This window comes from Acinetobacter sp. ASP199 (genome assembly GCF_022700675.1).
GTDB lineage: Bacteria > Pseudomonadota > Gammaproteobacteria > Pseudomonadales > Moraxellaceae > Acinetobacter.
This window is the reverse complement of sequence record NZ_CP062182.1, coordinates 57,672-173,014: the sequence shown is the minus strand read 5'-3', so window position 1 is coordinate 173,014 and position 115,343 is coordinate 57,672. Positions and strand designations below refer to the sequence as shown.

The 115,343-nt window shown below is 44.5% G+C and carries 102 protein-coding genes, 3 pseudogenes and 1 riboswitch (2 of these 106 cut by a window edge); of the genes and pseudogenes, 42 read left to right on the top strand and 63 right to left on the bottom strand.

The genetic code is table 11. The features are described from left to right. Window positions 1-740: the 3' portion of a porin Omp33-36 gene (gene omp33-36 / locus IHE35_RS00795; RefSeq protein ID WP_242788496.1), read on the top strand. 160 nt of this gene lie to the left of the window's left edge; 740 of the gene's 900 nt are visible here — the last part of the coding sequence; the start codon falls outside the window, past its left edge; the stop codon is at window positions 738-740. 35 nt (window positions 741-775) lie between these two features. On the opposite strand, the gene IHE35_RS00790 is transcribed toward omp33-36, so the two are convergent. The 4 genes from IHE35_RS00790 to IHE35_RS00775 form a co-directional block, all read right to left on the bottom strand. Beyond that, window positions 776-1,483: an ion channel gene (locus IHE35_RS00790; protein WP_242788494.1), complete on the bottom strand. Its 708-nt coding sequence runs from the start codon at window positions 1,481-1,483 to the stop codon at window positions 776-778. A gap of 344 nt (window positions 1,484-1,827) precedes the next feature. Beyond that, window positions 1,828-3,789, bottom strand: a complete 1,962-nt coding sequence (gene betT, locus IHE35_RS00785; RefSeq protein ID WP_242788493.1) for a choline BCCT transporter BetT — start codon at window positions 3,787-3,789, stop codon at window positions 1,828-1,830. 325 nt (window positions 3,790-4,114) lie between these two features. After that, a complete protein-coding gene (locus tag IHE35_RS00780; RefSeq protein WP_242788492.1) occupies window positions 4,115-5,821 on the bottom strand; it encodes a cation acetate symporter in 1,707 nt (568 codons plus the stop codon). A gap of 1 nt (window position 5,822) precedes the next feature. Beyond that, a complete protein-coding gene (locus tag IHE35_RS00775) occupies window positions 5,823-6,155 on the bottom strand; it encodes a DUF485 domain-containing protein (RefSeq protein WP_242788491.1) in 333 nt (110 codons plus the stop codon). A 184-nt stretch (window positions 6,156-6,339) separates the two neighbouring features. Here IHE35_RS00775 and IHE35_RS00770 point away from each other — a divergent pair, with 184 nt between their 5' ends. Both IHE35_RS00770 and IHE35_RS00765 read left to right on the top strand, forming a co-directional pair. Next, the gene (locus tag IHE35_RS00770) at window positions 6,340-9,831 is read left to right on the top strand and encodes a PAS domain-containing hybrid sensor histidine kinase/response regulator (protein WP_242788490.1); all 3,492 of its coding nucleotides are present in this window, start codon (window positions 6,340-6,342) and stop codon (window positions 9,829-9,831) included. A gap of 414 nt (window positions 9,832-10,245) precedes the next feature. Next, complete coding sequence (locus IHE35_RS00765) at window positions 10,246-11,007, top strand: hypothetical protein (RefSeq protein WP_242788489.1); 762 nt, start codon at window positions 10,246-10,248, stop codon at window positions 11,005-11,007. A gap of 63 nt (window positions 11,008-11,070) precedes the next feature. Here the strand turns inward: IHE35_RS00765 and IHE35_RS00760 are convergent, their stop codons facing one another. Next, a complete protein-coding gene (locus IHE35_RS00760; RefSeq protein ID WP_004813697.1) occupies window positions 11,071-11,721 on the bottom strand; it encodes a response regulator transcription factor in 651 nt (216 codons plus the stop codon). 374 nt (window positions 11,722-12,095) lie between these two features. On the opposite strand from IHE35_RS00760, the gene msuE reads away from it, so the two are divergent. The 4 genes from msuE to phrB all read left to right on the top strand — a co-directional run bounded on the left by msuE (window position 12,096) and on the right by phrB (window position 16,284). Further along, entirely contained in the window at window positions 12,096-12,830 is a 735-nt protein-coding gene (msuE, locus tag IHE35_RS00755) for an FMN reductase (RefSeq protein ID WP_242788488.1), read from the top strand. 28 nt (window positions 12,831-12,858) lie between these two features. Beyond that, window positions 12,859-13,971: a dimethylsulfone monooxygenase SfnG gene (gene sfnG, locus IHE35_RS00750; RefSeq protein WP_242788487.1), complete on the top strand. Its 1,113-nt coding sequence runs from the start codon at window positions 12,859-12,861 to the stop codon at window positions 13,969-13,971. Window positions 13,972-14,131: 160 nt separating this feature from the next. Continuing rightward, complete coding sequence (locus IHE35_RS00745) at window positions 14,132-14,752, top strand: riboflavin synthase subunit alpha (protein WP_242788486.1); 621 nt, start codon at window positions 14,132-14,134, stop codon at window positions 14,750-14,752. Window positions 14,753-14,868: 116 nt separating this feature from the next. After that, window positions 14,869-16,284, top strand: coding sequence for a deoxyribodipyrimidine photo-lyase (phrB, locus tag IHE35_RS00740; protein WP_242788485.1), 1,416 nt, complete (start codon window positions 14,869-14,871; stop codon window positions 16,282-16,284). A gap of 54 nt (window positions 16,285-16,338) precedes the next feature. Here phrB and IHE35_RS00735 read toward each other — a convergent pair whose 3' ends face one another. Both IHE35_RS00735 and acs read right to left on the bottom strand, forming a co-directional pair. Next, window positions 16,339-17,520, bottom strand: coding sequence for an acyl-CoA dehydrogenase family protein (locus IHE35_RS00735; RefSeq protein ID WP_242788484.1), 1,182 nt, complete (start codon window positions 17,518-17,520; stop codon window positions 16,339-16,341). 147 nt (window positions 17,521-17,667) lie between these two features. Then, a complete protein-coding gene (gene acs / locus IHE35_RS00730) occupies window positions 17,668-19,611 on the bottom strand; it encodes an acetate--CoA ligase (RefSeq protein WP_242788483.1) in 1,944 nt (647 codons plus the stop codon). 252 nt (window positions 19,612-19,863) lie between these two features. On the opposite strand from acs, the gene IHE35_RS00725 reads away from it, so the two are divergent. Further along, on the top strand, window positions 19,864-20,487 hold the full coding sequence (locus IHE35_RS00725) for a DUF805 domain-containing protein (RefSeq protein ID WP_242788482.1): 624 nt from the start codon (window positions 19,864-19,866) through the stop codon (window positions 20,485-20,487). A 106-nt stretch (window positions 20,488-20,593) separates the two neighbouring features. Further along, a complete protein-coding gene (locus tag IHE35_RS00720; protein ID WP_242788480.1) occupies window positions 20,594-21,574 on the top strand; it encodes a mechanosensitive ion channel family protein in 981 nt (326 codons plus the stop codon). Here IHE35_RS00720 and IHE35_RS00715 read toward each other — a convergent pair. From IHE35_RS00715 to prfB, 5 genes are all read right to left on the bottom strand, one after another. Continuing rightward, window positions 21,548-22,261 carry a 16S rRNA (uracil(1498)-N(3))-methyltransferase gene (locus IHE35_RS00715; RefSeq protein WP_242788479.1) on the bottom strand — a complete coding sequence of 238 codons (714 nt, stop codon included), beginning with the start codon at window positions 22,259-22,261 and terminating at the stop codon, window positions 21,548-21,550. The two genes, IHE35_RS00720 and IHE35_RS00715, sit on opposite strands and share 27 nt — an antisense overlap. A gap of 392 nt (window positions 22,262-22,653) precedes the next feature. Beyond that, window positions 22,654-23,934, bottom strand: a complete 1,281-nt coding sequence (locus IHE35_RS00710; RefSeq protein ID WP_242788478.1) for a 3-deoxy-D-manno-octulosonic acid transferase — start codon at window positions 23,932-23,934, stop codon at window positions 22,654-22,656. Between the two features lie 80 nt (window positions 23,935-24,014). Continuing rightward, window positions 24,015-25,100 (bottom strand): alkene reductase, encoded by a 1,086-nt coding sequence (locus IHE35_RS00705; RefSeq protein ID WP_242788477.1) that lies wholly within the window; start codon window positions 25,098-25,100, stop codon window positions 24,015-24,017. Window positions 25,101-25,126: 26 nt separating this feature from the next. Beyond that, the gene (locus tag IHE35_RS00700; RefSeq protein ID WP_242788476.1) at window positions 25,127-25,426 is read right to left on the bottom strand and encodes a metalloregulator ArsR/SmtB family transcription factor; all 300 of its coding nucleotides are present in this window, start codon (window positions 25,424-25,426) and stop codon (window positions 25,127-25,129) included. A 146-nt stretch (window positions 25,427-25,572) separates the two neighbouring features. Beyond that, a protein-coding gene (gene prfB, locus IHE35_RS00695) for a peptide chain release factor 2 (protein ID WP_242788475.1) occupies window positions 25,573-26,668 on the bottom strand; the annotation gives its coding sequence in 2 pieces (ribosomal slippage) (window positions 25,573-26,595 and window positions 26,597-26,668; 1,095 coding nt in all). Window positions 26,669-27,158: 490 nt separating this feature from the next. Between prfB and IHE35_RS00690 the strand changes: the two genes are divergently transcribed. Next, window positions 27,159-27,944: a putative porin gene (locus tag IHE35_RS00690; RefSeq protein ID WP_242788474.1), complete on the top strand. Its 786-nt coding sequence runs from the start codon at window positions 27,159-27,161 to the stop codon at window positions 27,942-27,944. A gap of 174 nt (window positions 27,945-28,118) precedes the next feature. Next, entirely contained in the window at window positions 28,119-28,919 is an 801-nt protein-coding gene (locus IHE35_RS00685) for a putative porin (RefSeq protein WP_242788472.1), read from the top strand. Between the two features lie 43 nt (window positions 28,920-28,962). Here IHE35_RS00685 and recJ read toward each other — a convergent pair whose 3' ends face one another. The 10 genes from recJ to IHE35_RS00635 all read right to left on the bottom strand — a co-directional run bounded on the left by recJ (window position 28,963) and on the right by IHE35_RS00635 (window position 42,782). Continuing rightward, on the bottom strand, window positions 28,963-30,666 hold the full coding sequence (gene recJ / locus IHE35_RS00680; protein ID WP_242788471.1) for a single-stranded-DNA-specific exonuclease RecJ: 1,704 nt from the start codon (window positions 30,664-30,666) through the stop codon (window positions 28,963-28,965). Then, window positions 30,667-31,323: a pyridoxamine 5'-phosphate oxidase gene (pdxH, locus tag IHE35_RS00675; protein ID WP_242788470.1), complete on the bottom strand. Its 657-nt coding sequence runs from the start codon at window positions 31,321-31,323 to the stop codon at window positions 30,667-30,669. A 28-nt stretch (window positions 31,324-31,351) separates the two neighbouring features. Next, complete coding sequence (gene glmM / locus IHE35_RS00670) at window positions 31,352-32,683, bottom strand: phosphoglucosamine mutase (protein ID WP_242788469.1); 1,332 nt, start codon at window positions 32,681-32,683, stop codon at window positions 31,352-31,354. Window positions 32,684-32,806: 123 nt separating this feature from the next. Beyond that, on the bottom strand, window positions 32,807-34,273 hold the full coding sequence (gene guaB / locus IHE35_RS00665) for an IMP dehydrogenase (protein ID WP_242788468.1): 1,467 nt from the start codon (window positions 34,271-34,273) through the stop codon (window positions 32,807-32,809). Between the two features lie 348 nt (window positions 34,274-34,621). After that, window positions 34,622-34,987 (bottom strand): YkgJ family cysteine cluster protein, encoded by a 366-nt coding sequence (locus IHE35_RS00660; protein WP_242788467.1) that lies wholly within the window; start codon window positions 34,985-34,987, stop codon window positions 34,622-34,624. A gap of 96 nt (window positions 34,988-35,083) precedes the next feature. Then, a complete protein-coding gene (locus IHE35_RS00655; RefSeq protein WP_242788466.1) occupies window positions 35,084-35,881 on the bottom strand; it encodes an MBL fold metallo-hydrolase in 798 nt (265 codons plus the stop codon). Window positions 35,882-36,064: 183 nt separating this feature from the next. Then, window positions 36,065-36,640, bottom strand: a complete 576-nt coding sequence (locus IHE35_RS00650) for a TMEM165/GDT1 family protein (protein ID WP_242788465.1) — start codon at window positions 36,638-36,640, stop codon at window positions 36,065-36,067. 72 nt (window positions 36,641-36,712) lie between these two features. Then, window positions 36,713-36,855: riboswitch (yybP-ykoY riboswitch) on the bottom strand. A 159-nt stretch (window positions 36,856-37,014) separates the two neighbouring features. Next, on the bottom strand, window positions 37,015-39,048 hold the full coding sequence (locus IHE35_RS00645) for a 2-oxo acid dehydrogenase subunit E2 (RefSeq protein WP_242788463.1): 2,034 nt from the start codon (window positions 39,046-39,048) through the stop codon (window positions 37,015-37,017). A 2-nt stretch (window positions 39,049-39,050) separates the two neighbouring features. Then, window positions 39,051-41,753 (bottom strand): pyruvate dehydrogenase (acetyl-transferring), homodimeric type, encoded by a 2,703-nt coding sequence (gene aceE / locus IHE35_RS00640; RefSeq protein ID WP_242788462.1) that lies wholly within the window; start codon window positions 41,751-41,753, stop codon window positions 39,051-39,053. A gap of 330 nt (window positions 41,754-42,083) precedes the next feature. Continuing rightward, window positions 42,084-42,782: a M23 family metallopeptidase gene (locus tag IHE35_RS00635; RefSeq protein WP_242788461.1), complete on the bottom strand. Its 699-nt coding sequence runs from the start codon at window positions 42,780-42,782 to the stop codon at window positions 42,084-42,086. Window positions 42,783-42,890: 108 nt separating this feature from the next. On the opposite strand from IHE35_RS00635, the gene IHE35_RS00630 reads away from it, so the two are divergent. Continuing rightward, window positions 42,891-43,331 carry a DciA family protein gene (locus tag IHE35_RS00630; RefSeq protein ID WP_242788460.1) on the top strand — a complete coding sequence of 147 codons (441 nt, stop codon included), beginning with the start codon at window positions 42,891-42,893 and terminating at the stop codon, window positions 43,329-43,331. Between the two features lie 98 nt (window positions 43,332-43,429). Here IHE35_RS00630 and lpxC read toward each other — a convergent pair whose 3' ends face one another. The 7 genes from lpxC to murG all read right to left on the bottom strand — a co-directional run bounded on the left by lpxC (window position 43,430) and on the right by murG (window position 51,538). Then, window positions 43,430-44,332: a UDP-3-O-acyl-N-acetylglucosamine deacetylase gene (gene lpxC, locus IHE35_RS00625; RefSeq protein ID WP_004813751.1), complete on the bottom strand. Its 903-nt coding sequence runs from the start codon at window positions 44,330-44,332 to the stop codon at window positions 43,430-43,432. Between the two features lie 126 nt (window positions 44,333-44,458). After that, window positions 44,459-45,646 carry a cell division protein FtsZ gene (ftsZ, locus tag IHE35_RS00620; RefSeq protein ID WP_004813752.1) on the bottom strand — a complete coding sequence of 396 codons (1,188 nt, stop codon included), beginning with the start codon at window positions 45,644-45,646 and terminating at the stop codon, window positions 44,459-44,461. 160 nt (window positions 45,647-45,806) lie between these two features. Then, window positions 45,807-47,069, bottom strand: a complete 1,263-nt coding sequence (ftsA, locus tag IHE35_RS00615) for a cell division protein FtsA (protein WP_242788459.1) — start codon at window positions 47,067-47,069, stop codon at window positions 45,807-45,809. Between the two features lie 66 nt (window positions 47,070-47,135). After that, a complete protein-coding gene (locus tag IHE35_RS00610) occupies window positions 47,136-47,990 on the bottom strand; it encodes a cell division protein FtsQ/DivIB (protein WP_242788458.1) in 855 nt (284 codons plus the stop codon). 3 nt (window positions 47,991-47,993) lie between these two features. Further along, window positions 47,994-48,923, bottom strand: coding sequence for a D-alanine--D-alanine ligase (locus IHE35_RS00605; protein ID WP_242788457.1), 930 nt, complete (start codon window positions 48,921-48,923; stop codon window positions 47,994-47,996). 56 nt (window positions 48,924-48,979) lie between these two features. Further along, window positions 48,980-50,428, bottom strand: coding sequence for a UDP-N-acetylmuramate--L-alanine ligase (gene murC / locus IHE35_RS00600; protein WP_242788455.1), 1,449 nt, complete (start codon window positions 50,426-50,428; stop codon window positions 48,980-48,982). Window positions 50,429-50,440: 12 nt separating this feature from the next. Next, complete coding sequence (murG, locus tag IHE35_RS00595; protein WP_242788453.1) at window positions 50,441-51,538, bottom strand: undecaprenyldiphospho-muramoylpentapeptide beta-N-acetylglucosaminyltransferase; 1,098 nt, start codon at window positions 51,536-51,538, stop codon at window positions 50,441-50,443. A gap of 412 nt (window positions 51,539-51,950) precedes the next feature. Here murG and IHE35_RS00590 point away from each other — a divergent pair, with 412 nt between their 5' ends. After that, complete coding sequence (locus tag IHE35_RS00590) at window positions 51,951-53,150, top strand: MFS transporter (RefSeq protein WP_242788451.1); 1,200 nt, start codon at window positions 51,951-51,953, stop codon at window positions 53,148-53,150. 42 nt (window positions 53,151-53,192) lie between these two features. Here IHE35_RS00590 and gshB read toward each other — a convergent pair whose 3' ends face one another. Further along, window positions 53,193-54,140 carry a glutathione synthase gene (gshB, locus tag IHE35_RS00585; protein ID WP_242788449.1) on the bottom strand — a complete coding sequence of 316 codons (948 nt, stop codon included), beginning with the start codon at window positions 54,138-54,140 and terminating at the stop codon, window positions 53,193-53,195. Between the two features lie 117 nt (window positions 54,141-54,257). On the opposite strand from gshB, the gene IHE35_RS00580 reads away from it, so the two are divergent. The 4 genes from IHE35_RS00580 (at window position 54,258) to IHE35_RS00565 (ending at window position 57,703) form a co-directional block, all read left to right on the top strand. Further along, window positions 54,258-54,467, top strand: a complete 210-nt coding sequence (locus IHE35_RS00580; protein ID WP_242788447.1) for a DUF3565 domain-containing protein — start codon at window positions 54,258-54,260, stop codon at window positions 54,465-54,467. A 172-nt stretch (window positions 54,468-54,639) separates the two neighbouring features. Continuing rightward, entirely contained in the window at window positions 54,640-55,056 is a 417-nt protein-coding gene (locus tag IHE35_RS00575) for a hypothetical protein (RefSeq protein ID WP_242788445.1), read from the top strand. A gap of 42 nt (window positions 55,057-55,098) precedes the next feature. Further along, window positions 55,099-56,844, top strand: coding sequence for a copper resistance system multicopper oxidase (locus tag IHE35_RS00570; RefSeq protein WP_242788444.1), 1,746 nt, complete (start codon window positions 55,099-55,101; stop codon window positions 56,842-56,844). Beyond that, window positions 56,831-57,703, top strand: coding sequence for a copper resistance protein B (locus IHE35_RS00565; protein ID WP_242788443.1), 873 nt, complete (start codon window positions 56,831-56,833; stop codon window positions 57,701-57,703). Before IHE35_RS00570 ends, IHE35_RS00565 begins: the two co-directional genes overlap by 14 nt. Window positions 57,704-57,806: 103 nt before the next feature. Here IHE35_RS00565 and IHE35_RS00560 read toward each other — a convergent pair whose 3' ends face one another. Further along, a complete protein-coding gene (locus tag IHE35_RS00560; protein WP_044108305.1) occupies window positions 57,807-58,040 on the bottom strand; it encodes a DUF6500 family protein in 234 nt (77 codons plus the stop codon). Window positions 58,041-58,618: 578 nt separating this feature from the next. Beyond that, window positions 58,619-59,269, bottom strand: coding sequence for an orotate phosphoribosyltransferase (gene pyrE / locus IHE35_RS00555; RefSeq protein WP_242788442.1), 651 nt, complete (start codon window positions 59,267-59,269; stop codon window positions 58,619-58,621). Between the two features lie 40 nt (window positions 59,270-59,309). On the opposite strand from pyrE, the gene IHE35_RS00550 reads away from it, so the two are divergent. Both IHE35_RS00550 and IHE35_RS00545 read left to right on the top strand, forming a co-directional pair. Next, window positions 59,310-60,128 carry an exodeoxyribonuclease III gene (locus IHE35_RS00550; RefSeq protein ID WP_242788441.1) on the top strand — a complete coding sequence of 273 codons (819 nt, stop codon included), beginning with the start codon at window positions 59,310-59,312 and terminating at the stop codon, window positions 60,126-60,128. A gap of 484 nt (window positions 60,129-60,612) precedes the next feature. Beyond that, window positions 60,613-60,963 carry a Spx/MgsR family RNA polymerase-binding regulatory protein gene (locus IHE35_RS00545; protein ID WP_242788440.1) on the top strand — a complete coding sequence of 117 codons (351 nt, stop codon included), beginning with the start codon at window positions 60,613-60,615 and terminating at the stop codon, window positions 60,961-60,963. 92 nt (window positions 60,964-61,055) lie between these two features. Here IHE35_RS00545 and IHE35_RS00540 read toward each other — a convergent pair whose 3' ends face one another. After that, window positions 61,056-61,493, bottom strand: a complete 438-nt coding sequence (locus IHE35_RS00540) for a DUF2147 domain-containing protein (protein WP_242788439.1) — start codon at window positions 61,491-61,493, stop codon at window positions 61,056-61,058. 158 nt (window positions 61,494-61,651) lie between these two features. Between IHE35_RS00540 and IHE35_RS00535 the strand changes: the two genes are divergently transcribed. Continuing rightward, the gene (locus IHE35_RS00535; RefSeq protein WP_242788438.1) at window positions 61,652-62,563 is read left to right on the top strand and encodes an alpha/beta hydrolase; all 912 of its coding nucleotides are present in this window, start codon (window positions 61,652-61,654) and stop codon (window positions 62,561-62,563) included. A 275-nt stretch (window positions 62,564-62,838) separates the two neighbouring features. Then, window positions 62,839-64,041 (top strand): GGDEF domain-containing protein, encoded by a 1,203-nt coding sequence (locus IHE35_RS00530; protein ID WP_242788437.1) that lies wholly within the window; start codon window positions 62,839-62,841, stop codon window positions 64,039-64,041. 35 nt (window positions 64,042-64,076) lie between these two features. Here IHE35_RS00530 and dsbD read toward each other — a convergent pair whose 3' ends face one another. From dsbD to IHE35_RS00510, 4 genes are all read right to left on the bottom strand, one after another. After that, window positions 64,077-65,912, bottom strand: a complete 1,836-nt coding sequence (gene dsbD, locus IHE35_RS00525; RefSeq protein WP_242788436.1) for a protein-disulfide reductase DsbD — start codon at window positions 65,910-65,912, stop codon at window positions 64,077-64,079. A gap of 18 nt (window positions 65,913-65,930) precedes the next feature. Beyond that, entirely contained in the window at window positions 65,931-66,686 is a 756-nt protein-coding gene (locus IHE35_RS00520; protein WP_242788435.1) for a transporter, read from the bottom strand. A 26-nt stretch (window positions 66,687-66,712) separates the two neighbouring features. Continuing rightward, window positions 66,713-67,255: an ankyrin repeat domain-containing protein gene (locus IHE35_RS00515; protein WP_242788434.1), complete on the bottom strand. Its 543-nt coding sequence runs from the start codon at window positions 67,253-67,255 to the stop codon at window positions 66,713-66,715. Between the two features lie 128 nt (window positions 67,256-67,383). Continuing rightward, window positions 67,384-67,752, bottom strand: a complete 369-nt coding sequence (locus IHE35_RS00510; protein WP_242788433.1) for an HPF/RaiA family ribosome-associated protein — start codon at window positions 67,750-67,752, stop codon at window positions 67,384-67,386. 240 nt (window positions 67,753-67,992) lie between these two features. Here IHE35_RS00510 and IHE35_RS00505 point away from each other — a divergent pair. From IHE35_RS00505 to IHE35_RS00480, 6 genes and pseudogenes are all read left to right on the top strand, one after another. Next, window positions 67,993-68,278, top strand: a pseudogene (locus tag IHE35_RS00505) (allantoinase); the annotation flags it as partial. Window positions 68,279-68,439: 161 nt separating this feature from the next. Then, window positions 68,440-69,174 carry an outer membrane protein OmpK gene (locus tag IHE35_RS00500; protein WP_242788432.1) on the top strand — a complete coding sequence of 245 codons (735 nt, stop codon included), beginning with the start codon at window positions 68,440-68,442 and terminating at the stop codon, window positions 69,172-69,174. 77 nt (window positions 69,175-69,251) lie between these two features. Then, window positions 69,252-69,764 (top strand): annotated as a pseudogene (locus IHE35_RS00495) (N-acetyltransferase family protein). Between the two features lie 201 nt (window positions 69,765-69,965). After that, window positions 69,966-70,127, top strand: a pseudogene (locus tag IHE35_RS00490) (ureidoglycolate lyase); the annotation flags it as partial. 71 nt (window positions 70,128-70,198) lie between these two features. Further along, window positions 70,199-70,924, top strand: a complete 726-nt coding sequence (locus tag IHE35_RS00485) for a hypothetical protein (protein ID WP_242788431.1) — start codon at window positions 70,199-70,201, stop codon at window positions 70,922-70,924. Continuing rightward, window positions 70,924-71,622: a hypothetical protein gene (locus IHE35_RS00480; RefSeq protein WP_242788430.1), complete on the top strand. Its 699-nt coding sequence runs from the start codon at window positions 70,924-70,926 to the stop codon at window positions 71,620-71,622. The genes IHE35_RS00485 and IHE35_RS00480 overlap by 1 nt, the downstream gene beginning before the upstream one ends. Window positions 71,623-71,651: 29 nt before the next feature. On the opposite strand, the gene urtE is transcribed toward IHE35_RS00480, so the two are convergent. The 9 genes from urtE to IHE35_RS00435 form a co-directional block, all read right to left on the bottom strand. Continuing rightward, window positions 71,652-72,350 (bottom strand): urea ABC transporter ATP-binding subunit UrtE, encoded by a 699-nt coding sequence (urtE, locus tag IHE35_RS00475; RefSeq protein ID WP_242788429.1) that lies wholly within the window; start codon window positions 72,348-72,350, stop codon window positions 71,652-71,654. A gap of 10 nt (window positions 72,351-72,360) precedes the next feature. Continuing rightward, window positions 72,361-73,179, bottom strand: a complete 819-nt coding sequence (urtD, locus tag IHE35_RS00470; RefSeq protein WP_242788428.1) for an urea ABC transporter ATP-binding protein UrtD — start codon at window positions 73,177-73,179, stop codon at window positions 72,361-72,363. Further along, complete coding sequence (urtC, locus tag IHE35_RS00465; RefSeq protein ID WP_242788427.1) at window positions 73,176-74,249, bottom strand: urea ABC transporter permease subunit UrtC; 1,074 nt, start codon at window positions 74,247-74,249, stop codon at window positions 73,176-73,178. The genes urtD and urtC overlap by 4 nt, the downstream gene beginning before the upstream one ends. Window positions 74,250-74,252: 3 nt before the next feature. Continuing rightward, window positions 74,253-75,884, bottom strand: a complete 1,632-nt coding sequence (gene urtB / locus IHE35_RS00460) for an urea ABC transporter permease subunit UrtB (RefSeq protein WP_242788426.1) — start codon at window positions 75,882-75,884, stop codon at window positions 74,253-74,255. Window positions 75,885-75,981: 97 nt separating this feature from the next. Beyond that, complete coding sequence (gene urtA / locus IHE35_RS00455; RefSeq protein WP_242788425.1) at window positions 75,982-77,262, bottom strand: urea ABC transporter substrate-binding protein; 1,281 nt, start codon at window positions 77,260-77,262, stop codon at window positions 75,982-75,984. A gap of 348 nt (window positions 77,263-77,610) precedes the next feature. Beyond that, window positions 77,611-77,979 (bottom strand): DUF6714 family protein, encoded by a 369-nt coding sequence (locus IHE35_RS00450; protein WP_242788424.1) that lies wholly within the window; start codon window positions 77,977-77,979, stop codon window positions 77,611-77,613. Window positions 77,980-77,988: 9 nt separating this feature from the next. Next, window positions 77,989-78,132, bottom strand: coding sequence for a hypothetical protein (locus IHE35_RS00445; protein ID WP_242788423.1), 144 nt, complete (start codon window positions 78,130-78,132; stop codon window positions 77,989-77,991). A gap of 30 nt (window positions 78,133-78,162) precedes the next feature. Continuing rightward, window positions 78,163-80,043 carry a DNA topoisomerase IV subunit B gene (gene parE, locus IHE35_RS00440; protein ID WP_242788422.1) on the bottom strand — a complete coding sequence of 627 codons (1,881 nt, stop codon included), beginning with the start codon at window positions 80,041-80,043 and terminating at the stop codon, window positions 78,163-78,165. Window position 80,044: 1 nt separating this feature from the next. After that, window positions 80,045-80,638: a YqiA/YcfP family alpha/beta fold hydrolase gene (locus tag IHE35_RS00435; RefSeq protein ID WP_242788421.1), complete on the bottom strand. Its 594-nt coding sequence runs from the start codon at window positions 80,636-80,638 to the stop codon at window positions 80,045-80,047. A gap of 245 nt (window positions 80,639-80,883) precedes the next feature. Between IHE35_RS00435 and IHE35_RS00430 the strand changes: the two genes are divergently transcribed. Further along, on the top strand, window positions 80,884-82,215 hold the full coding sequence (locus IHE35_RS00430) for a GPI inositol-deacylase (RefSeq protein WP_242788420.1): 1,332 nt from the start codon (window positions 80,884-80,886) through the stop codon (window positions 82,213-82,215). A gap of 42 nt (window positions 82,216-82,257) precedes the next feature. Here IHE35_RS00430 and IHE35_RS00425 read toward each other — a convergent pair whose 3' ends face one another. Continuing rightward, a complete protein-coding gene (locus tag IHE35_RS00425; RefSeq protein WP_242788419.1) occupies window positions 82,258-82,785 on the bottom strand; it encodes a disulfide bond formation protein B in 528 nt (175 codons plus the stop codon). Between the two features lie 19 nt (window positions 82,786-82,804). Continuing rightward, a complete protein-coding gene (gene gshA / locus IHE35_RS00420; protein WP_242788418.1) occupies window positions 82,805-84,382 on the bottom strand; it encodes a glutamate--cysteine ligase in 1,578 nt (525 codons plus the stop codon). Window positions 84,383-84,592: 210 nt separating this feature from the next. Here gshA and IHE35_RS00415 point away from each other — a divergent pair, with 210 nt between their 5' ends. Genes IHE35_RS00415 through IHE35_RS00400 form a run of 4 tightly spaced genes read left to right on the top strand, consistent with a single transcriptional unit; the run spans window position 84,593 to window position 87,342 of the window. Then, complete coding sequence (locus tag IHE35_RS00415) at window positions 84,593-85,132, top strand: DUF924 family protein (protein WP_242788417.1); 540 nt, start codon at window positions 84,593-84,595, stop codon at window positions 85,130-85,132. Between the two features lie 49 nt (window positions 85,133-85,181). After that, a complete protein-coding gene (locus IHE35_RS00410; RefSeq protein ID WP_242788416.1) occupies window positions 85,182-85,736 on the top strand; it encodes a hypothetical protein in 555 nt (184 codons plus the stop codon). An 8-nt stretch (window positions 85,737-85,744) separates the two neighbouring features. After that, window positions 85,745-87,046, top strand: a complete 1,302-nt coding sequence (locus tag IHE35_RS00405) for a DUF445 domain-containing protein (protein WP_242788415.1) — start codon at window positions 85,745-85,747, stop codon at window positions 87,044-87,046. A gap of 59 nt (window positions 87,047-87,105) precedes the next feature. Next, window positions 87,106-87,342 (top strand): hypothetical protein, encoded by a 237-nt coding sequence (locus IHE35_RS00400; protein ID WP_242788414.1) that lies wholly within the window; start codon window positions 87,106-87,108, stop codon window positions 87,340-87,342. A gap of 6 nt (window positions 87,343-87,348) precedes the next feature. Here IHE35_RS00400 and IHE35_RS00395 read toward each other — a convergent pair whose 3' ends face one another. Continuing rightward, a complete protein-coding gene (locus IHE35_RS00395) occupies window positions 87,349-87,636 on the bottom strand; it encodes a DUF2798 domain-containing protein (protein ID WP_242788413.1) in 288 nt (95 codons plus the stop codon). A gap of 255 nt (window positions 87,637-87,891) precedes the next feature. Between IHE35_RS00395 and argS the strand changes: the two genes are divergently transcribed. After that, a complete protein-coding gene (argS, locus tag IHE35_RS00390; protein ID WP_242788412.1) occupies window positions 87,892-89,682 on the top strand; it encodes an arginine--tRNA ligase in 1,791 nt (596 codons plus the stop codon). 296 nt (window positions 89,683-89,978) lie between these two features. Next, the gene (locus IHE35_RS00385) at window positions 89,979-90,593 is read left to right on the top strand and encodes an SPOR domain-containing protein (protein ID WP_242788410.1); all 615 of its coding nucleotides are present in this window, start codon (window positions 89,979-89,981) and stop codon (window positions 90,591-90,593) included. A 38-nt stretch (window positions 90,594-90,631) separates the two neighbouring features. Here IHE35_RS00385 and IHE35_RS00380 read toward each other — a convergent pair whose 3' ends face one another. The 6 genes from IHE35_RS00380 to IHE35_RS00355 all read right to left on the bottom strand — a co-directional run bounded on the left by IHE35_RS00380 (window position 90,632) and on the right by IHE35_RS00355 (window position 97,092). Then, window positions 90,632-91,576: a LemA family protein gene (locus IHE35_RS00380; protein WP_242788408.1), complete on the bottom strand. Its 945-nt coding sequence runs from the start codon at window positions 91,574-91,576 to the stop codon at window positions 90,632-90,634. 91 nt (window positions 91,577-91,667) lie between these two features. After that, entirely contained in the window at window positions 91,668-92,519 is an 852-nt protein-coding gene (asd, locus tag IHE35_RS00375; RefSeq protein WP_242788406.1) for an archaetidylserine decarboxylase, read from the bottom strand. Next, window positions 92,516-93,364, bottom strand: coding sequence for a sulfurtransferase (locus tag IHE35_RS00370; RefSeq protein WP_242788404.1), 849 nt, complete (start codon window positions 93,362-93,364; stop codon window positions 92,516-92,518). Before IHE35_RS00370 ends, asd begins: the two co-directional genes overlap by 4 nt. A gap of 164 nt (window positions 93,365-93,528) precedes the next feature. Further along, a complete protein-coding gene (gene pncB / locus IHE35_RS00365; RefSeq protein ID WP_242788402.1) occupies window positions 93,529-94,740 on the bottom strand; it encodes a nicotinate phosphoribosyltransferase in 1,212 nt (403 codons plus the stop codon). Between the two features lie 118 nt (window positions 94,741-94,858). After that, entirely contained in the window at window positions 94,859-95,389 is a 531-nt protein-coding gene (locus IHE35_RS00360) for an ankyrin repeat domain-containing protein (protein ID WP_242788401.1), read from the bottom strand. A 185-nt stretch (window positions 95,390-95,574) separates the two neighbouring features. Further along, window positions 95,575-97,092: a catalase gene (locus IHE35_RS00355; protein WP_242788399.1), complete on the bottom strand. Its 1,518-nt coding sequence runs from the start codon at window positions 97,090-97,092 to the stop codon at window positions 95,575-95,577. A gap of 233 nt (window positions 97,093-97,325) precedes the next feature. Here IHE35_RS00355 and dtd point away from each other — a divergent pair, with 233 nt between their 5' ends. Then, a complete protein-coding gene (dtd, locus tag IHE35_RS00350; protein ID WP_242788397.1) occupies window positions 97,326-97,766 on the top strand; it encodes a D-aminoacyl-tRNA deacylase in 441 nt (146 codons plus the stop codon). Window positions 97,767-97,885: 119 nt separating this feature from the next. Here the strand turns inward: dtd and IHE35_RS00345 are convergent, their stop codons facing one another. The 3 genes from IHE35_RS00345 to serB all read right to left on the bottom strand — a co-directional run bounded on the left by IHE35_RS00345 (window position 97,886) and on the right by serB (window position 100,481). Beyond that, window positions 97,886-98,365 carry an SCP-2 sterol transfer family protein gene (locus IHE35_RS00345; RefSeq protein ID WP_242788395.1) on the bottom strand — a complete coding sequence of 160 codons (480 nt, stop codon included), beginning with the start codon at window positions 98,363-98,365 and terminating at the stop codon, window positions 97,886-97,888. Window positions 98,366-98,507: 142 nt separating this feature from the next. Further along, window positions 98,508-98,843, bottom strand: a complete 336-nt coding sequence (gene aciT, locus IHE35_RS00340; RefSeq protein ID WP_242788394.1) for an AciT family ciprofloxacin tolerance protein — start codon at window positions 98,841-98,843, stop codon at window positions 98,508-98,510. Window positions 98,844-99,254: 411 nt separating this feature from the next. Further along, a complete protein-coding gene (gene serB, locus IHE35_RS00335; protein WP_242788393.1) occupies window positions 99,255-100,481 on the bottom strand; it encodes a phosphoserine phosphatase SerB in 1,227 nt (408 codons plus the stop codon). 77 nt (window positions 100,482-100,558) lie between these two features. On the opposite strand from serB, the gene IHE35_RS00330 reads away from it, so the two are divergent. Beyond that, window positions 100,559-101,812, top strand: a complete 1,254-nt coding sequence (locus IHE35_RS00330) for a hypothetical protein (protein ID WP_242788392.1) — start codon at window positions 100,559-100,561, stop codon at window positions 101,810-101,812. A 52-nt stretch (window positions 101,813-101,864) separates the two neighbouring features. Here IHE35_RS00330 and ppk1 read toward each other — a convergent pair whose 3' ends face one another. From ppk1 to mhpT, 4 genes are all read right to left on the bottom strand, one after another. Next, window positions 101,865-103,928: a polyphosphate kinase 1 gene (gene ppk1, locus IHE35_RS00325; protein ID WP_242788391.1), complete on the bottom strand. Its 2,064-nt coding sequence runs from the start codon at window positions 103,926-103,928 to the stop codon at window positions 101,865-101,867. Window positions 103,929-104,082: 154 nt separating this feature from the next. Then, window positions 104,083-105,042, bottom strand: coding sequence for a bile acid:sodium symporter family protein (locus IHE35_RS00320; RefSeq protein WP_242788390.1), 960 nt, complete (start codon window positions 105,040-105,042; stop codon window positions 104,083-104,085). Between the two features lie 114 nt (window positions 105,043-105,156). Further along, a complete protein-coding gene (gene pncA, locus IHE35_RS00315; RefSeq protein WP_242788389.1) occupies window positions 105,157-105,783 on the bottom strand; it encodes a bifunctional nicotinamidase/pyrazinamidase in 627 nt (208 codons plus the stop codon). A 214-nt stretch (window positions 105,784-105,997) separates the two neighbouring features. After that, a complete protein-coding gene (mhpT, locus tag IHE35_RS00310; RefSeq protein WP_242788388.1) occupies window positions 105,998-107,215 on the bottom strand; it encodes a 3-(3-hydroxy-phenyl)propionate transporter MhpT in 1,218 nt (405 codons plus the stop codon). Window positions 107,216-107,933: 718 nt separating this feature from the next. Between mhpT and dapA the strand changes: the two genes are divergently transcribed. The 5 genes from dapA (at window position 107,934) to IHE35_RS00285 (ending at window position 111,864) form a co-directional block, all read left to right on the top strand. Beyond that, entirely contained in the window at window positions 107,934-108,833 is a 900-nt protein-coding gene (gene dapA / locus IHE35_RS00305) for a 4-hydroxy-tetrahydrodipicolinate synthase (protein WP_242788387.1), read from the top strand. A 12-nt stretch (window positions 108,834-108,845) separates the two neighbouring features. Beyond that, window positions 108,846-109,451 carry a lipoprotein-34 precursor (NlpB) gene (locus tag IHE35_RS00300; RefSeq protein ID WP_242788386.1) on the top strand — a complete coding sequence of 202 codons (606 nt, stop codon included), beginning with the start codon at window positions 108,846-108,848 and terminating at the stop codon, window positions 109,449-109,451. A gap of 38 nt (window positions 109,452-109,489) precedes the next feature. Beyond that, window positions 109,490-110,209 carry a phosphoribosylaminoimidazolesuccinocarboxamide synthase gene (gene purC / locus IHE35_RS00295; RefSeq protein ID WP_242788385.1) on the top strand — a complete coding sequence of 240 codons (720 nt, stop codon included), beginning with the start codon at window positions 109,490-109,492 and terminating at the stop codon, window positions 110,207-110,209. A 194-nt stretch (window positions 110,210-110,403) separates the two neighbouring features. Further along, on the top strand, window positions 110,404-111,036 hold the full coding sequence (locus IHE35_RS00290) for a YrbL family protein (RefSeq protein WP_242788384.1): 633 nt from the start codon (window positions 110,404-110,406) through the stop codon (window positions 111,034-111,036). A gap of 162 nt (window positions 111,037-111,198) precedes the next feature. Beyond that, window positions 111,199-111,864 carry a YrbL family protein gene (locus IHE35_RS00285; RefSeq protein WP_242788383.1) on the top strand — a complete coding sequence of 222 codons (666 nt, stop codon included), beginning with the start codon at window positions 111,199-111,201 and terminating at the stop codon, window positions 111,862-111,864. A gap of 373 nt (window positions 111,865-112,237) precedes the next feature. Here the strand turns inward: IHE35_RS00285 and IHE35_RS00280 are convergent, their stop codons facing one another. Continuing rightward, window positions 112,238-113,512: a replication-associated recombination protein A gene (locus IHE35_RS00280; protein ID WP_242788382.1), complete on the bottom strand. Its 1,275-nt coding sequence runs from the start codon at window positions 113,510-113,512 to the stop codon at window positions 112,238-112,240. A gap of 264 nt (window positions 113,513-113,776) precedes the next feature. Here IHE35_RS00280 and IHE35_RS00275 point away from each other — a divergent pair, with 264 nt between their 5' ends. Next, window positions 113,777-115,343: the 5' portion of an EAL domain-containing protein gene (locus IHE35_RS00275; RefSeq protein ID WP_242788381.1), read on the top strand. The gene runs 569 nt beyond the window's last position; only the first 1,567 of its 2,136 coding nucleotides appear in the window; it begins with the start codon at window positions 113,777-113,779; the stop codon falls past the right edge of the window.

Genomic DNA, 115,343 nt, shown 5'->3' with positions numbered 1-115,343 from the left:
ACGCTTCTAAAGGTCCTTTAGCTGAAGCTGCTTTCTTAAATCAAGCATCTAACGTTTCTGCTGCTTATAGCTATGGCGAAAATGGTCAAGAAGAAGCTGAACGTTCACGTACTGTAAATCATACTTACGGCGTGAAAGGCGAAGCATACATTCCAACTACACTAGTTCCAGCATATGCTAGCGCTTCTTACAGCCATACAATTACTGATAGCAAGACTGCTAACGCAACTGATGATCAAGGTGATCGTTATGCATTAGAACTTGGTGCTTTAGTTGCGCCTAACTTCTTGGTTGCTGTAGGTTATACAAGTGTTGCTGACCAAACTTCTTTTGATGCTTTCAACATCGTTTCTAATGGCGTTGCTAAAGCTGCCCTTGAATCAGCAACGATTGCTGAAGACCAAGATGCAATCACTGCACGTACTAAATACGTAGGTGCGATCGATGGTACGAATATGTCTATCGGTTTTGAGTCTGGTTTAGTTTACGGTGAAGATACTGCTTATAACCTAGGTACAACGCTTTACCTAAACCCTAAACTAAGCGTTGGCGTTTCTTACATGGAATCTAGCTATGCTGGTTCTCCAGACAAAGCTTTAGGTGCGAACGTAAACTACTTCGTTACTCCAGCAGTATCTGTAGGTGCAAGCTACGTTAATGCTAACTTTGAAAGTTCTGAAGCGACTGAAGTTGCTTATGACACTCAAACTGTTGGCTTGAATGCTAAATTCCGTTTCTAATTTTTGATTAGATTCTGAATACAGAAAAGGACGCTTTAAGCGTCCTTTTTTTCTTGATCTGATTTTTCACGGGGTAAATGAGAAATATATTGTAATCCCACCAGTCGAGAGACGATCAGCGCCAGATACATGACGCCAAAGAACATCTGGATCATGGCAAGCATTCTGGCAAATGGACTGACAGGTATGGTATCCGCTAATCCTGTGGCGGATTGCACGCTAAAACTCAAGAACAATAAATCTAGCCAGGGCTGATAAGCCTGAAGATCGGGATCAGCGAAACTATAGGGAACTAATAACTGACAGATACTATAAAGAAAAGCGAACCCCCATGCCATCAAAGTAAAGGCAGCCCCTGCCGCAAATAATTCATCTTTGGTCAGGTAACGGTCATGAAACATATAGCGCAGTAGACCATAAGATGCACTGAAATAAGCGCATGCTTCAAAGGCATGAGCGGTAATTAATACCCAGACTTGTTTCACCTCTAACAAAACCAGTGATGAAAAAAATAGCGCGCCGATAACGAAACTTAATCCCAGTAGGGTAAATACGGGGGTTTGACGAATGACCCGGGCGATCACCAGTAAAACCAATACGCCCAGTACCCAAGTTGCGGCGCGATAAGGTGCATATTCATAGCTCAGTACCGACAGAATCAGAATGATAAATTGCAGACAAAGCAGCCATGCAGAAGGCAGGCGCTTAAAGGTTGTCCAGCACAGTAACAAAGCTTGCTTCATCTAATTCTTCTTTTTCATGACACTACACATCTGCAGTTTTATTGTGATCTGCTCAAACTTAACATGTAATCATGTCATATGCAGAGCAGTGCTTTGTATCAAAATGATGTATTTATTTAAAAATATAAACTGTTAAATCACGCTTAATTTTTAGTTATTAATCTAGATTTTTACTTCATCCTTTATAGTCGCTAACAACCCATAATTTTATTAAAAGATGGATGAAATTTTCATTATTTATAAAAAAATTTAATTGATCAGATCATGATTATATTCCACGATAATCTAAATAAAAAAGGACACAATATGCATCCTTTTTTATTCGGTTAATCAAGTGCAACTACTTAGCGCACCCTGCTCAAGAAGTGCAAATGCCGCTCATATTGATCCAGAATATCCTGCAACAGATCTTCTCGGGTCCATTCCATCACATCATAGTTTTGCCCACCTTCATTGAGGAAGACTTCAGCCTGAAAGTATTGTCCTGCACCTTCATCCTCAGATGGCATAAAACTTGGTGGTAATACCTGACGCGCAACCACTGCATAAACGAAATTTGCTTCATCCTGATGGTCTACTCGCAAGCATAACCCCTGCCCTATTTCATCAATAACTACGGTATGGTGACGGCGTTGAAACTCTTTCTGAATGCTTAAAAATGCCTGTCTCACTTCCGACTGGATATACGCTGTCACCTCCTGTTCATTATGAGCATAATGCATGATGAGTCCCAAACGCTGCTGCCAGCTACGCGGGTTATGAATCGCTCGTGGTGTAATTCGGGCTTCTTGTAAAGCCTGCATCTTGGTGACTTCCAGCCGCAGCGCTTTAATCAGCCCCCAACTAATCACTAACATGATCAAGGTAAAAGGCAAAGCACTTAGCATGGTGGCAGATTGCAGTGCAGCCAGGCCACCTGCGTATAACAGCACAATTGCCAGTAAAGCCATGATCACTGTCCAGAACAGACGCTGCCAGGTCGGAGACTGATCAGATTTAGCCGTCAGATAATCGGTAACCAGTGCACCAGAGTCAGCTGAAGTCACGAAAAATAACATCACCAAGAGTGTAGCTACTACACTCATCGCTGCCGAGAAAGGCAATCCATGCAAAAATTCAAACAGTGCCACAGATGAGTCACGCTGTACTGCCTGCATCAGGTTAATATTGGCTTCATGCAAAATGCTATACAGCGCAGCATTGCCCATAAAGCCCATCCAGATCAGGGTAAAACCGGTTGGAATCAGTAAAACACCGACAATAAATTCACGAACTGTTCGGCCTCGCGATACCCGGGCAATAAACATCCCGACAAATGGTGACCAGGAAATCCACCAGGCCCAGTACATGATGGTCCATCCGCCAATCCAGCCACTAGGCTGATAGGCATACAGATTAAAGGTCATACTGAATAGACCAGACACATACTGTCCAACGTTTTGAATCGTCGTCTGCAACAGATAAATGGTCGGCCCTGCCAGGAAGACAAAAACTAATAACCCCAAAGCCAAAAACAGATTCAGCTCGGATAAGCGCTTGATGCCTTTATCCAGGCCAAAAAATACCGAGAGTGAAGCCAGCGCACTGACGATAATGATCAGGATGACTTGTACTCCAGTACTCTGCTCAATCCCAAACAGATAATTCAGACCAGAATTGATCTGTGTGACCCCAAAACCTAAAGTGGTGGCGACACCAAATACGGTTCCGATCGTCGCGAAGGTATCGACGCCATCCCCGATCGGACCATAAATTCGCTTACCAATTAAAGGATAAAGTGCAGATCGTATTTTCAAAGGCAACTGATGCCGATAGGCAAAGTAAGCCAAAGATAATCCGACCAGGGTATAGATCGCCCAGGCATGTAGTCCCCAGTGAAAGAAAGTCACACGCATGGCCTGCTGTGCCGCCTGAACGGTTTCTGGCTCACCCGCTGGCGGATTCACATAGTGCATTACCGGTTCAGCAACACCGAAGAACATCAGCCCAATCCCCATACCGGCAGTAAACAGCATGGCAAACCAGGAGGCATTGTTATAATCCGGCGTGCTATGGTCCGGACCAAGCTTAATCTTGCCCATGTCCGATAATGCAACAAAAATCAGCAGAATCAGAAAAATTGCCACGGACAGTACATAGAACCAGCTAAAGGAAGTCGTCACCCACTGGTTCAGTTGCTGAGTCATCAATTCAAACGAATTAGGTGCCAGGATCACCATCAAAAGAAATAGTCCAATGATGATGACCGTTGTTAAAAACACACGAGGATTCACATTGGAATACCAGGATGTGGTTCTGGAAGACATATCCACTCCATTTTTGCTTTTTATTCATCAGACCAGATCGGTCCCACAGGCATTACTCAAAAAGAGGACTTGAGTAAAAAGAAGACATCTCGATCACATATCGAAACCTCAGCAATAGGATAAGTTATTGTTCTTATTCACTTGGTTGTACTCCTGTTTCCTTCTCGTAACCTGTAATAAAAAAGCCTTGATCAATTATTCAAGATCGTAAAATCCTGCTGTGCAAAAAGAGGGATGGAAAAACGCACTCCTTCATGAGCATCCAAATATACAGGCAATAAAAAAGTCCCTTACGGGACTTTTTTTTATAGGTGATCAAATCATCTTAGTGATCAGATGCACCTGAGATACCGATACCGGTTTGTGAACGTACAAACTGTGCATCAAATGCTTTGCGTTCCGCCTGTGCCTGTGCAGAGTTATCTGTCACAGAGAACAACCAGCAGAAGAAGAATGCTAAAGGCATCGCAAATAATGCAGGACCATTGTATGGGTTAATTGGTGTATCAGAAATACCCAATGTATCTACCCAAACTGCTTTAGATAATACGATGAGCACCACTGCCAATACTAAACCAGCAAGACCACCCGCGACTGCACCACGAGTTGTTAAACCTTTCCAGAACATCGAAAGTACAAGTACTGGGAAGTTTGCACATGCAGCCACAGAGAATGCTAGACCCACCATGAAGGCAACGTTTTGCTTCTCGAACAGGATACCTAAAATCATCGCAAAGATCGCAAGACCTAAAGTCGCGATTTTAGACATACGCAATTCAGATTCAGGTGTTGTTTGACCTTTCTTCAATACGTTGGCATACAAGTCATGCGAAATTGCAGAAGCACCAGACAGTGTTAAACCTGCAACAACCGCAAGGATCGTGGCAAATGCAACCGCTGAAATGAAGCCCATGAACAAGTCACCGCCCAATGCATCAGACAAGTGAACTGCTGCCATGTTGTTACCACCCACAAGCTCTAGCTTGCCCGTGATAGCCATTTTCGCAATATCAAGGAACTGCGGGTTATTCGATACATAAAGGATCGCACCGAAACCAATGATGAAGGTCAATAGGTAGAAGTAACCGATGAAACCTGTTGCAACCACAACGGATTTACGTGCTTCTTTCGCATCTTTTACTGTGAAGAAACGCATCAAGATATGAGGTAAACCTGCTGTACCAAACATCAATGCTAAACCGAGTGAAATCGCATCAATTGGATTAGATGCCAAACTCCCTGGTCCCATGATTTTGGTTGCATCAGCAAGAGATAAATCATGTACTTTTGAATACATGCCAATCGCTTCTTCAAACATATTGGTGAAGCTAAAGCCCACACCTTTCATAACCATAAATGCCATGAAGGTTGCACCAGACAACAACATCACGGCTTTAATGATCTGTACCCATGTGGTTGCCAACATACCGCCGAACATCACGTAAGCCATCATCAATAGACCTACAATCACAACAGCAATGTTGTAGTTCAGACCGAATAGAAGCTTGATCAGCTGACCTGCACCAACCATCTGTGCAATCAGGTAGAAAGCTACGACCACTAATGAGCTTAATGCAGCCAAAGTACGTACTGGTTTTTCCTGTAAGCGGAAAGAGACTACATCTGATAAGTTATATTTACCCAGGTTACGTAAACGCTCTGCTACCAGGAATAATACGATCGGCCAACCCACCATGAAGCCCAGGGAATACAGTAAACCGTCAAAACCTGACAGGAATACCATCGCGGAAATACCCAGGAAAGATGCTGCCGACATATAGTCACCAGCAATCGCCAGACCATTCTGGAAACCAGAGATCCCGCCACCGGCAGTATAGAAATCTTTGGTATTGGTGGTTTGCTTCGCAGCCCACTTGGTAATAAAAAGTGTTGCCCCGACGAAAATCAGGAACATGATGATTGCAGGCCAGTTGGTTGCCTGCTGTTCTGCTGCACCCAGGTCAGGACCTGCGAAAGCCATACCTGAAGTCATTGCTATTGCAGCAAAGGCGATAAGAGAATTCCATTTCATCTTAGTGAGGTCCTTTTTCATGAGCAATTGCTTCTACTTCACGCATTGCTTCTGCGGTCAGTTGATCAAGTTTGTTATTGGCAATGTAGGAATACACACCACACAAGATAAACGACAGGACAATAATCCCTAGACCGAGTGGCATACCCCACGTCGTCACACCACCTGAAAGTGAAGACAGTAAAAACTCTTTGTTGTAGCCAACTAACAGCATGAAACCGACATAAACAAATAACATGATTGCCGTAAGCGTCCAGCTAAGACGACTTTTCTTGGCGACCATTTCCTTGAATTTGGGATTTTGTAGAATCTGTTCTACTTGTCTCTCATCCATAAATATTCTCCTTGCTATGCCCAACCTTAGGCATCCATTTTTTAATTCGAATTATCACCTCTACAAATTAACAAGTTTCATGACTGGTTGTAATTTAGACTTTGGTCGTTAAAAAATAAGCAATTTGAACGCCTTCGTTCACGATGCTGTATCATAGCCGCATGCTCAGTACACTTCAGGCAATATGAACAGTTGGCTCATCATAGGGGTACTCACCCTCTATATCGCATTACTCTTTATTTGTGCATTTTTCGGGGAGAAACACGCCAGTCGTCTCAGTACCCGTGGACGCATGTTATTGTTTAGCTTAACTTTAGGTGTCTACTGTTCTTCCTGGACGTTCTACGGAGCAACAGGTGCCGCAGTGCGTGAAGGAATTATTTTCCTACCCATCTACCTCGGTCCGCTACTCTTTGTCGCCATTGGTTATGACATCTGGCGACGGTTAGGCCGAGTACGTCAGCACCATGCCATTTCCTCGATCGCGGATTTTGTCGCGGCACGTTATGGTAAGAGTGGACCACTGGCTTCACTGGTCACCATTCTGGCCGTCATTGCGATTATTCCGTATCTGGCCTTGCAGTTACGTGCAATTGCATTAAGTGCATCGGTGATTCTGGAGCCCTCAGCAGGCATCGCCAGCACCACCAATAGTGTGCTGTTCCTGACTGGGGTACTGGCCATTCTGGCCATGATTTTCGGTACCCGACAGATTGCCAATACTGAACAGCATGGCGGTCTGATGCTGGCTGTTGCCTTTGAATCTTTCGTTAAGCTGTTTGCATTACTGGCAGTCGCTGTTTTCTTCATGTTTGCTGCACCAGAGAATTTGTCGCAGATTAGCGGTGATATCAAAACGACTTTTCAGGAAGTGCAATTGTTTGGCGTGCCAGAAAGTTTCTGGGTACAAACCTTACTCGCGGCATTGGCGATTATCTGTTTACCCCGTCAATTCCACGTGGCCGTGGTTGAACTGCGCGATGAAAAGCATATTCGTGGCGCTCGACGCTGGTTTGCGATCTATCTGATTCTGACTACGCTTGCAATCATTCCAATTGCCAGCTGGGCACTGCATGCAGCACCACATTATCTGGCGATTCCAGATGTCGCGGTACTATCCTTGCCACTAAGCTATAACCAGGACTGGCTGACCTTATTGGCCTTTCTCGGTGGTTTCTCGGCATCCACCGGAATGTTACTGGTATCTTCCGTTGCCCTATCGATCATGCTCAGTAATGACCTGATCATGCCGGCACTGTGGCGTTTTAACCTGATTTCCCGCCATGACAAACGTCTGCCACTGGTACTGAAATTCACCCGACGCATCTGTATTCTGGCTGTGATGCTGATGGGCTTCCTGTTCTTCAATTTCTTTAATGATATTGATCAGCTTTCGGTCTTCGGTCTGCTGGCCTTTAGTGCGGTAGCACAGTTTGCCCCTGCCCTGATTGGTGGTCTGTACTGGCGCGGTGGCAGTAAACAGGGGGTTTATGCTGGCTTGCTAACCGGTTTTGCGCTCTGGGCTTATACTTTGCTATTTCCGACGATTCTGCGCAGCCTCCCAGAAACGTATCAGCAGTTTAGCTGGGACTTCCTCAATTATGGTCCATTCGCCCTCAACTGGCTTCGTCCTGAAGCTCTGCTGGGTTTTGAATCCTTTGATTCCCTGACCCACGGTGTAGTGTGGTCACTCGGTCTCAATTTGCTGCTCTACATTTGGGTGTCACGCATCTTCCGTCCAAGTGTGGCAGAGCAAATTCAGGCAGAAAGCTTCTTTTATTATGAAACCAAGCCTTTGCCTTCACAGAGCCCAACTACTGAGGTGAGCTATTCCCATCAGGATGTGGCCCGCTTAAAAGTCGGGGACCTGATTACGCTGGCCAAACGCATTACCGGTGAAGAACCCACCACACGTGCTTTCAAGCAGTTCTGTACTCAAAATAGTGTCGAACTGAATGAAACTAGCAGTGCCAATGGCATGTGGTGGCGCTTTACCGAGCAATATCTGGCTGGCACGATTGGAGCTGCATCAGCGCGTACCTTATTGACCACTGCGATGGTAAATAACGGTCTGGCCCTCGGTCAGGTCGCGAATATTCTCGACCAGGCCTCGCAGTGGCAACGCTTTAACCAGAACCTGATCATGACCATGATCGACCACATGACCCAAGGGGTCAGTGTCGTCGATGAAAATATGTGTCTGGTGGCCTGGAACAACCAGTATCTAAAGCTGTTTGATTATCCAAAAGATATTGTCTATGTCGGCTGCCCGATCGCTGACCTGATTCGTTATAACGCCGAGCGCGGTGAATGTGGTCCGGGTTCCATTGAAGAACATGTGCGTAAACGGATTCACTGGATGCAGGTGGGTAGCGCACATGAATTCGAGCGAATCCGTAAAGATGGCCGTGTGATTCAGATGCGTGGTAATCCGATTGAAGGCGGTGGCTTTGTTACGACTTTTGCGGATATTACCGCCTTCCGTGAAAATGAAGCCGTACTGGAAGCGCGTGTGCGTGATCGCACCCAGCAGCTTGCGGATGCCTTGTCCGAACAGCAACTGGCACGTGAACAGGCAGACAAGGCCAATATGTCCAAGAGCCGCTTTATTGCAGCGGCCAGTCATGACCTGTTACAGCCAATGCATGCAGCACGTCTGTTTAGTACTGCACTGGAGCAAAGCGTTCAAAGCGAAGAAGATCGCAAGACCCTGCAGCAGCTGGACCGTGCGCTGTATGGTGCAGAAAGCATGCTCTCTGCCCTGCTGGATATTGCGCGTCTGGAAGGTGGAACGATTCAGCCGAAGCGTCAGGCCTATCCATTACATGATCTGCTCAGTGATCTGGAATTACAATTCAAGTCAATTGCAGCACAGCGTGGCATCAAGTTCAGTGTGCATGATGTACAGTTCTGGATTGATACCGATCCACAATGGATTCGCCGGATTATCCAGAACTTTGTCAGCAATGCGCTACGCTATACGGCCAGCGGTAAAGTCATTGTGGGTGTGCTGCGTTCTAGCAGCAAACCGAACCATATTCGTATTGGTGTATGGGATACTGGTCCTGGTATTGCTGAAGAACAGCGGATTAAGCTGTTCCAGGAGTTTGAGCGCTGTGGCCATACCTCTCCGTGGGGCGAACAAGGTCTGGGACTAGGTCTGGCAATTGTGCAACGTATGACCAGCATGCTGGACTATCCGGTACATGTCTACTCTAAATATGGCAAAGGCTCCTGCTTCATGATTGAAGTACCGCTATCTGAAGCACCAAAAGTGGTGGCAGCTCCAGTACAGGCCGTACCGCTAAAATCTAAAGCCTTTAGAGTGCTGTGTCTGGACAATGATGAAACCATTCTGGAAGGTATGTCGACCTTGCTGACCAAATGGGGTTATCAGGTGTTTAAAGCCACAGAGCCTGAACAAGCGCAGGAGATAATGGAACAGGAAAATATTCAGGTCTGGCTGGTGGATCAGCACTTGAATAATGACAAACGTGGTCTGGACTTCATTGTGAACAATCGCAAACCGAATGTACCAGTGGCGCTGATTACAGCCGATTCTGATCCCGAACTGCCACAGCAGCTCAAGGAACTGAATATTGTTCTGCTGAAAAAACCGCTGAAACCTGCTTCATTACGTTCATGGCTATCGGGTCTAAAAATCTCGGATAGTTAAATCGTTATAGTTTTTATAAGTGCCTGTTTTACTGTGTAAAGCAGGCATTTTTTATTTAAAATGTCACAAAAAATTTCAATATTTGCATGATTTTTAAGCTCATATGCCAAAAACATCAAAATCAGGCTAAAAATCCTTACATCCATTGACCAAAAATATCATTTTGAAAATCGCTATGGCAAAACTTCACCATTCCTGACGTGAACCTGTGTGCACTTGGTTACAATATTGTAAGTTATTATTTTATATAAACTAATATTGGATTAAGTTGATTATTTGAACTTTAGTCGTATTTTTTCACCCCCCTATTTCGCTCTAAAAATATGACTTAGAAACGATCAGTATCTATTCATGCCTATATTCTTCATCCGCATGTCAGCTGATCACTTATTACTGCATAAAGGATGACTAATCATGAGCTTAGACACTACTACTGATATTCATCAGAACCGACAGTTTCATTGTCAATACGGTGCCAATGCCATGCTGCCGGCAATCGACTGGAGTAATCTGTTTAAATACAGCAAACTTGACCCTGCTCAGGTTGAAGCGCTAGAAACGCTGTATCAATGTGCAGTTCCCCTCGCGCTGCAGGTGTTTGAAGAGCTGCACTTTGATGTCTTTGAGCCTTTTGCCTACAAGCCTCAAGGTTTGGGACTGTTTGAACGTCTGGCAGAGCAGGAATCTAAACTGATTCAGTCACTGGAAACCGAATCTGCAGAGTTAAGTGAAGATACCCGCCATCAGATCTGGAGCATGTTATTGCGCGGTGGTGCGGTGCTGGTCTTCAAGGCTTGGCTGGCCAAGGTCAAAACTGGCGAGGATCAATTGGATACCTCACAGTTTGATGAACTTTCTGAACTGCTATTTATTAAAACCTCACCTCTTGAGCTGGCAGAACGCCTACGTGTCGATCCAAATTCAGAACAGGATCATATCTTCCTGATGTATGGCAATGACGTTTACCTTGATCGCTTTAACAGCCTGGAAACGGCCGCACTGTTTGTAGACCTGGGTGTGTATGATGCGGCTTTTCTGAGTCTGCGTGATGACCGTGTTGCTGAATACCTGATGTCAAAAGGCTATGTCACTCAGGAACAGATTGATGAACTGCAATGTGCCTTGAACCCGCTATTCTGCGCGGACCTTACCCCGAAACAGGACTGTATCGCCTAAAAGCAGATATTCAGGCCATAAAAAAGACCTCTACGGAGGTCTTTTTTTGTCGCTTCGAAAAACTTAGATTTTCTTTTCTTCAATATTCAGCGCATTGATCGCCAATACAGCCTGGGTACGGTTCTGCACGCCGAGCTTACGGAAGATCGCCGTCACGTGGGCTTTAATGGTTGCTTCCGACACATCCAGTTCATAAGCAATCTGCTTGTTCAACAAGCCTTCTGCCACCATCATCAATACACGGAACTGTTGTGGTGTCAAAGACTGAATACGTTCAGCCAGTGCGGTTTCATCAGCGGCACGTGGATCGAAGTTCATGTTGGCTGGCAGATTTGGTGGTAACCAGATTTCGCCTTCCAGTACTTCACGAATCGCTTCACCAATATGGCTTGGATGCGCCGATTTTGGAATATAACCCATCGCACCATGTGCAATCGCGCGTTGAATAATGCTGACTTCTTCGTGAGCCGATACCACAATAATCGGAAGTGAAGGATATTGGGCACGGACATGCACCAATGCAGAAAAACCGGAAGCACCTGGTAAATTCAGATCCAGCAGCACAAGATCAGGTTCAGGACCATTTTCCAGGCGTTCATAAAATTCATTGACTGCTGCAGTTTCATGAATTTGTGCTTGCGGTAAGCTATAACGAACGGCTTGAATTAAAGCATGACGAAACAGTGGATGATCATCAACGATTAAAATATTCATAGGACGTGAGAAAGATCTTGTGCACGGTAACTTATATTCTACCTGTAGTCGGTATGTCAGCGATATGCAAGACTGTACAATTTTTAAAAATAATATTCAGTTTTGTTACATAAATTCTAAAATATCTGTATTTCACTAATTATTTAATTCTCATCATTTTTTTATATATGCATTATCAGCTGACTACAAAGCTTATTCTTATTCAATATAAGTCAAAATATCAATGGATTAGTATCTATCAGCTTTCCCAAAATTGATTATTTAATTTATATCTCAAATTTAGATAACTTTTCAGCTTTTCCTTATTTTACACGCATCAGCGCATTTTGGATTAATAGGCTCATTCCGAGACCAAACCATTTTCAGGTTCCAAAATGTCAAATCAAGATTTACAAAAGCCACTTAATATCGTTGCCGTTTCTGGTGGTTTAAATCATCCTTCTAAAACTGAAGCGCTGGTACAAGCGATTATTGATGAGCTGGATGAAGCAACACCGATCAATGTACATTTCATTAAATTCAGTGAAATTGGTCAGTTACTGGGTGGTGCAATCTACCGTAACCAGCTACCACAACGCGTTCAGGATGATTTGGCAGCTGTAGAAGCAGCTGATGCACTGATTGTAGGGACTCCGGTTTACCGCGCATCATTCACTGGCCTGTTCAAACACTTCTTTGACTTTGTTGAACAAACCGCTTTAGTTGATGTCCCTGTCCTATTAGCTGCGTCAGGTGGTTCAGAGCGCCATGCCTTAGTCCTTGAGCATCAATTACGTCCATTGTTCAGCTTCTTCCAGGCACAAACACTACCAATTGGCGTATATGCAACTGATAAAGACTTCACGCCTGAATATACTATTCACAGCGAACTGTTACGTGATCGTATTACTTTGGCTGTAGCGCGTGCATTGCCTATTCTGGAATGGGCGCCAGCCAAAGGTCAGCGTGCAGACGTAATCAAAGAAAAATCGCAACAAGCTAACCAGAACTTGGGCATCAACAAACAGATCGAACAAGAAGAAGTCCTTCCATCTGCAGCCGTACCTAGCCTGGATGCAGCTGAAGCACGCTTACACAGCAAAAAAGCTCCAAAAGCTCAAGTTGCTTAATGCATAACTTCTTTAGAGGGTGAGAAGGATGTCAAATAACAAAAATATTACTTTTGCATATTGGGTTCCAAATGTGAGCGGTGGTCTGGTCGTGAGTAACATCGAGCAGCGCACTGACTGGAGCTATGACTATAACGTACGTCTGGCACAGGCCGCGGAAAAGGCGGGCTTTGACTATGCCCTGACCCAGATCCGTTTTACTGCGGGCTATAACGCAGAAAATCAGCATGAATCTGTCAGTTTTAGCCACGGTATTCTGGCCAAGACTGAACGTTTAAAAGTCATCGCAGCGATTCTGCCAGGCCCGTGGAAACCTGCTCTGGCTGCTAAACAGCTGGCAACCATTGATCACCTGACCAATGGCCGTATCGCGATTAACGTGGTCAGTGGCTGGTTCCGCGGCGAGTTTGATGCGATTGGTGAAGAATGGCCTGAGCATGACCAGCGCTATGCCCGTTCAGAAGAATTTATTCGTAGCCTGAAAGGTGTCTGGACCCAGGATAATTTCAGTTTTGACGGCAAGTATTACCAGTTTAATGACTATACCTTGAGTCCAAAACCGGTACAGAAACCGCATATTGAAATTTTCCAGGGGGGCAGTTCCCGTGCTGCACGCGATATGGCTTCACGTGTATCTGACTGGTACTTCACCAATGGCAACACGCCTGAAGAACTGAAAAAGCAGATTGATGACATCCGTGAAAAGGCCAAAGCCAACAATCATCAGGTGAAAATCGGGGTGAATGCCTTCGTGATCGCGCGCGATACTGAAGAAGAAGCTCAAGCTGTCCTACAGGAAATCATTGCCAAAGCGAATGTACAGGCCGTGAAATCTTTTGGTGATGCCACACGTGAAGCAGGTGCAGCAACCACGGAAGGTGAAGGTAACTGGGCCAAGTCTACTTTTGAAGATCTGGTTCAATACAACGATGGCTTCCGCACTAACCTGATTGGTACACCGCAGCAGATTGCGGAACGTATCATTGAACTAAAAAAAGTCGGTGTGGACTTAGTCCTGTCTGGCTTCCTGCACTTCATTGAAGAAGTGGAATATTTTGGCCAAAAGGTACTACCTTTGGTCCGTGAACTTGAAGCACAACAGGCAACAGCTGTGCAACAAGAAGACGCTGAGCTCGTATAAGCATTCCAACAAATCTTAGCGCGTTCCATTTACTCCCCTAAGGCTCGGCTTAGGGGATTTTTTTATCTGGGCAGAAAACTAGGCAGTAGAGTACAACGCTAGCCGGATTCTGTATTCCTCTCTACAATGTGATGCAATTGCAAGAATAGATGTTTTAACTATGTATACCGGTATTGTCCAAGGTCTGGAAAAGGTCATTGAAATTCACAAAGGCGATGGTTTTATTACGATCATTGTCAGTGATCAGCAAGGTTTCTTTGAAGATGTGTTTATTGGTGCCAGTGTCGCAGTAAATGGTGTATGCCTGACCGTGACCACGATTGACCGTGAGCAGCAACAGATTCATTTTGATATTTCTAATGTCACGCTTGAACTCACCACCTTAAAATCGCTTAAAGTCGGTGATGAAGTGAATATTGAACGCTCGGCAAAAGTCGGTGCGGAAAATGGTGGTCATAACCTGTATGGGCATATTGAAGGCACAGCTCAAGTGACCCAGATCGAATATTGCGGTGAAACCCTGCATATCGACCTGCAGATTCCGAATGGCAATATCAAATACTTTTTCCTGAAAGGTTTTATCGGACTAAATGGCTGCAGCCTGACGCTAAACCATGTCGATCGTGGCAAAAGTGAGATTTCGATTGACCTGATTCCGGAAACCCTACGCCTGACTACATGGAAATTTATTCAGGTCGGTGACGAAGTGAATTATGAAATTGACCAGATGACCCGTACCCTAGTAGATACGCTGGAAAATATCCATCTCGCCAAAGGCTAATACCCTCGGAGCTGATGGTGACAAAACTCAGCTCCTGTCACGTTAATATTTCTCTACTATTTCTGTTCGGTCGGATTATTTAGAATGCATGACATCTTATTTCTTTAGAAAATGACATGCATCTGATCTGGTTCCGGAATGACTTACGCCTTCATGACCATACTGCCCTATGGCATGCCGCGCAAAGCAGGCAATGTTTAGCACTTGTCATTCTGTCACCTGAACAATGGCAAATGCATCAGGATGCACCGATCAAGATTGATTTCTATCTGCGGCGGCTAAAAATCCTGAAACAGCAGCTGGAACAATTCAATATTCCTCTTCTGATTGTAAACATTCCACTCTGGAAAGATATTCCAGAGCAGTTCTTGGCACTGTGCCAGCAATTTCAGATCAGCACCGTGCACTGCAATATCGAAACTGGGGTTAATGAGCAGCAGCGTGATCAGGCCGTCGAGCAATTATTGCAACAGCATCAGATGAGTTTTGAATGCTATGAAGATCGTACTCTGTTTTCTTTAGGCTCGATCCGTAACCAGAGCCAGCAGCCCTATCAGGTTTTTACCGCATTTAAAAAGAAATGCTATGAACGGCTGCTTATCGATGTGCCTTCCTGTTATCCAGCTATTGAAGCACAGCCCAAGCAAGCTCTCGATCTCTCTCAATTTGATTTTGATTTAAATGCTTTCGCTCAAAACTATCAGCAAGAAACGTCCAACCAGTATTGGCCTGTAGAAGACCAGCATGCTGTTGAGCAGCTTAGTGAATTTATTGCAGACCGGCTGAAGGATTATAAAACCGATCGGGATTTTCCAGCGATCGACGGCACCAGCCAGTTATCGCCGTATTTAAATATTGGCATTCTCTCAATCCGGGAATGTATGCAGGCTCTATTCACTTCTTCTCAAGGTTATTTTCAACTTGAAGATGCTGGTCAGCAGACCTGGCTGGATGAACTGCTTTGGCGTGAATTTTACCAGCATACCCTGCACGACTTCCCTAAAGTATCTAAGCATCAGCCATTTAAGGACAATACCAAGGCTATAGCATGGCGTGATGCTCCAGAAGATTTAGCTGCCTGGCAGCAAGGCCAGACCGGGATTCCGATTGTCGATGCCGGCATGCGTCAGTTATTAGCGACCGGTTGGATGCATAACCGGGTGCGTATGATTACCGCGATGTTCCTGAGCAAAAATCTGCTGATCGACTGGCGACTGGGTGAAGCCTGGTTTATGCAGCACCTGATTGATGGTGACCTGGCTGCCAATAACGGCGGCTGGCAATGGTGTGCCTCGACTGGCATGGATGCAGCTCCCTATTTCCGGATTTTTAACCCCATCAATCAGTCACAACGTTTTGACCCGAATGGCGAATATATTAAAACATGGCTACCTGAACTGGCACATCTGGATGCAAAAACGATTCATGAGCCCTATGCAAAGCATCCAAATTTAAACCTGAATTATCCTAAACCGATTGTGGATTTAAAAAGCTCACGTGCTCGGGCGATTGAGACTTTTAAAAAACTGTAAGCCAAGATACAGCCAAATAAAAAGCCTCCAAATAGAGGCTTTTTAAAGGACGAATCAAGAATAGAAACTTGGATCAGGCACTTTACCTGTTAACACCCACTCACCTAATTCTTGATATTTATAATCGACAGGGTCATGCAAAGTTTGTGTACGGACATTACGCCAGAAACGGTCTAAATTAAGTTTCGCCGTCGTTGCACGTGCACCCATGACTTGGAAAATATTTTGCGTGATATAAAGTGATGTATTGGTCGAAGCAATTTTGGCAGTAGCAATGGCAACGGACACTTCGCCACGCTGTGCTGCGGTCAGTTCTGCACCAACATCCCATGCTTTTTGTAAGGTCTGAATGGCTTTATCAGCCAGTAAACGAACACCTTCTAATTGCACATAGAACTCGGCAAAATGCTTTTGGGTAAACGGATCATTCACCGCCTGCTCTACCAATGATGATGACCAAGCTTTTTGTGTTTGTACACTTTGTTTTGCCACCTCAAATGCACCTTCTGCCACACCTAAGAACATATGCACAAAAATTAATTGCGCAATCAAAGGACGTAAACTTGAATAAGGCGTACTCAGTGGACCCGGTTTTAACAGAAGTTCAGATTCATGAATTTTTACCTGTTCAAAATGGCTGGTGCCGCTATCCGTCTGGCGCTGGCCCATATTGTTCCAATCTCCAAGGAAACTGACGCCTTCACGCTGGGTGGGAATCACGCCGATCAGCAGTTTTCCCGCTTCGTTATAGCCTGAACAAAGCAGAATGTCTGAGTCGATTGAACCGGAGCAGAAGCTCTTGTCACCCTGGAAGATATATTCTTGCTCAGAAACTTGAGTTGCTGTGGTACGGCGATCTAATGGATTTAAAGTATTGCCCCAGAACAGGTTTTCCCGTGCAGTCTGTTCAAACCAGGGACCATATTGTTGCGGCTGTGAGAACAGCTGTACCGTCGCAATCAGCAGATGATGGAAGCCATAAACATGGGCCAGTGAACTGTCTACGCATGCAATTGCCTGAATGGTCTGAAAGATTGTCTGCCAGTCCGCACCCTGCCCGCCATATTCCTTTGGAATAGACAGCCCGAGCAAGCCACTGTCTCGAATCAGGTCACGTTGCTGCTTGGGATTACCACCCTGTTTGTCACGTTCAGCTGCGGTCAAGGCAAACTGATCCGCCAGAGACTGAGCAATATCAAGCGGAGATTGATCCAGGTATTGTTGTCGCGCATTCATTCTTTTGTACTCATTTTCAGCTATCTACAGCATGCCAGAAGCTTAACAGATCACATATAGCGCTTATATGCAAAAGTATGCAGAGCTTATCAGCGATATAAAAATACCGACTGAGGGCAGCCGGTATTTTCTTGATTTCTTAAGAGCTTAAGCTGTTCTTTGCACTTCGGCAATCAGATGGTCAACCACCTGTGGTTCGGCTAAAGTTGAAGTATCACCTAAGCTATCCAGTTCATTCGCTGCAATTTTTCTCAAGATACGGCGCATGATTTTGCCAGAGCGGGTCTTCGGTAATGCCGGCGCCCAGTGCAGTGCATCTGGTGTCGCGACCGGTCCAAGAATCTTACGGACCCAGGTCACCAGTTCAGTACGCAGCTCTTCCGTACTCTCGGTTCCTGCCTGCAAAGTCACGAAGGCACAAATACCTTGGCCTTTAATATCATGCGGCATCCCCACGACTGCAGCTTCAGCCACAGACTCATGTGCGACCAGTGCACTTTCAATCTCAGCAGTACCAAGACGGTGACCTGATACATTCAGCACGTCATCGACACGACCGGTAATCCAGTAATAGCCATCTTCATCACGACGGGCACCATCCCCCGTGAAGTAGGTCCCTGGATAAGTCGAGAAATAAGCTTCAATAAAGCGTTCTGGATCGCCCCAGATGGTGCGCATCTGACCTGGCCAGGAATCCTTGATCACCAGATTACCTTCCACTGCACCTTCCATCTCTTTACCTTCTGCATCAACAATCGCGGGCTGCACCCCAAAGAATGGACGGGTTGCAGAGCCCGGTTTCAGATCGGTTGCACCCGGCAAAGGCGTAATCATAAAACCACCGGTTTCGGTTTGCCACCAGGTATCTACGATCGGACAGCGGCTTTCCCCTACCACACTGTAGTACCAGTTCCAGGCTTCCGGGTTAATCGGTTCACCTACAGAACCGAGCAGACGCAGGCTGCTGCGGTCACTTTCACGCACAAAGGCATCACCTTCACGCATCATGGCGCGAATTGCGGTGGGTGCGGTATAGAGAATAGTCACATTGTGCTTGTCCACGATATGCCCGGTACGTGCCCAGCTTGGATATTGCGGAACCCCTTCAAACATGACTGTGGTGGTACCGTTTGACAATGGACCATACAGGACATAAGAGTGACCCGTAATCCAGCCTACATCGGCGGTACACCAGAACACGTCATCCTGTTTGATATCGAAAACTTCGCGGAAACTAGAATTTACATACGTCAGATAACCACCAGTAGTATGCAGCACCCCTTTTGGTTTCCCTGTAGAACCTGATGTATACAGAATAAATAGTGGATCTTCTGCATTCATCGGCTCTGGTGGGCAGATCTCATTGACCGTCATGATTTCCATGTGATACCACAGATCCCGGCCTTCTTTCATTTCGATCGGATTACCAGTGCGATGCACCACCATGACATGCTCTACTGATTCGGTTCCCGGCAGTTTGAGTGCTTCATCCACATTGGCTTTCAGTGGAATCTGTTTACCGCCACGCATACCGGAGTCAGCGGTGATGACCATTTTCGCCTGACTGTCTTCAACACGGCTAGCCAGCGAGTCTGGCGAGAAACCGCCAAATACCACGCAATGTACCGCACCAATACGGGCACAGGCCAGCATGGCAATTGCAGCTTCAGAGACCATTGGCATATATAGCACCACGCGGTCACCTTTCTTGATGCCGTTCTTTTTCAGAACATTGGCAAAGCGGCAGGTTTCATCATACAGCTCATGAAAAGAGATAATTTTGTGCCGGGATGGATGATCCCCTTCCCAGATAATTGCCGGCTTATAAGGATGCTCTTTGAGATGGCGGTCTAGGCAGTTGGCACTGACATTCAGCTGGCCATCAGCAAACCATTCGATCTTGAAATTATCTTTGTCGAAACTGGTATCTTTAACTTTGGTAAATGGCTTGATCCAGTCAAGGCGCTGGGCTTGTTCGGCCCAGAACTCATCCGGCTCTTCAATAGAACGCTTGTAGCGTTCAAAATATTCAGCCTCGGTGGTCCGTGCGGTCTTTTTAAATTCTGCTGGTACAGGATAGATCTCTTTCATTATTTACTTCCTTGATCTTCTTCCCTCTCATCACGAGAGGTTCATGCCACGTTATTGATTGTTTTTTATGCATAGCTCAGTATGAACCGCTTATTTCAAATTGGACAATCATGCTTTGGTCGTATTCTGATCAATTCATTTAAAACATAGGTTTACAGGTGAATCCAATACATTCCTGTCTAGTTTTCGTATCTCACCATTCCGTTTAATCTTATAATGGTGTTGAATTTTTATACTTCCTTATAGGCAAACATGTTTGCCTGTTTTCAATTACTTGAACTGGCTCAGCCCATGAACTCTAAAGATACTTCGCCATTCTTCTCCCGCTCTCCGGCACCTTCCAATGATAATCCACTCTCTCTTGAAGGGCGCTTTGGCCGGCTCAGCTTTATTGGCTGGTATGCTTTCCTGCATATCATTTTTTTCTTTGCTTCAATTGCCCTCAGTCTGGTTAGCGGTATTTTCAGCCTGACTACCTTGTCTCTGGATAATCGGCAGTTTGTTGATGCACTGACTGGTTTGGCTGGCTTGGGCTATCTGCTGTTGGTTGTGTTCTATCTGTATTTCTATATTGTGGTAGTGGCACGCCGCCTGCATGATCTAAATAAATCTGGCTGGCTGATGTTGCTAATGCTAGTGCCGGTGGCTAATATTTTATTTATTTTCTATCTGCTGCTGGCAAGAGGCACAGCAGGACATAACCGCTTTGGTGCACCGCGACCAACTGCAGTCTGGGAAAAAATTCTGGCCTGGCTGATGATTCTATTGACTGTGTTAAGTCTATTTGCTGCTAGCAGCATGGTATCCTTTATGATGGGAAGTGGTGAGCTGGAAAGTCCACAGGAAGTGATCCAGCAAGGGACAGAATATTTTTAAGCTTATGTTAAATTTTGCTACCACCCGCAAGGGCTATGCAACTTTCTATTAAGTTCAATGTAAAAATCAGGCAAAATAGTGCGATTTTTTGATAACCGGGATACTCGTGGCTGAAAAAGACAATGCTCTAAGCCAAGTGACTGAAGGGACCACTGAGCTGTTGCATCAAGCAACCGAAAAAACTGCTCAGACCGTCATTGAGCACACGGCTAAATATAATGATGCGTATTCAACCGTCGATAAATTTATTGAGGCGTTTTGGGAACGCCTGCCTTATATCTGTATCGCACTGGTCGTTTTCAGTATCTTTTGCCTGCTTTCGAAACTGTTCAAGTTTTTTGTGCGTAAAGCGATTGGTGAACGTAGTTACAGTAAACAGAACCTGGTATTGGTACTTAACCGTGTAGGTACATCTGCAATTATTTTTATTGGCTTCCTGATTGCCATGGTCATTGCCATTCCAGGCTTTACACCCGGGCAGCTGATGAGTGCCTTGGGGATTGGTTCGGTGGCGATTGGTTTCGCCTTCAAGGATATTTTTCAGAACCTGCTGTCCGGTGTGCTGATTCTGCTCGGTGAACCATTTAAAATTGGCGATGACATTATTGTCTCAGGTATGGAAGGTACGGTAGAAGATATCCAGATCCGTGCGACTTTCCTACGCTCACCCGATGGCCGCCGTATTGTGATTCCAAACGCAACGGTTTATACCAGTGCAGTGACAGTAAATACCGCTTATCCACGCCGCCGCTGTCAGTTTGTGGTTGGGATTGGCTATGAGGATGATGTGCAAAAAGCCAAAGACATCATCATGGCGATTCTGGACAAAGATCAAAGTATTCTTAGCCAGCCCGCTTTTAGTGTCAATGTGACTCAACTGGCCGACTTCTCGATCAACCTGACTGTGACCTGGTGGGTAGATACTGCAGAAAGTTCGATGGGTACGTCGATCAGTACCGTTCAGGAACGTGTGATCCTAGCCTTTGCGGAATATGGTATTTCAATTCCTTACCCTGTACAGGAAGTAAAAGTGTACCGTGGTGAAAACACTGAAGATGCTTCAGGCCGTGCTAAACAGTCGACCTAGGACATAAGGAATGACCGTTTCAGTACGGATAATACGGTTGCCAAGGCTTACAGCCTGGCAGCCGTTTTTTATGAGCAGATCCACTTCATAAGGAATAAAACCACCTTCTGGTCCAATCACCACTGTACAGGAATGCTCAATTGCAAAAGACATTTTGCTCTCGGCATAAGGATGCGCCACATAAGCTGGTCGATCTGTGCTGATCAAGGTCGGCAGTACATCTTCGACAAAAGGTTTAAAGCGTTTATAAAGTTCAATCTGTGGTGCAATGGTATCCCCTGCTTGTTCCAATCCCAGCTGTACATAGTGATCCAGTTGCTGTAAAAACGGCGTCTGCCAGTAGCTTTTATCCACCCGATAGCTATGCAGCAAAATGATCTTCTCTACTCCAAGCGTCACCGCATCCATAATCAGACGACGCAACACTTTCGGACGTGGTAAAGCCACAATCAGCGTCACGGGCAATTTCGCTGGCACAGCTTCTTCTTTTAAAGGTTTAAGACGAACTGTTTTTTCAGTAATTTCAACAATTTCTGTGAGATAACGTTTACCTTCATGAATCCCGGCTTTCAAGGTGTCACCGACCTGAATATCCAGATGCTGCTGCAAATGCTCTAACTGTCGCTTTGCACTAACCGACCACAGTTCAGATTCAGTTTGACGAGGATCAAGCAGGACGATGTTCATAAAAAAGTAGACCAAAAAAATATGATATATCCCTCTATTGGCTAGAGGGTGGCGACAGGGATGTCGCCTGCAGTGCTGAGGGACAGGACGTCCCTTCAGCACTGCAAAAGGCTTTTGTTACTTTTGGCCCGACAAAAGTAAGATACTGCCTACGCTATAAAAAATATATTCTGTACCTCATCAAAAGGCCGTGATTGCCCTTTAAATTGATTTAACATCGCCTCAAATCACAATTAGATCAAATTATTATTGTATAGGCCTTCCCTACTTTTGACAGCGCAAAAGTAGGCAAAACGCTTTTGTTAGGCTGATGATACTTCCCTGTATCACAGCCTAACGACGGCATCCCTGCCGTCTTGGTAAATCCAATATCTGTTACTTGTCGATGTAAATTAAAGATACTGATCAATCACCCGAATATGCTTGGCAAGCGAACCCTGATTCTGTTGCATAATCTTTTGCGCAGCCGTATTCAAACTTTCAGCTTTTTCCGAATGATTTAAAAGCTCCAATAAAATTTCAGCTGCCTGCTTAAAATTATCTACGACTTCTACTGCATGAGCTTCAACAAACTCATCCACAATGGTCTGGAAATTAAAATAATTCTTACCCAGAATCGTCGGCACATTCAGTGCAATCGGCTCCAGAATATTATGTCCACCACCCGGTTCATTTAAAGAACCACCGACATAACAAGCCTGGCTAAGTGCATACCATAGCCACATCTCACCCATTGAATCTGCCAGATAAATCTGGGTATCCGCTTCAATTTTCTGTCCCAAGCTACGGCGTTGAGTTGTTAAATTTAGAGCCTGGGCTACCTGAAATACCTCATCAAAACGTTCAGGATGACGTGGCACCACAATACACAGCAAGCTTGGATCAGCATTTAAAGCCGCTTTCAATTCAGTCATCAACTGCTGTTCTTCTGGTGCATGGGTACTGGCCAGCGTAATGATTTTACGCCCTTGTAAAGCCCACTCCTGTTTTAGCTCGCTCGCACGCTCAATAAACTGCTGTGGTGCCGTGATATCAAACTTGATATTGCCTAAGACCTGAGTTTTAGCCTTCTCAATACCTAAATCAATATAACGTTGTTGCGTTGCACTATCCTGAGCCAATAACTGCTGCATCGCGTTCAGCATGCCACGGGTTAAACCTTTGACCTTGCCATAACCTTGCGCTGATTTTTCTGATAGCCGGGCATTCAGCAACAGACAGGGCACCTGAAAATTTTGCGCCTGATCAATGAGATTTGGCCAGATTTCAGTTTCCATTAACAGCAATAATTTCGGCTGATATTTCTGATAGAAATCCCGAATCAGATGTTTTTGATCGGCAGGCAAATACACTGCCTGAAATAAATTTAAATAGGGTTCTTTAAGAAAAAGAGATTTGGCGCGTGCCTGACCTGTTTTAGTGGTATTGGTCACCAGCACCGGATGACCTGATTTTAAATAATATTCAATCAGAGGCTGTGCCGCATTGGTTTCCCCAACCGAGACCACATGAAACCAGATGGCATGTTTGTTTTTTGGTGTCTGAAACGGACCAAAACGTTCAAGCAGTTCCTGTTGTAGTTGTTCAGGACTTTCTGCACGCTTACGAATACGTGACTGATATAAAGGCTTGATCAGTGTCAGTGCCGCGTTGTACCAAAAAGGAGTAGCCAAATGTTGCCCCGAAATTGAGTGAATCGGCAAAATATAACAGAGCCACACCGACATGTTAATCGATGTGACTCATTTTTAGATTATTCTGTGGTGCTTAAAATTTTTACTTCTGCCAAAGTTGGATAATCAATATAACCTTCAGCCGCCTGACTGCCGATCATATTTTCCAGTTTTAGCTCGTTCAGCGGTGCATCTTGTAGCAGACGCTCGTATAGATCCGGATTGGCAATATAGGCCTTACCAAAAGAGACCGCATCAGCTTTACCTGAAGCTAATAGCTCAATCGCATCCTCACGGCTCAAGCGCATATTGGCAATATACGGCACGCCACCTGAACGCTGTTTCATATCATCCGAGATACTGTCTTTAGCCAGATATTCACGGGTAAAGAAGAAAGCAATCTTACGTTTGCCCAGTTGCTCCATCGCATAACCAAATGTTTCACGTGGATCATCATCACCCATGTCATGCTCATCGCCACGTGGTGCCAGATGCACACCGACACGATCTGCGCCCCAGACTTCAATCAAGGCATCGACTACTTCCAGCAGGAAGCGGGCACGGTTTTCAACAGAACCGCCGTATTCATCTTCACGCTTGTTGGTCTTGCTTTGCAGGAACTGGTCAATCAGATAACCATTGGCACCATGCAACTCTACCCCATCAAAACCGGCTTCTTTGGCACGAATCGCAGCCTGCTTATATTGCTCGGTAATGGTATGAATCTCTGAAATTTCCAGCGGACGTGGAAGAACATAAGGGCGCTTAGGACGTAACAGGCTAACATGACCGGCCTGTTGTACTGAACTTGCCGATACCGGTGTGTCACCATTCAGTAATTCAGGATCAGAAACACGCCCCACATGCCATAACTGTGCAACGATCAAACCACCCTTCTCATGTACAGCATTGGTCACCAGTTTCCAGCCTTCAACCTGTGCATCTGTAAATAGCCCAGGTGTATTGCGGTAACCATTGGCTTCTTCAGAAATAACAGTGGCTTCGGAAATGATCAGACCTGCACTTGCACGTTGTGCATAGTACTCTGCCATCATCGGCGTTGGAACACGGTCATCGGTTGCACGACTACGCGTTAAAGGTGCCATGATGACACGGTTTTTGAGTTCGAGCGCACCCATTTTCAGGGGGGTATTCAATTCAGCCATACTGACTCCAGCCTCCAGATATGTTTTTAGAGGTGTTGTTGTAAATGTTCGATGTACTGCTGAATCAGGGCTTCGTTGCGGGAGAAATATGACCATTGTCCATGTTTAGTGGCGGTAATTAATCCCGCCTGCTGTAACACGGACAAATGATTGGACATGGTGGACTGAGAGACTTGCCCTAATTTTTCAATCTGGCCTGCACAAACACCACGCTGAAAGCCGCCACATTCTTCGGCAGACAGATACTGCCCTGGTGTTTTTAACCATTCCAGAATTTGCCGGCGTGTGGGATTTGCCAGAGCTTTAAAGATCAGATCAACGTCCATAGTCACATCACATAGTCGTGCGCAACAAAGCTGATTGCAGCATTTATTCCAGTATATCGCATTTTTTCGATTTAAATATCGAATATTTTGAATATAAGGTTTGCAAACTGTATTTGCTTTGTTACGCAGAGAGTTAAAAGGTCTGCTTACAGGCCTTGTTTCAAGCTTGCTTCAATAAATTTGTCCAGATCACCATCCAGAACTGCACCAGTATTTGAATTTTCAACACCAGTACGTAAGTCTTTGATACGTGAATCATCCAGAACATAAGAACGGATCTGGCTGCCCCAACCAATGTCAGACTTCGAGTCTTCTAATGCCTGAGCGGCTTCATTACGTTTGCTCATCTCCAGTTCATAGAGTTTTGCACGTAGCTGTTTCCAGGCATGATCACGGTTGGCATGTTGTGAACGCTGGTTCTGACACGCCACCACAATGCCTGTTGGTGCGTGGGTTAAACGTACCGCAGAATCAGTTTTGTTAATGTGCTGACCACCCGCACCTGATGCACGGTAAGTATCAGTACGAACATCCGCAGGGTTAATATCGATTTCGATATTGTCATCGACTTCAGGTGAAACGAATACCGCAGAGAATGAAGTATGACGGCGGTTACCCGAGTCAAATGGTGACTTACGTACTAAACGGTGTACGCCAGATTCGGTACGTAACCAACCATAGGCATATTCACCTTCAACACGAATCGTTGCAGATTTAATACCCGCCACGTCACCATCAGATTCTTCCATCAATTCTGCTTTAAAGCCATGACGTTCAATCCAACGCATGTACATACGCAGCAACATCGACGCCCAGTCTTGTGCTTCTGTACCGCCAGAACCCGCTTGAATTTCCACATAACATGGGTTCGGATCCATTGGGTTGCTGAACATACGACGGAATTCAAGTTTTGCCAATTCAGTTTCAGCTGATGTGAGTTCCGCTTGGACATCTTCAAGCATTTCTTCTTCATCAGCTTCTACAGCCAAATCTAGCATCGCTTGCGCATCTTCCAGCTGGGTCGTCAGACCGTCCAGTACATTGAGTACATTCTCAAGCTCGCCTTTTTCTTTGGCCATAGCCTGGGCACGGTTCTGATCATTCCAGATTGCTGGATCTTCTAATTCACGGAGAACCTCTTCCAAACGCTCTTTTTTCAGATCGTAGTCAAAGATACCCCCGTAGTGTTTGACCACGTTCGTTCAAGTCTTTTAGCTGGAGTAGATAAGGATTAATTTCCACGTGAATTTCTCTCAATCAATAAGGCATAAATTTTTAGCAGGCAATTATATCACAGTCCTTTCCCGCAGTTTGAGCAGGACATTTGTCTGATCTTTCCCAGTTCTAAATATTTATTTGGACCCATTCAGATCATTGACTGCACCTGCATGCCTTCATCTTTACCGGTCAAGTAAATGCATAAAAAAATGGATCTCCTTAACTAAAAAATTCTGATTTTTTGGAACTCAACCAGTCCATTTAACAATATTTTTTTTGCTTGTTTATTAGTCAAAATCTCTAAAATTCACAATCTTTACATAGTTTTAATAAAACAAAACATTGTTTTTTTTATTTATATTTCAATGAATTAAAATCATAAAATTACACAAAATTACTGTATTGACATTACTGTAACTTTCCCTTGATTGACGATCTTCCGATTTGGGCTAGACTGAAACTGTAACAAAAAATTTATTAAATCCCAGCCAAACTTTCAGAGGGGAGTATCCGCATGAAAAAATTAGCAATCGCTTCAGCACTTATTTCAGCCGTAGCTTTTACGGGTACCGCAGCACATGCTTACCAAGCAGAAATTGGTGCATCAGCAGGCTTAACAGATCCGGACAACGGTAGTTCAAGCGGCTCTTTCGGTGTAGATGGCACTTATTACTTTAATCCTGTACAAACGCGTAATGCACCATTAGCCGAAGCAGCCTTCCTTGATCGTGCAAGTAATGTGAAAGCTCAATATCAATATGATGATTACGACTCTTCAGAACGTCACCGTTATGGTGTAGGTGCTGAATACTTCGTACCAAACTCAGATTTTTATTTGAGTGGTAGCGTAGGTCGTGATGATTCTAAATACGACTATGCACCTGATTTTGACGAAACCGTTTATAGTGCTGAAGTCGGTTATTTACCTGCACCAGGTCTGTTAATTGCAGCAGGTGTGAAAGGTTATGACAATGACTATGATGACGGTGTAGATCCAACTTTACGTGCTAAATATGTGACTACCTTAAGCAATGGTAAAGACATTAACCTTGAAGCTGGCGCTGCCTTTGGCGACCTAGATGAGTACAACTTAAAAGCTGACTACTTCATCGACAAAACTTTAAGTGTTGGTGCTGATTATCAAAGCAAAGACAATGGCCCTTACGACTCAAATGAATTTGGTGTAAGTGCACGTAAATTCTTTAATGAACAAGTAAGCTTGGAAGGTCGTGTAGGTTTTGGTGAAATTGGTAACCAAGACTACAACAAATTTGGTGTAGCTGCTAAATATCGCTTCTAAGCTTCGCTTAATTACATACTCAAACAGCACTCTTCTTCGGAAGGGTGCTTTTTTTATGCCCTAAAATAAAGCAGTTAGGTAGAAATTGTGCATTGACGTACTGCGTATTTTCCGTACAATCAGCAACAACTGTAACAAAACAGTCATATTTCTATAACAGAGGGAATCTCAATAATGTTTAAAAAACTTGCGCTTGCAACTGCTCTTCTTGCTGGCCTGGGAACTGCACATGCTTATCAAGCTGAAGTTAATGTCGGCTATGAAAATACTGATATCGATAATCTTGGGGATCTAGATACATTTTTCATCAATGGAAAATACTATTTAAATGCAGTTCAAGTTAAGAACTCCCCACTTGCAGAAGCAGCTTTCCTCAATAAGGCGAGCAATATTGGTTTAGGTTATGCAAATGCGAGCGGTGATGGAGATGAAGATATCGATGTATTTGGTGTAAGTGGTGAGTTTTATATTCCAAATACTCAATTTTATGTAAGCGGTACTATTAACCAAACTGACTTTGCAGGTGAAGACAATACTGGTTATGCTTTTGAGGTTGGTTACTTACCAGTTAATGGCCTACTATTAGCAGCTGGTGCAGCTAATGAAAGCGTTGATCCAGTTCAGGTAGCAAATTATGGTTTTGTTCCTAACCTCCTAAATGCTGTTACTGTAGGTGATGATACTGCATTATCTCTACGTGCTAAGTACGTGACTCAAATTGGCAACCATTTTGCAAATTTTGAAGGTCTAAGTTATTTTGGTGATGAAACAACTTATCGCCTAGGTGCTGATCTTTATATAGATCCTACACTTAGCGTTGGTGTTTCTTTTGCTGACTCTACTGCTGATGAATCAGATACTATTTTTAGTGTTCGTGCTCAAAAATTCTTTACCCCTGCAATTGCAGCTGGCGTGAATTACACAACTACTGACGGTGCTGACTCTTTCGGTATCAACGGTACATTCCGCTTCTAATCTTTTAGATTAAAAGTAAAAAACCGCTCACTTGAGCGGTTTTTTATTGTTGTAAATGTAAAATCCGCAGCTGTAAGCTGACATTGCCATTAAATTCATTGCGTTCCAGCTCATAGACCAAATGCACGCTATCCTGCATCGGGTCAAATGCAAATTTATCTTTGGCGCTAAAAGCAATTGCATCTAATACCTGCCCGTTATTTAAAGCCAGACGCAGCTTTAAATGGCTATCCTTTAACCAGCGGTAATCCAGAATCTTAAAGATGCCTTCAAAAATCGGTTGAGGAAACTTTTGCCCCCATGGGCTCAAGTTCTGCAGCAGGTCTACGGTATCAATTTGGAAAGCTGATGCCGGTAGTTCCCCATCAGTCCACAGCGTAGCAGTAAATAGGCTTTCATCCATCTCTGCAATCAGCTGTTCAAAGACCTGTTTAAATTCAGCAAAATGCTGCTTTTTAATGGTTAATCCCGCTGCGGCCGCGTGCCCACCGAAATGGCTGACCAGATGCGGATACTGCTCTGCTATCCGTTCAATGCTATCCCGGATATGAATCCCTTCAATGGAACGTGCTGAACCTTTGATATGAATACCATCTTCATCAGCAGCAAAGACTATACTTGGACGATGGAACTGTTCTTTTAAACGGCCCGCTACAATCCCGATCACACCCTGATGCCAGTGCTGTTCAAACATGATCAGTGCGGCAGGCAAAGTATTCTCATCGAGCTGGATTTTTTCCAGTTCAGTCAAAGCTTCCTGCTTGATTTTGCCTTCTACCTGACGACGTTCGACATTCAGTTTATTCAGCTGTTCTGCGAGTGGATAAGCGGTTGCCAGATCTGGAGCGAGCAAACACTCAATCCCGATATCCATGGTTTCCATACGCCCAGCTGCATTAATGCGCGGCCCGAGTACAAAGCCAAGATCCTGGGCTTTTAAAGTTGCTGCATCCCGTCCTGCAATTTCCAGCAATGCACTAATGCCCGGACGGCATAAGTGCTGCTGAATCCGCTTCAGCCCAGCATCAATCAGAATGCGGTTGTTATAGTCCAGACTAGCTACATCTGCATACGTTCCCAGCGCCACCAAATCCAGATAGTTGGTAATCACTGTTGAAGATTTACCGAGCTTCTTACGATGAGTCGATAGATTCGCCAAGACATAGAAAGCCACGCCTACCCCGGCCAGTGCCTTGCTTGGGAATTCACAGCCTAACTGGTTTGGATTGACCACCGCTTCAGCTGCTGGCGTTGGCTTGGTCGTAAGATGGTGATCGGTGATGATCACCTGCATGCCATGATCCTGTGCCTGTTTCACCCCGTCATGACTGGAAATTCCGTTATCTACGGTAATCAGCAGATCAGGGGTAAAATTCGCAAAAGCCAGATCGGCAATGGCAGGAGTCAAGCCATAACCATACTTGAAACGGTCTGGAACCAGATAATCAACATTGGCCCCCATGTCGCGCAGAGCCAGCACCATCAATGCAGTACTGGTGGCACCATCGGCATCATAGTCACCGACAATCACGATCTTCTGACCTGCATCAATCGCTGCATCGATCAGCTGAATGGCTTCAGCTAGGCCTTTCATAGTCGGTGCCAACAGATGCTTGAGTTTCAGCTCAAGCTCCTGCTGCGACTCCACCCCACGGCGTGCCAGAATTTCTGCAATAAAAGACGGTACATCCTGAAAAGATTCAGGACGGGTCAGTAAAGGTCGCTGCTTGATTTCAAGTTTTGGCATTTATGGCATCAGTCGCTGCAATGTCCAAGCATCGTCAGTCTTGGTATAACTCAGACGATCATGCAAACGATTTGGACGTCCTTGCCAGAACTCATAATAGTCTGGGACAAGACGGTACCCCCCCCAGAATTCTGGCTTATCAAGCTGTTCCTGATTCACCATCTTGTCATGGTAGTCCCAGAAACGCTGCTGCAGTTCATCGCGACTGGCAATCACACCACTTTGTGGCGTACTGGCATGCGCGGCAATCTGACTGTCACGTGGACGTTTATGATAATAGTCAGTGGATTCTTCTTCAGAGATTTTGACTACACGACCAGAAACACGGATCTGTCGTTCCTGCTCCTGCCAGTAAAACAGCAATTCGGCATAGGGGTTTTCTGCCAGATCCAGGCCTTTCTGGCTGTCATAATTGGTATAAAAATCATAACCCGCTTCAGTCGCACCACGTAATAATACAGTACGCACATGCGGACGACCTTGCGCATTTGCCGTAGCTAGTGACATAGCATAAGGCTCATGCAGTTGGGCTGCCAAAGCATGGTTAAACCAGAGCAAAAACTGTTCGTGTGGGTCCAGTTTAACCTGATCCTCAATCAGCTCGCCTTTCTGATAATTCAGACGTAGTTCACTCAGATCTTTAATTAAATCAGTCATTCCATCTCTCTATAGTCAGACAGCAAGTTTAGACAGCATTGGCACGTACGGCATCTGCCAGTGAATGAGCCAGTGTAGTGACTTCATCCAGGTCTTCGCCTTCCACCATAACACGAATAACCGGCTCAGTACCTGACTTACGAATCAGCAAACGACCACGACCTTTCAGCTGTTGTTCTGCTTTTTCAAATTCAGCAGCAAGCGCAGGTACAGCATACGGGTCAAACATGGCATCCAGACGCACATTGACCAATACGTTCGGCAATAGGCGGAAATCAGCGACCAGTTCATGCAGGGCTTTCTTCTGCTCGACCATGACTGTCAATACTTGTAGCGCCGCAATAATGGCATCACCCGTGGTGCTCTTGTCTAGCGTCAGGATATGACCTGATGGCTCACCGCCAGTGACCCAGCCCTTTTCTTCCAGACCTTGTAATACATAACGGTCACCTACCTTGGCACGCAAGAAGGGTACTTGGGCTTTTTCCAAAGCCAGTTCCAGTGCCATATTACTCATCAGCGTGCCCACGATCCCCGCTGGCTTATTTTTGACCTGAGTGGCAAGGATATACAGAATATGGTCACCCGTAATCTGCTCACCGTTTTTGTCGACCATAATCACACGGTCAGCATCACCGTCAAAAGCAACCCCAAGATCAGCCTGATATTCAACGACTGCTTTTTGCAGATTCTCAGGATGTGTTGAGCCACAGTCTTTATTAATATTGAGACCATCAGGATCATCAAACATTGCAATAACTTTTGCGCCCAACTCACGGAATACTGCAGGACCTACGTTATAGGCTGCACCATTGGCACAATCCACTACAATCGTTAGATCATTCAGGTCTAAATGGTATGGGAAAGTCGATTTACAGAATTCGATATAACGGCCATTGGCATCTTTGACACGGAAACTTTTACCCAGGTTCGCCGTGTCTTCAATAATTAACTCTTTTTCAAGTTCCTGGTTAATTTCATCCTGCAAGGCATCTGGCAGTTTTTTGCCTTCACCCGAGAAGAATTTAATTCCATTATCAAAATACGGATTATGCGAAGCTGAAATAACAATACCCAGACTGGCATGCAGCGCACGGGTCAAATGGGCTATTGCAGGGGTCGGTAATGGACCGAGTAAATGTACATAAACACCTGCCGCGTTCAGACCAGCCTGCAAGGCAGATTCTAAAATATAGCCTGATAAACGAGTATCTTTTCCCATCACCACCAGCGGTTTATTTTTTTTACTATATCGCTTGAGTACCTTCCCAGCAGCAAAGCCTAGTTTAAGCGCAAACTCAGGCGTAATTGGCAATTCGCCAAACTTGCCACGGATACCATCGGTGCCAAAATAACTCATCGTTGTCTCACTTCTTATTGGGTGATTTCCATCATCCATTTTTACAATGTGTCACACTTTACACCAAAACAAAAAAGCCGTCATTTGTATGACGGCTTTTTTCGGATTAGTACAGACAGGAAATTAGCCAACGCGATAGTTAGGCGCTTCCTTGGTAATCGTCACGTCATGTACGTGAGATTCAGACATACCTGCTGCAGTGATTTTTACAAACTTCGCATTTTGACGAAGATCTTCAATCGTTGCAGAACCGGTATAGCCCATAGATGAACGCAAACCGCCCATCATCTGATGCACGATATTACCCATTGGACCTTTATAAGGTACACGGCCTTCAATACCTTCTGGAACCAGTTTCTCAGCACCCGCTTTAGAATCCTGGAAGTAACGATCCGCTGAACCTGTTGCTCCTGCCATCGCACCCAATGAACCCATACCACGGTAAGCTTTGTAGTAACGACCCTGGAAGAACTCAACTTCGCCTGGTGCTTCTTCAGTACCCGCCAACAGTGAACCTACCATGATGGTGCTTGCACCAGCGCCAATCGCTTTTGCCATATCGCCAGAGAAACGGATACCACCATCAGCAATTAATGGAATCTGTTCTTTCAATGCATTCGCAACAGAGTCGATTGCAGAGATTTGCGGCATACCAATACCCGCAACAATACGCGTCGTACAGATTGAGCCAGGACCGATACCTACTTTAACAGCATCTGCACCAGCATCGAGAAGTGCAAGCGCAGCATCACCAGTTGCGATGTTACCGCCAATCACTTGAACTTGCGGGAAGTTCTGTTTTACCCAGCGTACACGTTCAATCACGCCAGCAGAATGACCATGTGCAGTATCAACTACAATCACGTCTACACCAGCTTCAACCAATGCTTCAACACGGCTTGGTGTTTCTGCACCCGTACCCACTGCAGCACCTACGCGCAGGCGACCGAGGTCATCTTTACAGCTGTTTGGATAGCTTTCAGCTTTGCGAAAATCTGTAACCGTGATCAAACCTTTCAGTTCTTGCTGTTCATTTACAACCAGAACTTTTTCAATACGGTGCTTTTGCAGTAAGGCCTGGATGTTTTCTTTTGATTCGCCTTCACGAACTGTTACCAGACGATCCTGACCTGTCATGATGTTACTGACTGGCTGTTCCAAATTGGTTTCAAAGCGTGTATCACGACCTGTTACGATACCTACCACTTTGCCATCTTTCACAACAGGCACACCACTGATATTGTTTGCCTGAGTTAAAGCAATCAACTCACGAACAGTAGTTTCTGGGGTAACGATGATTGGATCTTTCACCATACCCGCTTCGAATTTTTTCACACGACGTACTTCAGCCGCCTGTGCAGCAATATCCATGTTCTTGTGCAGAATACCGATACCACCATTTTGCGCCATTGCAATCGCCATACGGGATTCAGTCACCGTATCCATAGCTGCAGACACAAGAGGAATATTCAGGTTAATGCCGCGAGTCAGGCGTGTCTTTAGAGAGACATCTTTTGGGAGAACAGTAGAGTAGGCAGGGAGTAATAGGACATCATCGAAGGTTAACGCGTCTTGAACGATGGTCAACATAACAGTCTCACTGGTAATTTCCGTGCGCTATTATAAACAAATTTAGCTCTAAATTTCATTGCAATTGCAAAATTTATTTTGTCTAGATCTGGACTTAGATTTAATCGAACTACCTAAATTTATAAATTTGATCGTTCAATCAACAGTTTAAATATTCCAGTACAGCAAGAAGAGTAAGTAAGCTTACAAAATCATTGACTGGCTTGCTTCATTGCGCAGATAGAAAATCAAAAACAAATCATTCAGCGATTATAATTTTTCTGACAATTTGTAGCTCAAACATACCAATATTTATATCCAATAAACAACAGAGCCGGAGCTCTGTTGTTTAAAATCTTACATTCAGATTTAGCTGACGCGTTCAAAGTTATCGTCATTCTCGGCTTCATCCCGATCGATCTGGATGAATGGAATCATATTATGGGCAATGCGAGCTTTATTACACTGCACATCAGCAACCTGGACTTGCTTACACGAAGTACTGCGTAGCTCATACATACTGCAACTGACCTGCTCGCCAATCGTGCCTTCTAGTGCAACACAGCGCGGGTTTTTCTGATTTGTCCCTGCCATACACGAATACACCGATGTAACAGGTTCGGTATAGTGTTCTGGCATCGGAATACCCTCTGCCCAGTAAAACGATACCCTGAAATAGGCGCAACATGCACCACAACTTAAACATGCATCCTGTGTTGGAACTTGAGACAACATTTTTTATAAATTCTCGTCATCAAAAAGATTTTTTTGGAATCCGAAAATATAAAAAATGTTGTTTTTTCACTCAAGTATTTTTTTTAATTTCTCCCGTTATTCTGGACAGGTAAATACCGTTTCATCCATTAAATCAGTACCGCATTCCAGGGTTTCAATCCAGTCCAGGAACTGATTGATCTGCTCTTTGCCCACAAACGGCGTACCGTGCTGTGGCACGATCATTTCTACATCCATGCTACGTATCATCTGAACCCAGAGACGGATTACCTTGTTATTACACATATAGCGCTGATGGAAGCCTTTCATTTTCGGGATATGCGCTGCAAAGTTTTCTAATGGACGCGAAGCATCTTCAACCATCGACGCGCCCATATCGCCTGAAAACAGGATTTTTGCAATCGGGTCATAAAATTGAAAATTACCCACTGAATGCAGAAAATGAGCCGGAATGGCCACAATTGAAGATTCACCGAGTTTAATCACTTGCCCATGGTCAGGTAATTCCACCAGACGATCCAGCCAGTTGCCTTTCATGCGGTCACTCATAAAGGCTGAGTTCAGGTGCGGCAAGAAACGTGCCCAGAGTTTGGACGCGACCACTTTGGCATCGGTATAGACCAGCCAACGCGGCATCGAAGTGATAATATCCGGATCCTGATGCGAGGCCATGACATAGTCCAGATTGGTCAGGCGGGTATATTTATTCAGTTCCATGGTCAGCGGCACATAAGTCAGGTCACCCCCCGGATCCAGCACCGCTGCACGGTTATTATCAATAATTAAAAACTGGTTGGCCTGAACGCCTTCACCTTTTACCAGGCTGGTAAAACTAATGCATTTGTGGATGCCATCATCAAATAAAACCTGTGATGTGGTACGTTCAAAAGCCATAACTTTCCCCAATTTTATACATTTAAAAATGATTTTTGTGTTGTTGTTAACATATAAGTATTTAGAGAAACTTACAATAAATAAAAATGTCTATATAGCCTTATTTATCAGCATTTTGAGAGCTATTTCACAATAAAAAATCCCGAGTTTTTAGCTCAGGATTTAATATATTATTCCTATGAATTAGAAATAATAATGTTTGAGCAAGGTACCTATACCAATCAGCAGGAAGATCAGCGCACCAATTTTATGAATCAAGGAGATTGGCAGGCGGTTTGCAAGTTTATCCCCAATCAAAACTGCCGGTGCATTGGCAATCATCATACCTACCGTGGTTCCCAACATCACCCAAAGCACACTGTCAAAACGTGCTGCCAGCGCTACGGTTGCAATCTGGGTTTTGTCACCAATTTCTGCCAGGAAGAACAGGATAAAGGTCGCACCAAATACCCCCAATTTTTGCCATTTATTGATGCTAGCAGATTCATCACCGAGTTCATCCGGAATCAGCATCCAGATTGCCATAGCAATAAAGCCAATTGAAACAATCCACAACAACACATCTGCACTAATAACCGTAGTTATCCACTGACCCAATACCGCAGACAAACCATGGTTGATCAAGGTTGCTAGCAAGATCGCAACAAGAATAGGAACAGGTTTTCTGAATCGCGCAGCAAGTAGCAAGGCAAGCAATTGGGTCTTATCGCCCATTTCGGCAAGCGCTACGATGGCAGTTGAAAGGAGGAATTCGTACATATGTCTTTCTCTGGCTGGCATGTGCTACCGATGACTTACCCTTCCCGCCAGCCAAAATCTGCAGAATGGTAAATCAAAGGTCTTGCCAACAAAAGAAAGCTTCAAGAAGCTCATTTGGTTCTTTGCTATGATGACCATGTCCGGTTCAGGACAAATATGTTGACCATCACCCTTTTGCTTTGCGCAAAAGGCGGCTACTCCCCAATGAAGTAAGCTCATTATAATCAAGAGCATCCATATTTACAAATCGCAATATAAAAAACCCTGCCGAAGCAGGGTTTCTGTTTTACACCCTCTTTGTATTTTTCCCTGAGCCTTGAGTGAAATATATGTCATTCAAGACGCAAGAGAAAAGAGAGTGAATCTAATTAAATTTAGATTAATAAGCTACGAATATCTTTAAGAAGTTTCGTCAACTTATTGGTGAAGCGTGCCGCATCTGCGCCATTAATCACACGGTGATCGTATGACAATGACAATGGAAGCATTAAGCGCGGATCAAAGCCCTCACCATTCCATACTGGCTGCATGGTTGCCGGTGAAATACCCAGAATCGCCACTTGAGGCCAATTTACAAGTGGGGTAAATGCTGTACCACCAATTGCGCCAAGACTTGAAATCGTGAAGTTCGCACCTTGCAGATCTTTCGGCGAAAGTTTCTTGTCACGTGCTTTTTGACCCAATTCGCCCAATTCTTTCGAAATTTGCTTAATGGATTTTTGGTCTGGGTTACGCAGTACCGGAACGGTTAAGCCATCCGGAGTTGCTACAGCGATGCCCATATGGATTTCATTACGCAACAAGACTGACTTGCCGTCATCTGCCAAGTGACCTGCAAATTCACGCTCTTCTTTCAGCAGGTGCGCTACTGCCTTAATGATGAATGACATAATCGTCAGGCTTAAACCTTCTTTCTTAAAGTTGCCTTTAAGCTCATTACGCCATGCTTCAAGTTCAGTAATGTCGGCTAAATCGAACTGCGTCACTTGTGGAATGTAGTTGTTTAAAGACAACTGCGGAATAGAAACCTGCTGTAAACGCGTCAAGGCTTTTTCTTCGACACCACCAAATGCATCGAAGCTTGGTAGTTTTGGTAAGCCTGCTGGTGCAGCCGCGGCTGGCGCAACTGCAACAGGTGCCGGTGTAGTCAGACGCGTTTTCACGTATGCAAAAAGATCTTCTTTCATCAGACGTGTATGTGGACCAGATGCTTTGACTTCAGCAAGCACCACCCCCAACTCACGCGCAAGTTTACGAACCGCAGGGCCCGCATAGACTTTGGCATTGGCAGCGTTCTGCTCTTTGGTGAGTTTATCTGCATTTTGCGTTTCAGGTGCAGCAGCAGTCTCAGCTTTTGGCGCTGCAGCTGGTGCAGGAGCAGTTTTAGCTGCTGGCACTTCTGCTTTTGCAGCCGGAGCAGTCGCAGGTGCGGCCTGCCCTTCCGCTTCAATCGTAATCAGAGCGATGCCTTCAGAAACGTTCTGACCAAGTTCGACATGAATCGACTTGATCACACCCGCAGTCGTGCTTGGCACTTCAACCGTTGCTTTATCCGATTCCACCACGATGATGCTTTGGTCTTTCTCAACCTTGTCACCAACCTGAACCAGAATTTCTGCTACGGCAGCTTTGTCAACACCCAAGTCAGGTACGTTGACTTCCACATCGCTAGCAGGCGCTGCAGGTGCTTGTGTAACTGTTTCAGCTTTGGCTTCAGGTGCCGCTTGTACAGGAGCCTGTTCAACTGATTGAGGAGCTGCTTGCTGAGCAGCCGGTGCTGAACCTGCAATTTTCACAGTCAGGATGACCACACCTTCTTTAACGGTGTCGCCTTCTTTGATTTGAATAGCTTCTACTGTGCCATCAACTGTGCTTGGAACTTCTACAGTCGCTTTGTCAGACTCTACCACCACGATGCTTTGATCAACTGCGATTTCATCACCGACCTGTACCAGAATTTCACCTACCAGAGCTTTTTCTACACCGATATCTGGCACTTTCACTTCAACAGTCGCAGATGCAGCGCCATTAGCGGCAGGTGCCTGGCTTAGTTTAGCCGCAACACCCGGCTGATGTGAAACCACTTCCTGCAGGATTTCATCATCAGGCAATGAAGTCGGGGTATTTTCCGAAGTTTTATCTGACGTATCAGCTTGCTGAGATTCTACGCTATTTGCATCATCTTCAGCCTCTAATTCAATCAGTACTGCACCTTCAGATACTTCATCACCCTGATTGACCAGAATGCTTTTTACTACACCTGCTGAAGTGCTAGGCACTTCAACAGAGGCTTTGTCAGATTCCAGCAGCACAATGCTTTCATCGATGGCAATGGTATCACCCACCTTCACCAGAATTTCAGCCACTGTTGCCTTATCTACACCAATATCAGGAGTCGTAATTTGCATGATTAGTTCTCCTCTTTGTAGTCAGCAACAGCGTGAAGTTCAGGCGTTGCTTGTGGCGCCCATGCAACTGGACGGTCGGTATCTAACTCGAAGCTAGAAATCGCGTCTTTCACCAAACGTGCATCCACTTCACCTTCGTCAGCAAGCTTTTTCAATGTTGCAACTACAATATGCGCTGCATCTACACCAAAGTAGCTACGAAGCTTGGCACGTGTATCTGAACGGCCATAACCATCAGTACCTAATGCTACGAATGGGCGGTTGTCTGGAAGGTAAGCACGGATTTGTTCGCTGTACGCACGCATATGGTCTGTTGCAGAAACTACGATCCCGTTTGTGCCACGTAATTGCTGAGCAACCCAAGACTCTTTCACTTCTTCAGCTAATGGATGTAGGCGGTTGTACTCTTCACACGCCATACCGTCACGTGCAAGCTCGTTGAAGCTGGTTACGCTGTAGACGTTCGAGTGAATTTGATACTCTTCACGAAGAATCTTCGCGGCTTTGATCACTTCACGCAGAATCACACCTGAACCAAGTAACTGAACAGTGGCTTTCTCGTCTTCTTCAAGCAGGTACATACCACGTTTGATGCCTTCCTCAACACCTTGTGGCATTGCAGGATGCTCGTAGTTTTCGTTCATCACAGTTAAGTAGTAGAACACGCGCTCTTGGTTTACATACATGCGCTTCAAGCCATCGTGAACAATCACAGCAAGCTCATAACCGAAGCATGGGTCATAAGACACACAGTTTGGAATCGTGTTCGCAAGGATGTGCGAGTGACCATCCTGGTGTTGTAAGCCTTCACCGTTCAGCGTTGTACGACCCGCAGTTGCACCGAGCAAGAAGCCTTGTGCTTGTGCATCACCTGCTGCCCATGCAATGTCACCAATACGCTGGAAACCAAACATCGAGTAATACATGTACATTGGAATCATTGGCAGGTTATTGGTTGAATAACTTGTTGCCAATGCAGCCCAAGCACTCATCGCACCCGCTTCGTTAATCCCTTCTTGAAGCATGTGACCGTCTTTTGCTTCACGATAATGCATCAATTGTTCCTGATCTTCAGGCGTGTATTTTTGACCATGTGCAGCATAAATACCCAACTGACGGAACATGCCTTCCAAACCAAAGGTACGCGCTTCATCTGGAACGATTGGCACAACGCGATCTTTAATGGCTTTTTCTTTCAATAATGAAGAAATTAAACGAACCATCACCATCGTCGTTGATTGTTGCTTGCCATTAGAACCTGCCAGCACTGCATCAAACACAGACAGTTCAGGAATCGCCAACTGCTCGCTCTCTTTACGACGTGCAGGCAGATAACCCCCTAAAGCCTCACGACGCGCCTTCATATATTTAAGTTCAGGAGAATTTTCGCTTGGACGGTAGAATGGAACTTCTTCTAACTGTTCATCGGTAAATGGCAAGTTGAAACGGTTACGTACATATTTCAACGATTCAAGCTGCATTTTCTTGATTTGGTGAGTTTTATTCACCGCTTCAATTTCGTCAGATAGGCCATAACCTTTTACCGTTTTCGCAAGAATCACGGTTGGTTGACCTGTCGACTTCATCGCTTCCGCATAGGCAGCATAAACTTTATAAGGGTCATGACCACCGCGGTTCAGATTGTCGATGTCTTCATCACTTAAACCTTTCACCAGCTCTTCAGCTTCTGGGTATTTGCCAAAGAATTTAGCGCGTGCGTATGCACCACCTTTTACTTGTAAACGTTGATATTCACCATCAACCGTTTCTTCCATTACGGCTTTTAATGCGCCAGATTCATCTTTTGCCAGTAGTGGATCCCAGTGACGGCCCCATATCACTTTAATTACGCGCCAGCCAGCACCGCGGAATAAGGACTCAAGCTCTTGAATCACTTTACCGTTACCACGTACCGGACCATCAAGACGTTGCAAGTTACAGTTGACCACCCAGATCAAGTTATCAAGCTTTTCACGACCTGCAAGTGAGATTGCACCAGTACTTTCCGGCTCATCCATCTCGCCATCGCCGAGGTAAGCCCAAACTTTACGGTCTTCTTCCTTAATCAAGCCACGGTTCATCAAATACTTTTGAATGTGCGCCTGATAGATCGACATGATTGGACCCAGACCCATCGATACCGTCGGGAACTGCCAATAGTCCGGCATCAAGTATGGATGCGGGTATGAAGGTAGACCAATACCGTCCACTTCACGGCGGAAGTTATTCAAATGTTCTTCAGTTAAACGACCTTCCAGAAACGAACGTGCATAGATCCCTGGGGCACAGTGACCTTGATAATAGATCATGTCACCGCCGAAGCTGTCACTGTTGGCACGGAAGAAGTGGTTAAAGCCTACATCATATAATGTTGCTGATGAGGCAAAACTGGCCAAGTGACCACCTAAATCATCACCTGTTTTGTTTGCGCGAAGAACCATCGCTAGTGCATTCCAACGGATCAGCGCACGAATACGGCGCTCCATATCTGCATCACCTGGCATAGGCGGTTGTTCTTCAACAGAAATCGTGTTTAAGTAAGGAGTATTTAAACGCTGAATGGGAACATGCTTAGCAATCGCGCGCTGATAAAGTTTCTCTAATAAGAAAGCTGCACGCTCAGTGCCCATGTGTTGCAAAACAGAGTCAAAAGCGTCTTGCCATTCCTGAGTTTCTTGCGCGTCTGTATCGCCATAAAACGCCATAATCTGCTGTTCCTAAAGATCTACATTAATCGTTTATATGTATCATATTTAGGGCAGCGACAGGTATCGCCCACGCTGAATGCGCAAATGCCATGGTATTTAGCAGCTAAATACCTATTGATTATTTATTACACAAATATACAAATCTAAGTCAAGAAAGAATCAAAATTATACATTGCTCATAGTTTTTAGTGATAACTTAAGGCTTAAAAGCAATAAATCTCCAGTTTCTCTCATTTTAGAAAGAAACCAGAGATTTATTACTTTTAAATCTAGATGTGATTTTCTGTAGGTGTTATGTACAGCGTAGCTTAAATGACCTGACAGCCCTTATGGCAGCATGGCAAGATAAGTTGAAGGATTTTTACGCTGACCATCTTTTACTACTTCATAGTGTAAATGCGGACCTGTACAGCGACCTGTACATCCTACGTTGGCAATGTGCTCACCCGCTTCTACGCGATCACCCACACGTGCAATCAGACGTGAAGCGTGTGCATAACGAGTCAGGTAACCATTACCGTGGTTAATTTCCACGTATTGACCATAACCTGTACCCCAGCCCGACTTGGTCACAATACCAGGTCCAGTCGCATAGATCGGCGTGCCACTTGGGGCAGACATATCTAAACCGGAATGGTTTTCAGCCCGACCATTCATGGTACGACCACCATAGTTAGAGCTGACACGTTTCAGGTTTGGTAGAGGATGTGCAACTACCCAGGAATATGGAGAAGATGAAAAACTTGAAGAAGATTTAGATGTAGACTTAGAAGCGCCGTATTTTTTCTCAATCATTGCATTATTGAGCTCAACTGGCTTCTCACGGAGCTGAACGCTTAATTTGGTTTCAGCAGGGATATAAATATCTTCTGATTGGGTATAAGCGCCCTGTGCCAAAGTCCGTGTAAGCTGCTCAAGACGATCGACGGAGCCACTTTCCTGATTTAGATCCACTAAATCTGCGAATGCTACAGAAGCAGCTGAACTCGCTAGGGAAAATGCCAACAAAATACGTCGCAAATGCATAAAAAACCTCTCTAAAACTGTTTTAATCGAGTTCCTTGGGTGATCTCTTCCTTGATATCTACCGAAAAGAGCGCATAAGATTAAGGCATAATCATGAAGGAATGATGTATGTCTGAACCTGTCAACGTTTTTCAACAAACAAGAAAACACATAAAAACAGGAAACTTCTCGTTTCTCTCGTCACAAGTTGCTGCATGGCAGAAACTTACAAAAATCATTCAACCTATGCTGCCCCAACCGGAACAGTGGCAGGTTGTTTGCTACCAAAATGGTGTGTTAACGCTTACTGGTGAAAACCAGGCCATGATCTCTCAGTTGGCCTACTTACAGAAGCAATACGTTTCACAACTCTCTCAAATTAGCGAATTAAAGGACTTAACCAAACTGCAAGTGTGCTTACGAAATCCATCCAAAACACCTTTGCTTACAGAAAAATCCGAAAGAGCCCTAAGCCCAGAAACACAGGATATGCTCCGTAGTGCTGCTGACTTTATAAGCGACCCTAAGCTTAGCCAAGCTTTACTACGTTTGGCAAGCAATAAAAAATAACATACAAATCAAATAATGTTGATTTACAATGTGAATTAAGAGAACCAGTTCTCATTCTACATTGTTATAATATAACATACACACTAAAAGACAATGACTTATGTCACATTCACATAAGGAATTGGGCAGGTTTCAATGTCATCAAATGTTACAATTTCATAGCTATCCGGATCACTGCTGACATTACGCAAAAGCTGGTTATTTAAGGCATGTCCTGACTTGTAACCGTCAAATTTTGCAATAATCTGATGCCCCATCAGATACAAGTCACCCACAGCATCCAAAATCTTGTGACGCACAAATTCATCCGAAAAACGTAGCCCTTCTTCATTGACTACTCCAGTTTCATCCACGCCAATCGCGTTTTCCAGACTTGCACCAAGTGCCAGATTATTGGCTTTGAGATAGTCCAGATCTTTCATAAAACCAAAGGTACGCGCTTCACTGACTTCATATACAAAGGTTTCAGTGGAGAAGTCGATGGTGGCAGACTGGTATTCTTTCTTGAAAGCAGGATGATCAAAGTCGATGGTAAAGTTGAGCTGAAAGCCTTCATGCGGGCTAAAAGCCGCACGCTTATCATCAATAAGCGCTTCTACAGGTTTGATGATTTTAATAAATTTCTTTGGTGCCTGTAGCTCCTGAAGTCCACCCTGCATCAGTAGATAGATAAATGGACCGGCACTGCCGTCCATGATGGGCACTTCAGAAGCTGATACTTCAATAATCAGGTTATCGATGCCCAGACCGGCAATAGCACTCATGACATGCTCAATGGTACCCACTTTGGCATTTTCCTGAACCAGATTCGAGCACATGAAAGCTTCCTGGATCAGCATGGCATTGGCGGGTATATCAACCGGTGGATTCAGATCGATGCGTCGAAATACAATTCCCCCATCGGCATGGTGTGGCACGAAGTTAATCATGACTTTCTGCCCACTATGAAGACCGATACCGCTCGCTTTCACGACACGTTTCAGGGTACGCTGTTTCAACATGCTTTTATCATCTGTTCATCAACAAAACCGCTATACGTTAGCATATTTAGCCATTGATAAAAAACAAAAAGGTGGCCTTACAGCCACCTTTTCTGTTGAATCATCGTAAACACATATTGTTACATATTACTTACGTTGTTGATTTTTAAGGTAATCCTGAATACTCATTGGCGTTGGACGTGGGCTTGAAACAGAGGCTGCTGGCGTCGCTGCCGCACCTGCACCAGTTTGTTGACGCTGAATCGCTGGCACATCATCTTCATCGACTGCCGCGGGTGCTGTTGCAGGACGTGACTGCTGTACATTGGTACGTTTCGCAGGCTCAGCAGCATCTGCCGAGTTACGGGTTAGACCTGTTGCAATCACAGTTACGCTGATTTCATCACGTGCATCCGGATCGAATACGGTACCGTAGAATACCTGTCCTTCATCCAGATCTACGATTTGGTTCACTACATCGGTAATCTCTTCGATTTCACCGAAGGTCACGTCGTCGCCACCAGTTACGTTAATCAGGATACCTTTGGCATTCATGATAGTGACGTTATCCAGTAATGGGCTACGAATTGCCTGTTCAGCTGCTTGACGTGCACGGTTTTCACCACGACCAAGACCGACACCCATCATTGCATAACCGCGGGTACTCATCGCTGTTTTCAAGTCGGCGAAGTCAAGGTTGATATGACCTGGACGTACCACAAGATCAAAGATACTGCGTACTGCGTTTAACAGAACATCATCGGCTTTCTTGTAAGCATCTTTCATCGAGATGTCACGGAACACCTTCAACAGACGCTGGTTTGGAATGATGATCAGGGAGTCGACGTGCTGTTCCAAGGCTTGAATACCTTTCTCAGCAGACTGCAGACGGCGCTTACCTTCAAAGTTAAATGGTGTAGTCACCACGCCAACAGTTAGAATACCCATTTCTTTAGCAATTTCAGCAACTACTGGGGCTGCACCAGTACCTGTACCGCCGCCCATACCGGCAGTCACAAACACCATATCGGTGCCTTCAAGATGCTGACGAATCAGTTCACGGCTTTCTTCTGCTGCCGCTTGACCGACTTGTGGATTTGCACCTGCACCTAGACCACGGGTACTTTGCTCGCCCAGCTGAATTTTAAATTCAGCTTCCATACGATCCAGTGCCTGTTTGTCAGTATTGGCACAGACAAATTTCACACCCTGGATGTCTGATTGCAGCATATGCTGTACAGCATTACCACCCGCACCCCCTACACCAAATACAGTGAAACGGGCTTGACCAATGCTATCGTCTTGATCGTCTTCAAAAAATTCAAATGAGGCCATGACCTATAAAATTCCTAATTTAGTACTGGCAGTCACTAAGCCCGTATACTGCCTTGATCTTAATAAAAAATTGTTTTTAAGAATGCTGCTCCACAACTCAGTTGTCAAGTGCAGGCATTTTTTACTACAACTTCTCAACAATATTCACAATAAATGTTGACTAAAAAATTGACTTTAACGTTTCATTAAAGCCCGACCAGGCACGTTTTACGCGCTGTGTCACCGACAGTCTTTCATTTTCTTCCGATTCTACGATGGTTTCCTGCGTATCACTCTGGCTAAACATCAGCAAACCGGCTGCAGTAGCATACTGCGAACGACGCAGCGCTGCCTGATGTGCTTCATCTGCATGTACTGATGCTGGAGGATTACCCAAGTGTGCCGATATACCCAACGTGCGGCGCACATAACTCACCATGCCTTCAATATGGCTGGCATCACCCGTCAAGACCACACCATGGTACAGGCCTTGCATCGCGCCACTATTTTCCAGTTCATCACGCACCAGACCCAGAATTTCACTGTAACGCGCAATAATGATCTCGGTCAGTTCAATCCGGCTAATAGTCTGCGGACCATCAATACCCTGGAACTGGATCATATGGTCCGGTTTTACCACTTTCAGATCGACACAGCCATATAACAGCTTGATACGTTCTGCTTCTTCAGTGGTGGTTTGTAACACGGCTGCGATATCACGTGTCACATGTTCTCCACCACGCTGAATGGTATGGGTAAGTGCCAGACGACCATCCAGATAAACTGCAAGATTCGTGGTGCCGGCACCGATGTCGACCAGACATACGCCATATTCTTTTTCATCTTTCAGCAGGCTGGCTTCAGCAGTTGCCAGACATGACACCACCATGCGCTCCACACCAATATTGGCACCTTTCAAGGCACGGTCAATATTCTGCATGGTACTGATTGGCAACATCATTAAATGATAATGCCCTGTCATACTATGTGCCGACATACGGATCGGGTTCAATACCCATTCCGGCGCATCATCCAGCTCAAAACCTAGTGGAACTGCGCTGACCAGGTAATGATCTGAAGTCTGATGACTGGCTTTGGCCAGTTCCAGCGCCCGTACCACCTCACTGGTGGTAATAGTATGTTCTGCATTGTCAACTGAAGTACGGCCTGAAGCATAAAAGCTTTTCAGCTCCGCACTTGGAATTGAAATCCAGGCTGAATGTACACGGCATTCCGCCATGTCTTCCGCTTCTTGAACGGCATTTTTTATTGCGGTAATGACTTTATCGAGACTTACAATTTTCCCTTTATTCATGCCTCGGTTACGAGCAGTCGCCATCCCAATGACCTGGATATTGTCTGGCGCATGTACCTTACCAATCAAAACTGAAACTTTGTGCGTCCCAATGTCAATCGCAACAACTGAGGGAACAGCTTCATTCATTATTCGTTACTACCATTACCTGTGTTTAATTTATGGCACTAAGCCTCTATTTTTCAAAGCCGAACATTATGGCTTTACTGTAACGCCGTTCTCAATGCTGGTGTCATTATTCGTTACAATAAAGTGACCATTTTGTATCTTTGGTGGAACTGCATTCTTCCACTGAATCGCAAGCCCATTTCTATAGCGCAGATCGATTGAAGAAATTCTAGACCAAACTGGTTTCAAATCGCTATAGGAAAGATGGCTGAGACGTTGCAGCTTACTCATGGTTTGATCCTGATCCACAATCACGCGTAATCCTGAATCAAACTGCATAAACCATGTCATGCGCTCTGTCAGATATAATTCTTTTAAACGGATACCATGCGGTGCGAACAGCTGATTAATTTCATTATAGCGACGCATCATGGTTTTTGCCTGACTGGTAGGGCCATGCATCAATGGCAATTCAGGATAGCTTTGCGGAAGGACTTCTGTGAAAATTTCCCCGCTATCACTGAGCAGACGTCCAGTGCCCCAACGCGCAATCGCATGGTGCGGCATCACTCGTACCCGAATTGCATTCGGCCAGGCACGCGATACTACTACCCGATCTACCCAAGATAATTCTAAAGTTTTATCGCGGACTGATCTTAAATCCGAAGTAAAATAATTTTCGGTAACGACCGGCGATACGTGTTGCAGGATCTGACGCTCTTCAGCTGCCGAACGTGAACCAATCACTTCCAGCTCTGCTACCTGGGCATCGGTCATGACGCGATAGAATCCCAACACTCCAGCAGCGAGCACCACAAAAGCCACACATAGCAGCAACCAACCACCAAGATTGGCCATTTTTTCTTTTCGTGTTGGCGGCTTGTCGTGAATTGATGTAATCGCAGCACGCTTGCGGCGCATGGATGCAGGAAGTTGAGCCATATCTTAGTGAGCCGCACCGTTCAGGGTTTGTTCCAGAATCGCCACACATAATGCTTCAAAACTATACCCCACTGCTGCTGCCGCTTTTGGCACCAAGGAGTGACTGGTCATACCCGGTACTGTATTCACTTCAAGTAACCAGAACTTACCGTCCTGATCCTGCATGGCATCAATACGTCCCCAGCCACTTGCACCTACCGCCTGGAAAGCCCGTAAAGCCAAGGCTTGCAGGTCTTTTTCTTCAGTTTCGCTTAGACCACATGGAATGCCGTACTGCACGTCATTACGGTTATATTTCGCTTCATAGTCATAAAAAGCGACATCTTCTGGTGGTTGCAAACGAATCACAGGAAGTGCCTGACCGTTTAACAGCACAATCGTGAACTCACGCCCGGTGATCCACTTTTCTGCCATCACGATCGCATCATGTTCAGTTGCTTTCGCAATTGCAGTGGCAAAGTCTTCGATTTTCTCAACCTTGCTCATACCAATGCTTGAGCCTTCATGCACTGGCTTGATAATCAATGGCAAACCCAAGGCTGCAACGATTTCTTCAGCATTCGAATCTTTGCTCACAATACGGTATGGTGCTGTTGGTAGTTCTGAACCTTGCCAAACCTGCTTGGTTTTGACCTTGTCCATCCCAATCGCTGAACCTTGTACACCTGTACCGGTATAAGGAATATTCAGCCATTCCAGTGCACCTTGAATCTGGCCATCTTCACCGCCACGACCATGTAGCACGATAAAAGCACGGTCATAAGCCGTCAGTTCCGTGATGCTACGTTCTTGAGGATCGAAACCTTCGGCATTCACCCCAGAACGCAGCAATGCCTCAAGCACTGCCGTACCACTGTCTAGCGAAACCTCACGCTCTGCAGATTTACCACCAAGCAATACGGCAACTTTTCCGAATTTTGAAGCATTTGACACGTTTATATCCTTAAACTTTTAAATCTGGTCAATTCTATCTGAGCCACACGCAGTGACTATTTTACATACAGATGATTCTGAGCAAGTTCAATTGAAATTGCACCTACATTACCGGCACCTTGAGTCAGCAGCAGGTCATTTGCTTGTAGCACATTTTTCATGACATTGCTGAGGTTTCCTTCAACCGGATCAACCAGAATCGGCTCTACCTCGCCACGCAGACGAATACTGCGTGCCAGAGCACGACTATCCGCACCCACGATTGGCTTCTCCCCTGCTGGATAAACTTCCAGTAATAACAACTGATCTACAGTCGATAATACATCAACAAAGTCTTCAAAGCAGTCACGGGTACGGCTGAAACGGTGCGGCTGGAACATCATCACCAGACGACGGTCTGGATGGCTGGCACGTGCCGCCTTGATGGTTGCTTCAACTTCTTTAGGATGGTGACCATAGTCATCCACCAGCTTCACATCACCGCCTTCAAGTTCAAATTGACCTTGCACCTGGAAGCGACGACCAACACCGCTAAAGCTTTCTAAGGCACGGCAAATCGCAGCATCAGAAACGCCTTCATCCGTTGCAATACCAATTGCTGCCAGTGAATTCAGAATATTGTGCGCACCTGGCATGTTGATGGTGACACGCAACGGCTCACGATCTTTACGCAATACCGTAAAGTGTGACTGCATACCGTCTTGTTCAACATCGACTGCACGGATGTCATTATCTTCATTGAAACCATAGGTAATGAGTGGACGACCAATCCGCGGCATGATTTCGCGAATATTGGCATCATCCCCACACACCACAGCCAGACCGTAGAACGGGAGTTTTTGCAGGAACTGAACGAAAGTATCTTTCAGTACATCAAAGCTGCCGCCATAAGTATCCATATGATCAGCATCAATATTGGTGACAATCGTCGCCATTGGCTGCAGGTGCAGGAAAGAAGCATCTGATTCATCTGCTTCTGCCACGATATAACGGCTGGCACCCAATGCGGCATTTACACCAGTACGGTTGAGCAAACCACCGATCACATAGGTTGGATCAAGATTTTCTTCGGCCAACATACAAGTCACCAGACTGGTCGTTGTCGTTTTACCGTGAGTACCTGCTACAGCAATACCATGACGATAACGCATCAATTCACCCAGCATTTCAGCACGGCGAACTACTGGAATACGCTTTTCAATCGCAGTCTTAATTTCCGGATTTTCAGCATCAATTGCGGTTGAAACCACAATGACATTGGCACCCTGAATATTTTCAGTGGCATGACCGATGTAAACCTTAATTCCGTTTTCTTCCAGCTGAGCAGTGGTTTTAGACGCTTTAATATCTGAACCAGAAACTTGGTAGCCCTGGTTTTTCAATACTTCAGCAATACCACACATGCCAGCACCGCCGATCCCCACAAAATGAATGTGTTTGATACGGCGCATTTCTGGCACTTTGATTAATTTTTTCGCTTGGTCAGCTGGAGTTGATGGAGACATAATTTACTCGGTTTACAATTCTTGAATTAAACGAACCACGTGTTGGGTTGCATCTGGTTGAGCCTGCTGGCGTGCTTTTACAGCCATTTCCATAAGAAGTTGGCGATTCAGCATCGGTTCTAGCAGCGCTTTTAAACTGTCTGGGGTCATTGTGGCTTGCGGGCAGATTTTCGCTGCACCAAGATTTGCCAGGAATCGGGCATTGGCAGTCTGGTGGTCATCCACCGCACTTGGTAATGGCACAAAAATCGCTGCCACGCCTGCTGTAGAAATTTCAGTGACAGTCAACGCACCGGCACGGCAGATAATTAAATCCGCATCGCTATACGCCTGTGCCATATCTTCAATAAACGGCTGCACTTCCACATTTAAAGTTGCAGGTGCATCAGCATAACGGGCCCGCGTCGCATCCGCATGATTTTGACCACACTGATGATAAACATTCAATGGAACATTCAGCTGTTTTAAAGCTTCAGGCACACATTCATTGAGTGCCTGTGCTCCCAGTGAACCACCGACGATTAAAATACGCAGTGGCTGACCGGCTTTCTCCCGTTCCTGATAACGCCAGGATGGATTGAGAATTTCAGTAATTTCTTTACGTACCGGATTGCCCGTGGTGACAATTTTATCTTGGGCAGGAAAAGTATTTGGAAATGCCTGACAGACTTTTTTAGCAATACGAGACAGCTGGGTATTGGTAAAACCGGCTACAGCATTTTGCTCATGAATAATCACGGGAATGCCCAGCATCCGCGCTGCCAGACCGCCTGGACCGGCGACATAGCCACCAAAACCAGCCACAGCATCCACTTTCAGCTGCTTCATATATTTCATGGCGCTGAGGGTAGCTTTTAAAATTTTAAACGGTGCAGCCAATTTACGTACCACGCCATTGCCGCGCACGCCTTGGATATCAATCTGATAAATTGGAATATTATGGTTTTTTAACAGTCGGTTTTCCATGCCCGCCGGCGTTGCCAACCAAGACACTTCGATCCCCTGTTGTTCTAAGTCTTTTGCAACGGCTAACGCTGGAAATACATGTCCACCGGTACCTGCGGCCATCATCATGACATGTTTAGGCTGTTTTTGCTGAGCGTCGGTCACGGTCTAATTCTTCAATTCTAAAATATAAACAGGATATGTGATTTAAGTCATCAATTGTAATCACAATCGTTAAGCCATGAAAGTTTATTTACTTTATTTCAACGAGCGGTTCATTGTTTTTTTTCACACGATTTTAAAGTTTAAACTGTATTTATAATCAGGTCTGCATTTTTATTCAATTTTCAGAAAAAAACTGGATTTTATCGCTTGATTTCAATGATTTCTTTTTTATGAATATAAAAAGGATTTTATACCAAGATAAGGCGAAGAGATTACAATACTTATCACTGATTTTCAGACATAAACTTAGGTCTAAACAGCATGAAGTTTACTCTATTTCTATGTTATTTATACACTACAGAAATCCCATAAATTCTTTAATGAATTGATTTAATAGATAAAGTGATAACAGATGTCAAAAATTTCAGTGCATGACAGCTGGGTGATCCTGGCAGGTTATCTGGCCGCCATTCATGTCGGCAAGCTCTCTGCCGTAATTCCAATTTTGCAGCAGGACTTAGGCCTCAGCTTTACCCAAGCGGGTTTCTCCCTGTCTCTGGTTCAGGGTGCAGGCATGCTGTTTGCTCTCAGTATTGGGGCATTCTCTGAAAAATTTGGTCTAAAACGCTGCCTGATTCTGGCACTGACGATTCTGGGGTTCAGCAGTATTGCCGGACTCTGGATTCAGCATGTCGCTGCATTATATTTTTTTCGTTTTACCGAAGGCATTGGTTTTCTGACCATTTCCCTATGTGCACCCGCAATTCTGAAACGGATCAGCCGACCAGAACATCTGAATTTCAAGATGGGACTATGGAGTTCCTATATGGGTGTGGGCGTGAGTCTAGCCGTTCTGTGTATTCCGGTATTGCTGGAATGGCTGCACTGGCAGACCATCTGGGTTTTACTCGGTGGAGTATGTCTGTTGATTGCCTTCATGGTACATCGCTATCTACACCTTGAACCGCAGGTAGCTACCCCTCAAACAGCAGCATCACCGGCTGCAAGCTCTTCTTTCTGGGAAATTGTACGGGTCACCATAACTCATCCCCCCATTTTATGTCTGGCAGTGATTTTTGCCTGTTATACCAGTCAGTGGCTGACTGTGATCGGCTTTTTACCGAGTATGTATGTCGCGAATCAGATTGATTTAAAAACCGCAGGTATGCTGGCCTCACTGGTCGTGGTTTCCAATCTGGGCGGTACCTTTGGTGCCGGTATGCTGTTGCAACATGGCTGGCAGCCCAAAAACCTGCTCTGGACTGGCTTTATCAGCATGATGCTGACCAGCTTTTTGGCCTTTGCTGCTCGTTCCTGGTTGCTGCTGGAATTACAGGTATTGAGTGCTGTGCTGTTTTCACTGGTCGGCGGGATTATTCCTACCACTGTTTTTGCTATTACCCTGAAATATGCACCACGCGCCAATGCTGCGGCCGCCAGTGTCGGTCTGGTTCTCCAAATTTCAGCATTTGCACAATTTTTTGTCCCGCCACTCAGTGCATCATTGGTTTCTGCGACCGGACAATGGGCCAATATTGCAATGGTTACCGCCTGCCTGTCGATACTCGGTCTAGTAATGAGCAGCTATCTGTTCCAACGTCATGGGAAATAAAAAAGAGCCTCAATAGAGGCTCTTTTTTTATAACTGCAAAGCTTAGGCCTGATCGACACCCGCTTCCAGCACATCAAACAGGCCATCCGCAATCGAGGTACCAAACTGTGTATCAATTTCACGGATACAGGTTGGGCTGGTCACATTGATCTCAGTAACATAGTTACCAATTACATCTAGGCCTACAAAGACCAGACCTTTTTCACGTAAAAATGGACCAACTTTTGCAGCAATTGCCTTGTCATTTTCAGTTAGAGGTCGTGCCTCACCCAGACCGCCTGCTGCCAGGTTACCACGCACTTCACCATTTTGTGGAATACGTGCCAGACAGTAAGGCACCGGCTCACCATTCACCATCAGGATACGTTTATCCCCTTCAACAATTTCAGGAATATAACGCTGCGCCATAATTGGCTGAGTCCCATGATTGGTCAGGATTTCGATGGTCGAACCAATATTTACCCCATCCTGATACAGACGGAAAATCCCCATCCCCCCCATACCATCTAGAGGCTTAACAATGACATCACCATGTTCTTTAATGAATTCACGAATCAGACTTTGTTGTGAAGTCACTAATGTTGGTACCTGCAGTTCGGGGAACTGGGTGGCAAACAGCTTTTCATTGCAGTCACGCAGGCTTTGCGGCTTGTTAATGATCCAGGCACCTTCACGTTCTGCCTGCTCCAGAATATAAGTTGCGTAGACAAAATTCATGTCGAAAGGTGGATCTTTACGCATGAGTACCACGTCATATGCTGCGATGGATTCTTTACGCTTTTCACCTAATTCATAGTAATGATTGTAGTCTTCAAACACCTGTAGTGGTGAAATCAAACCAAATGCTTTGCCCTGATCAATATACAAATCTTGCTGTAATGCGTAACCCAGTTCATGACCACGGCGTGCGGCTGCCCAAAGCATCGCCATGGTTGAATCTTTCTTCAGGTTTACATTTTCGATGGGATCCATCACAACAAGTACGCGCATATCTTTGGCTCTTTTCTCAAAATGAATTTGGCAATGAGTATAGCCGAGATTATTCTTTTGTTTATTCAGATTTTGCATGAGTATGTATGCATTCTTGTGTTAAGGGTGGAGCGAAAGATGCTGCAAGCTATTGTCGGTTTTCATTTAGATGAGGAAAATCATTGGGTCGCTGAGCTTGCCTGTGGACATGGTCAGCATGTGCGGCATGATCCGCCTTGGCAAAATCGTCCCTGGGTCATGACGGAAGCAGGCCGAAGGGAAAAATTGGGCCTAAAACTGAACTGTAAAAAATGTGAGGAAGCACAGCAAACCCACAAAGATGATTGATCGGAATAGTCCTGGGTTATCATCAAAAGCTTTCTAATTTTTAAAATAAATCTTCCAGCTTCTCTGAAATATTTAAGCCATCTATATCGTTAGGTGATCCTACATGATTGTCAAATCCCTGCAGAACTTTTATGCTTAAAAATAATACGCATTCTGCGATTCAAGGTGCTTCGTGCTGCAACGCTTTTTTCAACAGGCCTGGTTTATCCTGCTGATGGTTTTTGCCATCGGCTGGGGTGCTATTTCTGTAGCATCCGCGAACGCCATGCATCTGATTCAAATGCAACAACAGCCTTGTGCCAAACAAATGGTACATGGTGATAAGCACACCACACAGATGGCTGCCATAGAACATGCAATGCATGTTCCCGCTTCTCAACACTGTGATAATCAAGCTTCGACTCAACAACATGAATGTCTCGATTGCAGCTTTAGTGCCTGCCAGAGCATGATGAGCTGGTTAAATACTGAACCGCAGCCATTGACTACGTTGCAATCCTACGAAGCCAACACCGAACTTTCTTTCCCTTATACTGCCCGTCACCTTAGCGGTTACTGGCAAGATATTCTCCGCCCTCCCAAAGCCTGATCCGAATTTTTAAATATTTTTAATAAATTTCAGGATCAAGTTATGTCTATCAAATTTCGTCACAGCCTGCTTGTAGGCTTATGTGTGATCTCTTCCTCTGCTTTTGCCGCAGTGAAGGAATACCATCTGATTATTGCTGAAGGTAAACTCAATCTGACCGGGAAACCTGTACAGCGTATTACTGTCAACGGCCAGTTCCCGGCTCCGACACTTGAATTTACAGAGGGCGATGAAGCAATTATTCATGTACAAAACAACCTGAACAATCAGGATACCTCGCTGCACTGGCACGGCCTGTTATTACCCGGCCTGATGGATGGTGTGCCTGGCTTTAACGGATTTCATGGCATTAAGCCCGGACAGAAATTTAGCTACCGCTTCAAGGTACGCCAGAATGGTACCTACTGGTATCACGCCCATTCCAAAGGTCAGGAACAGGATGGGCTGTACGGTGCGCTGCTGATTCACCCTAAAAATCGAAATACGATTCCTACCCATGAAAAAACTGAGCGGGATTATGTGGTGATGCTTTCAGAATTTCATGAACAGAGCAGCCAGTCTATTCAGAATAACCTGAAAAAATCAGCAGATTATTACCAGAACCAGCGTGAAACAGTGGGTGATATTTGGCAGCAGATCAAACGTGATGGTCTTAAGGCCACCTGGTCAGACCGCAAGATGTGGAACCAGATGCGCATGCTCAAAACCGACCTGTCCGATGTCAGCGGCTATACTTTTCTGGTCAATGGCAAAACACCTGAACAGAACTGGACCGGGCCGTTCCAGCCGAATGAAAAAGTGCGTCTACGCTTTATCAATGCCGCAGCCATGTCCTTTTTTGATGTACGTATTCCAAATCTGAAAATGACTGTGGTCAGTGCTGATGGCCAACCGGTTAAACCGGTCAGTATTGATGAATTCCGTATTGGTGCCGCAGAAACCTATGACGTGATTGTAGAACCCACTGCAGCACACTATCAGATCCAGGCGGAATCAATTGACCGTTTTGGCTTTGCCTTGGGCAGCCTGCATGACCAGACACAGGCCATGCCGCATCACATCAGCCAACCCGCAGCCCGTCCCCGTGCTTTATTAACCATGCAGGATATGGGACATGGTGAACAACACGAAATGCCATACCATATACCTGCTGGTCATAGCATGCATTCGGAAAAATCTTCAGATGATGAGCCTGCTCAACATGATCTGCATGCACCGCATTCCATGCCAGAACAAGAACAGCCTGCCAGACCTGTTGAAGGCTGGGCCAATGCGTCCACACCTTTAGGGCATAAAGCCCTGCAGTATCGTGATCTGAAATCCTTATTTCCTCAGCAGGATGTTCGTGAACCAGAATCGGAACTGGTGATCCGTCTTGGTGGCAATATGGAGCGTTACATCTGGACCATCAATGGCAAGAAATATAGCGAAGCCGAACCTTTACAAGTGAAGTATGGTCAGCGTATCCGGTTGAAATTCATCAATGACAGCATGATGGCGCATCCAATGCATCTGCATGGCATGTTTATGCAACTGGAAAATGGCCTGCTTGCGAGTGATCTGCCAAACAAGCACACGATTGTGGTACCACCCGGCAAAACGGTCACTGCGCTACTGACTGCCGATGAATTGGGTGAATGGTCAATTCACTGTCACCTGCTCTATCACATGAGTGCGGGCATGATGAACAAACTGATCGTGGCACAGGTTAATGATGATCACACCAATGCTCAGCCTGCTAAACCACAATCAGCTCAACCACAAGGAGATGCTCATGCACATCATTAAAATAATGAAGCACTCTCTGTCATTGGCAGTTACCCTGCTGATGAGTTCCACCGCATTTGCCGAAACGATGCAGCATGATCACACCATGATGCAAGAATTTGCCTCTACTCATGAACATCAGCAGCATACAGATATGCAGCCCTCCCCATCTGTTTCCACTGACAGGATAAAGAAGGCTGACCATGAACATAAACACGAGCATGGTGGACAGATTTATAATGTGCTTGAACTGGATCAGCGCTGGCAAACCACGGGACATGGTCATGGCAAATTTCAGTCAGAGAATGAACTGAAAATCGGTACGGATGAAAACAAGCTGGTACTTAAACTGGAAGCTGAAAAGGCTGAGTCCAGACCAGAGGAATACGCTGCCAAGATACTCTATAGCCATATGGTTTCAGACTTCTGGGATGTTCAGACCGGGCTGGGATATCAGGAATATTTGCTTGAAGTGAACCAGCAACATGCCAAACAGGAACACTGGAATGCAGTGCTTGGTTTACATGGTCTGGCACCATATTTCTTTGAAACTTCAGCTTATCTGGAAGTGGGTCAGGATGACTATGTAGCATTGAATTTTGAGACTGAACGTGACCTGCTTTTGACTCAAAAACTGATTCTAAAACCTTATAGTGAAGTGGAAGCGATCTTAAATGATAGTTCCCCTTTTCCAAAAAAGACCGGACTGCGTGAAGCTGCATTGGGTTTGAATACCCGTTATGAAATAACGAAGCAGGTCATGCCTTATATTGATATTGCCTACCGTTATGAGCAGGAAAGTCTGTGGGAAAATGATCAGCTCAGGTCAAATTCCGAAAAAGATTGGGTGTATGGGCTTGGAGTGAAGTTTAAGTTCTAACTTCCACCCTTTAGTAGATTATAAAAAGGAATTGATCCTAATGATTTAAGGGTCAATTCCTAAAATATCAATTTGGTATGAGCTAGATTTCGCATAATAACCATTATGTTAAGTTAGGTGAAGACTCACTTAAAACAAGAGCTTTAATTTTTACAGCTTTTTCGAAATGATCTAATTTATGTTCCATGATCCACCAATTGGCTGCTTCCATTAAAAGTTCAGGATTATCATTCTTGTTTTTGAAAAAAGCATAGAAAGATAAACCTACGTTATCTCCTTTTTTCTCAATTTTCTCATTACATCCGTGAATAAATATTTCTCTTAACTCTTTTCTCATATTTTTAACTTTCTCTAAAATTAACATAATACACGTTATGAGAAGTCAAAAATGGGAGTGAACCGTACCGGGTTTGTCGGAGACTTTTTTATTTAAGTTAGGCCACCTAATACGGATTATACTAAACCCCGATATTGGATCTGTTTTTTAAATTATGTATAAGACATTTTACGACTGACTTAAAAATTACCTCAAAGGTTACTATGGATCCGTAAGGCTTTAAGAGTAAGTACTACCAGTATGGTGACTAATAAATACAAAAAATAATGCCCCATTCCATCTGATGGTCTATTTTTCAAGTAAATTGATAAAATAATGATGGTAATAAATAGAAAAAAATATTGCATGTTATCCGTAACTTAATTGATATCTCGAAAAATGGGAACTGTTTAACTTTCCTAAAATTAACATAATACACCTTATACGAAATCCATTTTTTATTTCATATAAATCAATATCTTATACCATATCAAAAAGCCCAAACATGTGCGTTTGGGCTTTTCTGTTTATTTTTAATGTTCCACGTTTACTATTTAAGCAATGTTCTACATCAATATTAAATAAAAACTTACAGGAACTTAGATGCCATATTTCAAACGGTAATCTTCCATTTTAGCTAGTGCTTCTTGATCACCTTTGGTATCCAGGTAATCCATCAGGTCTTTCATGGTAATCAGGGCATGTACTGGAATTTCCAGTTCTTTTTGCACTTCCTGAATCGCTGACAGCTCGCCTTGACCTTTTTCTTGACGATCAAGCGCAACTAATACACCCGCAATCTGCGCACCAGCATTTTTCAGGATGGTGACCACTTCACGAATCGCGGTACCTGCTGTGATCACATCATCAATGATCCAGACCTTTTTACCTTCTACAGAAGCACCAACCAATACACCGCCTTCGCCGTGATCTTTGGCTTCTTTACGGTTAAAGCCCCAAGGCACACTTACGCCATGATTCTGAGACAGTGCCACTGCGGTTGCAGCCACAAATGGAATACCCTTATATGCAGGACCAAAGATCACTTCAACATTGTCACATTCAGTCAGTTTTGCAGCATAGCCAGATGCCAGGCCAGTCAAGGCTTCACCATCATTGAGCAAACCTGCGTTGAAAAAATAAGGACTCACACGGCCCGATTTTAAAGTAAACTCACCAAATTTAAGCACACCGCGTGATAATGCGAGTTCGATAAAAGCTTGCGGGTTAAACTGAGCTTGCGTTGACATGAGGTGCTCCTAAATCCATTAATTAAGGTAAGACTTGCGCATGATACCAAAGAGTAGCTATCCAGGTGATCAAAAAATTCTTCGTGTCGTTTCAATTAATGTCAACGGCTTACGCTCATCCGTAACCAAAGGCCTGCTGGAATGGATGGAAAAATCTGATGCAGATGTAATTTGCATGCAGGAAAGCCGGATTACCCATGCGCAATGGACCGATAAATTCAAGCCCGAAGGCTGGTATACCCACCTTTTCCCGGCAGAACGTCCAGGCTATGCCGGTACAGCCATTTATAGCCGCCTGCCTTTTGTTTCCCTGACCGATGGTCTGGGCTTTGAACTGGCAGACTCACAAGGTCGCTTTATTGCTGCCGAGTTTGACTTAGGTTTAGATAAAACTGTGCATATCTGTTCGCTGTATCTGCCATCCGGTTCATCGGGTGATGAAGCACAGGCGCGTAAAGATCACTTCTTAGATGAATATAAAAAAATTCTAAAACAATGGCGCGATGAAGATAAATCTATCATTGTGTGTGGTGACTATAATATCGTACATAAACGCATCGATATTAAAAACTGGTCTGGTAACCAGAAAGCTTCGGGCTGCTTGCCACACGAACGTGCATGGCTGGATCATATCTATGATGAACTGGGCTATGTTGATACTTTCCGTGAAGTGCGCAAAGAAGCTGAACTATACTCATGGTGGTCGAATCGCGGCCAGGCCCGTGCCAAGAACGTAGGCTGGCGGATTGATTATCAAGCCTGTTCACCCGACTGGAAAGAACGTACGGTAAATGCTTGGGTGTATAAAGAGGAATGGTTTAGCGACCATGCCCCAGTGATTATTGACTATAAACTTTAATCCTGCAGACAAAATGAGTGAACAATCGTTCACTCAGTCAACATAAATCACTTACATTGCAAGACGTATTAACAGCTATTCTTGGAGCTAAATACGGAGCATTATACTTACACGGCACAAGGACATGTCAGGATGACAATAAAAGGACAGGAAGCCGTAGGAAGAAATAAAACAGACTATAAGATTTAGCTTGTTTTGCATGGATGTGACATCGGACGTTGAGATGAGACCCGCATAATCAGGATGATTGGATGCGGGTTTTCTCATTTTAGCGCCTTTATATCACTATCAGCTTTTCACTGCTTTTTATTTCACGCCTTTATTTTCATTACTATTTTGCACAAATCAGATGTCAATTTCATGACATTCCTGTATCTGCTATGTATCTATTTTTATCTCGTTTTTTCTTAGTCTTTTCTTCATAGTCATGGTTGTAATTCTCAAATTTCGCTAAGCTAAAGCAAAATTTAGATGGGTGATGATCATGTTAAAGATATATGGAATTAAAAATTGCAATTCAATGAAGAAAGCATTTGATCTGTTGACTGAGCTGGGTGTGAGCTATGAGTTTCATGACTATAAGAAACAGGGCATTGATGCTGAGACCTTAAAGACCTGGCTGGATGCATTGGGTCAGGAAGTGGTGCTGAATAAAAAAGGCACTACCTGGCGCAAGCTCAGTGAAGAAGAGCAGCAAACCGCCTTAGCAAATGAAGAAAATCTGCTTGCTGCCTTAACGACGCATACTAGTTTAATTAAACGTCCAATTCTGGCAACCGGTTCAGGCTTTATTGCGGGTTTTGATGAAGCGGCCTATCGTGCACTAAAAAATTAAAATGAATTGATAATAAGGTTCAATACAGCAACCGATTTATAGCGACAAAAAAGCCTGACAATCGTCAGGCTTTAGCAGTCTCAGACTCAGAATCAGTTTGCACGGATCCAGGTCTGGTTGCGGCCCAGTGCAGCTACACCAATAAAGCCACGTAGTTGCAACTTCTTGCCACCATCAGCCAGGTTACCTTTCAGCTTGTAGGTCTTACCTGATTGTGGATCAAGAATCGAACCATTTTCATAGTTGGTACCGCCAACATTTTTCAGACCTTTAACAATCGTCAAGCCTTTCAGAGATTTGTTGCGATATGGACCTTCACATTTCGTGCAGGCATTTTCTTCACCTTTGGTCAAAACCTGCTGAATGCTGGCACTTAACGTCCCATTGCTTTGTTCAGTGAATTTTACAATCGCTTTTGGCTGATTGGTTTTGTCGTCAATTGTTTTCCAGACTGTTCCATTTAAAGGATCTGCGGCATTCGCCAATGCACTTAAACCCAGTAGTCCTAACATAAGCGCCATTTTTTTCATTTTTGTTTCTTTCCCTAAGTCTGTGAGTAGACCGTTGTAGTATTAATTAAGTCACAACAATTTTTCAATTTCTAGATGTGACTATCTAGTGTAACCTTGTAAATATTGTTGGTAAATAACATACCAGACCAATGAAAACATAAAAAGATGGAAAGAAAATGAAGATTAGCCCCCTTACGAAACAGTTGATTACAGAAACGATTTTAAAAACTTCCATCCGTAAACCCAGTCAGTTTAATCTTCCTCCCGCTGCGCTCCGAAAAGCCCTTGACCAGTTCTGCAAACTTTTTCCTCTAGACAAAAATGTTGAAATACGATCGTTAAAACTGGCAGGTTTGAATGCAGAAGAAATCAAACCTCAACAAGAAGCTACCCAGCTGATTTTCCATATTCATGGCGGTGCTTTTTATTTGGGCTCAATGAATACGCATCGTGCTTTTATGACCCAGATTGCGGCCCGTACGCAGATGCAGGTGCTGCATGTAGATTATCCGCTTGCTCCTGAAGCACCTTATCCCGCTGCGCTGGATGCCGTCTTCAATGTGTACGTGCAACTATTGGATCAAGGCATACAAGCCAAGGATATCATTCTCTCTGGAGATTCTTGTGGGGCAAATCTGGCATTGGCCTTGTCCCTGAAAATTCAGACACTAGAACTTCCGCAACCTAGCGGTTTGATCCTGCTTTCTCCATTTGTTGACCTGACCTTGACCAGTGAATCCTTACGCTATAATCAGCAGCATGATGCCTTGTTATCCATTGAAACATTAGAAAGCGGCATTCAATACTATGTGCCCTCGTCGATCGAGCCTGGCAATTCTGAAGTATCGCCTTATTTTGCCGACTTAAGTGGTCTGCCACCCATGCATATTCAGGTTGGTTCCAAGGAAATTTTGCTGGATGATGCGCAACGTCTCCGTGATAAAGCGCAAGCAGCGGGTGTCGAAGTGGAGTTCAAGCTGTATACCGGCATGTGGCACAATTTTCAGATGTTCAGTGCCTGGTTTGATGAAGCCCGACAATCTCTGGCTGACTTGGCGGAGTTTGCACATCGTCTGGATCGGGACTAAAAGTGCTGTTTTTATATTTTTTCAATTTCCAGGATGAGGCAGGAAAATTTTGTATTTGGCAAAGATAAAACAAGCCGAACGCATCACAATTACCTGCTTACCCTGTTATCTACTCACATATTATAGCGATCCAAATTTCAAACTTTGCTGAAATGACCTAACTGTACAAAATACAACCATTCTCTTTTTCAATATATTCATGCTATCCTAAACCCAAGAAATAAAACATTTTATTTATTACGATATTGATAATTCAGAATGGGATCCAGCCTTGTATGAAGCGTATTTCGCCTGCTCTGCAAGCTATTTTCAAGCATAAACTCACCAAGTATCTGGTCGAAGATGAAGTGGTGATGAATTGGGGAGTACTCAAAAAATGTATCCTTATGCTTGTACTTGGCTGTGGTATCCATCTGAGCTGGATGATCTGGGATGTCTTTGTTTTACTCAGTCCTGAATATTGGCAATATGTAGATATCCATGTGGTCAAAATACAGGCTGCCGTCAATAGCTTGTTTTTGCTGATTCTGCTTTGTTTAATTTATCCCTGTTATAAATTTCGAAATAACACCCGCGCCAAGCGTTACCTGCCCTATATCTCAGTTGGCATCTTTGTCATTTCCCTTTGCCGAGATGCTTATGTCGTCGGTGTGGTCAGCCCAGTGGCCATGATTGCCTATGTTAGCCTGATTACAGTAGGGCTGGTCCTGTTTTCTCGAACGCTGGTGTATAGCATGCTGGTCCCCGCCTCAATTTTTCTCAGTATTTGCGGTTATTTGAGCTATACCGGTCATCTTACTTACTCCCCCCTCTTTACCATCCCAGGCAAACTATTCCATAACGGTTTCTGGCTGGTATCCATGCTATATTTTATTCTGCCTATTCTGGCGATCTGTATGATGCTGTTTGAAATCCTGCTCAGCCAGTGGCGACACCGTGAACAACTCATTCAGCACCTAAGCCAGATTGACCCATTAACCAATCTGTTTAACCGACGCAGTATTAATCAATGTCTGGATAAGCTGAGCAGTGTGAAACTGGAAAGCTATGCGCTGGTTCTGCTGGATCTGGATCATTTTAAGAAAATCAATGACTACTATGGGCACCATAAGGGTGATGAAACCCTGATCCGGGTCAGTGAGGTACTCAGCCAGCTGCTACGTGAAAGTGATGTGGTTGGCCGTTTTGGGGGTGAAGAATTTATTCTGATACTGAAAAATTCTAATCTGGAAAAAGCCCGTCAGGTTGCGGAGCGCTGCCGTGCTGCAATTCAGCAGCTAGAAATTTATAGTGATGATGGTCAGCGCATTCATGTCACTGCAAGTTTTGGTATTGCCCTGTCCAGTCCAGAATTACGACCTCAACAGTTGCTCAGTCAGGCAGATAAAGCGCTGTATCAGGCCAAAGCGAGTGGCCGTAATCTGGTCAAAGCCTATAACGTTGCACTTGATGGTGGGATGCAACTGCATCATTCCTGATTCAATGGTCTTCCCATAACATTAAATAAAATGCTTTATTGCGCTTGAGTAAAACGTTGTATTTGTGCCAATAATTCAGCTTCAGTAAAAGCCCCGGTCAAACGCAATCCACGAATTTCCTGCTGCTGATCATTCAAGAATAGATATGTCGGCGGACCCAGAATTTCCCACCGATTTAACAGTGTTTGATGGGTTGCATCATAATGGCTGAGATCCAGTTTGATCAGAAAATACGGTGCCAAAGCCTGCTGTACCTGAGCTGATTTTAGAACCCGATGCTCAATTGGCTGACAGGCTACACACCAATCGGCATAGACATCGACAATAATCCGCTGCCCTTTTGGCACTGTAGCCAGTAACTGTTCAAAATCTTTAGAGCTTGCTGCTACATGCCAGCTCGCCTGTTGCTGAGCCATTTCAATAAAAAAGCGCTGACTGTGCTGATACTGGCTATAGATCATATACGGTACTGCGCTTAGCAGACAGATAATATACAACCATCGCAGTCCAGTATTTTTCCAGAACAGCCGTGCCAATATATACGCCACAAAGCTTAAGCCCAGCCCAAGAGAGAGCCACTGTAGTACTGCTTCTGAAATCAGTGGGCGGATAAAATACAATGCCAGCGCCAGCATAATAAAGGCAAACAGCACCTTTACCTGATTCATCCAATGCCCAGCTCTCGGCAATATGCGTGAACCGAGGACACTGGCAATTAGCAAAGGTGTTCCCATCCCAAAGCCTAAGGTAAAGAGTAGCAAAGCACCCTGCCACTGACTTTGAGTTTGAGAAATAAACAGTAATGCACCTGCCAATGGCGCTGTCATACAGGGACCCACCAACAGTGCTGATACCATCCCCATAATACTGGCACTGACCAGCGTTCCGCCTTGTTGCATAGCTTGAACCTGATCCAGTCGATGTACCAAGCGTTGTGGCAACTTGATTTCAAACAGGCCAAACAGATTAAGCGCAAAAGCCACGAACAATAAGCTAAAGGCAATTAACGTAACGGGTTGCTGTAACCAGCGCTGGAAATTCAGTCCGGCAGAGGATGCAATCAAACCCAGTACTGCATAGACCATAGCCATACTGGTGACAAAGCACAAGGCAACCGCCCAAGCCTGTAGTCCGCGTCGATCCCGCACAATCAACGAGGTCAAGATCGGTAACATTGGCAAGGAGCAAGGCGTGAAAGCCAGCAGCATACCTAAGCCAAAAAACAGCAACAGGCCATAGCCTAATGAACTTTCTGCCAGTTGTTCAGACCATTTCTGGTCTTTGGCAGCAAAGCTGGAGTCACTAGCCGTATTATTTACCGGGGTATCAGCTTTATTAAATCCAGAACTATTATCCAGAATACTGTTTTGCTGGTCTGAAGAATTGCTCAGATCAAGCAGCCGTTTAGAACCAGTTCCTGTAGGCTGATACTGCACCAAGCCGGACAGATCAGTTTTAAATTCGATACTTTGTGGCGGATAGCAGAGCCGGTCTTTAGCACAACCTTGCCAGGTCACCTGATAGGTTTGCGAGACTTGAGTCGGAATATTGAACTGTAATTGTTGATAGTAAACTTGGGTCTGACCGTAGTTATCATCATGCAGGTCTTCAGCGGGTGGCAAATCCAGTTGCAGCGTTCGTCCATTTTGCTGAACTTCCACCATATGCTGATAGATATAATAGTTATCTGGAATTTCCCAGCTCAGTTCCGCCTGCTGCGGGCTGCTAGACACCACTGTAAATGGAAAAGCCTGCTCAGGCGACAATAAAGGCGCTTCCGCCTGTACCTGTACTGCACCACTCAGTAGCAGGCTCCCGAAAAGGATTCGGGAGCCAGATCTACTCCAGTCTTTCAGTTTTTCGGCATCCATGACGATTGGTTAAAACTCCTAGAACAGGAAAGCTACACCCAGGCCTGAAGTATAACTCTTATCCGAACCATTCAGGTCCACTCCTACACTGGCATCCAGCTGAACACGGTCATTCAGGGCATACATTACACCTGTACCCAGCCCATATTCATAATCTTGGCTTTCCGCCTTGCGATAGACAAATTCTGAGAAGCCGGACAATTTATCGGTGATTTTATATTCCAGTGTTGGTACGGCCTGGATTGCCCATTGGTCATCCTGCCATTCATAACGCATGGTGATCGAAGTATTGACCAGATCATTATATTGATAAGCCACGGCTGAACTGAAACTATAAATGTCTTCTTCATTACTAAAGCCTTGATTACCCGTCGCAATCAGTGCTTCAGCCAGTAAAGCCATCGACAGACGTTCATCATCCAGATTAATCGCTTTTTTCAAACCAACACTAACATCACCTAGACCATCATCTTCACGAGAAGTGCCATCTTCTTTTACTTTAGACCAGCTTGGACCACCCCAACCCAATTGTAATTCCAGGCTATCGCTTAGACCTGTACGTAACAACATATCCGCATTGAGTCGTGTAGTCTTTTGATTATCTAGCTCTTCATAAGTTAATGAAGGTAAGCCTTGCTCCCAAGCCAACTGCCCTACTGGTACCGTAGTCGTGCTAAACCCTGTGCCCGGACGGTCAAAAGCGAAATCTGCAGCAAATACCTGCACGCTCGCACTTGCCAGTGCCACAAAACCCAATGTCTTCAATGTTGTCATAGATTGCTACTCTTTCTTTTTAAGTCTTAACCGAGTTCTTTGGACATCTTCGCGCCACGGCTACGCAGCAGTTCCAGCGTCTGCTTTTCTTCTTCCAGTGCTTCTGCCCAGTTGACTTCATCAAAATCACAGTCAAAGAACAGATCACAGATTGAAGATAGAATCGTCAGGCCGTCTTCATCTCGGGTATTCGGATCGACATTTTCATCCAGTAAACGTTGCACAGCCGGTACACAGGCAGCACTTGCTGCATCCCAAAGTGGACCATAAATTTCTTCAGCATCCCATAAATGCAGATTCACTTTGGCTGCAATCAGTGTATCCAGAATATCAAGATGCACTTGAAGCTTCTGTTGTTTTTCCTCATTAGATAGAATATTGCCCGCTTCATAAGCCTCGCAGACTTCTTCCCACCATTTGAACAGACCATCTGACCAGACAGAAATGACCGGACCTTTTTCCATATCAATAAAATTCGGATTGAGTCCATCTTCCAGGAGCTTTTTCACCTGATTCAGGTCTAGTTCTTCGAGTGCTTGCACAAAAAGCTGTTGTTGCGCAGTTAACATGATGGAGCTCACTTCAATTCGTTTTCGACTATTATGCCGAATAAAGCAGGATTTGTTTTATTCTCATTCGTTTATTTTATCTAAAATTGAAAAAAGCCCCGTAGGGCCTTTTTCATCTGTAAAACTTTTTATTCTTCGACATCGGTAACCGTTTCTTCTTCGGCAAGTTTTAGCGGATTACCACGCACATTGTCTTTTTTCTCAATCACATGTTCCAGACTGCGTTTTAAACGGTCGATAGCACCACGAATTGCGGTATCAATATTATGACCATGATGGTTTACCACAATTGGCTTCAAGCCAGCAGGACGTGCTTCGATCATGCAGCGAATATCATCATCACCACCTTTTGCGGCATTTTCATCGCTAAGATGCACTGAGAAATGGGTAATACGCTCACTATGGCGCTGGAATTCCTGATTTAATTCGGTACGAACGTAAGTAATTAGGCGATCACTATTGCGAATATTTTTATCGGTACGGAGTTCAATGTTCATAAAATACCATCCTCAAATCATTTTAACTTTTTTAGTGCAGATTTTTTATCTTGGCACATTTGTAGCTTACTGTTTTGTATTGCATTTCACTTCTTCAAATCGTTTTGGATTAACCCTCCACATTGAATGATGAACACATTTTTGAGTCTGCAGAACCGTGTCCTTATACTTTGAATATCGGTCCTCTCTTAAAAATATGCAAGTGATATTTTGATTTTTTTAGCAAAAGGACAATCGATAGTGACAACTGCTTACTTACGAGGAAAGCAATTGATTGAAACGACGCAAAAGAAGGAATATTCACGCGATTTGTCAGCTATCACGGCAAACCACCATCTGCCCAACGCCCAAATGCTGCCCGGATCGCAGTACAGTTTGTTTTGAATTACGAGGAAGTTGGGGAAAATCATGTGAACATGGTGATAGCGGTTCCGAGCAGCTCCTGTCCGAAATCGTTAGTGCTGCCCGTTTTCCAGCAATACACCGCTCCATGGATTCGATGTATAAATATGGCTCACGTACTGGCTTGTTGCTTCAGAACAGACTGCAGACAGTCATCATTAAGCGACTGATTTTTGAAACTTTGCGCTATTGAAATATGAGACATTCCTGTTAATCGTCAATTTTTACTTTATTTTTACTTATTAATCTGTATGCTTTATCTGCTTTCTTGGGGGAGAGATTTTAATGAAACTTAAACAAATCGCTGCACTTTGTGCGCTATCTTCTACTGCGGCTTTGACTCAGGCAGCACCTATCTGGCAAGACTTCAGTCTTTCTGGTCTATACGGCGAAAGCTATAAATCACCATTTGCTACTGGCAATGAAAAGCTTGACCAAACCACGATTACTGCCGAATATGCGGCAGGTCTTAAGTATGGTGATTTCTTTGCTTTTGCAGACCGTTCTAACAATGATCCAGAAGGTAATGCAACCTATTTCGAAGTTGCACCACGTTTAAGCTTAGGTGCCATTTCAGGTCAAAAACTTGAAGCTGGTCCAATTAAAGATGTTCTAATTTCTACTACTTGGGAAGGTGGTTCAAACTTTAACAACTACTTATACGGTATTGGCTTTGCATTAAATATTCCTTATACCAGCTATGCAAATATCAACTTCTACAAAGTAGATAATGATAAAGCCGTACAGCAAGATGATTATCAAATGACCATCACTTATGCAGTGCCGTTCAAGATTGGTTCTGAAGAATTCCTTGCCGATGCATTCTTGGATTGGTCAACTGCTGAAGATGATCATAAAAGTGAACTTAACTGGACTTCACAATATAAATGGAATGTCGGTAAACATATTTCTCCAGAAACTAAGTTATATGTAGGTATCGAACATTCTGTTTGGAATAACAAATACGGTAGCGACATTGACCAACACGATGTAAGTGCGCTTGTGAAGTACCACTTCTAAGATTGCCTTCATTGAAAAAGCAGAACTCCGGTTCTGCTTTTTTTATTCTTTTATAAAATTGATCAGCAGGTACTACCATGAGCCAGACCCAGATCCGTCCAGCCAATAAAAATGACCTTGAGAGTATCCGTGAAATCTATAATCAGGAGGTCCTGAATGGTAGTGCCACCTGGAACCATACCGCGATGGCAATATCAGAGATACAGACCTGGTTTGAAGCACTTTAAGAACAAAACCATCCGGTGCTGATTGCAGAACATCAACCTACAGGCAAAGTGATTGGCTATGCCAACTATGACCAGTTCCGTAGTATTCAGGGCTTTTATAAAACAATTGAGCATTCAGTCTTTTTAGATTCTGACTATATCGGTCAAGGGATAGGAAAACAGTTGCTATTACGCTTGATGGAAATTGCCAAAAGTCAGGGTATGCATATTATGGTGGCTGCAATTGACTCGGAAAATGCAGCTTCAATTCATTTGCATCAAAAATTAGGTTTTATCCAAACGGGCTAACTGCCGCAGGTTGGAGAAAAGTTTAGTCAATGGCATGACCTGATCTTGCTTCAGCTTAATCTGGATCAAAATTAACTTGGATTTTTGTATATTAAACACAGACTACAATAAGAAAATACAAACATAAAAAAGGGCTTGTGCCCTTCTGCTGATCAATCACTGTTATGATTTTATGTGCTTATTATCATTAATTTTCATGCATTTTTGGCCCAAAGAATTGTTAATAATATTGCTAATAATGCATTTCACAATATGTAGACCCTGGAACGTCATCCGAATGGTTCAAAAGGCGTAAATTATGGTGCAGGCACATGGCATCACCCCTTACTAACATTAGAAAGCCCAAGTAACTTTGCCGTGGTGGATCGCATTGGTGAGGGTCATAATTGTGATGTGTTTCAGTTCCCAGCACCTATCCACATTTCCTCACAGGATTAAACATTTTTTAATTGTGGTCACGGTCTAAGCCGACTATGTTGAAAGTGGCATAGATGAGATTGGGCACTACCATGAATAAAGTGATTTTAAGTTTGAGTCTGTTGGCGTGCAGCACAGGTGCATGGGCCGATCTAAGCTATCAAGAAGAATTACGTCTTGAGTGTGCCAAAGTCAAAAATTATGCTGCTTCAGGTAAAAAAATTTACGATCAACAACAATATCAAAAAGCCATCAATGCATTTAAGCAGCAAGCCGCTTGGGCTGCTTTTTGTCAATTTAACCATGAGGAAAGCGGAGTTTCTTTTTCTCCGCAAGCCATTAGTACCGCATTTAATAATGTTGGTCTGAGTTATGCAAAACTTGGGCAAAATGGCTGGGCACGTGCTTGGTTTTCAGTTTTCCCTGACATGAAAAGCAGTCAATTTAATTTAAAGCAGCTTCCTGTACCAAAGCCGTCTACAAACTTGGTTGGAGAATATGTCAGTTATGCAGGGTTTGGCGCATGGAACACCATTACGGTCAAACAGCAGAAAAATGCTTATTACATTGAATTTAATGGTCTATATATGGGACCACGTAGTTTAATTTATGGTCCCAATATGGGAGAGTTTGAAACCCATATGCCACGACAAAGCAAGCGAGCGTTATATCGTTTAGAAGACTGTAAAATTGAGTTGAAATTTGGTTTTGATGTAAAACAAGGGCAATACATCCAAGTTGATGAAACTAAAAATACCCACTGTGGTTTTGGACATAATGTTTCATCAAGTGGGGTTTATTTAAGAGTAATGAATTGATGCAAGAATTCAATAAAAATGAATATTTAGAACTAAAAACTTTATTAGGAAATTTACCGATTATATATGCAATTTTCTCAGGCTTATCCGTTCTATATTTTGTAGGCTATTACACTAAATTTGATGCTTTATGGCTTTTAAAAGATTTATCTATATCAACTTTGATAATTTATACATCCTATCAAATGATTGGATTTACTTTTGGAGCTTTACTAGCAATTCAAAACATTCATGGCCGAATGATAGTAAAAAAATCGATCTCTATAACAACATTATTATTTAGTACTTCAGTCATTTTCGGAATAAGCGCAATTATTGTTGGGATAAGCTATTGGTTGAACTTGATTAATCCGCAAGTAATAGTTTTTATCATTCTGTATTGTTTAGCATACATCTTAAGTTATAGTTTCTACTTAGCTTTAAAGATGCATGATGATTTTTTTAAAAGAATTACTCTTGTCCAAATAGTTTTACTTACAGGTATATCATATTATTTATGTGGAACTTTTAACGCTGTCCTTAAAATTAAAACAAATGATTTTTATCAAATTTATACCAACAATAATTTTGATGGCTTTTATATGCTAGAGAAACAGAATGAACATGTAATTGCTTTTAAAGAAAATAAAGATACGAATAAACTTGAGTTTAAGATATTGAAAACCGAAGAAGTTAACCTATTACGAAAAACAAATTAAAGCCCTAACGGGCTTTAATTTTTTGTATATTAAATCGCCACTAACTCCCGAATTCCCTTCTCAGGCATTTCACTACCTACACCTTGTGCCACAACTTGCCCACGTGCCATCACTGTATAACCATCGGCAAGTTCTTCAGCAAAATCATAGAACTGTTCAACCAACACAATCGCCATCTCACCACCATCGGCAAGTTTACGAATGACGCGACCAATATCTTTAATGATTGAGGGCTGAATCCCCTCAGTCGGCTCATCCAAAATCAGTACCCGAGGCTCGGAAGCCAAGGCACGAGCGATGGCAAGTTGCTGCTGCTGACCACCTGACAAATCTCCCCCACGGCGATGCTTCATTTCATCTAGCACAGGGAAAATTTCATACAGATGCTCAGGCACTTTACGGGTTTTCGCGCCTTTAAACTTTGCCATACCAATCAGGATGTTTTCTTCTACTGTCAGCGTTGAGAAGATATCACGACCTTGTGGTACATAAGCCAAGCCCTCACGGACACGCTGTTCTGGACTCAGTTTGGAAATGTCTTTACCATCGAGTAGAATCTGCCCCGACTTAACCGGTAAAATCCCCATCAAACACTTGAGCAGTGTAGTTTTACCTACACCATTACGCCCAAGCACCACCGAACATTTACCAACAGGCGCAGTAAAGGACACATCACGCAAAATATGACTGCCCCCATAAAACTGATTGACGTCTTTGACTTCTAACATCGCGGTCTCCTTAACGTCCTAAATACTTTTCAATGACATCTTCATTGGCTTGCACTTCTGCCAATGTGCCTTCTGCCAAAATTGCACCCTGCGCGAGTACCGTGACTTTTTCACTGATGGTGTCAATAAAGCTCATGTCATGTTCAACCACCACCAAAGTGTGGTTCTTTTTCAGCTCTAGACACAGCTCAGCAGTACGCTCCGTTTCTGCATCGGTCATGCCTGCCACAGGTTCATCGAGTAAAATCAGTTTTGGACGTTGCATCAGCAGCATGCCAATCTCAAGCCACTGCTTTTGACCATGTGACAACAGCCCCGCAGGTTTGGAAATAAACTCTTTTAAACGAATTTGCTCCAAAGATTCATCCAACGCATTTTGCGCATCGGGGCCGAGTTTGCTAAAGAAGCTCTTTTGCACGCGCTTGTCTTTTGGGACAGCTAGTAGCAAATTTTCCATCACAGTGAAATTTTCAAACACCGTTGGTTTTTGGAACTTACGCCCAATCCCCGCTTCGGCAATTTCTTCTGTGCTCATTTTGGCTAAATCATAATTTTGACCAAAAAATGCGGAGCCTTCAGTTGGACGCGTTTTGCCTGTAATCACATCCATCAGCGTGGTTTTACCCGCCCCATTTGGCCCGATGATGCAACGCAATTCCCCTTCATTGATATATAAAGACAAATCATTTAAAGCACGGAACGAATCAAACCAAACACTGACTTTTTCTAAATACAGCGCGATCCCATGACTAAAATCTGCACCTTGTTCTTTAGGACGACCATAGCTTTCGGCCACATGACCGCCATGAGGCTGTGTTAATTCGCTCATTCACTGCGCTCCTTTTTAAAACGGTCAAACAAACCAATAATGCCTTTCGGTAGGAAAATGGTCACCACAATGAACAGTGCCCCTAAAATCAACAGCCATGCTTCAGGATATGCCGAGGTGAAATAGGTTTTCACACCGTTAATGACACCTGCACCAATCAATGGACCAATTAAAGTGCCACGACCACCGGCTGCTACCCAAACTGCCATTTCAATCGAGTTGACAGGGTTCATTTCACTTGGGTTGATAATGCCTGCTTGCGGCACATACAATGCCCCTGCAATACCTGCAATCACTGCAGAAAGTACCCATGCAGACAGCTTGTACCACAGCGTACGGTAGCCCAAATACTGCAAGCGGTTTTCACTGTCACGAATTGCCCCGAGTACACGACCATATGGTTTGTTCATTAAATGGCGTAAACCGACAAAACAAAGCAACAGCACTACTGCCGTGATAAAGCACAGCGTTGCGCGCATCGAAGCAGATGTAATGTCCATACCCAAAATGGTTTTAAAACCGGTAAAGCCATTGTTACCGCCAAAACCCGTTTCATTGCGAAAGAACAATAGTGCTGCGGCAAAGGTCATCGCTTGGGTAATGATGGAGAAATACACGCCTTTAATTTTGGAACGGAAGGCAAAGAAGCCAAAGATAAAAGCGATAATGCCGGGAACCAAAACCACCAATGCCAATGCCCACAGGAAATGTTCAGTACCTACCCAGAACCATGGCAGTTCCGTCCAGCTTAGGAAGCGCATAAAATCCGGTAAGCCATCGCCTGCAGACTGACGCATCAGGTACATACCAAAGGCATAACCGCCGAGCGCAAAGTACAAACCATGCCCAAGACTTAAAATACCGGCATAGCCCCAGACCAAATCCAGTGCTAAAGCGACCAAAGCCAAGCACATGATTTTACCAATGAGCGTGACCCAATAAGCCGACAAATGAAGCGGTGACTCGACTGGCAACAAATGCAACCATGGCAGAATCATCAGGATTGCGAAGCACACTGCAATCGCAATACCGCTATAAGGTTTATCAGATAATAAATGTGTGATCTTCATTGCTTACTCCACAAAACGGCCTTTGATCGCAAACAAACCTTGTGGGCGTTTTTGAATAAACAGAATCACCAGCACCAACAGAATAATTTTTGCCAGTACCGCCCCCATACCAATTTCCAATGCTGTGCCACTGATGCCTAGACCGAGTGCTGCGAGGACTGCACCCCACACTTGACCAACACCACCAACCACTACAACCAAAAAGGCATCGATAATATAGTTTTGACCTAAGTCAGGACCGACGTTACCAATTTGTGCTAAGGCACAACCTGCAAGACCTGCTAAACCTGAACCTAGACCAAAGGCCATCATGTCGATACGACTTGAACGAATGCCCACCGCACGTGCCATCTGACGGTTTTGCGTCACAGCACGAACAAATAAGCCAAAACGGGTTTTATTGAGTAGATAAACCAACAGCAGTAGTACTGCGACGGTAAAGACAATGATGGCAATACGGTTATACGGCAGCATGAGGCTTGGGGTAATTGCGACACCACCCGACAGCCATGAAATATTCGAGACTTCAACGTTCTGTGCACCAAAGATCATGCGCACGACTTGCATCAAAATAAGGCTGACACCAAAAGTTGCAAGTAAGGTTTCTAATTGACGTCCATACAGCGGGCGAATCACCGTCCGCTCAATCAACATCCCAATCAGCGCACTGACCATAAACGCAGCTGGAATCGCAGCAATTAAGTACCAATCGACATAGCTACCCAAATAACTTTTGAACAGGCTTTGCACCACATAAGTGGTATAAGCACCAATCATGATCAGCTCACCATGTGCCATGTTAATCACACCGAGCAAACCGTAAGTAATCGCAAGACCCAATGCAGCCAGCAGTAAAATACTGGCAGTACTCAACCCTGAAAATAAATGCCCCGTCCATTCACTGGCTTGAATACGCGTTTTAATATCGCTTTTCGCCTCAAGCAAGGCAGCTTTTAAATCGGGATGTAAATGAGGCTGTTCAAGCTCTTGTTGTACCAATGCAAAGACATCTGGACGGTTTGAATCCTTCAAGACCTGCATGGCTTGAATTTTCGTTAATACATCTTCGCTTTGATAATCTAAACGTGCTTTGAGTTGTGCAAGACGTGCTTTTACTTTGTTATTTTTTTCATTTAAATACAGGGCATTAATCTGTTGTAAATTTAGTTCTGATAAGTTCTTTTCATAAATGTCGATGGCTTCAAGACGTTGCTTAGCCTCATCTGAGCTGAGTTTACGCTGTGCAAGTGCAAAATTCAGTGCTTTATTTAAAGTATTGACCAAGGTCACTTGTGACACATCCGATGGCCAATCTGCCACTTCTTCTAGGGCAGGATAAGACAGTAATTTTTCATCACTTTCTAAAATATACGTACGACCGCTCGTATCACTATACAGCTGATTTTGTTCCACATAATCAGCCAGTGCATCCAGTTGTTCTAAACTACCCGGCCATTGATTGAGCAAGACCCGACGCCCAGCAAAGTCGGATTGAACAAATTGTTGGATGGGATCGAGTTGTGTGGCCGCTTGTTCCATTGGAGATGCATTGGATTCAAACGCATGCACCATTTGCAGACAAAATATTTGAGAAAAAATGAGAAAAATAGTGGCGATATTCAAGCGAATATTCATAGATGACACCCCTATTGAGTTCTAAAGTCCCCTTTTAGGGAAACAAATTCAAAAAAAAGCCTGCTGCCTGAGCAGCAGGCATATTGAAACGAAATACTTATTTAGGAATGTACGGGCTCCAAGGCTCGGCTTGGATGGTCTCAGGAGTTTTATAAACTACGTCAAACTGACCGTCAGCGCGGATTTGACCAATCATGACAGGCTTATGTAAATGATGATTTGAAGCATCCATTTTTAAGGTATAACCCGATGGTGCTTTAAACTCTTGACCTGCTATCGCTTCACGCACTTTATCAACATCTGTCGTACCCGCTTTTTCAACGGCTTGCTTCCACATGTTGATACCGACATAAGTTGCTTCCATTGGATCGTTGGTCACCAACTTGTCTGCATTTGGCAATTTATATTCAACTGCGTATTGCTTCATTTTGTTGGTAAATTCAGTATTGACTGGATTCTTCACAGACATGAAGTAGTTCCATGATGCCAAATGACCTACCAATGGCTTAGTGTCGATACCGCGAAGTTCTTCTTCACCCACCGAGAACGCCATGACTGGAATATCAGATGCTTTAATGCCTTGGTTACCTAATTCACGATAGAACGGTACGTTTGAATCGCCATTGATGGTCGAAATCACAGCGGTTTTCTTCCCTGCCGCGAACTTCTTCACATTCGATACAATCGTTTGATAGTTGCTGTGACCAAATGGTGTGTACTCTTCCATAATATCCGCATCGGCAACGCCTTTAGACTTTAAGAACGCACGTAAAATTTGGTTGGTAGTTCGTGGATAAACATAGTCTGTACCCAACAGCACAAAGCGTTCTGCTTTACCGCCCTCTTCGCTCATGAGGTATTCAACCGCAGGAATGGCTTGTTGGTTGGGCGCAGCACCGGTATAGAAAATGTTTTTCGACTGTTCTTGACCTTCATATTGCACGGGATAGAACAACAGACCATTCAGCTCTTCCACCACAGGTAATACAGATTTACGCGAAACAGATGTCCATGCACCAAAAATGACAGCAACTTTGTCTTGAGTAATCAATTGACGCGCTTGTTCAGCAAACAATGGCCAATCCGATGCAGGATCGACCACCACAGGTTCCAGCTTTTTACCTAACACACCGCCATTGTCATTAATTTCTTTAATGGCCATTAAAGCCGTGTCTTTGAGTGATGTCTCAGAAATCGCCATGGTGCCTGACAACGAATGCAGGATGCCGACTTTAATGACGTCACCGCTCGTTGCCGCTGGTTTGGCTTCTGATGCGACTTCGGTTTTTTCTGCCGACTTTGAACACCCAGTTAATACAACAGCCCCCGCCACTGTGGCAGCTAAAATACTTTTTGAAAATATATTGCGTTGGAACATCGTTTATTTCTCCAAACTTTATCAAGCATTTTTAGAATGCAATTTTTGTAAACACTCGATTGAACAATTCAATTTCTGTGCCAAGCTTTGGAAAAATAAAAATAAATGAATCTCCCTGTCTAACAATTGGTATTACGAATCAAAGATTTAGTCACACTCAACAGGTTGCACAATATGAATAGATCAAACCAAAGCAAGCAACTCCAACAGATCAACAACCATGAGCGACTCTAAAAATGTCTTTGCACCAAAATGAAAGCGCTCAAAAAAAGCGCACTCTAAGGAAAGGAAAATGCACTTTTTCTTGGCATAAAAAAACCCGCATTTGCGGGCTTTAAAAAGGTTTATCTACGACATAGACCAATAACCTATATTGAGGCTGTTTATAATTTCACCATGCTGAGCTTCATAGTCTCGATCCGAGGAAATCCACATGAGATAAGCTTTTACCGCTTGTCGCTGTGCTGAATTCAAAAGATGGAACTGTTGCATCTGTTCAGTCGGCCTACACAAATAAAAAGTCAGATGAAAGAGCCATTCACCACGCAGATCAGCAATCAGAAAAGCAGGCAAATGAAAACGCATACCTTCGGCATCAAAGAAACTCAAACTGCTGTGGCAGTCTTTTAAATCCTGAATAGGAATTTTGGACCAGTTTGATTTTTCATCGCGCTCACGCAAAGCCAGACATTCTTCTGAACTTTTATAATCATCCATGCCTTGTGCTTACCATAAGCCAATGCCATCATCAAGAGTGACATCAGCAAATGCATTTTCAATTTGCGTCTGAATATCCTTCATCATCTGCCATAAACAGAGCGTTTCTTCAGCATCGGCAATAGTCTTGCGATCATAGCCATACTGCTTCATTTGCTGTATTAGGAGAAGGATAGGTCTGCATTAAACGACTATATCCGCCAGATTACCTTTTTGTTCTAACCAGTCTTTACGGTCGCTGGCACGTTTTTTCGCCAGCAATTTATCCAGTAAACCAGCTGTAAGATGCGCATCATCCAGATCTAGTTGTACCAGACGACGCGTATTCGGGTCCAAAGTGGTTTCACGCAACTGACTGGCATTCATCTCACCCAGACCTTTGAATCGGGTGATTTGCGGATTCTTGGCTTTGCATTTTTTCAGAATGCCTTCCAGTTCATCTTCATCCAAGGCGTAATGCACATCTTTGTTGTCATCAATCCTGAATAATGGCGGCATTGCGACATATAGATGTCCTTCTTCGACGAGCGTCGGGAAATGCTTCACAAACAGAGCACACAGCAGGGTCGCAATATGCAAACCGTCTGAGTCGGCATCGGCTAGAATACAGATCTTGCCATAACGCAGTTCAGACAGGTCATCCGAACCTGGATCGACACCAATGGCAATCGCGATATTATGTACTTCCTGAGACGCCAGCACCTCGTCAGAAGAGACCTCCCAGGTATTTAAAATCTTGCCGCGAATCGGCATGATCGCCTGGAAGTTTTTGTCACGCGCTTGTTTTGCCGAACCGCCTGCAGAATCCCCTTCCACAATAAACAGTTCAGATTGATCCAGATCATGGCCAACACAATCCGACAGTTTTCCTGGTAGGGTTGGACCCGCGACGATTTTCTTACGTTCAACTTTTTTCGCTGCTTTGAGACGGCGACCGGCTTTGGAAATGGCCATCTCCGCCAGCTGCATGGCGATATCTGAATTCTGATTCAGCCACAGGGCAAAAGCATCTTTGGCAATGTTCTGCACCACACCAACCGCTTCACGGCTAGACAGGCGCTCTTTGGTCTGACCGGAGAATTGCGGTTCCTGGAATTTCAGTGACAGGATATAGTTCACGCCATCCCAGACATCTTCTGCAGACAGCTTCATGTTACGCGGCAATAGATTACGCAATTCACAGAATTCACGCATCGCATCGGTTACACCTGAACGCAAACCATTCACATGGGTACCGCCCTGTGCAGTTGGAATCAGGTTAACGTAGGATTCCTGAATGCTTTCTCCACCTTCAACATTCCAGCAGATGGCAAACTCAGCGCTGGCACGTTCGGCATCCCCATTTGCAACAAAGGCTGGTGCCGGAATAATCTCGCGGTCTTCCAGCTCATCCATCAGATAGTCGACCAGACCATTTTCAAACTGCCAGGTGATCTTCTCGTCATTAATCTGATCGATATAATTAATCTCTAAACCTGCAGCCAGAACGGCTTTGGCTTTAAGATTATGTTTTAAGGCTTTCAGGGCAAATTTAGGCGAATCAAAATATTTGGCTTCTGGCCAGAACTGCACCATAGTCCCAGACGCACGTTTTGGAGCCTTACCTTCCAGCACTTCCAGCGGACCCGTTGGCTCACCATTTTCAAAAGCCATTTTGTACAGATTACCCTGGCGCTGTACCGCCACTTCAACACGAGTCGACAGTGCGTTCACCACCGAGATCCCAACGCCGTGTAGACCACCCGAGAACTGGTAGTTATCGGTGCTGAACTTACCGCCAGCATGCAGTTTGGTCAGGATGATTTCAATCCCGCTCTGACCATATTCTGGGTGAATATCCACTGGCATACCACGACCATTATCTTCTACGGATAATGAACCATCTTTGCACACCGTGACTGTAATCTTGTTGGCATGCCCAGCCAGTGCCTCATCCACAGCATTGTCAATCACTTCCTGCGCCAGATGGTTCGGACGAGTGGTATCGGTATACATGCCCGGCCGACGACGGACCGGGTCCAGACCAGACAGAACTTCAAGAGATTGAGCCGTATATTGAGACACGTTATTCGGTTTCCTTTTTTATGCAGTCCAATAAAAACTGTAACACCAGCGGAATCTTCTCCGCAAAATCATCCATCCCGTGGTTGCCGTTGGCCTCAGTCATCAGCATCGCCGGGGGACGAGCAGCACTATAATAGCGATGTGCTTCACGATAATCCAAAACTTCATCGCCTTGTTGTAACAGTACCAGTATTTTGTCTGCATCTTGTGCAGTTGGCAGTGCCAGTCCTTCAAGCTGGTCAAGATGTGAATCATCCAGGCGCCAGTTCGGATGCACCTGCAGTGGCAGCTCATCATCGAACAGTTCGCGGAACAGCTGCCATGGTCGCATGGCCGGATTGATCAGTACAGCAGGCACGCCATGCCTGGCGACCAGATGTGTCGCATAAAATCCCCCAAGACTACTACCCACCAAGGCCACATTGTCCAGCGACTCGATCAGCGCTGACGTATGCTGAATCGTCTCGCTGGGTGGCATGTTCAGATCTGGCAGATGTACCTGAATCTGTGTGTGTTTTTCGCAATGTTGCTGCAGCATCTGGCCCTTGATAGAGGCAGCGCTGCTTCTAAAGCCGTGTAAGTAGATGACATTCATCAATTATTAATAAAAACGCCTATATTTTAATCAAAATCTATTCTATATACGAGATATGGATCATCGTTATCTAATCTGTTTTGGTGAATTGTCCGACAAAAAACACCGCTATTCTTCGCATTTCTCGGTATTTTAAGAATATTCCCTGAAAAATTAGAGACATCAAAGTTCAGAAGAATTTATACCGCGAACCTCTTTAAAAAGAAAGATCTCAGATATTCGCATTGATGAAAGGAACGGATCCTATGACAAGCTTAACGCCATTGCATGAAACCTATTGCAAGTGGGATCGTACTCCTCCTACCCAGGCAGATGTACTGGAAGGACTTGCTCAGCTTGTTACCATGCGATTTAATGATGTTGCCCAAGAACTTATCAAGACCATTCAGCGTGAAATCTTATATAGTTTCTTTGGCTTAAGCGAACGTCATTCAGAAAAGATCCAGAACCTGCCTGCCATTGTCCGGCTTTATCAACATTCCTATGACCTGTTATTCCACTATGGGAATACCATGGTTGCTCCTGGACTGCGCCGTATTATCACCAAATTTCCACGCCTGCATGACAAGCCGCTAACGCCGAGCCTGCATTTTCTGGTGGGCGTGCTTAATGGCATCATTGGCGACTATCTCATTAAGCATCAAAATCCGATGGCATTGCCGATGGTGGTTTACGATCACTATACCTCATTGCAGCAGGGTGAATTGACCGGTCGTATTACCATCTTCGTTCATGGCTTATGTATGAATCATCTGACCTGGTCCAATCTTAAGCATGAAGGGATTGGGGAAAAGCTCCTGGCACAGCGTGATAACAATACCATGTTGTACCTGAACTATAATTCCGGACGCCGCATCTCTGCCAATGGCCGCAGCTTGGCCAATACCCTGCATGACTTGATCAGCCGCAATCCCGGCATTACCAGTATTGATCTGATCGGGCACAGTATGGGTGGATTAGTCTCGCGTAGTGCCCTGTTCTATGGCAAACAGAATGTCTATGAATGGGTTAATATGGTGGACAATCTAGTCTGTCTCGGCTCACCGCATCACGGCGCAGCACTGGAACGTTTTGGTTTTAGTCTGCAGGATAAACTTGGACACTTCCCTTTTGGAAAAATTATTGGTCATGTGGTGAATATCCGCAGTAACGGGATTCTAGACCTGCGCCACGGCAGTGTTCGGGATGATGACTGGGAACATAATCAGGTCCGGATTGGCCTGATGGATGACAACCGTAAGCCGGCTCCGATTCCGTCGCATATCCAGACCTATCTGGTGGCAGGTACGATTGAGTATGAAAACCGGCATAACCGCACCCGCAATGTGATTGGGGATTATCTGGTCAGTGTCAAAAGCGCGCTTGGCGAACATCCGAACCCGCGTTTTCAATTGAAAGTGCCAGACTCCCATAAAGCAATTTTCTATGGCCTGAACCATTTTGAGATCCGCTTTCACCCACAAGTGGCTGAACAGATCGTGCGCTGGTTCTATCCGAGCATGGAAGACAAAGTCTTTGACCAGATCCATGAATATATGATGGATCTGGAAAGTGTCGAAGGCATTGCTCTGACCTGATTCAGCGATAAAAAAGCCCTCAATTGAGGGCTTTTATTTGCATTAGTATTTATCTCTTAGGCGTTTGACTGGCGCAGTCTGATATTTACGGAATAACTGCCATAAACTGACCAGCAACAAGACACTGAAGAATACCAGTGACCAGACCGGTAAAGACTGCCCCAGAAAAGTCCAGTCTACTTGAGCACACTCACCTGAACCGCTGAGTACCTGCTGGAACACCGACTTCATGGGCAAGGTTTCCAGCCAGTAATCCAGACCCGGACCACAGCTTGGCACTTTATCGGGCGGTAAGTTTTGCAGCCAGACATGACGTGCTGCCACACCTGCGGACCACAAAATACTCAATGATCCTAAAAAGGCATATAGGCGTTTCATGCCATTTGCTTTCGGATTATGCAGCAAAGCAATGAAAGAAATAATCCCCAGACCAATCAGGCCAATGCGCTGAAAAATACACAGCGGGCAAGGCTCAAGGCCCTGCATATGTTCTAGATATAATGCAAATGCCATCCCCATCACGGATGCGGCAAATAAAGCACCACTCACGAAGCGGTAACCCCATTTCATGGTCGATCCTCTTGTTTTTTTATCGAAATTGAGCGAGATATTCAGCAAAGCTGATGCTGCTATCTTGCTCGAGTTCCTGCTGTTGCTGCAAGGACTTTTGTGATAATTCATCAAAATAAGCAGAGGTTTTTTTATTGAGCTGATGCGTTTCATACACCGTAGCATGCTGCTGCGCCAGCATCTGACCAAAGTGCCACATGCCACCCTGATCACGGATATCACCCACCACGAGTGCAGAAAGTGTGGCATCGACTTCATCGACACGGATCTGCATGGTCTTCATAGCCGTTGTGTAGAGCTTGTTGCCATATGCCGCATCCAATAATTCTGCCAGTGGCTGCATGCGCGCCAGATGAACTGCACACCAGTCTTCGATCGGATACTGTTGACCATTTTCCAGAATCGCCGCATTCGGAGCACGACCGCGATTGACCACTTCAGCCTGATTTTTCTCGATAATATCCTGCTCATCGCCAAGCAATGCCGGGCTGTCCTGCAATAGGCAGTACAGTGCAACCACTTCCAGGAGGCCTGCAGTATGTTCATCAATCCCAATCGGGCTGTATGGATTCACATCCACTGCACGTAGTTCCACATAGCCAATACCACGATTTGCCAATGCCTGTGATGGGGTTTCACTCGCTTCTGGCACCTGTTTTGGACGTACCAGGCTGTAGTATTCATTTTCAATCTGCAGCACATGGTCATTGATCTGGATCGGCTGACCTGCTGCATCTTCAAGACCCAGACGGGTAAATTGTTTATACGGTGTTTTAACTGCTTTTTGCAGACCTTCCAGATAGTCCTGCAAGTTGTTGTAATGAATACCGAGCTGCTTTTGCGCTGAGTTCTGATAACCGAAACGGCCCATACGCAATGCAGTTGAATATGGGGTATATAAGGTGCCACGCGTGAGTGGCAACAGATGATGGTCACGACCGATCATAAAGCATTGGCACACTGCCGGGCTGGCACCGACCAGAAACATCACCAATGGGGTCAGTCGGATAAAGTTACGGATCAGCCCCATATAACGGTGGCTGCGGTAATCCTGCAGGCTTAAATTGCGCAGTGAGTCATCACTTTCATTGGCCTGTAGCGCTTCAAAGAAATGATCCGGGAAAGACAGATTGTAATGCACGCCCGAAATCGTCTGCATACGGCGACCATAGCGCACACCTAGACCGCGACGGTAAAGTGTCTTGAATAAACCAATATTGGAAGAACCATACTGCGCTAGCGGAATGCTGTCATCGCTGCTGTCGAGCATGCATGGCATCGACATCGGCCACAGCTTTTCTTCATCTTCCAGCTTGCCATGCACCACGGCATGGATATCCATCAGATAATCCAATGCCCCACGAATACTGTCTTTAGGCGGAGTAATAAACTCCATCAAGGCTTCAGAATAGTCAGTGGTAATATGAGGATGAGTCAGGGCTGAACCGAGTGCTACAGGATGCGGTCGCTGCGATAGAAAGCCATTACCTTGCATACGCAGGCTTTCTCGCTCAATTCCGCGCAGCATCCCCTTGATGAGCGACGAATCCACCCAAGTTGGTAATACCGCTTGGCTGGTCGATTCAGGTTGACTCATTACAATCTCGCTTAATGGGCTAAACTATTAAAATAAAATCATCATTTTATAAGAGTATAACGTGATTTTAGACCCGCACATTACACCCTGCCTGCTTTTCAGGCAAACCATTGATTTTAATTCCGCAAATTTTTAACACAAACTTTCTCTATAAGACATGTGAAATTTGTGATTTTATTGACAAATAAATGCTAATGAATTGTAAAACTTATGAATTATCAAGATATTTTAGACTTCTGGTTTAGTGCTGAAACCCAGCCGAACTGGTTTACCAAAAGCGACCAGTTCGACCAAAGTTTGACAGAACAATTTAGCGGAATTCTGGAACAGGCAAGTCAGGCTGAATTGTGGTCCTGGCGTAAAACCGCTGAAGGACGATTGGCAGAAATTATTGTTTTAGATCAGTTTTCTCGTAATATTTTTCGGGGTACTGCACGTGCTTTTGCTCAGGACAGCCTGGCTCTAGCTCTGGCACAGGAAGCCATCAGCCTGGATCTGGACAAACAGCTCAGTCCGGAACAGCGGGCTTTTCTATATATGCCGTTCATGCACAGTGAATCCAGACTGATCCATGAATATGCCCTCAAACTATTTCAGCGCCTCGGTAATCCGTCTAATTTGGAATATGAAATTAAGCATAAAATCATTATCGAACGCTTTGGACGCTACCCACATCGCAACCAGATTTTGGGCCGTGAATCCACCGAGGAAGAATTAAGTTTCCTGACCCAGCCGGATAGCAGTTTCTAGATATGTTCAGGCACTGCTGTCGCTGGATCACCCCATCAGGAGAACGAAGATGAAAAAGACCATCATCGCCCTAGCATTTGCGAGCACTGCCCTGCTTTCAGGCTGTGCGACGACACCTTCCAAACCACTGACCTTTGACCAGCTTGGCCAGTACAGTACTACACCACTCAATGCCCAGACTTACCGGATCAGTTTCAGGGCACGTCCAAACATGAGCTTTGAGACAGCTGAAGAAATTACCTTAGTCAAGGCTGCCCAGACGACCGTACAGAATGGCTTCCAGTTCTTTCGGGTGCTGGATGATCCAAGTAACCGGACCCAACGACCTCCACGTGAAGCGATTGTCTATCCCACCCCAATGCCGTATCCCTATGGCTATTATCGCCGGCATCCATTTTATTGGCCTGATCCCTTCTATGACATGCCGTATCGTGTCACTGTAGAGCCAGCACAGATTGCCTATACTATTGAATGTTTTAAAGTAGGACAGGAGCCCAAAGATGCCTTCGATGCCCGCTTGATTCTACAATCTCTCGGCGCTAAATATGGTCTGAGCCCAACAGGTGAAGTACTGCAACCACAGCCTGTGACCACGACTAAATAGGAATCTTTATGCAGACAGAGACCACTTCACCAAGCCTGCAACGCAGTAAACGTTTTGCCACCATTGCCTTAATTATGGCTGTCGTCACCTGGCTGGCATTGATGGTAGCCGCCAAATTACTGCCAGAATATGTATGGTTGATCCATATCCTGATGCTGTCTGCAGAAGCGGGCGTGGTGGGTGGACTGGCAGACTGGTACGCAATTACCGTTCTGTTCCGCAATCCTTTTGGCAAATTGCCAATTCCCAGGTTTCTGCGTGATCACACCGAGATCATTCCACGCAATAAGGCCCGTATTGCCGAGTCGATGGGCCGCTTCGTGCAGGAGAACTTCCTGTCTCCACAGATTGTAGAGCGTAGTCTGGCCAGTACTGATTTGAGCCTGGCAGCAGGCCGCTGGCTGGCAAATCCGGAGAACAACCGCCAGGTGACTCAGGTCATCCAACAGACTGCACCGCGGATCTTTGAGTTTGTCGGTCAGGAACAGATTTCCAGCTTTATTCAGACCAATAGTGTGCAATGGGTGAAAAGCACCCAGATCAATCATCTGGCCAGTGAGATGCTGCGCGCCGTACTGGAAAATGACTTTCATCAGGACGTACTGCAACGTGGCCTGGATCTGGTACATGCCTGGATGACCTCACATCCAGAGCAGACCCGTGAACTGACCCGTACCCTGTTTAAGGAAATGGGGGTGTGGAAATTGGCCAAGGGTGCCAGTTGGATCGGGATTGATGTGCAGCAGCGCAGTATTGACTCGGTGATCCAGCGCGTCGAAGCCATGCTGGCAGATCCGGATCATCCTTGGCGCTTGAAAATTGAAGAATCCGCACATCAGCTGATGCTGCAACTGGCTGACAATGATAGCGATGCCAGCCAGCGTTTGAATTCTGCCAAAGATGCCCTGCTGGACAGTCCACAGGTCCTGAACTTCATCAGCGGTGCCGTGGTGATTCTCTGTGATGCGATCAAGGCGGATCTGGAAAAACCGGATTCCGGTATTGCAGAAAATCTACGTATTGCCATTCAGCAGGTCGGTGAAAATATCATGTCCAACAGTTCAGTTCGCGAATTACTGAATAAGCGTATGAGTGGTATGGCAGTTGACTTAAGCGATCAGTACAGCGAGAAAGTCATCCGTTTTATCAGTGAACGGATTCATGAGTGGGATTCACGTGAAATGATTGACAAGATTGAAAATGAAGTTGGTGGCGATCTGCATATGATCCGGGTCAACGGCGTTGTGGTCGGTGCCTTTATCGGCCTGGCACTGGGGATTATCCGGGCCATTGTCGAATACGTGCTTTGATTCTTTCCTTATACTCGAATCTCAACGATCCAGCCATTGTCGAAGTTTTCAGTTGCTGGATGCCAACTGGCAGAATTTTAAACGCCTACCAGCCAGCAAAAGGTCATGTGCAATTCCTGCTAGATAACAACAATTTCGGTAATCCTGTTGACTTGCATAACCTCAAAAAGCTGGAAAGCTTGCGGCTTGCTCTAGCGCAAGCCAAAATCCTGAAAATTGATCATACGGGCGAGCTATATACTTTTCAAAATCGACAGGCCAACCAACTCAGTCGACCTATGAGCTGTATGGAATAAACAGACTTATTTGGGTGGTTGCGGTTCACTCATATCTACCAACAGGCCGGTAAGCTTACGTACCAGTGGCAGCAATAACAGCACAATCGGAAAAGCGAACGCCCAGGAAATCATCCAGTTGTGCAGCCATAGCGAAATAAAGCCTTCAATCCAGCCCAGAGTACGCAGCATATTAATCAAGGAAATGATGCCGCTCATCAAGCAGGACAAGATAAAAGGGATGATGATCAGCGCCCATTTAGCGGGGAGTTTGGAAATATTGCCGAAAATCACCGGGCGTTTTTGCGAATCCATTACAAGCTCTTTTTGTTATTTCAGTCTGGTTAATATAGGCTATTTATATTGATTGAAAATTCATTTTTATAGCAGATTTTGCAACCGGCTTATTACGCTATTCTTCATGTGATATACAAAGTAATGAATGGCCATCCTGTATAAAACCACCGAATACCGATCGTATATTTTTTATTCCCTATAAATGGTTTTACCTAAAGAGTCGGAAATTTGCTATATTTGCTGTTTTTCTGCGATATCTATTTTCGACTGATTATGAATACGGCAATCCAAGCAGCTCTCGATCATGCAGTGCAAACCTTACAGGCACAAAACGTACTCCCATCTGACTGGAACAATACAAGTAATTTGACGCGTACCAAAGACCGTAGCCACGGTGACTTTGCATCAAATATTGCCATGATCGCGTCTAAAGCTGCGGGTATGAAGCCGCGTGATTTAGCAGAAAAAATCCTTGCTGCCCTGCCTGAAGTTGCAGATATCAGCAAAGCCGAGATTGCAGGCCCAGGTTTCATTAACTTTTTCCTGAATGCTGACCAGCGTTTCGCTGTTCTGGATCAAATCCAGGCGCAACAAGCTACTTTTGGCCGCACCCAGGCCAATGCGGAAAAACGCATCCAGGTGGAATTCGTTTCTGCCAACCCAACTTCCAGCCTGCACGTTGGTCATGGCCGTGGTGCTGCATACGGTATGACCGTAGCGAACCTGTTAGAAGCAACAGGCGCAAAAGTTGACCGCGAATATTATGTGAATGATGCTGGCCGCCAAATGGATATTCTGGCGACTTCAACTTATTTACGTTATCTGGAACTTACTGGCCAAGAACTGGTATTCCCGAAAAATGCCTATCAAGGCGACTATGTTAAAGAGATCGCACAAAGCATTATCGATCAGGATGGTACAGCTTATGTACGTCCAGTGGCCGATGTTTACAAAGACGTACCTGAAGATGTGCAATATGCCGCAGAACCAGATGCTGAAGGCAATAAAGTCGTACTTTCAGGCGATAAAGAAAAACATATCGATGGTTTGATCTTCAATTCTCAAAGCTTGATTGGCGAAGGTTACCGTGTGTTCCATCAAGCAGCGCTGAAAGCGATTCTTGATGACATTAAAGATGACCTTGGTGAATTTGGTGTGACTTTCAACCAGTGGTTCAGCGAAGCATCTTTGATAGAAAAAATTGAAGAAGCATTACAAATGCTGGATCAACGTGGTTTCTTATACGAAAAAGATGGCAACATCTGGTTCAAGTCAACTGAATTTGGCGATGAAAAAGATCGTGTAGTGAAACGCCGCAATGGTCAAACCACCTACTTCGCGTCTGACATTGCGTACCACTTGAATAAACTACAACGTGGCTATACCGATATCATTGATATCTGGGGTTCAGACCACCACGGCTATATCGCACGCGTGAAAGCCGCGATTGATGCGCTGGGTTATGACTCGAAGAAACTAACTGTTCTGTTAGTGCAGTTCGTCAGCCTGTGGCGTGGTGGTGAGATGGTACAAATGTCATCTCGTTCAGGTCAGTTCGTGACTTTACGTGACCTGCGTAAAGAAGTCGGTAATGATGCAGCGCGTTTCTACTACGTGATGCGTAAGTCTGAACAGCACATTGACTTTGATCTTGATCTTGCAGTGTCACAAAGCAAAGATAATGCTGTGTATTACATCCAGTATGCACATGCACGTATCTGCCGTATGTTAGAAAAAGCGGTTGCAACTGGTGTGAACTTTGATGCTGTGACTGCACGTGGCCTGGCTGCTAAACTTGAGCTGGATGCTGAAACTGAAATCCTGGCAAAACTGGCAGCCTACCCTGAGATTGTAGTTCGTGCTGCGAACAGCTATGAACCGCACCAGGTGGGTAACTATCTGAAAGAATTGGCTGCATTGTTCCATGGTTGGTACAATGAGAACAAGGTACTCGGTGATGATGCTGAACTGACTCAAGCTCGTCTGCTGTTGTCTGTAAATGTACGTCAAGTACTCCGCAATGGTCTGGAGCTTCTTGGCGTATCAGCTCCTGAGTCAATGTAAAGCACTGCTTTTACATTGACGCAAGACGGAGAACTTTGTTCGGAGTGAGCATGTAAGCAAAACATTGTTTTGCATGTTCGCAAGTCGAGAGCTTTGTTCGGAGTGAGCATGTAAGCAGACAGCCAAAACCATGAACTAGATGTCCAATTTGATCTCTAGTTCATAAAAATATCCTGTGGAGTTCGTGATTTGCATAATGACATTTGCCTCACGATCACATACGATGCAGAGAGGAAGGCATAACACCGGTTATGCCTTTTTCTGTCTGGTAAAATAAATACAAGAGGAAATCCCCAGTGTTTGGAAAAACGCAGCGCGGTGTATCTGAACGTCCGAACAAGCCAAAGAAGCCATTGATTCCTGCATGGCTAGGCACACTCGTGATTATTTTAATCGTGTTAAGTTTTCTGGTGGCGCTCATGCTGTGGAAGCCATGGGAACCTGTAAAACCAAACAATGATCAGGTGACTTCTCAGCATTATGAAGAAGAAGACACCAACAAGGATTATCGCTTCTATGACCTGTTGCCGAAGCAGCAAGTCACCCCAATTCCTGAACAGGCTGTGCCTGAAAGCAATCAACAGGATCCTGTGGTCATTGTAGAAGCTCCTCGAACCGAGGAAACTATACCTGAAACTGCCAATGAACCAGGACTAGTAACTGAAGAACCTCCTGCACCAGTGGCGACCTATATTCTACAAGTACGCAGTTTTGATGATCCGGATCAGGCGGATGCACGCCGTGCCGAGATTATTCTGAATGGTCTATCTGCGGATGTCGTCAGAAGCGTTGAAAATGGCAAGGTCTGGTACCGTGTAGTTTCCGGTCCTTATGATTCTGTAGAAGCTGCGGTGATTGCGCAACAGACTTTGCAGCATAGCGGTATCGATTCTATTGTCGTGAAGCAATAAATTCTGGAAATTAAAAAAGCGCCTGATGGCGCTTTTTTTTATTTTTCGATATTTGTTAATGTAGGTGGCTCGGACAAGGCAACCGGAGGATGCAGAAATAAAGCCTCCCACTCTTTAAATGTAGACCATTGATCTGTACCTACCTCTGACAAACGTACTTGTTCAGCCCATGCATCATTTTGAGCTAAATCTAAAATATCTTCTAGACTCACAGGACCCTTAGGAGTTGAATCAGGCAGTAAATAAAAGAATTTGGGTGCATTGGGCTTATCGATGCAAGCATTGGCTTTATTAACTAAGTTCTGAACCTGTTCACTAGTCGCTAATTTTTTACCAGCATCAGCCGCTTTATCGAGTGCAATTTTTGAAGTTGAAGCTAAAGATTTAGATCCTTCAACAATATTATCCTTAGCTGATTTAAATAATGCATTTAAGCGCTCGCCATCATCTGTTTTAAAATCTTTTAAGATGGTTTGTTCTGCATTTTCTACTGTTAAATCTAAATAGGGTGCTTCAGAGAAGCCCATGCCATTAGCGATAAAGATCGTTGGAATTGAAGATCGAAACGTATTATAAAATTTGACACGCTCGTTATAAGCATTACGCCAATCTGAAATTTCTTTTTCACATAGTTCAATATTACTAATTAAACGGTGATACTGTTGATCTGCCTTTAAATCAGGATAGCGCTCAGCCATGCCTTGAAGATTGGTCAACATCATATTACTATCTTGATAATTAGAATAAATTGCATTCATTCCTGTTTCTTTTACGACCGTTAAATGAACTAATTGTTCACTAGCCTGATAGCCCTTCACCACGTCCATTAATTGGTTAATTAAATTTACTTTTTTACTAATCGAAACCGAAATATTGGATAAAGCTTCTTTGATTTCTTGAGCATTACGCTGCAAGGTATTATAGGATCTAAGAACCTGATAAATAATCAATATTACAATTGCTAATAAAATCCACTTCCACATAGGTGAACCCTCTAAATTTAAAATCGATCTACCTCACATGGAGGTATATCTGTTTTTAATGAAGGTTCATTTTATCCTTATTTATTGAAAATTAAAGTAAATTACCTAGTTTTTCACCCATCAACACGGTTGAATTGGCTTTAAACTTCTCATCCCACTGCATTTTATTTTCTTCAAATAAAATCACTGCAGTTGAACCGAGGTAGAAACGACCCAGTTCTGCCCCTTTTTCCAGGAACAGATCATGCTGATTAAGTTCGATTCGTCCTGAAGGCTTCACTTTGCCGGTTGCCACAGTTTCAATACCCGCCACAATCATCGCGCCGACCAATACTACCGCCATACGGCCAATTTCAGTATCAAATAGGCAGACCATGCGTTCATTACGGGCAAACAGACCTGGAATATTTTCTGCTGTCGTCTGGTTGACCGAGAATAGTTCACCCGGTACATACAGGGTTTCCGTCAACGTACCGGCAAATGGCATGTGCACACGGTGATAGTCACGTGGTGACAGATACACTGTGGCAAATTCACCATTCTTAAATGGCTGTGCTAATTGTGGATCGGCAATCAGATTTTCAACTGTGAACTTCTGACCTTTCGCCTGGAACACATCACCATTTTCAATTTTACCAAGCTGGGAAATAGCACCATCGGCAGGAGAAACAATACTGCTCTGATCCGCGTCGACTGCACGCACTCCGGTTCTTAGACCACGGGTAAAAAAATCATTAAATGACTTGAACTTCAAGGCATTGGTCTGTTCCGCAATCGACATATCGATGCCGTATTTGGCTTTAAAAGCAGAAATCACCGCAGTTTTCACAACCGGATTTTCACTGGCTGCAATTTTACCTACTACACGAGACAGACGATGCTGTGGCACCACTTTCTGAGCCTGGATAAATAATTGTTGTTTTAAACGCGATGTGATGCTCAAGATGGCAACTCCCCTGTAGCGATTGGACTATCGAGGCGGTTGCCCCATTCACTCCACGCACCGTCATAAGCCTGAATTTCCCAGCCGAGCAGACGTCCTAAGATATAGGCCAGCCCGGAGCGGTGATGTGACTGACAGTACACAACCACAGGCTGCTTAAGATTAAAACCCAGTTGTTCCAGACGCTGTTGTGTGCGCTGCAAAGGGTGTAATTTTAAATGATTTTGACGGTTAAGGGCAGTACTCCACTCAAAATGACGTGCTCCCGGAATGTGACCGCCGCGTCGTGCTGTCAGACGCAGGCCGGTATATTCATCTTCACTACGGCAATCCCAGAGTTGAACCTGCCCCTGCTCGACCTGCTGACGTAAGGCGTCATAGTCAATCCGTACTGCATTTTCCTGATTCAGGTTAACCTGTACCAGTTGTTCGACTGGCTCCAGCTTCACCGGATCAGAGGAAGTCGGCAGTCCGGCAGCTAGCCAGGCATGAATACCGCCATTGAGCAAGCTGGTATTCTCAAATCCTAAGCAATGTAGATTCCATAATAAACGCCCTGCCCAGGCCCCACCTTCATCGTCATAAGCCACGACATGATGCTCAGGAGAAATATTCAGATAACGAAGCAGCGCTTCCAAGTCTTCTTGATCCGGCAGTAAACCCAAGGCTTGTTCTTCCTGACGAACCAGCATTTTTGGCTGTAAATGGAGTGCATGGGGAATATGCAACTGTTCATAAACAGAGGTACGACTTAGATCAACAATACGGAGTTTTTCATTGCCCAGATGCGGCACCAAGTCTTCTGTTTCTATCAGCAGACCAAAATTAAAAGCTGAAGCTGTCATCGTTATCATAGGTGTTATGGTTCAAATCAGTTTGATCTTAGCACAGCTCATTTTTACAATTATGCGGTTTTTATTGGGTTGTTTATCATAATTTATACTAACTATCCTGGCAGATAAGACATTGCATAAAAAAACCGCCTCAAGTTTGAGACGGTTGATTGGGATTACTGTCCAGCGACTTCGCTGATGTCAAATACCTGACGCAGATATGCAAGGAAGGTATCATTGTCGGTCATGGTTTTTCCTGGACTGTCGGAAATTTTTGCCACAGACTGACGGTTACATTCCACCAGTTTCAGCACGATATTCAGCGGCGTCTGCCCCATGTCATTGGTCAAATTCGTTCCGATCCCGAAGCTGACCTGGAAGCGGTCTTTAAAATACTGATGCAGTTTCCAGGCTTTTTCCAGATTCAGACCATCACTGAAAGTCAGCATCTTGGTTTTACTGTCAATTTTCAGTTTTTTGTAGTGATTATAAGCCTTGTCACCCCATTCATAGGGGTCGCCACTGTCATGACGTAAGCCATCAAACAGTTTGGCAAAGTACAGGTCGAAATCACGTAAGAAGGCATCCATCCCGACCACATCAGTCAGGGCAATTCCCAGGTCACCACGATATTCCTGTACCCAGGTTTCAAGCGCTGCTTTCTGGAAATCACGCAGGCGTACATCCAGTGCCTGGAAAGCTTGCAAGAATTCATGCGCCATGGTGCCGATTGGGGTAATACCCAATTCTTTGGCTAATAGCACATTGCTGGTGCCACGGAAGACTTGCGGTGCTGCCTTATTGAATTCTTCTACTACATGCTTTTGCCACTCAAAGCTGTAACGACGGCGGGTACCAAAATCAGATACCAGGAATGGTGGATCATTTGGATCCTGTGAAGCATCGTACTGTTTGAGCAGTTCCATCTTAGCCTGCAGGCGGCGTTCACCTTCAATCAGGACGTCAGGGGTACGGATCCGGCTGAAATACAGTTCGTTGACAATCGCCAGGACAAAGATTTCAAACATCATGGCCTGAACCATCGGGCCTTCAACCGTAATGTCTAAACGACCTTCACTGTCAATGGTCGCCTTAATAAAACGGCGTTTTAGCTGGAACAGTTCCAGATAGTCAACGAAATCACTTTTAATAAAACGCAAGCTGCGTAAATACTGCAATTCATCTTCTTTAAATTTCAGCTGGCAGAGCAGATCAAGCTGATGGTTCAGATCATCCAGGATATCCGTGAGTGGATAAACCGTATCTTCAAGATTACGACAACGGAAATGATAAAGACTGTGCGTTTGCGGAAACTTGTGTAATACCACTTGTAACATGGTGAATTTGTACAAGTCAGTATCAAGCAGGGATTGGATGATTGGCGCCATAACTTAGGAAATATCGCTGTGCTTATCTTTGCATTAAAGCATAAAAAGCCCTGTAATATTGCAGGATTTACGTACAGCCAGGAGAAATATAGACCAAAGTACTGCTATAAATAAAAGCCTATTTGTTTGCTTTTGCTTTAGATTTTTCCGCTTCCTGAATGATTTTTTGTAGCTGTTTTTCCTGGCCAATCACTTTGGCAAATTCAGCCGCGGTTTTTTGTCCGGCCTTTTTGGCTTGGGCATCACAATCCACCTGACGCAGCTGCTTGGCAATGGCAAATTCCATTTTGAACAAGGCACCCATTAAAGCGGTATTGCCGCGGTTGTCTCGGGCACAGCGGTCTGCACCATGTTTCAACAAGGTTGTAACAATACTCTGGTGACCATAATAGGTCGCCATCATTAGCGGGGTATAACCGTCTTTATTGCGTATATCGACCGGAAAGCCATGTTTTAAAAATTCGTTGATGACTTCGCTATTGCCAATTTTGGCGGCAGCAAAGAACAAGTCGGCCAATTCCTGTTGTGAGGTCATCTGAACGCTTGCCGCAGTTTTTGCAGGGGAGGTATTCTTCACTTCAGCAGCAGTTGCGAATGCGGAACTGACAGCAAGAATACTGGCTAAAAATGCTTTTGGCATAACTTTCATAATGAACTCCAACAGAAATCGAAAAGAAAATTTCAGTCACTCAGGATTCAATTCACCTGAGATGAGATAGAAACGGAGTGCCTGTAAAACTCCCCCTAGGGTGCAGGAAAGGTTTGGAGTTTTACAGGACTTTTCGGAGGTGATGCGCTATGCCCTAGTCACCAGTTCCTCAAGACCAATCGAGATTAGTCTTTTAATTTTGCAGCTTTGGCTTTAACTGTCGCTAGGTTACCGTTAACCGCTTTGGTCATACGGGTACCGTAATCCGCATCTGCTTTATAGAAGTAAGACAACATGATGTGCTTGGTTTCTGAATCTTTGACATTGCCCAGGTCAGCAGCCAGGTTCATGATCAGGTCATCTTTCTCTTTAGCCGTGTATGAACGGTAAAGTTCACCTGCCTGCATGAAATTCTGCTCTTTGGTACCAATCTGCTGAACTGTGCCAGTAAGTGGAGTTTGTACTGCACGCGCTTTTTCAGTGGCAGCTTTTGGCTCTTTACGGCTTGGCTCATAATTCACATCTGAATCACGCTCAGATACATTCATGTAGCCATCCTGGTTATTGTTGTTCACATTCACCACTGGACGGTTGACTGGAATCTGCTGATGGTTTGCACCCAGACGGTACATTTGGGTATCTGAGTAAGAGAAGATACGGCCTTGGAGTAGACGGTCTTCTGATGGCTCGATCCCTGGTACCAGGTTTCCTGGCGCAAATGCCGACTGTTCAGTTTCATTGAAGAAGTTCTTCGGCATACGGTTCAGCGTCAATGTACCCACTTTTGTTTCTGGAACTAAGTTCGTCGGCCAGATTTTGGTTGGATCTAGTGGATCGAAATCAAACTTGCCTAGGTCTTTAGGATCAAGTACCTGAATGTACAGATCCCATTTCGGGAAGTTACCTGCATAGATGTTGTTATAAAGATCATTGGTCAAGTGGTTGAAATCTTTACCTTGCTGCTCAGCCGCTTCTTTCACGTTCAAGCCCTTCACGCCTTGTTTAGAGCGGAAGTTGAATTTCACGTACTTGTATTCGCCTTTGTCGTTATACAGTTTGTAAGCGTGAACACCAAAACCGTCCTGTTCGCGATAGCTGGTTGGTACACCCTGCTTGCCATACACATAAGTCAGCATGTTGGTTGCCCATGGCTGGCTCGACAGGAAGTCGAACACACGGTTGGCATCTTGTACGTTAGTCACCGGGCTTGGCTTCATGGCGTGAATGAAGTCCGGGAACTTGATTGCATCACGGATAAAGAATACCGGTGTCTGGTTACCGACCAAGTCCCAGTTCCCTTCTTGTGTGTAGAATTTTACTGCGAAACCGTGCGGGTCACGTAGAGTCTCTGGTGAACCTTTACCATGAATTACGGTAGAGAAACGTAGGAAAACTGGAGTTTTCGTGCCACCTTTGAACAATGATGCAATCGTCAAATCAGAAAGATCTTTAGTTGCTACGAATTCACCGTAAACACCTGTACCACGGGCGTGAACTACACGCTCAGGAATACGCTCACGACCAAAACGTTGTAGTTTTTGTACTAATTGAACATCTTGAAGTAATACAGAACCATTTGGGCCTGCTGTGATTGAGTTTTGGTTATCACCTACTGGTGCACCGTTGTCTTTTGTCAAAGGTGCTGCTTGTGTTGCTGCTGTTGCTGCTGCAAGCATTGCTACCAATAAAGAGCGCTTAAACATCGTCTTTTCTCCAAATTTACCTTTCCTGCACGAGAGAATTTACATACTTTATCAAAAAAGATAAAAACGATTATTATTATACAATCGATCGATTTTACAGATTAAAACCTTTGGCTTAAAATTATTTTTATGTCATTCAATCATCTACATGAGATCTCAGCGATCCATTAGGCGCAATAGACCAGCATTTGGTAGAATTTTGTTGTTCAAAATTTCAATGAAAGTGAAGATTTATGCGTGCGCTGTTGCAAAGAGTATTAGAAGCCAAAGTCATCGTAGATGGACAAATCACAGGACAAATTGATCATGGCATCTTGGTGTTTTTAGGCATCGGCAAAGAAGATGATCTCGATAAAGGCAAAAAGCTCATTGATAAAATCTTAAAATACCGATTTTTTGACGATGAAAATGGCAAAATGGGCTGGAATGTCAGCCAAGCAGGCGGTGGCTTGTTGCTGGTTTCACAGTTTACCTTGATGGCACAGACCCAAAAAGGCTTACGTCCAGATTTTGGGCCAGCCATGCCACCCGCTGAAGCAAAAGCCTTATATGAACAGCTGGTAGAGTATGCTCAAAGCCAGTTTAAAAATGTACAAACCGGTATTTTTGCTGCCGACATGAAAGTGCATCTGGTCAATGATGGACCAGTGACGTTTAATCTGGAAGTGGAATGATTCATTAAAAAAGCCCTCGAATTGAGGGCTTTTTCTTTTAAAAAATTTTTCATCCTTTTCACCGCTCTTTGTGTTTCTCCCAAAGGGAGAAAGAAAAGATCGGATAAAAGATTTTTAACTTATTTACCGGTTTTCTCTTTAATAAACTGACGTACCATTTTCACTTTTTCTTTCACCGGTTTTGGCAATTTTGGTGGAATCATCTTCGCAACCTGGTTAAACCAGACCAATAAACCAAAATCACCTTCCATTTTGATGCTGCCGTTTTGCATACCCGTCATAAATGCGGTTGGGTCACCTTTCATCAGTGTTTTAACGCCCTGCTCACTGTCTGCAAACTGCAACACGAAATCTGCCGGCTCAGCATTTCCTGATACGGTATCAATATGACCGTTATTGACAATAATCTGGCGAGCCAGACCTTCATCTGTACCGATCTGGATACGGAACTGACGCTCATGAACCAGTTCAATAAATTTTGGACTGGTACGTGCCAACTGCTTCATACGCAAAGCCAAGCCTGCAACCAGTAAATCAAGCGGGTCGGTACTGACATCCACCAAAGGAAGTTTCAGGACAGGAATTGACGACAGTTTCATGAGTTATGCCTATTGTAATTGTACGAAAATTGACAGCTATCCTAGCATAAATTGCAAGGAGGTTAAGCATGCAGTTTGTAGATGATCGTTAACAAAAAATGCACCTGAAGGTGCATTTGTTTTATTGTTTTTAACAGCGCGATTATCGGCTGGATAACTGCTGCTGGTCATCTTCATAAACAGGTGTATGTTCGATGCAGCGGCGCTTGGCCAGTGCACGCTCAGCGCGACGATCTTCACGCAGCAACAGTAGCGTTACTATGACCATGACGCTCGATAATGCAGCTAAATAACCATAAGTCATTGTCAGTTCAAATAGTGTCTGTGTTCCCAGGCGGATGACTTCAATCAGTACCCAGGTAAACATTCCAGCCACCATAAAACTTAACCAGCGACGATACGGCGAGAAGAACACAACAAGTACAGCAGCGGCTACCAGGCCAAAGCCCACAATTGTTGCTAAATTTGCTGTTACCATAAAATCCCCTCCGTCCAACCCCAGATCATGCAAGCAATGCAGCGGTTCTAATGGTTGAATGTCGTAAAATCCACTTCGTGGAATATATTGATTTATCTCTCTATGCCAGCATTATGATGAGTTTTTTGACTAAAAAAAGTCCTTTATTTCTGTTCAACGACATATTCTGTCGCGATATTATTTTGTCATTACATTTTTTATTTTTAGAGTTTTTCCGAAACATTTGCCCCATCGATGCTGGCGTGTCATTACAAAATAAACGTTGTTTTTCTGGACTAAAAAAATTATTTTTCCGTTTAAGATGATCGGTATATTTCTATACAGTTCCCTTTACTGCTCGTCAGCTCGTGATTAATCACCATAAAAAAACGCGGTCATTTGACCGCGTTTTTATCTTAAAAATTGCTCATCTCAGGCACGGCTGAGGTCTTTATCATGCACACCAAGCAGGTACAGCACGCCATCCAGACCGACACTGGAAATCGCCTGATTGGCATTCTGACGAACCAGTGGCTTGGCACGGAATGCGACACCTAAACCGGCAATCGAGAGCATTGGCAGGTCATTGGCGCCATCGCCCACGGCAATTGCCTGTTCCAGAGAAATACCCATCTCTTCAGCAATCGTCATTAACAGATGTGCTTTACGTGCACCATCCACAATATGACCTTTGACTTCACCGGTCACAATCCCGTCCTGTACATCAAGGACATTAGCATGTACTTCATCAATACCGAGTTTAGCTTGCAGATACTCAGCAAAGTACTGGAATCCACCAGAAAGGATTGCGGTACGGTAACCCAATGCTTTTAAGGTAGAGATCAGACGTTCTGCACCTTCAGTAATGGTCAGGCGCTCGGCAATCTTCGGTAGAACAGATGCGTCCATGCCTTTTAAGAGTGCTACACGTGCACGGAAGCTTTGCTGGAAGTCCAGCTCACCCTGCATGGCACGTTCGGTGATTTCAGCCACCTGCGCACCGACACCTGCTTCAATTGCCAATTCATCAATCACTTCCTGCTCGATCAGGGTCGAGTCCATATCGAAGCACACTAGACGACGGTTACGACGGTAAACATTGTCTTCCTGAACGGCAACATCGACATTCAGTGCCGTAGACAGACTCAGGCAGGCTGTACGCATCGCAGCGGCATCCAGCATCTGACCTTTCAGGCTGAACTGCACACAGGCACGTTTTGGCCCAGCATCTACATCATCACCATCCAGTACCGGACGACCGGAGAGTCGGGTGACGGTTTCAATATTAAAACCCTGGCTGGACACGATCTGGGTTACGGCTTGCAAGTGGGAAGCCTTTAATTCCGGGGCCAATGCGGTCACGATATAGCGGGTCTGACCGCCTTCTTTGACCCATTGATTGTATTCTGTGATAGAGATCGGTTTAAAGCGCACTGTTAACCCGATATCATGTGCTAGAATCAGGATTTCCTTCATGGCTAATGCGGTAGCGGTCTGGTCGTCCGAAGATACAACAATACCTAAGGTTAACTGGTTATGAATAACCGCTTGCCCAACATCCAGGATCTGTAAGGTATGAGCGGACAAAACCTGCATTAATCGTGTAAATTGATTAGGCTGGTCGGGTCCTAAGAATGATATAAGAATGATTTCTCGCATGAATTGACTCGGGTCTGAGCTACAACTATTGTTAGAATCATAATCGAATTTGAATAGAATTGCCTTGGAAGTTTACGTTGAATGCGCCTAGACAAGGGCTATTTGCTAGCCTACTGATTATAAGTTTTGCCCTTCATACCTTCTTACTGGTATTGGCAACCACTCACCAGCTGAATGAAAACCGTGCCAGCCAAGGTCAGCTCATGACCAGTCAACTGGTGACAGACAGCCTGGCTGAGCTGGATTCAGCCAATCGAGTTTCACTGGCTTTACTGGCAAATCGTTATTCCACCAATCCAAGTGTTGCCTCCATTCGCATCCTGGATGCAAATGCTCAGGTTTTAGCCACTGGTGGTCTGACCAAAACCCGCAATGGTGAGGTTTTTGTCCGCGAAGCATTACTTAACGAGAAAAAAATCGGTTCAGTTGAGATTACTTTGATTGAACCAAGTATCGGTGAAATCCTGCGTACCCAGTGGACGGCGATTTTATTTTCTTTCATTCTGCACAGTTTGTTATGGTTAGCTTATCGCGCCATTGCCCGTCCAAGCCGCAGCGAATACCTGGCGCGTATAAACAATGAATCACGTCTTAAATTTGAGATTCAGACGCTGACCCAGGCACTGGAACAGGAAAAACACAATGCAGCTCTGGCAATTGCTCAGGCGCAGCAAGCTGTTCAAAACAAGCCGAAGGAAAAAGACAACACGCCAGCTGTAGTCGAAAAAGATACCCTGTCGCTGAATATCCAGTTCTACGATCCGAAACAGCTATTAGATTCGGTCAACAAGACTGTGTCGGTGCCTTATTTCAACCTGTGTCAGATTTTCCTGAATAAGGCCACAGAACTGTGCGTGCAGCACTATAAGTTGAACAGCGCGGATGTCTGGACGGTACACAAGTTTGATGAAAAAGGTGCAACGCTGAGTATTGCTGCAGACAAGCCAAATGCCCTCGCCTGCCTCACCCTGATCAGCTATGTTTTCCAGTTACTTTCAGAAGTGCTGTATAAACGCTATCGTGAAGATAAACGCTTTGTCTTGCAGACACGCAGTGCGATTTCTTCAAAAGTGGATGAAATGCAGCTGAATTCAGGTCAAGCGGCTGAACGTCTGGCACAGCAGCTGATCGCACGTGAAAGTGCAGTGCATGTACCGAATTTCTTACTTAAATCTATTTCTGATCACTATGAACTGGTCAGCATGCCAAACCCGACCAACGTCTTGACCCGTCATGCGTTCGTAATGAATGGGATGGATGCCGAAATGGCGGAGCTCGCGCAAAGCTTCCGAACCGATATCCTGAAATCGAAACAATCTAAAGCCTCTTAAAGTTTTAGATTGAACAAGCCCGACATAATGTCGGGCTTTTTTTATTCGCACGTTAGATCTTTTGTGCTGCTTTTTGTATCAAATATTGTTGTGCATTATGTGCTGCTTCACCCACTGCAGGCTGTACTTTATGCCAAGTACCGTTGCCTTGTAACTTCCATGCATTTTGGTTGTCTTGCAAATAATTAAGCAAACCATGTTTTAAAATACGTTGTTTAATTTTCGCATCAAAAATAGGGAAACAGGTTTCCACACGGGAGAATAAATTCCGTCCCATCCAATCGGCACTTGCACAGTAGAGTTTGTCTTGCCCCGCATGACGGAAATAATACACACGGGTATGTTCTAAGAAACGTCCCACAATTGAACGCACATGGATCTGCTCAGACAATTCTGCAATCTGTGGAATCAAACAGCAAATTGAACGAATAATTAAATCGACTTTAACACCAGCTTGCGAGGCACGATACAGGGCAGTAATCAACATGGGTTCAGTCAACGCATTAACTTTAATGATGATGTGCCCTTGTTGACCTTGTTGGGTATATTCAATTTCTTGTTCAATAAGTTTTAGCAACTCACTATGTAAGGTAAATGGGGCGTGTAACAGGCATTTTAATTTTGCCATTTTACCCATACCGGTGAGCTCCTGGAACATCAAGTGCACATCTTCACAGATGTCATGATGCGTCGTCATGAGCCCATAGTCGGTGTACATTTTGGCATTGCCCGCATGATAATTGCCGGTACCTAAATGCACATAACGACACAGTTCCTGATGTTCACGGCGTACGATCAAAATCATTTTGGCATGTGTTTTATAGCCTACAATGCCATATACCACCACCGCACCTGCTTCTTGCAGAATATTGGCCACCATAATATTCGATTCTTCATCAAAACGGGCACGTAACTCAATCACGGCTGTGACTTCTTTCCCATTACGCGCAGCTTCCGCCAGGACTTGAACAATTTCTGAATCTGGGCCACTACGGTATAAAGTTTGCTTAATGGCCAAGACATTTGGGTCATTGGCAGCATCTTTCAACATTTGAATCACTGGCTGAAAAGAATCAAAGGGATGATGTAGCAGTACATCTTGTTTTTTCAGTGTGTCGAAGATCGTATGTTTTTTTCTTAATACTTTCGGAATCACAGGATTAAAAATCGGATATTTCAATTCTGGTCGATTAAAACTCATCGACATACGTGGCAGATTGATCGGGCCACTGATTTTATAGAGTTGACGTGTATCGAGATCGAACTCATTGAGCAAATAATCAATAATACTTTGTGGACAATCATCTTCGATTTCTAAACGTACCGCACGGCCAAACCGCCGTGATGAAAGCTCATCTTTCAATGCCACCGCCAAATCATCCACGTCTTCGGCAAGGACTAAATCGGCATTACGTGTGACACGAAATGCATAACACCCCGTCGCTTTCATGCCAGGAAATACATCACTGATGTGCTGTTGAATAATCGCAGTCAGGAAAATCTGTTCTTGTTCATTGCCGGCCACTTCTTTGGGTAAACAAATTAAACGCGGCAAAGAACGTGGTGCTGGCACAATCGCCAATTCAATTGAGCGGCCAAAAGCATCGCGCCCTTCTAAACTCACAATGAAGTTCAGGCTTTTATTCACCAATCGTGGAAATGGATGCGAAGGATCTAGACTAATCGGCGTTAATACCGGCTTTACCTGGCGAGTAAAATAGTCCTGAATCCAAGCTTTATGCTTATGCAAGATATCTTGATACTGAATGTAATGAATACCTTGGCTTTGTAACTGCGGCAAAATCGTATGATTTAAAATATCGTATTGTTGTTGCACCGCTTGATGAATCACCTTAGACAAGTCCTCAAGCACTTGTTCTGTTGGAATCGCATCAGGCGTACGTGTCAGTGCATTTAAGTCGAGCTGCTTCATTAAGCCTGCAACTCGAATTTCAAAAAACTCGTCTAAATTACGCGAAAAAATAATGAGAAAATTCAAACGCTCAAGTAAAGGTAAACTTGGATTCATGGCCTGAGCCAAAACGCGTTGATGAAATTCAAACAAGGATTGCTCGCGATTAAAATATGTCGCCGATGTGTGTTGAAAATTTGTCATGATAGGGATGCTGTCTAAAACAGTCTGATTGTGTCGCCTCTGTAGCCGGCATGTTAGGTCGGCTTTATGACGATTATGTTACACCCAGCTGCTTTAGTGCCCATACAGAGCAAAAAACACCCCGTATCACTTTGAAAAAAATAAAAAAATCAGCTTAAGATTTCGGTTGGTCAACTGGACTTTGGATTTTTTGACGTGCCCAATAGGTCGCGAGTATGGGCCCTGAAATATTGTGCCATAAACTGAAAATCGCACTTGGCACAGCTGTCATTGGTGAAGCAGCAAAATGTGTTGCTGCCAGCGCGACACCCAAACCAGAGTTCTGCATCCCGACTTCAATCGATACCGCGCGGCAATCAATTTCCTGGAGCTTAAAGATACGAGCAGCCCAGTAGCCAAGTAAATAACCCAAGCCATTGTGTAAGGCGACGATGCCTAAAATCATTAAACCGGACTCCAGAATCTGGGTTTTACTGCCTGCAATAATTGCAGCCACAATCGCAACAATCGCCACCACTGACACGACCGGCATAACCTGGATATACGCTTCAACCTTAGTTTTAAGAATAGCCCGTACAATCAGGCCCAACACAATCGGAAACAAGACCACCTGTAGAATTGACACCAGTATCGACATGGCATTGATCTCAATCCACTGGCTGGCCAACAGATAAAATACTGCTGGAGTCAGTAATGGAGCGAGTAAGGTCGATACCGAAGTACAGGCCACCGATAAAGCGGTATTACCCTTGGCCATATAGGTAATCACATTCGATGCCGTTCCGCCCGGGCAGCAACCCACCAGAATCACGCCTATCGCAATTTCTGCAGGGAGCTGAAACAGCTGACACAGTAGAAAAGCCAGGCCTGGCATCACCACAAACTGGGCGACGACACCAATCGCCACGGCTTTCGGACTTTGCAGAACACTTTTAAAATCGCCCACGGTCATGGTCATACCCATGCCGAACATGATGATGCCCAACATCCACGGAATATAAGCTCTCAACCAGACAAAAGCTTCAGGGACCAGCAAGGCAATGCCAGAAAAGAGCATGACCCATAGTGCAAAGGTCTTTTGAATAAATTGTGTGAAGCGTAGTAATGCTGACATGTGGTCAATCCAGGTGTCATAAAAGAAATATGCCGTGGCAGTCAGCACTGTCCACGGCTATTGAATTCAGCAGCTTAGCATACTCATTTAGAGGCAAGTTTTTGCAATAAAGGTTTAAGCAGCTTGAATGATGTCTTTCATATAAATACGCTTCACGCCTTGAGCCAGCATGTCCTGCCAGGCATGTTGCAGCGAACCATTCAGGTCAATGCCCTTAGTCGCATCTGAAATAACAAAGGTTTGAAAGCCCAGCTTACGTGCATCTATCGCGGTCCAGGCCACACAGAAGTCCGTCGCAATGCCTACAATAAATACCGTATCAATACCACGCTCTCGTAAATAACCCGCCAGACCGGTACTGGTCTTTTGGTCCGCTTCCATAAAGGCAGAGTAGCTGTCGATATGCGGATGAAAGCCTTTACGGATGACCAGCTGTGCCTGTGGCAGATCCAACTCAGGATGCAGCTCTGCATCTTCAGTGCCTTGCACACAATGGCTAGGCCACAGGACTTGCGGACCATACTCCAGCTGAATCATCTCAAAAGGTGTTTTACCAGAATGGTTTTCGGCAAAGGAAATATGATTTTCTGGATGCCAGTCCTGAGTCAGTACAATATTGTCAAAATATGGTCCCAATCGGTTGATATTCGGAATAATCTGATCGGCATGTGCCACAGCCAGATTACCTCCCGGAGTAAATCCTCGTTGTATATCCACCACAATCAGTGCCGCATTCTGCATCCTTTTCATCCCTTGAAAGCTAAGTTTATGTCCAAGCATAGCCTAAAACTGGAGAATATTTTTAGCCCTTTAGGTAAAAATACATGTCTCGGCATTCTGCCAAAACTCCTCCTCCATTCAGCAGATGGCTATCCTGCAAAACATGGCTAAAAATGACCTTAAGTTAAGAAAGTTAAATAAAAAAAAAGCCCGCTCAATGCGGGCTTTTTTTTATTTATGCAGTGCTGTTCATCTTACGAACCAATAACAACATCGCAATCGCTGAAATGATGATACATGGAATCGCTGCTGAGATTACACCTGCTGCACCATAACCCGCGGTGAGTAATGCGCCCGCAATTGCTGGCCCAAGCATTGCGCCTACACGACCTACAGCTGACGCAACCCCAATACCTGTGCCACGAACTTCAGTTGGGTAAACGATACCACCAAATGCGTAGAGTACACCTTGACAACCAATCACGAATGAACCAACCAATGCTGAAGCCATGTACATTTGAATTAATGAACCTGCAGCGTTCAGTGCTAATAGTCCTGCCAAGATACCACCGTACATCAACAGAATGACGTAGGCTTTTTTCCAACGGTCTGTTAATACACCTAGAATTACGGTACCTACAGTTGCACTCACCATGAAGTAGAACTGCGCAGTTGCACCTTCTTTACGTGTGAAGCCAAGCTCTTGGAACAATGAAGGCAACCAGCTCAACATGATGTAAACCACCATCAATGTGAAGAAGTAGCACACCCAAATGAATAAAGTACGACCTAGATTTTTTGAGTTAAACAAATCTTTGAATGAACCTTGTGTGTCAACTGTATCTGCTGGCGCATTGTTCGCTTTGTCTTTTGCTTTTAAATATTCTTTAGATTCAGGTAACAAGAACAGCATCACGGGAATCACAATGATTGGTAACAAACCACCGAGGTAGAAAATATTTTTCCAGTCAGAACCAAACTCTGTACTTGCAACCAAAGATAAGATCGCTGCACCCACTGGCATACCACAGTACATCAAGCCTACCGCACGACCACGGTTTGCAGGCGATACTGCTTCAGATGCAAGTGTAATCAGAATTGGCATCGCAGCACCTAGACCAGCACCAGCAAGGAAACGCACTGCCAATAATGAGTTAAAGCTATTTACCCATATCGTACATAATGTGAATACTGCAAAGATTGCAGTAGACCAAATTAAAACTGTTTTACGACCGATACGGTCTGCAATACGCCCACCAACCAGTGCACCAGGCAATAGACCCAGAATCCCTGCACTAAAAAACACACCCAATTGCGAGCTATCGAGACCAAAATGCTCACGAATACCCGCTGCTGCAATACCAGCCGCCTGAATATCTAAGCCTTCAATCACGGCGATCAGGAAACAGATCCCTACCGTGACTATCGCATGCTTATTGTCTGATTTTTCCATTGGAGTATCCTTGTTCAATCAGCGTTCAAATAGAGCCGTCATCATCTATGAGACCGAAGTCGGATTTAACTACCAATAAGTTGAACGTTTTACTAGGATATACCCAAACAAGGTTGGATTCCGTTGTTTGGAATGAATTATCAGAAAGTCGCAAAAACAATTATTGCCATTACTAAAAAATTCCTGTTTAAAGGTTTAAGGCTTACAGATCAACTTAAAAAATTCAACACTCAATAAATAACTGAAAATTAATTAATATTTAAAAAGAATTATTAGAGGGGTTTTAATGCATTTTCAGTGATGACCATCCCTGTATTATTGATATGTTTTAGCTATTGAATAATTATTTATAAATCTTAACAAATCTCTTAACTATTTGAGTTTTCAATGTAATCAATTATTTAAATAGTCAGCTAAATGGTGACTCTATTTCAGAGTCTGATTATCTAAACTGTATAAAAATAAGACTCTTTCCTTATAGTTTTACGAGAAGCTTCATTCTTTTTATTACTTGCTTGTTATGACAGAGCTTTGTATAAAGAATTAAGTGGCTTTCAGCAAAGCATATTGTTCTTATGCTGCTGATCAGTCATAATTTGCATACGCAATATTCGATTCAGCGCAAATGCATTGAATTTGCTACAAATCAAAATACAAACCCATCCCAATTTATGTTTTCTCAATCTCTTCGGATGGACAAATAGGATAGTTTTTTAAAATGACTCAGCAAGCACAGACCATTCAGGGTTCCATTGTCGCAATCGTCACCCCTATGTTTGAAGATGGCAGCGTAGATTGGAAGGGTCTCGAGAAGCTCGTTGAGTGGCACATTGCAGAGGGAACCAACAGCATCGTAGCTGTAGGTACAACAGGCGAAGCATCAACGCTGAGCATGAGCGAACACACGCAAGTGATCAAAGAAATCATCCGTGTTGCCAACAAACGAATTCCAGTTATTGCCGGCACAGGCGCAAACTCAACACATGAAGCCATTGAACTGACTCAGGAAGCCAAAGACCTGGGCGCAGATGCTGCCCTGCTGGTGACTCCATATTACAACAAGCCGACTCAAGAAGGCCTGTATCAGCACTATAAAGCGATTGCTGAAGCAGTAGACCTGCCACAGATCCTGTACAACGTACCAGGCCGTACCGGTGTGGACATGTTAAATGAAACTGTCATTCGTCTGGCAGATATTCCGCAAATCGTCGGTATCAAGGATGCGACAGGTGATGTTGAACGTGGTGCCGCACTCATCGCAGGCTTACAAAGCAAAGACATGACCGTGTATTCTGGTGATGATGCAACGGCGTACCAGCTCATGGCACATGGTGCAAAAGGTAATATTTCTGTGACTGCCAACATTGCACCAAAAGTCATGAGTGAAGTGTGTACTGCTGCCATTGCCGGTGATGCTGCTCGTGCTGAAGAGCTGAACGCTCAGGTTGCAAATTTACACAATATTTTATTTTGCGAATCGAATCCAATTCCTGTGAAATGGGCACTCCATGACATGGGCCTTATCGGTACAGGTATTCGCCTGCCGTTAACACCACTTGCAGAACAATATCGCGCTCCGCTTCATGAAGCACTTGCTGCAGCGGGCGTCATTAAATAAGAGCACAATACTATGCAATTACGTTTAGGACTTATCCTTGCCCTTTCAGCATTCAGTTTAGCGGGTTGTAGTTCAATGGCCTTTAAAAATGGCACGTTAGACTACAAGGACACAACTACGCTAGAGCCTCTGCAATACCCTGAAGGTGCTATGGTTCGTCCTGCAACGCCATTGTATCCTGCTCCGACAGTAGATCCGCTTGCGATTGAACATGCACCAAAACTGGAAAATGAGCGTGGTAACCGTTTTGCCCTGCCACGCCCTTCTGCTGAGCCAGTTCGTTCAACTCAAACGGATGAAACTGTTACAGATATAACGGGAAAGCCACAGCTGGTGATGGATGGAAATCAAAATCCGTTGCTCAAAATTGATGGAAATGCTGCTACAATATGGCAATATACTCTTGCCACGCTCAGCAGCCTTAACCATTCCATCGTTGGTCAAAGCAAAGATCGTTACCAGGTAACGATTCAGGTCGATCAGCAGACCTATGTTTTAAGACTCTCTCCTGCAGGTTCGAGTAACACCCTGGCTGTGTTTAATCCTGATAACAGTTTTGCCGACCGCGAAAAAGCAGCAGAACTGTTAAACCAGATTTACCAAAATTGGCCAGCCTAGACATTTTCTAGGTATTTTTTTTTGTAGAAGGTTCCCTCATGTTAAAACAAACCTTGCTCTATACTGGTAAAGCGAAATCTGTCTATACAACAGACAGTGAAGACCACCTGATTTTAGTTTTTCGTGACGATGCGTCAGCATTTAATGGCGAAAAGATCGAACAACTGGATCGTAAAGGTAAGGTGAATAACCGTTTTAACGCCTTCATCATGGAAAAGTTAGCAGCTGCTGGCATTGAAACTCATTTTGAGAAATTGCTAACACCAAATGAAGTACTGGTTAAGAAACTTCAAATGATTCCTGTAGAGTGTGTGGTACGTAACTATGCTGCGGGTTCTTTATGCCGTCGTCTTGGTGTTGAAGAAGGTAAAGAGTTAACACCTCCTACATTCGAATTGTTCTTTAAAGATGATGCTCTTGGCGATCCAATGGTAAACGAATCTCAAGCGATTGCTTTAGATTGGGCAACAGCTGAACAACTGGCAAAAATGAAAGAACTGACTTACCAAGTGAACGAAGTGCTTAAAGCATTATTCGAAGCGGGTAATATGCTTCTGGTTGACTTTAAACTTGAATTCGGTGTGTTCCACGACCGTATCGTACTGGGTGATGAATTCTCTCCAGACGGTTGCCGTCTATGGGACAAAGACACCAAGAAAAAACTGGACAAAGACCGTTTCCGCCAAGGCCTAGGCGGCGTGGTTGAAGCGTATGAAGAAGTTGCTGCACGTTTAGGTATTGATTTAGACAATATCTAATCTGTCGATAACAGATTCAAAAAACCGGGCTGAATGGCTCGGTTTTTTTATTTTTATACACTTGCAAATCATCAGTTTAAAAATCATTTCCGTGTCACCACATGAAATTTTGCTTATTTTTAGGTAGCATTACCCCATCTGTCCAATTTGCCATCGGCTTAGGATGAGATCCTTCGACTTATCAGGAACATTGCATGATGTATAAAATTGATGAACTTACCCGTCTGGGCCAAGGATGCTCAAAAATTGTTTTTCAGCACCCCGAGCAAGATGACAAGATTATCAAGATCATGAATCCGGATCGTGTGGATCTCGATGGTGGCTGGAAAGGTCATGGCAAGATCAAGCGCCAGTTGTCTCAAGGGGCGTATAAACAGTTCCGCCGTGAACTATTGCAATACTTACAGCTCTGTAAAAATCACTATCAACACAACCAGTTTGAGTTCCCCGTTGAAACTCCATATGGCTTTGTTCAGACCGATAAAGGTTTGGGGCTAGTCGTTGAAAAAATTATCAGCCCAAATGGCAGAGGAATTACCCTGCACGAGCTTTGTCGTGAAAAACAATTTACTGAGAAACATGCACAGGCTTTGGATATCTTCTTCGATCAGTGTTGTGACCTGCATATTGTCTATGGTGAAGTGAATATTGCTGGCATCATGTATACCGAACAGCGTAATAATAAGCCTGAATTTGTTCTGGTTGATGGCATGGGTGAAAAACTGCTCATTCCATTACGTGCCATGAGCAAGCGTATCAATGCTAAAAATGTGCGTAAAATCGAGGCTAAAATTAAGGCTCAAATGCAACGGCTACTCCAAGCTTAATTTCTAATCTTTTTTTTGAGCTGAACGACTCAGTTATTCACTTTATTTCTTAAGCGCTTACTACCCCTAAACTCCTTTCATAAGGGATATAGGCTGGGCTTTTCCGTATATTTTATGTTACATTACGGTTAAAAATTCTCCCATTATTCTATTCAGGTCCCCATGATGTATCAACTTACTGATCTTACCCTTTTGGGCAAAGGCGGTTATAAACTGGTTTATCAGCATCCAACTGATGAAAGTAAAGCCATTAAAGTGATGAACCCAAACCGCATCAATGAGGACGGTGAATGGGCACATCTCGGCCGTTTTAAACGTGGGCATGCCCAAGGTGTATATAAGCAGTTCCGCCGTGAGTTATTGCAATATCTACAACTCTGCAAAAATCACTATAAGCACAATACTTTTAGTTTCCCGATTGAAACACCCTATGGCTTTGTAGAAACAGATCAAGGCTTAGGACTGGTTGTCGAGAAAATTATCAGCCCGAATGGTAAAGGCATGACCCTGCACGAACTCTGCCGTACGGGTGAGTTTAATGATACACATGCCAAAGCACTGGATGAATTCTTTAATGCCTGCTGCGATCTGCATATTGTGTATGGCGAAGTGAATATTGCCGGCATTATGTACAGTGAAAAGCGTAGTGGCAAACCGGAGTTTGTGCTGGTTGATGGCATGGGAGATAAACTGTTTATCCCGCTACGTGCCATGAGCAAATCTCTGAATGCCAAGAATGTGCGCAAGATTGAGGGTCGCATCCGCCATAAAATGGATGAACTGCTGCAGTCTGCTCAGCAGAATCAAATCGAAAACCGGGCTGCCTAGCTCGGTTTTTTTATCGCCTGCCACAATCATCGAAAAAACGAATTCTATTAATAAAAATGACCGTTTTTACATCTGTGGTTAAAGCTCTTAAAATCATTTCTATAGCGGACAAGGTCAGGGTCTTAGACGTTATTTTCACTAGACCTGCCAACCAGAATTTTTCTCTACTCTCTAGGATGTATCTCCCCAAGGACATCCTATTTGTAGCCCGGTTCTCCCTGAACTGGGCTTTTTTTTTGTATCCCTGCCCTATTTCTAAAAAAGTGATGTGCTTGCTACTGAGTTCAATCCAAGTTGACAATACAACTCTCGCCAGGGAAACCAATAAAAATGGACACCTAAAAGGATAAGTAGTAGATGTCCGTAGAAATTTTTATTGCTGCTGTTGCTGTTGTTGCCAGCGACGTTGCTGTAAACGTTCTCCCTCAACCTCACGTTTATTCCGTGCCGACTCGTATAGCCTGGTTCCTTTCAGTTCCGGCGGCATATAATCCTGTAGTACAAAGTGTTCCGGATAATTATGCGGATACAGATAGTCCACACCATAGCCCTGCTCTTTCATCAGCTTGGTCGGTGCATTACGTAAATGTAGAGGGACCGGCAGATTAGAAGTTTTATCTGCCAGTTCCATAGCCTTATTGATGGCCAGATAGGTGCTGTTGCTCTTGGCACTGGTGGCCAAGTAAACTGCACATTGTCCCAATATAATCCGGCATTCCGGCATTCCAACGGCCTGAACGGAACGGAAGCATTCCCCCGCCAACAACAATGCGTTTGGATTGGAGTTACCAATATCTTCAGATGCTGCAATCAGCATACGGCGTGCAATAAAGACTGGATCTTCACCACCCTTTAACATCCGTGCCATCCAGTACAGCGCCGCGTCCGGATCACTGCCACGAATCGATTTAATAAAAGCAGAGACCAGATCATAATGCTGTTCACCAGACTTGTCATAGCGGGCAATATTTTGCTGCGCTACTTTTACCACCACAGCGTTCGTGATGATATTTTCCATATCCGGCTCAAAAGTACTGGCAACCAGATCTAATAGGTTAAGTGCCTTACGTGCATCGCCTGCAGCAAACTGAATCAGGGCATCAAATTCTTCAATCTGGATATGACGTTCCTGCAGAAAGTTATCGGATTGAATGGCCTGAATAAGTAAGGTCTCAATCGCCTCAGCACTTAAAGCATTTAGGCTATAAACCTGACAACGTGACAACAAGGCACTGTTGACTTCAAAAGATGGATTTTCGGTGGTGGCACCAATCAGGGTGATCTTGCCCTTTTCGACCGCATTTAACAGGGCATCCTGCTGAGATTTATTAAAACGGTGAATCTCATCAATAAATACCACGGGGGTCAGCAGATCACCACCGTCCGCTATCACTTCACGGAGTTCTTTCACCCCGGTATTTAATGCAGACAGGCTGACAAAGGGCCGATCCACTGCCTGTGCCAGTAACAGTGCAATTGTGGTTTTACCTACACCAGGTGGACCCCAGAAAATGATAGACGGTAAATGTCCCTGATCAATCATCTGACGTAAAGGTGCATTTTCACCGAGCAGATGATCCTGCCCAATAATTTCCCTGAGGTCACGTGGCCTCAAACGTTCAGGAAGAGGGATATGGCTGTCTGACATTTTATAATGGGCTCACTTTTAATCTGTTGGCATTCTAGCATTAGCTGTTTTTAATTCCGAATATGAAGTTAGTCTACCTTCCGTCTCTGTACCGACATATGACAGTATTTTTTATCATTTCAAGTGAATTAGACCTTGCACCTTCATACAAATTTGATCATATTCTGTTTAGATCAGCTAGTGCTGAATTAATGTTCTTTTATTCTAATAATAGATAAGTGGGTCCGAGGTTAGATCAAATAAAACCTCTGTATCGGTGAATACATGCAATTTGATAAGCAGAATTTGGACGCATTTGCCCGGGTTGAATCACCGGATTCTTTACACTCGAACACTTTCAGGTCGACTACTGACCCAGAGCTGTCACATATCCAGCATTTTGCCGATGCCCTCCCTCAACCCATGTGGTTGCAGACTCGGGATGAAATTGAATATTTTAATACAGCCATGCAGGACTATCTTGGGATTGACCTGAATCAGCACGGCCGGGAACACTGGCAACAGTTTATTCATCCTGAGGATTTATCTAATTTCATTAGCGAATGGCATACTGCACTGAATAAACGTCAGAATGCAGAATTCCAATGCCGGATCCAGAAACCGGATCAGTGTTATCACATGTGTCTGCTGAACATGAAGTTTCATTATTCAGCGGATAGCCTGCTGTACTGGGCCATCACCCTGACCGATGTGCATGATTATTTTGAAATCCAGCAACAACTTTCTCAGATGATTGCTACCCAGCAAAATATGCTGGATGCGAGCCTAGACTGTATTAAAATCATCACGCCAGATGGCAAATTGAGCCATGTGAACCGTTCAGGCCGACAGGCTTTGGGACTGTCTGAAAGCGAACAGCAGTTTGGTATGTCCTGGCTGAATCTGCTGCCTGCCGAAGTGCGTCCATCTGGCAGGCGTGCGCTCAAGCGTGCTGCCCAAGGCATGAATGCCCGTTTTGCAGGTATTAGCCAGCTAGAGAATCAAGCGCCAGAGTATTGGGATAATTTACTTACTCCAATAGTGGATGAGCACAATGTGACTCGACAAATCCTATGCGTTTCACGAAATGTTAGCCAGCAAAAACGGGTTGAAACACGACTGAAAGCAGTGACGGAAATTGATGAACTGACTGGGCTGTATAACCGCCGTACCTTCTATAAACAGTTTAAACGTACCCTGTTCAAGGCACGGCAACAACAGAGCCAAGCAGGATTGCTTCTCATCGATCTGGACTATTTCAAGCATATTAATGATACCTTAGGGCATATCGCCGGCGACCATCTTTTACATGTCCTGGGTGAACGCTTCCAGAATAATCTTGGTCCTGAAACCATCGTTGCTCGTTTAGGTGGTGATGAATTTGCTGTCTTGGTTCAAAATCTTGAGCATGAATCACAGCTGTTAGAGGTGGCTAAAAAGGTCTGTCAGCAGATGGAAATGCCGATCAGTTATGCCGGTAGAATCATTAATAGTGGTATCAGTGTGGGTGGCGCAATTTATCCCCGGGATGCCATTAACAGTTCTAATTTATTAAAATGTGCCGATATCGCACTGAATGATCTGAAAAATAGTGGTCGCGGTGGTATCCGCATGTTCAGTCAGGAAATGTTTGAATCGCTGGACAAAATGACCCGTCAGCTGATTTTGGCGCGTAAAATTATTAATTCAAATCAGATTATTCCTTACTATCAACCCAAAGTACGTTTATCTGATGGTGCGGTAATTGGTTTTGAAGCCCTGCTGCGCTGGGAGGATCAGCATCATCAGATTCAGCTGCCGTCCCATATTTTCTGTGCCTTTCAGGATTATGAACTGGCCTCACGCATCAGCG

Bases quoted from the DNA above. Each gene is read 5' to 3' on its own strand.
- IHE35_RS00790 (WP_242788494.1), bottom strand. From the start codon at position 1,483: ATGAAGCAAGCTTTGTTACTGTGCTGGACAACCTTTAAGCGCCTGCCT.
- betT (WP_242788493.1), bottom strand. From the start codon at position 3,789: ATGTCTTCCAGAACCACATCCTGGTATTCCAATGTGAATCCTCGTGTG.
- IHE35_RS00780 (WP_242788492.1), bottom strand. From the start codon at position 5,821: ATGAAATGGAATTCTCTTATCGCCTTTGCTGCAATAGCAATGACTTCA.
- IHE35_RS00775 (WP_242788491.1), bottom strand. From the start codon at position 6,155: ATGGATGAGAGACAAGTAGAACAGATTCTACAAAATCCCAAATTCAAG.
- IHE35_RS00770 (WP_242788490.1), top strand. From the start codon at position 6,340: ATGAACAGTTGGCTCATCATAGGGGTACTCACCCTCTATATCGCATTA.
- IHE35_RS00765 (WP_242788489.1), top strand. From the start codon at position 10,246: ATGAGCTTAGACACTACTACTGATATTCATCAGAACCGACAGTTTCAT.
- IHE35_RS00760 (WP_004813697.1), bottom strand. From the start codon at position 11,721: ATGAATATTTTAATCGTTGATGATCATCCACTGTTTCGTCATGCTTTA.
- msuE (WP_242788488.1), top strand. From the start codon at position 12,096: ATGTCAAATCAAGATTTACAAAAGCCACTTAATATCGTTGCCGTTTCT.
- sfnG (WP_242788487.1), top strand. From the start codon at position 12,859: ATGTCAAATAACAAAAATATTACTTTTGCATATTGGGTTCCAAATGTG.
- IHE35_RS00745 (WP_242788486.1), top strand. From the start codon at position 14,132: ATGTATACCGGTATTGTCCAAGGTCTGGAAAAGGTCATTGAAATTCAC.
- phrB (WP_242788485.1), top strand. From the start codon at position 14,869: ATGCATCTGATCTGGTTCCGGAATGACTTACGCCTTCATGACCATACT.
- IHE35_RS00735 (WP_242788484.1), bottom strand. From the start codon at position 17,520: ATGAATGCGCGACAACAATACCTGGATCAATCTCCGCTTGATATTGCT.
- acs (WP_242788483.1), bottom strand. From the start codon at position 19,611: ATGAAAGAGATCTATCCTGTACCAGCAGAATTTAAAAAGACCGCACGG.
- IHE35_RS00725 (WP_242788482.1), top strand. From the start codon at position 19,864: ATGTTTGCCTGTTTTCAATTACTTGAACTGGCTCAGCCCATGAACTCT.
- IHE35_RS00715 (WP_242788479.1), bottom strand. From the start codon at position 22,261: ATGAACATCGTCCTGCTTGATCCTCGTCAAACTGAATCTGAACTGTGG.
- IHE35_RS00705 (WP_242788477.1), bottom strand. From the start codon at position 25,100: ATGGCTGAATTGAATACCCCCCTGAAAATGGGTGCGCTCGAACTCAAA.
- IHE35_RS00700 (WP_242788476.1), bottom strand. From the start codon at position 25,426: ATGGACGTTGATCTGATCTTTAAAGCTCTGGCAAATCCCACACGCCGG.
- IHE35_RS00690 (WP_242788474.1), top strand. From the start codon at position 27,159: ATGAAAAAATTAGCAATCGCTTCAGCACTTATTTCAGCCGTAGCTTTT.
- IHE35_RS00685 (WP_242788472.1), top strand. From the start codon at position 28,119: ATGTTTAAAAAACTTGCGCTTGCAACTGCTCTTCTTGCTGGCCTGGGA.
- recJ (WP_242788471.1), bottom strand. From the start codon at position 30,666: ATGCCAAAACTTGAAATCAAGCAGCGACCTTTACTGACCCGTCCTGAA.
- pdxH (WP_242788470.1), bottom strand. From the start codon at position 31,323: ATGACTGATTTAATTAAAGATCTGAGTGAACTACGTCTGAATTATCAG.
- glmM (WP_242788469.1), bottom strand. From the start codon at position 32,683: ATGAGTTATTTTGGCACCGATGGTATCCGTGGCAAGTTTGGCGAATTG.
- guaB (WP_242788468.1), bottom strand. From the start codon at position 34,273: ATGTTGACCATCGTTCAAGACGCGTTAACCTTCGATGATGTCCTATTA.
- IHE35_RS00660 (WP_242788467.1), bottom strand. From the start codon at position 34,987: ATGTTGTCTCAAGTTCCAACACAGGATGCATGTTTAAGTTGTGGTGCA.
- IHE35_RS00655 (WP_242788466.1), bottom strand. From the start codon at position 35,881: ATGGCTTTTGAACGTACCACATCACAGGTTTTATTTGATGATGGCATC.
- IHE35_RS00650 (WP_242788465.1), bottom strand. From the start codon at position 36,640: ATGTACGAATTCCTCCTTTCAACTGCCATCGTAGCGCTTGCCGAAATG.
- IHE35_RS00645 (WP_242788463.1), bottom strand. From the start codon at position 39,048: ATGCAAATTACGACTCCTGATATTGGTGTAGATAAGGCAACAGTGGCT.
- aceE (WP_242788462.1), bottom strand. From the start codon at position 41,753: ATGGCGTTTTATGGCGATACAGACGCGCAAGAAACTCAGGAATGGCAA.
- IHE35_RS00635 (WP_242788461.1), bottom strand. From the start codon at position 42,782: ATGCATTTGCGACGTATTTTGTTGGCATTTTCCCTAGCGAGTTCAGCT.
- IHE35_RS00630 (WP_242788460.1), top strand. From the start codon at position 42,891: ATGTCTGAACCTGTCAACGTTTTTCAACAAACAAGAAAACACATAAAA.
- lpxC (WP_004813751.1), bottom strand. From the start codon at position 44,332: ATGTTGAAACAGCGTACCCTGAAACGTGTCGTGAAAGCGAGCGGTATC.
- ftsZ (WP_004813752.1), bottom strand. From the start codon at position 45,646: ATGGCCTCATTTGAATTTTTTGAAGACGATCAAGACGATAGCATTGGT.
- ftsA (WP_242788459.1), bottom strand. From the start codon at position 47,069: ATGAATGAAGCTGTTCCCTCAGTTGTTGCGATTGACATTGGGACGCAC.
- IHE35_RS00610 (WP_242788458.1), bottom strand. From the start codon at position 47,990: ATGGCTCAACTTCCTGCATCCATGCGCCGCAAGCGTGCTGCGATTACA.
- murC (WP_242788455.1), bottom strand. From the start codon at position 50,428: ATGTCTCCATCAACTCCAGCTGACCAAGCGAAAAAATTAATCAAAGTG.
- IHE35_RS00590 (WP_242788451.1), top strand. From the start codon at position 51,951: ATGTCAAAAATTTCAGTGCATGACAGCTGGGTGATCCTGGCAGGTTAT.
- gshB (WP_242788449.1), bottom strand. From the start codon at position 54,140: ATGCGCGTACTTGTTGTGATGGATCCCATCGAAAATGTAAACCTGAAG.
- IHE35_RS00580 (WP_242788447.1), top strand. From the start codon at position 54,258: ATGCTGCAAGCTATTGTCGGTTTTCATTTAGATGAGGAAAATCATTGG.
- IHE35_RS00570 (WP_242788444.1), top strand. From the start codon at position 55,099: ATGTCTATCAAATTTCGTCACAGCCTGCTTGTAGGCTTATGTGTGATC.
- IHE35_RS00565 (WP_242788443.1), top strand. From the start codon at position 56,831: ATGCACATCATTAAAATAATGAAGCACTCTCTGTCATTGGCAGTTACC.
- IHE35_RS00560 (WP_044108305.1), bottom strand. From the start codon at position 58,040: ATGAGAAAAGAGTTAAGAGAAATATTTATTCACGGATGTAATGAGAAA.
- pyrE (WP_242788442.1), bottom strand. From the start codon at position 59,269: ATGTCAACGCAAGCTCAGTTTAACCCGCAAGCTTTTATCGAACTCGCA.
- IHE35_RS00550 (WP_242788441.1), top strand. From the start codon at position 59,310: ATGATACCAAAGAGTAGCTATCCAGGTGATCAAAAAATTCTTCGTGTC.
- IHE35_RS00545 (WP_242788440.1), top strand. From the start codon at position 60,613: ATGTTAAAGATATATGGAATTAAAAATTGCAATTCAATGAAGAAAGCA.
- IHE35_RS00540 (WP_242788439.1), bottom strand. From the start codon at position 61,493: ATGAAAAAAATGGCGCTTATGTTAGGACTACTGGGTTTAAGTGCATTG.
- IHE35_RS00535 (WP_242788438.1), top strand. From the start codon at position 61,652: ATGAAGATTAGCCCCCTTACGAAACAGTTGATTACAGAAACGATTTTA.
- IHE35_RS00530 (WP_242788437.1), top strand. From the start codon at position 62,839: ATGAAGCGTATTTCGCCTGCTCTGCAAGCTATTTTCAAGCATAAACTC.
- dsbD (WP_242788436.1), bottom strand. From the start codon at position 65,912: ATGGATGCCGAAAAACTGAAAGACTGGAGTAGATCTGGCTCCCGAATC.
- IHE35_RS00520 (WP_242788435.1), bottom strand. From the start codon at position 66,686: ATGACAACATTGAAGACATTGGGTTTTGTGGCACTGGCAAGTGCGAGC.
- IHE35_RS00515 (WP_242788434.1), bottom strand. From the start codon at position 67,255: ATGTTAACTGCGCAACAACAGCTTTTTGTGCAAGCACTCGAAGAACTA.
- IHE35_RS00510 (WP_242788433.1), bottom strand. From the start codon at position 67,752: ATGAACATTGAACTCCGTACCGATAAAAATATTCGCAATAGTGATCGC.
- IHE35_RS00500 (WP_242788432.1), top strand. From the start codon at position 68,440: ATGAAACTTAAACAAATCGCTGCACTTTGTGCGCTATCTTCTACTGCG.
- IHE35_RS00485 (WP_242788431.1), top strand. From the start codon at position 70,199: ATGAATAAAGTGATTTTAAGTTTGAGTCTGTTGGCGTGCAGCACAGGT.
- IHE35_RS00480 (WP_242788430.1), top strand. From the start codon at position 70,924: ATGCAAGAATTCAATAAAAATGAATATTTAGAACTAAAAACTTTATTA.
- urtE (WP_242788429.1), bottom strand. From the start codon at position 72,350: ATGTTAGAAGTCAAAGACGTCAATCAGTTTTATGGGGGCAGTCATATT.
- urtD (WP_242788428.1), bottom strand. From the start codon at position 73,179: ATGAGCGAATTAACACAGCCTCATGGCGGTCATGTGGCCGAAAGCTAT.
- urtC (WP_242788427.1), bottom strand. From the start codon at position 74,249: ATGAAGATCACACATTTATTATCTGATAAACCTTATAGCGGTATTGCG.
- urtB (WP_242788426.1), bottom strand. From the start codon at position 75,884: ATGAATATTCGCTTGAATATCGCCACTATTTTTCTCATTTTTTCTCAA.
- urtA (WP_242788425.1), bottom strand. From the start codon at position 77,262: ATGTTCCAACGCAATATATTTTCAAAAAGTATTTTAGCTGCCACAGTG.
- IHE35_RS00450 (WP_242788424.1), bottom strand. From the start codon at position 77,979: ATGGATGATTATAAAAGTTCAGAAGAATGTCTGGCTTTGCGTGAGCGC.
- IHE35_RS00445 (WP_242788423.1), bottom strand. From the start codon at position 78,132: ATGAAGCAGTATGGCTATGATCGCAAGACTATTGCCGATGCTGAAGAA.
- IHE35_RS00435 (WP_242788421.1), bottom strand. From the start codon at position 80,638: ATGAATGTCATCTACTTACACGGCTTTAGAAGCAGCGCTGCCTCTATC.
- IHE35_RS00430 (WP_242788420.1), top strand. From the start codon at position 80,884: ATGACAAGCTTAACGCCATTGCATGAAACCTATTGCAAGTGGGATCGT.
- IHE35_RS00425 (WP_242788419.1), bottom strand. From the start codon at position 82,785: ATGAAATGGGGTTACCGCTTCGTGAGTGGTGCTTTATTTGCCGCATCC.
- gshA (WP_242788418.1), bottom strand. From the start codon at position 84,382: ATGAGTCAACCTGAATCGACCAGCCAAGCGGTATTACCAACTTGGGTG.
- IHE35_RS00415 (WP_242788417.1), top strand. From the start codon at position 84,593: ATGAATTATCAAGATATTTTAGACTTCTGGTTTAGTGCTGAAACCCAG.
- IHE35_RS00410 (WP_242788416.1), top strand. From the start codon at position 85,182: ATGAAAAAGACCATCATCGCCCTAGCATTTGCGAGCACTGCCCTGCTT.
- IHE35_RS00405 (WP_242788415.1), top strand. From the start codon at position 85,745: ATGCAGACAGAGACCACTTCACCAAGCCTGCAACGCAGTAAACGTTTT.
- IHE35_RS00400 (WP_242788414.1), top strand. From the start codon at position 87,106: ATGCCAACTGGCAGAATTTTAAACGCCTACCAGCCAGCAAAAGGTCAT.
- IHE35_RS00395 (WP_242788413.1), bottom strand. From the start codon at position 87,636: ATGGATTCGCAAAAACGCCCGGTGATTTTCGGCAATATTTCCAAACTC.
- argS (WP_242788412.1), top strand. From the start codon at position 87,892: ATGAATACGGCAATCCAAGCAGCTCTCGATCATGCAGTGCAAACCTTA.
- IHE35_RS00380 (WP_242788408.1), bottom strand. From the start codon at position 91,576: ATGTGGAAGTGGATTTTATTAGCAATTGTAATATTGATTATTTATCAG.
- IHE35_RS00370 (WP_242788404.1), bottom strand. From the start codon at position 93,364: ATGACAGCTTCAGCTTTTAATTTTGGTCTGCTGATAGAAACAGAAGAC.
- pncB (WP_242788402.1), bottom strand. From the start codon at position 94,740: ATGGCGCCAATCATCCAATCCCTGCTTGATACTGACTTGTACAAATTC.
- IHE35_RS00360 (WP_242788401.1), bottom strand. From the start codon at position 95,389: ATGAAAGTTATGCCAAAAGCATTTTTAGCCAGTATTCTTGCTGTCAGT.
- IHE35_RS00355 (WP_242788399.1), bottom strand. From the start codon at position 97,092: ATGTTTAAGCGCTCTTTATTGGTAGCAATGCTTGCAGCAGCAACAGCA.
- dtd (WP_242788397.1), top strand. From the start codon at position 97,326: ATGCGTGCGCTGTTGCAAAGAGTATTAGAAGCCAAAGTCATCGTAGAT.
- IHE35_RS00345 (WP_242788395.1), bottom strand. From the start codon at position 98,365: ATGAAACTGTCGTCAATTCCTGTCCTGAAACTTCCTTTGGTGGATGTC.
- aciT (WP_242788394.1), bottom strand. From the start codon at position 98,843: ATGGTAACAGCAAATTTAGCAACAATTGTGGGCTTTGGCCTGGTAGCC.
- serB (WP_242788393.1), bottom strand. From the start codon at position 100,481: ATGCGAGAAATCATTCTTATATCATTCTTAGGACCCGACCAGCCTAAT.
- ppk1 (WP_242788391.1), bottom strand. From the start codon at position 103,928: ATGACAAATTTTCAACACACATCGGCGACATATTTTAATCGCGAGCAA.
- IHE35_RS00320 (WP_242788390.1), bottom strand. From the start codon at position 105,042: ATGTCAGCATTACTACGCTTCACACAATTTATTCAAAAGACCTTTGCA.
- pncA (WP_242788389.1), bottom strand. From the start codon at position 105,783: ATGCAGAATGCGGCACTGATTGTGGTGGATATACAACGAGGATTTACT.
- mhpT (WP_242788388.1), bottom strand. From the start codon at position 107,215: ATGGAAAAATCAGACAATAAGCATGCGATAGTCACGGTAGGGATCTGT.
- dapA (WP_242788387.1), top strand. From the start codon at position 107,934: ATGACTCAGCAAGCACAGACCATTCAGGGTTCCATTGTCGCAATCGTC.
- IHE35_RS00300 (WP_242788386.1), top strand. From the start codon at position 108,846: ATGCAATTACGTTTAGGACTTATCCTTGCCCTTTCAGCATTCAGTTTA.
- purC (WP_242788385.1), top strand. From the start codon at position 109,490: ATGTTAAAACAAACCTTGCTCTATACTGGTAAAGCGAAATCTGTCTAT.
- IHE35_RS00290 (WP_242788384.1), top strand. From the start codon at position 110,404: ATGATGTATAAAATTGATGAACTTACCCGTCTGGGCCAAGGATGCTCA.
- IHE35_RS00285 (WP_242788383.1), top strand. From the start codon at position 111,199: ATGATGTATCAACTTACTGATCTTACCCTTTTGGGCAAAGGCGGTTAT.
- IHE35_RS00280 (WP_242788382.1), bottom strand. From the start codon at position 113,512: ATGTCAGACAGCCATATCCCTCTTCCTGAACGTTTGAGGCCACGTGAC.